The sequence below is a fragment of the Nonomuraea sp. LP-02 genome (assembly GCF_036289125.1).
In the GTDB taxonomy this organism is placed as follows: Bacteria; Actinomycetota; Actinomycetes; order Streptosporangiales; family Streptosporangiaceae; genus Nonomuraea; species Nonomuraea bangladeshensis.
The window spans coordinates 4344005-4453760 of the sequence record NZ_JAXCLK010000001.1 but is presented as its reverse complement, the minus strand read 5'-3'; the positions used below and the strand labels follow the sequence as shown (position 1 = coordinate 4453760).

The 109756-nt window shown below is 72.9% G+C and carries 115 protein-coding genes (2 of these 115 cut by a window edge); 60 read left to right on the top strand and 55 right to left on the bottom strand.

Annotated elements, in window-relative coordinates; translation table 11 throughout:
* Together SMD20_RS20665 and SMD20_RS20660 are read left to right on the top strand one after the other, a co-directional pair.
* On the top strand, positions 1-721 hold the 3' portion of the coding sequence (locus tag SMD20_RS20665; protein ID WP_329583565.1) for an alpha/beta hydrolase. It extends 902 nt beyond the left edge of the window; only the last 721 of its 1623 coding nucleotides appear in the window; the start codon falls outside the window, past its left edge; its stop codon occupies positions 719-721.
* Positions 722-793: 72 nt separating this feature from the next.
* Positions 794-1636 (top strand): GNAT family N-acetyltransferase, encoded by an 843-nt coding sequence (locus SMD20_RS20660; RefSeq protein ID WP_329592622.1) that lies wholly within the window; start codon positions 794-796, stop codon positions 1634-1636.
* 12 nt (positions 1637-1648) lie between these two features.
* Here SMD20_RS20660 and SMD20_RS20655 read toward each other — a convergent pair whose 3' ends face one another.
* The 4 genes from SMD20_RS20655 to SMD20_RS20640 all read right to left on the bottom strand — a co-directional run bounded on the left by SMD20_RS20655 (position 1649) and on the right by SMD20_RS20640 (position 5077).
* The gene (locus tag SMD20_RS20655; protein ID WP_329583563.1) at positions 1649-2026 is read right to left on the bottom strand and encodes a DUF3037 domain-containing protein; all 378 of its coding nucleotides are present in this window, start codon (positions 2024-2026) and stop codon (positions 1649-1651) included.
* On the bottom strand, positions 2023-2832 hold the full coding sequence (locus SMD20_RS20650) for a HipA family kinase (protein WP_329583561.1): 810 nt from the start codon (positions 2830-2832) through the stop codon (positions 2023-2025). Before SMD20_RS20650 ends, SMD20_RS20655 begins: the two co-directional genes overlap by 4 nt.
* 110 nt (positions 2833-2942) lie before the next feature.
* Positions 2943-3815, bottom strand: a complete 873-nt coding sequence (locus SMD20_RS20645) for a TIGR03619 family F420-dependent LLM class oxidoreductase (protein ID WP_329583559.1) — start codon at positions 3813-3815, stop codon at positions 2943-2945.
* Between the two features lie 14 nt (positions 3816-3829).
* On the bottom strand, positions 3830-5077 hold the full coding sequence (locus tag SMD20_RS20640) for an LLM class flavin-dependent oxidoreductase (protein ID WP_329583556.1): 1248 nt from the start codon (positions 5075-5077) through the stop codon (positions 3830-3832).
* Between the two features lie 88 nt (positions 5078-5165).
* Between SMD20_RS20640 and SMD20_RS20635 the strand changes: the two genes are divergently transcribed.
* From SMD20_RS20635 to SMD20_RS20625, 3 genes are all read left to right on the top strand, one after another.
* On the top strand, positions 5166-6002 hold the full coding sequence (locus SMD20_RS20635; protein WP_329583553.1) for an LLM class F420-dependent oxidoreductase: 837 nt from the start codon (positions 5166-5168) through the stop codon (positions 6000-6002).
* A 9-nt stretch (positions 6003-6011) separates the two neighbouring features.
* Positions 6012-7391 carry a serine/threonine-protein kinase gene (locus SMD20_RS20630; protein WP_329583551.1) on the top strand — a complete coding sequence of 460 codons (1380 nt, stop codon included), beginning with the start codon at positions 6012-6014 and terminating at the stop codon, positions 7389-7391.
* A 108-nt stretch (positions 7392-7499) separates the two neighbouring features.
* Positions 7500-9653, top strand: a complete 2154-nt coding sequence (locus SMD20_RS20625) for a protein kinase domain-containing protein (RefSeq protein WP_329583549.1) — start codon at positions 7500-7502, stop codon at positions 9651-9653.
* Positions 9654-9664: 11 nt separating this feature from the next.
* Here the strand turns inward: SMD20_RS20625 and SMD20_RS20620 are convergent, their stop codons facing one another.
* A complete protein-coding gene (locus SMD20_RS20620; RefSeq protein ID WP_329583547.1) occupies positions 9665-10195 on the bottom strand; it encodes a TetR/AcrR family transcriptional regulator in 531 nt (176 codons plus the stop codon).
* 98 nt (positions 10196-10293) lie between these two features.
* On the opposite strand from SMD20_RS20620, the gene SMD20_RS20615 reads away from it, so the two are divergent.
* Complete coding sequence (locus SMD20_RS20615; RefSeq protein WP_329583544.1) at positions 10294-12522, top strand: MMPL family transporter; 2229 nt, start codon at positions 10294-10296, stop codon at positions 12520-12522.
* 3 nt (positions 12523-12525) lie between these two features.
* Here SMD20_RS20615 and SMD20_RS20610 read toward each other — a convergent pair whose 3' ends face one another.
* From SMD20_RS20610 to SMD20_RS20595, 4 genes are read right to left on the bottom strand one after another with little or no spacing between them, the layout of a single operon-like run.
* Positions 12526-12867, bottom strand: coding sequence for a hypothetical protein (locus SMD20_RS20610; protein ID WP_329583543.1), 342 nt, complete (start codon positions 12865-12867; stop codon positions 12526-12528).
* A 12-nt stretch (positions 12868-12879) separates the two neighbouring features.
* Positions 12880-13512: an ArsR/SmtB family transcription factor gene (locus SMD20_RS20605; protein ID WP_329583541.1), complete on the bottom strand. Its 633-nt coding sequence runs from the start codon at positions 13510-13512 to the stop codon at positions 12880-12882.
* The gene (locus tag SMD20_RS20600; RefSeq protein WP_329583538.1) at positions 13512-14006 is read right to left on the bottom strand and encodes a cupin domain-containing protein; all 495 of its coding nucleotides are present in this window, start codon (positions 14004-14006) and stop codon (positions 13512-13514) included. Before SMD20_RS20600 ends, SMD20_RS20605 begins: the two co-directional genes overlap by 1 nt.
* A 39-nt stretch (positions 14007-14045) precedes the next feature.
* Positions 14046-15134: an alcohol dehydrogenase catalytic domain-containing protein gene (locus SMD20_RS20595; RefSeq protein WP_329583536.1), complete on the bottom strand. Its 1089-nt coding sequence runs from the start codon at positions 15132-15134 to the stop codon at positions 14046-14048.
* A gap of 127 nt (positions 15135-15261) precedes the next feature.
* Between SMD20_RS20595 and SMD20_RS20590 the strand changes: the two genes are divergently transcribed.
* From SMD20_RS20590 to SMD20_RS20580, 3 genes are read left to right on the top strand one after another with little or no spacing between them, the layout of a single operon-like run.
* On the top strand, positions 15262-16518 hold the full coding sequence (locus SMD20_RS20590; protein ID WP_329583534.1) for an ABC transporter substrate-binding protein: 1257 nt from the start codon (positions 15262-15264) through the stop codon (positions 16516-16518).
* Complete coding sequence (locus SMD20_RS20585) at positions 16515-19118, top strand: ABC transporter permease subunit (RefSeq protein WP_329583531.1); 2604 nt, start codon at positions 16515-16517, stop codon at positions 19116-19118. Before SMD20_RS20590 ends, SMD20_RS20585 begins: the two co-directional genes overlap by 4 nt.
* A 2-nt stretch (positions 19119-19120) precedes the next feature.
* On the top strand, positions 19121-19876 hold the full coding sequence (locus SMD20_RS20580) for an ABC transporter ATP-binding protein (RefSeq protein WP_329583529.1): 756 nt from the start codon (positions 19121-19123) through the stop codon (positions 19874-19876).
* Here the strand turns inward: SMD20_RS20580 and SMD20_RS20575 are convergent.
* Positions 19864-20607: a dienelactone hydrolase family protein gene (locus tag SMD20_RS20575; RefSeq protein ID WP_329583527.1), complete on the bottom strand. Its 744-nt coding sequence runs from the start codon at positions 20605-20607 to the stop codon at positions 19864-19866. The genes SMD20_RS20580 and SMD20_RS20575 overlap by 13 nt on opposite strands.
* Before the next feature lie 69 nt (positions 20608-20676).
* Between SMD20_RS20575 and SMD20_RS20570 the strand changes: the two genes are divergently transcribed.
* The 6 genes from SMD20_RS20570 to SMD20_RS20545 are packed head-to-tail and all read left to right on the top strand — an operon-like array spanning position 20677 to position 25658.
* On the top strand, positions 20677-21642 hold the full coding sequence (locus SMD20_RS20570; RefSeq protein WP_329583524.1) for an alpha/beta hydrolase: 966 nt from the start codon (positions 20677-20679) through the stop codon (positions 21640-21642).
* A 47-nt stretch (positions 21643-21689) separates the two neighbouring features.
* Positions 21690-22799: an acyl-CoA dehydrogenase family protein gene (locus SMD20_RS20565; RefSeq protein ID WP_329583522.1), complete on the top strand. Its 1110-nt coding sequence runs from the start codon at positions 21690-21692 to the stop codon at positions 22797-22799.
* Positions 22796-23740: an acyl-CoA dehydrogenase family protein gene (locus SMD20_RS20560; protein ID WP_329583519.1), complete on the top strand. Its 945-nt coding sequence runs from the start codon at positions 22796-22798 to the stop codon at positions 23738-23740. Before SMD20_RS20565 ends, SMD20_RS20560 begins: the two co-directional genes overlap by 4 nt.
* Complete coding sequence (locus SMD20_RS20555; RefSeq protein ID WP_329583517.1) at positions 23737-24573, top strand: TIGR03619 family F420-dependent LLM class oxidoreductase; 837 nt, start codon at positions 23737-23739, stop codon at positions 24571-24573. The genes SMD20_RS20560 and SMD20_RS20555 overlap by 4 nt, the downstream gene beginning before the upstream one ends.
* A gap of 9 nt (positions 24574-24582) precedes the next feature.
* Positions 24583-25215, top strand: coding sequence for a TetR/AcrR family transcriptional regulator (locus SMD20_RS20550; protein WP_329583514.1), 633 nt, complete (start codon positions 24583-24585; stop codon positions 25213-25215).
* Positions 25216-25217: 2 nt separating this feature from the next.
* Positions 25218-25658, top strand: a complete 441-nt coding sequence (locus tag SMD20_RS20545; RefSeq protein WP_329583511.1) for an acyl-CoA thioesterase — start codon at positions 25218-25220, stop codon at positions 25656-25658.
* Positions 25659-25749: 91 nt separating this feature from the next.
* Here SMD20_RS20545 and SMD20_RS20540 read toward each other — a convergent pair whose 3' ends face one another.
* From SMD20_RS20540 to SMD20_RS20510, 7 genes are all read right to left on the bottom strand, one after another.
* Positions 25750-27798, bottom strand: coding sequence for a CHAP domain-containing protein (locus SMD20_RS20540; RefSeq protein WP_329583509.1), 2049 nt, complete (start codon positions 27796-27798; stop codon positions 25750-25752).
* A gap of 267 nt (positions 27799-28065) precedes the next feature.
* Entirely contained in the window at positions 28066-28815 is a 750-nt protein-coding gene (locus SMD20_RS20535; protein ID WP_329583507.1) for a glucose 1-dehydrogenase, read from the bottom strand.
* Entirely contained in the window at positions 28802-30853 is a 2052-nt protein-coding gene (locus SMD20_RS20530; RefSeq protein ID WP_329583504.1) for an acetate--CoA ligase family protein, read from the bottom strand. Before SMD20_RS20530 ends, SMD20_RS20535 begins: the two co-directional genes overlap by 14 nt.
* The gene (locus tag SMD20_RS20525) at positions 30850-32370 is read right to left on the bottom strand and encodes a class I adenylate-forming enzyme family protein (protein WP_329583501.1); all 1521 of its coding nucleotides are present in this window, start codon (positions 32368-32370) and stop codon (positions 30850-30852) included. Before SMD20_RS20525 ends, SMD20_RS20530 begins: the two co-directional genes overlap by 4 nt.
* 25 nt (positions 32371-32395) lie before the next feature.
* Positions 32396-32719, bottom strand: a complete 324-nt coding sequence (locus SMD20_RS20520) for a VOC family protein (RefSeq protein WP_371252946.1) — start codon at positions 32717-32719, stop codon at positions 32396-32398.
* Complete coding sequence (locus tag SMD20_RS20515; protein ID WP_329583499.1) at positions 32716-33114, bottom strand: Zn-ribbon domain-containing OB-fold protein; 399 nt, start codon at positions 33112-33114, stop codon at positions 32716-32718. Before SMD20_RS20515 ends, SMD20_RS20520 begins: the two co-directional genes overlap by 4 nt.
* A gap of 49 nt (positions 33115-33163) precedes the next feature.
* A complete protein-coding gene (locus SMD20_RS20510) occupies positions 33164-34933 on the bottom strand; it encodes a serine/threonine-protein kinase (RefSeq protein ID WP_329583496.1) in 1770 nt (589 codons plus the stop codon).
* Between the two features lie 150 nt (positions 34934-35083).
* Here SMD20_RS20510 and SMD20_RS20505 point away from each other — a divergent pair, with 150 nt between their 5' ends.
* Both SMD20_RS20505 and SMD20_RS20500 read left to right on the top strand, forming a co-directional pair.
* Complete coding sequence (locus tag SMD20_RS20505; RefSeq protein WP_329583493.1) at positions 35084-35692, top strand: isochorismatase family cysteine hydrolase; 609 nt, start codon at positions 35084-35086, stop codon at positions 35690-35692.
* Between the two features lie 8 nt (positions 35693-35700).
* Complete coding sequence (locus tag SMD20_RS20500; RefSeq protein WP_329592619.1) at positions 35701-36438, top strand: SDR family NAD(P)-dependent oxidoreductase; 738 nt, start codon at positions 35701-35703, stop codon at positions 36436-36438.
* Positions 36439-36458: 20 nt separating this feature from the next.
* Here SMD20_RS20500 and SMD20_RS20495 read toward each other — a convergent pair whose 3' ends face one another.
* The gene (locus SMD20_RS20495) at positions 36459-37736 is read right to left on the bottom strand and encodes a serine hydrolase domain-containing protein (protein ID WP_329583491.1); all 1278 of its coding nucleotides are present in this window, start codon (positions 37734-37736) and stop codon (positions 36459-36461) included.
* Between the two features lie 28 nt (positions 37737-37764).
* Here SMD20_RS20495 and SMD20_RS20490 point away from each other — a divergent pair, with 28 nt between their 5' ends.
* A complete protein-coding gene (locus SMD20_RS20490) occupies positions 37765-38673 on the top strand; it encodes a cyclase family protein (RefSeq protein WP_329583489.1) in 909 nt (302 codons plus the stop codon).
* Positions 38674-38695: 22 nt separating this feature from the next.
* On the opposite strand, the gene SMD20_RS20485 is transcribed toward SMD20_RS20490, so the two are convergent.
* From SMD20_RS20485 to SMD20_RS20475, 3 genes are all read right to left on the bottom strand, one after another.
* The gene (locus tag SMD20_RS20485; RefSeq protein WP_329583486.1) at positions 38696-39052 is read right to left on the bottom strand and encodes a helix-turn-helix domain-containing protein; all 357 of its coding nucleotides are present in this window, start codon (positions 39050-39052) and stop codon (positions 38696-38698) included.
* A 45-nt stretch (positions 39053-39097) separates the two neighbouring features.
* The gene (locus SMD20_RS20480; RefSeq protein WP_329583483.1) at positions 39098-39421 is read right to left on the bottom strand and encodes a type II toxin-antitoxin system RelE/ParE family toxin; all 324 of its coding nucleotides are present in this window, start codon (positions 39419-39421) and stop codon (positions 39098-39100) included.
* 115 nt (positions 39422-39536) lie between these two features.
* Positions 39537-40682, bottom strand: a complete 1146-nt coding sequence (locus SMD20_RS20475) for a cytochrome P450 (protein WP_329583481.1) — start codon at positions 40680-40682, stop codon at positions 39537-39539.
* Positions 40683-40780: 98 nt separating this feature from the next.
* Between SMD20_RS20475 and SMD20_RS20470 the strand changes: the two genes are divergently transcribed.
* A complete protein-coding gene (locus SMD20_RS20470; RefSeq protein WP_329583478.1) occupies positions 40781-41386 on the top strand; it encodes a TetR/AcrR family transcriptional regulator in 606 nt (201 codons plus the stop codon).
* Here SMD20_RS20470 and SMD20_RS20465 read toward each other — a convergent pair.
* The 3 genes from SMD20_RS20465 to SMD20_RS20455 all read right to left on the bottom strand — a co-directional run bounded on the left by SMD20_RS20465 (position 41368) and on the right by SMD20_RS20455 (position 44586).
* Positions 41368-42858, bottom strand: coding sequence for an AMP-binding protein (locus SMD20_RS20465; protein ID WP_329583475.1), 1491 nt, complete (start codon positions 42856-42858; stop codon positions 41368-41370). The genes SMD20_RS20470 and SMD20_RS20465 overlap by 19 nt on opposite strands.
* A gap of 20 nt (positions 42859-42878) precedes the next feature.
* Complete coding sequence (locus SMD20_RS20460) at positions 42879-43934, bottom strand: LLM class flavin-dependent oxidoreductase (protein WP_329583473.1); 1056 nt, start codon at positions 43932-43934, stop codon at positions 42879-42881.
* A 454-nt stretch (positions 43935-44388) separates the two neighbouring features.
* Positions 44389-44586 (bottom strand): hypothetical protein, encoded by a 198-nt coding sequence (locus SMD20_RS20455; RefSeq protein WP_329583470.1) that lies wholly within the window; start codon positions 44584-44586, stop codon positions 44389-44391.
* A 241-nt stretch (positions 44587-44827) separates the two neighbouring features.
* Here SMD20_RS20455 and SMD20_RS20450 point away from each other — a divergent pair, with 241 nt between their 5' ends.
* The 4 genes from SMD20_RS20450 to SMD20_RS20435 all read left to right on the top strand — a co-directional run bounded on the left by SMD20_RS20450 (position 44828) and on the right by SMD20_RS20435 (position 48143).
* A complete protein-coding gene (locus SMD20_RS20450) occupies positions 44828-45799 on the top strand; it encodes a radical SAM/SPASM domain-containing protein (RefSeq protein WP_329583468.1) in 972 nt (323 codons plus the stop codon).
* Between the two features lie 32 nt (positions 45800-45831).
* Positions 45832-47004, top strand: coding sequence for a methyltransferase domain-containing protein (locus SMD20_RS20445; protein WP_329583465.1), 1173 nt, complete (start codon positions 45832-45834; stop codon positions 47002-47004).
* Positions 46994-47785: a class I SAM-dependent methyltransferase gene (locus tag SMD20_RS20440; protein ID WP_329583462.1), complete on the top strand. Its 792-nt coding sequence runs from the start codon at positions 46994-46996 to the stop codon at positions 47783-47785. The genes SMD20_RS20445 and SMD20_RS20440 overlap by 11 nt, the downstream gene beginning before the upstream one ends.
* 70 nt (positions 47786-47855) lie before the next feature.
* The gene (locus tag SMD20_RS20435) at positions 47856-48143 is read left to right on the top strand and encodes a hypothetical protein (protein WP_329583460.1); all 288 of its coding nucleotides are present in this window, start codon (positions 47856-47858) and stop codon (positions 48141-48143) included.
* Here the strand turns inward: SMD20_RS20435 and SMD20_RS20430 are convergent.
* From SMD20_RS20430 to SMD20_RS20420, 3 genes are all read right to left on the bottom strand, one after another.
* A complete protein-coding gene (locus tag SMD20_RS20430) occupies positions 48128-48727 on the bottom strand; it encodes a dihydrofolate reductase family protein (RefSeq protein ID WP_329583457.1) in 600 nt (199 codons plus the stop codon). The two genes, SMD20_RS20435 and SMD20_RS20430, sit on opposite strands and share 16 nt — an antisense overlap.
* Before the next feature lie 81 nt (positions 48728-48808).
* Positions 48809-50248 (bottom strand): ATP-binding protein, encoded by a 1440-nt coding sequence (locus tag SMD20_RS20425; RefSeq protein ID WP_329583454.1) that lies wholly within the window; start codon positions 50246-50248, stop codon positions 48809-48811.
* Positions 50245-51894 (bottom strand): FAD-dependent oxidoreductase, encoded by a 1650-nt coding sequence (locus SMD20_RS20420; RefSeq protein ID WP_329583451.1) that lies wholly within the window; start codon positions 51892-51894, stop codon positions 50245-50247. The genes SMD20_RS20425 and SMD20_RS20420 overlap by 4 nt, the downstream gene beginning before the upstream one ends.
* Positions 51895-52000: 106 nt before the next feature.
* Between SMD20_RS20420 and SMD20_RS20415 the strand changes: the two genes are divergently transcribed.
* Positions 52001-52573 carry a TetR/AcrR family transcriptional regulator gene (locus SMD20_RS20415; RefSeq protein WP_329583449.1) on the top strand — a complete coding sequence of 191 codons (573 nt, stop codon included), beginning with the start codon at positions 52001-52003 and terminating at the stop codon, positions 52571-52573.
* Between the two features lie 7 nt (positions 52574-52580).
* Here SMD20_RS20415 and SMD20_RS20410 read toward each other — a convergent pair whose 3' ends face one another.
* Positions 52581-53342 (bottom strand): SDR family NAD(P)-dependent oxidoreductase, encoded by a 762-nt coding sequence (locus tag SMD20_RS20410; protein WP_329583447.1) that lies wholly within the window; start codon positions 53340-53342, stop codon positions 52581-52583.
* A gap of 7 nt (positions 53343-53349) precedes the next feature.
* Complete coding sequence (locus SMD20_RS20405; RefSeq protein ID WP_329592617.1) at positions 53350-54243, bottom strand: RNA polymerase sigma-70 factor; 894 nt, start codon at positions 54241-54243, stop codon at positions 53350-53352.
* Positions 54244-54329: 86 nt separating this feature from the next.
* Between SMD20_RS20405 and SMD20_RS20400 the strand changes: the two genes are divergently transcribed.
* Positions 54330-55004: a ThuA domain-containing protein gene (locus tag SMD20_RS20400; protein ID WP_329583445.1), complete on the top strand. Its 675-nt coding sequence runs from the start codon at positions 54330-54332 to the stop codon at positions 55002-55004.
* Here SMD20_RS20400 and SMD20_RS20395 read toward each other — a convergent pair whose 3' ends face one another.
* Positions 55005-55427, bottom strand: coding sequence for a TIGR03668 family PPOX class F420-dependent oxidoreductase (locus SMD20_RS20395; protein ID WP_329583443.1), 423 nt, complete (start codon positions 55425-55427; stop codon positions 55005-55007). It abuts the gene before it with no gap.
* A gap of 71 nt (positions 55428-55498) precedes the next feature.
* Between SMD20_RS20395 and SMD20_RS20390 the strand changes: the two genes are divergently transcribed.
* Positions 55499-56389 carry a hypothetical protein gene (locus tag SMD20_RS20390; protein WP_329583440.1) on the top strand — a complete coding sequence of 297 codons (891 nt, stop codon included), beginning with the start codon at positions 55499-55501 and terminating at the stop codon, positions 56387-56389.
* A 4-nt stretch (positions 56390-56393) separates the two neighbouring features.
* Here SMD20_RS20390 and SMD20_RS20385 read toward each other — a convergent pair whose 3' ends face one another.
* Together SMD20_RS20385 and SMD20_RS20380 are read right to left on the bottom strand one after the other, a co-directional pair.
* Positions 56394-57011: a MerR family transcriptional regulator gene (locus tag SMD20_RS20385; RefSeq protein ID WP_329583437.1), complete on the bottom strand. Its 618-nt coding sequence runs from the start codon at positions 57009-57011 to the stop codon at positions 56394-56396.
* A gap of 15 nt (positions 57012-57026) precedes the next feature.
* Positions 57027-57875 (bottom strand): LysR family transcriptional regulator, encoded by an 849-nt coding sequence (locus tag SMD20_RS20380; protein WP_329583434.1) that lies wholly within the window; start codon positions 57873-57875, stop codon positions 57027-57029.
* A 255-nt stretch (positions 57876-58130) separates the two neighbouring features.
* Here SMD20_RS20380 and SMD20_RS20375 point away from each other — a divergent pair, with 255 nt between their 5' ends.
* The 9 genes from SMD20_RS20375 (at position 58131) to SMD20_RS20335 (ending at position 66832) form a co-directional block, all read left to right on the top strand.
* Positions 58131-59210: a thiolase C-terminal domain-containing protein gene (locus SMD20_RS20375; protein ID WP_442942489.1), complete on the top strand. Its 1080-nt coding sequence runs from the start codon at positions 58131-58133 to the stop codon at positions 59208-59210.
* A gap of 81 nt (positions 59211-59291) precedes the next feature.
* A complete protein-coding gene (locus SMD20_RS20370) occupies positions 59292-60161 on the top strand; it encodes a MurR/RpiR family transcriptional regulator (RefSeq protein ID WP_329583432.1) in 870 nt (289 codons plus the stop codon).
* A complete protein-coding gene (locus SMD20_RS20365) occupies positions 60158-60904 on the top strand; it encodes an SIS domain-containing protein (RefSeq protein WP_329583430.1) in 747 nt (248 codons plus the stop codon). Before SMD20_RS20370 ends, SMD20_RS20365 begins: the two co-directional genes overlap by 4 nt.
* A 74-nt stretch (positions 60905-60978) precedes the next feature.
* Positions 60979-62334 (top strand): cellulose binding domain-containing protein, encoded by a 1356-nt coding sequence (locus tag SMD20_RS20360; RefSeq protein ID WP_329583427.1) that lies wholly within the window; start codon positions 60979-60981, stop codon positions 62332-62334.
* 9 nt (positions 62335-62343) lie between these two features.
* The gene (locus SMD20_RS20355) at positions 62344-63591 is read left to right on the top strand and encodes an extracellular solute-binding protein (protein WP_329583424.1); all 1248 of its coding nucleotides are present in this window, start codon (positions 62344-62346) and stop codon (positions 63589-63591) included.
* Positions 63591-64475: a carbohydrate ABC transporter permease gene (locus SMD20_RS20350; RefSeq protein ID WP_329583421.1), complete on the top strand. Its 885-nt coding sequence runs from the start codon at positions 63591-63593 to the stop codon at positions 64473-64475. The genes SMD20_RS20355 and SMD20_RS20350 overlap by 1 nt, the downstream gene beginning before the upstream one ends.
* The gene (locus tag SMD20_RS20345) at positions 64472-65302 is read left to right on the top strand and encodes a carbohydrate ABC transporter permease (RefSeq protein ID WP_329583419.1); all 831 of its coding nucleotides are present in this window, start codon (positions 64472-64474) and stop codon (positions 65300-65302) included. The genes SMD20_RS20350 and SMD20_RS20345 overlap by 4 nt, the downstream gene beginning before the upstream one ends.
* Before the next feature lie 85 nt (positions 65303-65387).
* Positions 65388-65933, top strand: coding sequence for an RNA polymerase sigma factor (locus SMD20_RS20340; protein ID WP_329583416.1), 546 nt, complete (start codon positions 65388-65390; stop codon positions 65931-65933).
* A complete protein-coding gene (locus SMD20_RS20335) occupies positions 65930-66832 on the top strand; it encodes a hypothetical protein (protein WP_329583414.1) in 903 nt (300 codons plus the stop codon). The genes SMD20_RS20340 and SMD20_RS20335 overlap by 4 nt, the downstream gene beginning before the upstream one ends.
* On the opposite strand, the gene SMD20_RS20330 is transcribed toward SMD20_RS20335, so the two are convergent.
* Positions 66822-67802, bottom strand: a complete 981-nt coding sequence (locus tag SMD20_RS20330) for an N-acetylglucosamine kinase (RefSeq protein ID WP_329583411.1) — start codon at positions 67800-67802, stop codon at positions 66822-66824. The genes SMD20_RS20335 and SMD20_RS20330 overlap by 11 nt on opposite strands.
* 79 nt (positions 67803-67881) lie before the next feature.
* Here SMD20_RS20330 and SMD20_RS20325 point away from each other — a divergent pair, with 79 nt between their 5' ends.
* The 6 genes from SMD20_RS20325 (at position 67882) to SMD20_RS20300 (ending at position 73699) form a co-directional block, all read left to right on the top strand.
* Positions 67882-68751: a MurR/RpiR family transcriptional regulator gene (locus SMD20_RS20325; RefSeq protein WP_329583408.1), complete on the top strand. Its 870-nt coding sequence runs from the start codon at positions 67882-67884 to the stop codon at positions 68749-68751.
* A complete protein-coding gene (locus SMD20_RS20320; protein ID WP_329583405.1) occupies positions 68752-69486 on the top strand; it encodes an SIS domain-containing protein in 735 nt (244 codons plus the stop codon).
* A 36-nt stretch (positions 69487-69522) separates the two neighbouring features.
* Positions 69523-70932, top strand: a complete 1410-nt coding sequence (gene ngcE / locus SMD20_RS20315; RefSeq protein ID WP_329583403.1) for an N-acetylglucosamine/diacetylchitobiose ABC transporter substrate-binding protein — start codon at positions 69523-69525, stop codon at positions 70930-70932.
* Entirely contained in the window at positions 70932-71843 is a 912-nt protein-coding gene (locus SMD20_RS20310; RefSeq protein WP_329583401.1) for a carbohydrate ABC transporter permease, read from the top strand. The genes ngcE and SMD20_RS20310 overlap by 1 nt, the downstream gene beginning before the upstream one ends.
* A 2-nt stretch (positions 71844-71845) precedes the next feature.
* Positions 71846-72760: a carbohydrate ABC transporter permease gene (locus SMD20_RS20305; protein WP_329583397.1), complete on the top strand. Its 915-nt coding sequence runs from the start codon at positions 71846-71848 to the stop codon at positions 72758-72760.
* A gap of 93 nt (positions 72761-72853) precedes the next feature.
* Positions 72854-73699, top strand: coding sequence for a phosphotransferase family protein (locus tag SMD20_RS20300; protein ID WP_329583394.1), 846 nt, complete (start codon positions 72854-72856; stop codon positions 73697-73699).
* A 7-nt stretch (positions 73700-73706) separates the two neighbouring features.
* Here the strand turns inward: SMD20_RS20300 and metE are convergent, their stop codons facing one another.
* Positions 73707-75869, bottom strand: coding sequence for a 5-methyltetrahydropteroyltriglutamate--homocysteine S-methyltransferase (gene metE / locus SMD20_RS20295; RefSeq protein ID WP_329583392.1), 2163 nt, complete (start codon positions 75867-75869; stop codon positions 73707-73709).
* Between the two features lie 82 nt (positions 75870-75951).
* Between metE and SMD20_RS20290 the strand changes: the two genes are divergently transcribed.
* Complete coding sequence (locus SMD20_RS20290; RefSeq protein ID WP_329583389.1) at positions 75952-76800, top strand: LysR family transcriptional regulator; 849 nt, start codon at positions 75952-75954, stop codon at positions 76798-76800.
* A gap of 13 nt (positions 76801-76813) precedes the next feature.
* Here the strand turns inward: SMD20_RS20290 and SMD20_RS20285 are convergent, their stop codons facing one another.
* Entirely contained in the window at positions 76814-77407 is a 594-nt protein-coding gene (locus SMD20_RS20285) for a CGNR zinc finger domain-containing protein (RefSeq protein WP_329583387.1), read from the bottom strand.
* 109 nt (positions 77408-77516) lie between these two features.
* Between SMD20_RS20285 and SMD20_RS20280 the strand changes: the two genes are divergently transcribed.
* Genes SMD20_RS20280 through SMD20_RS20270 form a run of 3 tightly spaced genes read left to right on the top strand, consistent with a single transcriptional unit; the run spans position 77517 to position 79069 of the window.
* Positions 77517-77969 carry a VOC family protein gene (locus SMD20_RS20280; RefSeq protein ID WP_329583385.1) on the top strand — a complete coding sequence of 151 codons (453 nt, stop codon included), beginning with the start codon at positions 77517-77519 and terminating at the stop codon, positions 77967-77969.
* Positions 77970-78007: 38 nt separating this feature from the next.
* Positions 78008-78868: a pyridoxamine 5'-phosphate oxidase family protein gene (locus tag SMD20_RS20275; protein ID WP_329583382.1), complete on the top strand. Its 861-nt coding sequence runs from the start codon at positions 78008-78010 to the stop codon at positions 78866-78868.
* 9 nt (positions 78869-78877) lie between these two features.
* Positions 78878-79069, top strand: a complete 192-nt coding sequence (locus SMD20_RS20270) for a ferredoxin (RefSeq protein WP_329583379.1) — start codon at positions 78878-78880, stop codon at positions 79067-79069.
* Between the two features lie 23 nt (positions 79070-79092).
* Here the strand turns inward: SMD20_RS20270 and SMD20_RS20265 are convergent, their stop codons facing one another.
* From SMD20_RS20265 to SMD20_RS20255, 3 genes are read right to left on the bottom strand one after another with little or no spacing between them, the layout of a single operon-like run.
* Positions 79093-79764, bottom strand: coding sequence for a pentapeptide repeat-containing protein (locus SMD20_RS20265; RefSeq protein WP_329583376.1), 672 nt, complete (start codon positions 79762-79764; stop codon positions 79093-79095).
* Positions 79765-79767: 3 nt separating this feature from the next.
* Positions 79768-81300, bottom strand: a complete 1533-nt coding sequence (locus SMD20_RS20260; protein ID WP_329583373.1) for a glycoside hydrolase family 3 protein — start codon at positions 81298-81300, stop codon at positions 79768-79770.
* Positions 81301-81326: 26 nt separating this feature from the next.
* On the bottom strand, positions 81327-82502 hold the full coding sequence (locus SMD20_RS20255; RefSeq protein ID WP_329583370.1) for an acetyl-CoA C-acetyltransferase: 1176 nt from the start codon (positions 82500-82502) through the stop codon (positions 81327-81329).
* 97 nt (positions 82503-82599) lie between these two features.
* On the opposite strand from SMD20_RS20255, the gene SMD20_RS20250 reads away from it, so the two are divergent.
* Both SMD20_RS20250 and SMD20_RS20245 read left to right on the top strand, forming a co-directional pair.
* On the top strand, positions 82600-83268 hold the full coding sequence (locus SMD20_RS20250) for a TetR/AcrR family transcriptional regulator (RefSeq protein ID WP_329583367.1): 669 nt from the start codon (positions 82600-82602) through the stop codon (positions 83266-83268).
* Positions 83265-83969 carry a DNA alkylation repair protein gene (locus SMD20_RS20245; protein WP_329583365.1) on the top strand — a complete coding sequence of 235 codons (705 nt, stop codon included), beginning with the start codon at positions 83265-83267 and terminating at the stop codon, positions 83967-83969. Before SMD20_RS20250 ends, SMD20_RS20245 begins: the two co-directional genes overlap by 4 nt.
* Here the strand turns inward: SMD20_RS20245 and SMD20_RS20240 are convergent.
* From SMD20_RS20240 to SMD20_RS20225, 4 genes are read right to left on the bottom strand one after another with little or no spacing between them, the layout of a single operon-like run.
* Positions 83923-84951 (bottom strand): NAD(P)H-dependent flavin oxidoreductase, encoded by a 1029-nt coding sequence (locus tag SMD20_RS20240; protein WP_329583362.1) that lies wholly within the window; start codon positions 84949-84951, stop codon positions 83923-83925. The two genes, SMD20_RS20245 and SMD20_RS20240, sit on opposite strands and share 47 nt — an antisense overlap.
* Complete coding sequence (locus tag SMD20_RS20235) at positions 84948-85670, bottom strand: CoA-transferase subunit beta (RefSeq protein WP_329583360.1); 723 nt, start codon at positions 85668-85670, stop codon at positions 84948-84950. Before SMD20_RS20235 ends, SMD20_RS20240 begins: the two co-directional genes overlap by 4 nt.
* Entirely contained in the window at positions 85670-86437 is a 768-nt protein-coding gene (locus tag SMD20_RS20230; protein ID WP_329592613.1) for a CoA transferase subunit A, read from the bottom strand. Before SMD20_RS20230 ends, SMD20_RS20235 begins: the two co-directional genes overlap by 1 nt.
* 59 nt (positions 86438-86496) lie before the next feature.
* Positions 86497-87225, bottom strand: coding sequence for an enoyl-CoA hydratase family protein (locus SMD20_RS20225; RefSeq protein ID WP_329583358.1), 729 nt, complete (start codon positions 87223-87225; stop codon positions 86497-86499).
* Between the two features lie 54 nt (positions 87226-87279).
* On the opposite strand from SMD20_RS20225, the gene SMD20_RS20220 reads away from it, so the two are divergent.
* Together SMD20_RS20220 and SMD20_RS20215 are read left to right on the top strand one after the other, a co-directional pair.
* Positions 87280-88020, top strand: a complete 741-nt coding sequence (locus tag SMD20_RS20220) for an SDR family oxidoreductase (RefSeq protein WP_329583356.1) — start codon at positions 87280-87282, stop codon at positions 88018-88020.
* A complete protein-coding gene (locus SMD20_RS20215) occupies positions 88017-88346 on the top strand; it encodes a hypothetical protein (RefSeq protein ID WP_329583353.1) in 330 nt (109 codons plus the stop codon). Before SMD20_RS20220 ends, SMD20_RS20215 begins: the two co-directional genes overlap by 4 nt.
* On the opposite strand, the gene SMD20_RS20210 is transcribed toward SMD20_RS20215, so the two are convergent.
* Positions 88347-89009: an NIPSNAP family protein gene (locus SMD20_RS20210; RefSeq protein ID WP_329583351.1), complete on the bottom strand. Its 663-nt coding sequence runs from the start codon at positions 89007-89009 to the stop codon at positions 88347-88349.
* Positions 89010-89159: 150 nt separating this feature from the next.
* Here SMD20_RS20210 and SMD20_RS20205 point away from each other — a divergent pair, with 150 nt between their 5' ends.
* The 3 genes from SMD20_RS20205 to SMD20_RS20195 all read left to right on the top strand — a co-directional run bounded on the left by SMD20_RS20205 (position 89160) and on the right by SMD20_RS20195 (position 90622).
* Complete coding sequence (locus SMD20_RS20205; protein WP_329583348.1) at positions 89160-89447, top strand: hypothetical protein; 288 nt, start codon at positions 89160-89162, stop codon at positions 89445-89447.
* Between the two features lie 43 nt (positions 89448-89490).
* Entirely contained in the window at positions 89491-89751 is a 261-nt protein-coding gene (locus SMD20_RS20200) for a hypothetical protein (protein WP_329583346.1), read from the top strand.
* Positions 89752-89821: 70 nt separating this feature from the next.
* Complete coding sequence (locus SMD20_RS20195) at positions 89822-90622, top strand: ATP-grasp domain-containing protein (protein WP_329583344.1); 801 nt, start codon at positions 89822-89824, stop codon at positions 90620-90622.
* A gap of 13 nt (positions 90623-90635) precedes the next feature.
* Here SMD20_RS20195 and SMD20_RS20190 read toward each other — a convergent pair whose 3' ends face one another.
* From SMD20_RS20190 to SMD20_RS20170, 5 genes are read right to left on the bottom strand one after another with little or no spacing between them, the layout of a single operon-like run.
* A complete protein-coding gene (locus tag SMD20_RS20190; protein WP_329583341.1) occupies positions 90636-91382 on the bottom strand; it encodes an SDR family oxidoreductase in 747 nt (248 codons plus the stop codon).
* A gap of 31 nt (positions 91383-91413) precedes the next feature.
* Positions 91414-92721, bottom strand: a complete 1308-nt coding sequence (locus SMD20_RS20185; RefSeq protein ID WP_329583339.1) for a DUF2252 domain-containing protein — start codon at positions 92719-92721, stop codon at positions 91414-91416.
* A 45-nt stretch (positions 92722-92766) separates the two neighbouring features.
* Complete coding sequence (locus tag SMD20_RS20180) at positions 92767-93540, bottom strand: SDR family oxidoreductase (protein ID WP_329583337.1); 774 nt, start codon at positions 93538-93540, stop codon at positions 92767-92769.
* A gap of 13 nt (positions 93541-93553) precedes the next feature.
* Positions 93554-94687 (bottom strand): acyl-CoA dehydrogenase family protein, encoded by a 1134-nt coding sequence (locus SMD20_RS20175; protein WP_329583335.1) that lies wholly within the window; start codon positions 94685-94687, stop codon positions 93554-93556.
* The gene (locus tag SMD20_RS20170) at positions 94684-95196 is read right to left on the bottom strand and encodes a flavin reductase family protein (RefSeq protein WP_329583332.1); all 513 of its coding nucleotides are present in this window, start codon (positions 95194-95196) and stop codon (positions 94684-94686) included. The genes SMD20_RS20175 and SMD20_RS20170 overlap by 4 nt, the downstream gene beginning before the upstream one ends.
* A gap of 243 nt (positions 95197-95439) precedes the next feature.
* Here SMD20_RS20170 and SMD20_RS20165 point away from each other — a divergent pair, with 243 nt between their 5' ends.
* Entirely contained in the window at positions 95440-96603 is a 1164-nt protein-coding gene (locus SMD20_RS20165) for a thiolase C-terminal domain-containing protein (protein WP_329583329.1), read from the top strand.
* The gene (locus SMD20_RS20160; protein WP_329583327.1) at positions 96603-96998 is read left to right on the top strand and encodes a Zn-ribbon domain-containing OB-fold protein; all 396 of its coding nucleotides are present in this window, start codon (positions 96603-96605) and stop codon (positions 96996-96998) included. Before SMD20_RS20165 ends, SMD20_RS20160 begins: the two co-directional genes overlap by 1 nt.
* Positions 96999-97405: 407 nt before the next feature.
* Here the strand turns inward: SMD20_RS20160 and SMD20_RS20155 are convergent, their stop codons facing one another.
* On the bottom strand, positions 97406-97729 hold the full coding sequence (locus SMD20_RS20155; protein WP_329583325.1) for a hypothetical protein: 324 nt from the start codon (positions 97727-97729) through the stop codon (positions 97406-97408).
* 149 nt (positions 97730-97878) lie between these two features.
* On the opposite strand from SMD20_RS20155, the gene SMD20_RS20150 reads away from it, so the two are divergent.
* The 3 genes from SMD20_RS20150 to SMD20_RS20140 all read left to right on the top strand — a co-directional run bounded on the left by SMD20_RS20150 (position 97879) and on the right by SMD20_RS20140 (position 100231).
* On the top strand, positions 97879-98616 hold the full coding sequence (locus SMD20_RS20150) for a GntR family transcriptional regulator (protein ID WP_329583322.1): 738 nt from the start codon (positions 97879-97881) through the stop codon (positions 98614-98616).
* Positions 98617-98833: 217 nt separating this feature from the next.
* On the top strand, positions 98834-99439 hold the full coding sequence (locus SMD20_RS20145) for a GNAT family N-acetyltransferase (RefSeq protein ID WP_329583320.1): 606 nt from the start codon (positions 98834-98836) through the stop codon (positions 99437-99439).
* Positions 99440-99550: 111 nt separating this feature from the next.
* Entirely contained in the window at positions 99551-100231 is a 681-nt protein-coding gene (locus tag SMD20_RS20140; RefSeq protein WP_329583317.1) for a copper homeostasis protein CutC, read from the top strand.
* Positions 100232-100350: 119 nt separating this feature from the next.
* On the opposite strand, the gene SMD20_RS20135 is transcribed toward SMD20_RS20140, so the two are convergent.
* The 5 genes from SMD20_RS20135 to SMD20_RS20115 form a co-directional block, all read right to left on the bottom strand.
* Positions 100351-101505 carry a DUF6986 family protein gene (locus SMD20_RS20135; protein ID WP_329583314.1) on the bottom strand — a complete coding sequence of 385 codons (1155 nt, stop codon included), beginning with the start codon at positions 101503-101505 and terminating at the stop codon, positions 100351-100353.
* Positions 101489-102793, bottom strand: a complete 1305-nt coding sequence (locus tag SMD20_RS20130) for an FAD-dependent oxidoreductase (protein WP_329583312.1) — start codon at positions 102791-102793, stop codon at positions 101489-101491. The genes SMD20_RS20135 and SMD20_RS20130 overlap by 17 nt, the downstream gene beginning before the upstream one ends.
* A gap of 192 nt (positions 102794-102985) precedes the next feature.
* Complete coding sequence (locus SMD20_RS20125; protein ID WP_329583309.1) at positions 102986-104524, bottom strand: AMP-binding protein; 1539 nt, start codon at positions 104522-104524, stop codon at positions 102986-102988.
* A gap of 8 nt (positions 104525-104532) precedes the next feature.
* A complete protein-coding gene (locus tag SMD20_RS20120; protein ID WP_329583305.1) occupies positions 104533-105615 on the bottom strand; it encodes a hypothetical protein in 1083 nt (360 codons plus the stop codon).
* Entirely contained in the window at positions 105615-106682 is a 1068-nt protein-coding gene (locus SMD20_RS20115) for an LLM class flavin-dependent oxidoreductase (protein ID WP_329583301.1), read from the bottom strand. Before SMD20_RS20115 ends, SMD20_RS20120 begins: the two co-directional genes overlap by 1 nt.
* Before the next feature lie 93 nt (positions 106683-106775).
* Between SMD20_RS20115 and SMD20_RS20110 the strand changes: the two genes are divergently transcribed.
* Positions 106776-107261, top strand: a complete 486-nt coding sequence (locus tag SMD20_RS20110) for a hypothetical protein (protein ID WP_329583297.1) — start codon at positions 106776-106778, stop codon at positions 107259-107261.
* 8 nt (positions 107262-107269) lie between these two features.
* Here the strand turns inward: SMD20_RS20110 and SMD20_RS20105 are convergent, their stop codons facing one another.
* Positions 107270-108208, bottom strand: a complete 939-nt coding sequence (locus SMD20_RS20105; protein WP_329583294.1) for an acyl-CoA dehydrogenase family protein — start codon at positions 108206-108208, stop codon at positions 107270-107272.
* Between the two features lie 135 nt (positions 108209-108343).
* Between SMD20_RS20105 and SMD20_RS20100 the strand changes: the two genes are divergently transcribed.
* Both SMD20_RS20100 and SMD20_RS20095 read left to right on the top strand, forming a co-directional pair.
* On the top strand, positions 108344-109018 hold the full coding sequence (locus tag SMD20_RS20100; protein WP_329583291.1) for a hypothetical protein: 675 nt from the start codon (positions 108344-108346) through the stop codon (positions 109016-109018).
* Between the two features lie 86 nt (positions 109019-109104).
* Positions 109105-109756: the start of a proline--tRNA ligase gene (locus SMD20_RS20095; RefSeq protein ID WP_329583288.1), read on the top strand. Its footprint extends 1094 nt past the window's final position; 652 of the gene's 1746 nt are visible here — the first part of the coding sequence; the start codon lies at positions 109105-109107; its stop codon lies off the right edge, out of view.

Genomic DNA, 109756 nt, shown 5'->3' with positions numbered 1-109756 from the left:
GCGCACCCGGCCCGCGGGCGGCATCGTGGGGCCGAGCGAGCTGGACGACACCTTCACCCTGGCCGGCTACAGCGACCGGATCTGGCCGCAGTTCGCGCAGGCGTGGTCCGACTACGTCCGGCAGGGTGACACGAAGGGGCTGCTCGACCTCTACGACAAGCACGGCAAGAACGACGTCGACGACGAGAACGGCTACGCCGTCTACCTCGGCGTCCAGTGCCGCGACGCCCGCTGGCCGCGCGAGTGGTCCAAGTGGCGGACCGACATGACCGAGGCGCACCGCACCGCGCCCTTCCTGACCTGGCCGAACGCGTGGTTCAACGCCCCGTGCGCCTTCTGGCCGGTGTCCGGTGGCACCCCGGTGGACGTACGCGGCTCGGCGACGCTGCCGCCGATCCTCATGCTGCAGGCGCGCGACGACGCCCCGACGCCGTACGAGGGGGCGCTGAAGATGCGGCGGCTCTTCCCGACCGCGAGGATGGTCGTGGACCGGGGCGGCAACCACGGGGTGGCGCTGTCCGGCAACCGGTGCGTCGACCGGCATCTGGCCGCCTACCTGCGTGACGGCACGCTGCCGCGGCGCGACGCGACGTGCGAAGCGCTGCCCGCGCCGCGCCCCGCGGAGCGGATGGCGGCCCACCGCGTTCCGGCGCCGGCGTCGTCCGGCGCGGGGGGCCTTCTGGGCGTTCTCGGCCTGCTGGGGCTGCCGTCACTGAAATGACGTCAAGAATGGGTCACTGTGGGCAGCGCCGGATGAGCTAATCGGTGACCCTTCGCGTAGTCTGACCATGTGATGCTGCGTACCTCGGCGTCGCGCGTGCTGGACGACAGCGACCGGGACGAAGTCCTCGCCCTGCTGGACACCGATCCGGTCGCCAACGTCTTCGTCTCCTCCCGGGTGCGGGCCGTCGGACTCAATCCGGCGCGGCTCGGCGGGCAGATGTGGGGGTTCGGGCCGCGCGGAGCCCTCGTCTCGCTCTGTTACGCCGGAGCCAACATGGTGCCGGTCAACGCCGGGCCCGAGGCGGTCCACGCGTTCGCCGACCGCGCCCGCAGGCAGGGGCGGCGCTGCTCGTCCATCGTCGGCCCGGTCGACGCGGTCTCGTTGCTGTGGGAGCGGTTGGAGCCGCACTGGGGGCGGGCGCGGGCGATCCGCTGGGCGCAGCCGGTCATGGCGATCTCGCGCAAGCCGTCGGTGCCCGTGGATCCGTGGGTGCGCCGGGTGCGGCCGGAGGAGTTCGACATCCTGCTGCCGGCGTGCGTGGCCATGTTCACCGAGGAGGTCGGCGTCTCGCCCAACCTGGGCGACGGCGGCGCGCTCTACCGTACGCGGGTCGCCGAGCTGATCAGGATCGGCCGCTCCTACGCGCGCATCGAGGACGGCCGGGTCGTCTTCAAGGCGGAGGTGGGGGCGGTCACGCCGCAGGCGTGCCAGATCCAGGGCGTGTGGGTGGACCCGGAGCTGCGCGGGCGCGGGCACGCCGTGGCCGGAATGGCGGCGGTCGTGGAGGCGGCCAGGGAGTGCTTCGCCCCCGTGGTCAGCCTCTACGTCAACGACTACAACCGCTCGGCCCGCGCGGTCTACAAGAAGGTGGGCTTCACCGAGGTCGACACCTTCATGTCGGTTCTTTTCTGAGCCGTTTCTCTTCTAGACACGGACCAGCTTGTCGAACAGGCGGGCCAGCTCGGTGTCCGGGTCGGCGGTGAGACCGGCGTGCACGGGGCCGGACTGCACGATCGTGCTGCGGGGCGCGGTCAGCCAGCGGAACCTGCCGCCCAGCGGCTCGGCCGCGAGCGGGCCTGGACGCTCGCCGCAGGCCAGCTCGTACGCGGTGAGCGCCCGCCGCACCGCGTCCACGTCCGCCGACGGGTCGAGCGCCCGCAGGCGGGCCGCGTCCAGCTCGACACGGGCGCACAGGTAGCCGCGCGGCTGGCAGTAGAGCAGCACGCCCACGTTGATCTGCTCGCCCCGCTCGACCTTGGGGATGACGCGGATCACCGCGTACTCGTAGACGTCCCTGCTCATCGGCCGCCTCCCCGCCAGAACTCGCCGACCGAACCCGGCCCGGAACGCTGCTCCCGCCGCTCGCCGCGCACCAGCCACCCGCCCGGCCCGTGGGCGCGGGCCAGCAGGTGCTCGACGTACGCCGCCCGCACCTCCGCCGGCCCGTCGAAGCCCGGCTCGCCGGCCAGCCACTCGTCGGGCACCAGCGCGGTCACGGTCTCCAGCAGCTCGCGGGTGATCCTACCGGCCAGGTGGGCGCCGGCGGCGGTGACGTCGCCGGCGTAGGGGGCCAGCACGTGGTCGGCGGCGTCGAACGACCGCTGCGGGTCGGCGGTCGGCCAGTTGTGGTGGAACCACAGGGACGCGCCGTGGTCGATCAGCCAGGTGTCGCGGTGCCAGATGAGCAGGTTGGGGTTGCGCCAGCTCCGGTCGATGTTGTGGATGAGGCCGTCGAACCACACCACCCGCGCCGCGAACACCGGGTCGGCCGCCCACGCCAGCGGCTCGAACCCGAGCGCGCCCGGCAGGAAGTCGACCGCCAGGTTGAGCCCCGCGCTGGCCTTGAGGAGGTCCTGGACCTCCTCGTCGGGCTCGCGGGCGCCGAGCTGCGGGTCGATGTCGATGAGCTTGAGCTCGGGGGTGCGCAGCCCCAGCCTGCGGGCCAGCTCGCCGGCGATGATCTCGGCGACCAGGACGCGGCGGCCCTGCCCCGCCTCGCGGAACTTGACGACGTAGGTGCCCAGGTCGTCGGCCTCGACGACGCCGGGCAGCGAACCGCCCTCCCGCAGCGGGGTGACGTATCGAGTGGCTGCGATCCTATCCAGCACGACACGAGGCTATCGCCCATCGGAGGTACTTTCGTCCCTTGGCGTCACAGCCTCCCGCCCGGCCGGGCGAAGGGGCGGTCTGACCCGACCAGGGAGGGGGACCGGCCGGGTCAGAGCTTGGCGATGACCTCCTCCGCGAAGCGCTCCATGGTCGCGAGCTTGAGCTCCAGCGTGCCCTCGCCGTACCGGGTTTTCTCCTCCGGCGTGGCGAGCCACCAGGGGGCGGCCAGCGTGCCCGTCACGCCCTTGGCGGCGTAGCGGCGGTAGGTCGCGGCGTCGGGCAGCTCGGCCAGGGGCGCGATGACGTCGAACGGCTCGCCGTCCCTGCCGTTCTCGGCCAGCAGCCGGCGCAGCGTGGCGAGCACCGGGTCGAGCTCGGCCTCGGTGTAGATGCGGTTGCCGATCCAGCCGTCGCCGAGCCGGGCGGCGCGGCGCAGGGCGGCCTCGCTGTCGCCGCCGACGTACACCGGGACGGGCTCGGCCGGGGTCGGCGAGATCGACAGCTCCGGCAGGCCGTCGAGCGTGACCTGCTCGCCCGCCCACAGCGCCCGCAGCACCGGCACCATGGCGTCCAGGCGCCGGCCGCGCGTGTGGAAGTCCTGCCCGGTGCCGACGAACTCCTCCTTGCACCAGCCCACCCCGACCCCGAACGTCACCCGGTCGCCCGACAGCACCGCCGCCGTGGAGACCTGCTTGGCCACGGTGAACAGGTCGCGGGCGGGCGCGATGTAGACGTTGGGGGAGAAGCGCAGCGTGGCGGTGACCGCCGCCATCGCCCCGATCGTCACCCACACGTCCGGCCAGTGCGTGGCGGCGTTCCAGCGGGGCCGGCCCGAGCGTGAGTACGGGTAGGGCGTGTCGAAGTCGGCGTAGAAGAGGTGGTCGGAGAGCGTCAGCGTGTCGAACCCGCAGCGCTCGGCGGCCCGTGCCAGCTCGGTGAACTGGCCGGTGTCGACGAAGGAGGCGGCCAGCCAGATCTTCATCGCGGCTCCCTCACTCATCGGAACTCTGGGGCGACCTTGGTGGCGAACAGTTCGAGGTTGCGCTTGACGGTGTCCAGCGGCAGCACGCCCTGCTGGCCCTGCATGTAGAGGCCGAACCACTCCAGGTCGGGCATCCGGTCGAGCATGCGCTGGATGCCGCGCTTGACGTCGTCAGGGGTGCCGAACAGCGCCATCTCGACGTCCTTCATGCGGTTGGCGTCGCCCTTCTCCGGCGAGATGGGCTTGTGCTTCTCGTCCTCCTTCTTGCGCAGCACCTCCAGGTAGCCGAAGGGGCCGAAGAAGGCGGCGAAGTCCTTGGGGATGCTGCGGCCGAAGGTGTTGATGGCCTGCTCGGTGGTGTCCGCGATGCCGACGATCTTGAGGATGCCGGTGTGCTCGCCCAGCTTGTACTCGCGGCCCTGGCGGGCGGACTCCTCCTGGTAGAGCTTGGCCTTGGCGGCGTGGTCGTCGGGGTTGGGGGTGAACATCCACGGCAGGATGTTCTCCTGGGCCGCCCTGATCACCGACCGGTCGGAGATGGTGAACGGCTGCCACAGCTCCGGGTGGGGGTTCTGGTAGGGCCGGGGGCAGACGGAGACGGAGACGACCTTGCCGTCCTCGTCCAGCTCGCCGGGCGCGCCGAAGGTCTTCGTCCACTCCTGGGCGGGCCAGCCCTCGATGCCCTCGTACGGGTAGGGCACCTGATAGTCCAGCACGTCCGACTTGTAGCGGATCGTCTCCTGCGTCCACGCCATCTTCATGATCTTCAGCACCTCGCCGAAGACGTCGAAGTTGCGCGTGTCGGAGGCCGAGCCGTCGGAGCGGGCGGCGGCGGCGTGCCAGCGCTGGCCGAGCACGTTCATCCAGCGGTTCTGGTAGCCGCGGGCGACGCCCAGCCGCAGCCGGCCCTTGCAGAACTGGTCGAGCAGCGCCACGTCCTCGGCCGCCCTGATCGGGTCCCAGGCGGGCAGCACCAGGCCGAGCGGGGCGAGGAGAATGCGCTCCGTGCGGGCGGCGAGGTCGGTGAGGAACATCAGCGGGTTGACCGAGAACTCCATGCCCTCGGAGTGGAAGTGGTGCTCGGTCATCATCAGCGCGTCGAACCCGAGCTGGTCGGCCAGCACCGCTATCTCCCGCACCTCGTGCAGCAGATTCTGGTACGACTCCGTGTCCCGCCCGATCGGGCGTCTGGCCTTGGCGTTCTCCTCGGCCGCGTATCCGGAGCCTGGAATCTGCGGGTTAAGGAAGATGGAAAACTTCACCGGGGACCTCTTTCCGCGGAGTGTTCCTACGCAAGGTACTCTGGAAATCTTAGCCGAGCAATCGCTTGGTTAACTACGAGGAGGGCCCATGAGGCTGGGCGTCACCATGTTCGCCACGGATCTCGCCATGCCGATCGACGAGCTGGCCAGAGCGGCCGAGGAGCGCGGTTTCTCCTCTCTCTACGTGCCCGAACACACCCACATCCCCGTCTCCCGCCGCACCCCCTACCCCGGTGCGGCCGGCGGCGAGCTGCCCGAGGAGTACCGGCGGACCCTCGACCCGCTCGTGGCCCTCTCCTTCGCCGCCGCCGCCACCCGTACGCTGGAGGTCGGCACCGGCATCCTGCTCGCCGCCCAGCGCGACCCCATCGTCACCGCCAAGGCCATCGCCTCGCTCGACCACCTGTCCGGCGGGCGGGTGACGGTCGGCGTCGGGTTCGGCTGGAACGTCGAGGAGATCGAGAACCACGGCGTCCCGTACGCCGAGCGCCGCGACATCGCCCGCCGGCACGTCCTCGCCATGCAGGCGCTCTGGCGCGACGAGGCCGCCTCATTCGACGGCCTGCTGGACGGGGTCGAGCCGGCCTGGTCCTGGCCCAAGCCGCGCCGCCGCCCGCCGGTCTACCTCGGCGGCGCGGCGGGGCCGAAGCTCTTCGCCCACGTCGCCGAGTACGCCGACGGCTGGATGCCCATCGGCGGCAAGGGCGTCAAGGCCGCGCTGCCCGCGCTCCGCGAGGCGTGCGAGCGGGCCGGACGCCCGCCGGCCCGCGTCATCCCGTTCGGCACCCTGCCCACCGCCGAGAAGCTCGACCACTACGCCGGGCTCGGCGTCGAGGAGGTCGTCGCCGGCCTGCCGAGCGGCCCGGCCGACGAGGTGCTGCCGATCCTCGACCATTACGCCCAACTGATCGCGAAGACGGCATAATTCCGGAGCATGTCCGAGTTACGTCCCGACGACCCACGCCACCTGGGGTCCTACCGGTTGTCGCGACGGCTCGGGCAGGGCGGGCAGGGCGTCGTCTATCTCGGCCACTCGCCGCAGGGCGCGCAGGTCGCGGTCAAGCTGCTGCACGCCGGGCTCTCCGCCGATCCCGCCGTACGACGGCGCTTCCTCGGCGAGGTCGAGGCCGTCCGGCGGGTGGCCGCGTTCTGCACCGCCCAGCTCCTCGACGCCGACCTCGAAGGCGACCGGCCCTACCTGGTCAGCGAGTACGTCGAGGGACCGTCGCTGCGCGAGCACGTCACCGCCAGGGGGCCGCGGCTCGGCGGCTCCCTCGAACGGCTGGCCATCGGCACCGCGACCGCGCTCGGCGCCATCCACCGGGCCGGGGTCGTGCACCGGGACTTCAAGCCCGGCAACGTGCTGCTCGGCCTGGACGGGCCCCGCGTGATCGACTTCGGCATCTCGCGCCTGGTGGGCACCACGGTCACCACCGGGATCTCGCCCGTCGGGACCCCCGCCTACCTGCCGCCCGAGCGGATCAACGGCGAGGGCGCCGGGCCGCCGGCCGACCTGTGGGCCTGGGCGCTGACGGTGGCGTACACGGCGAGCGGGCGGCACGCGTACACGGGGGAGACCTATCAGGAGGTGCTGGCCAGGATCCTGTTCGGCAAGCCCGACCTGGGGCCGCTCGCCGGGCGGCTGCGGGAGATCGTCGAGGCGTGCCTGGCGCGGGAGCCCGGTGACCGGCCGGACGCGGAGGAGGTGCTGCGGCGGCTGCTGGGGCAGGACGGGTCGGGCGGGGACGTCCTGACCTCGGGCGCCATGGCCGCCATCACCCCGCGCTCCGCGGCCACCACCTCCGATTCGGTCCCAGCCGCCGCCACCATCACCGACCCGGTCCAGACCACCGCCTTCCCGGCCGTCACCGGAACCGCCCTCGCTCCCGAGCCCCGGCCGGCGCGGCGGCGGCCCCGGGCGTGGCAGGTGGCCGTCGGGCTGGCCGGGCTGGCCATGGCGGTCGCCGGGGCCTTCTACTGGCTCCAGGGCGCGCACGCCCCCGGCCTGGCCGGCACCTGGACCGGATCGGCCGAGCACGCCACGGCCGAGCGGGTGTTCCCGGTGGAGCTGCGCCTCGGCGAGGACGGCGCGGGCACCATGCGCTGGGGCAGCGACCTGCACTGCTCAGGCCGCGTCGGCCCCGACGGCGCCGGCGGGACGGTGTACGCCCTCCACGATGTCGCGGGCGAGGCGTGCTATCCAGGGACGCTGCGGCTGCTGCCCACCGCGTACGCCGACCAGCTCGCCATCAAGGTGACGCGCGAGGGCCAGGAAGAAGTGACGTATTCGGGCACCGTGACCCGCGCTTCCTGACGGGCGAGTATCACGGTCAGGTGGCATTGTCCTGCGCGAGGTTGACTGCGAGCAACCGGTTGCTTCCACTGGTAAGCAGGAACGGGTGGCGGCGAGGGGAGGCACCCGGTGCCAACGGCACAGCCGCTCAGGACGGGGGACCCGGCCCGGCTCGGTGCGTACGAGCTGTCCGGGCGCCTCGGGGAGGGCGGCCAGGGCGTCGTGTTCCTCGGCGCGAGGGACGGCGAGGCGTACGCGGTCAAGCTGCTCCACGGACCGGTGGGCGACGAGCGGGCGGCGTTCCTGCGCGAGGTCGAGCTGGCCAAGCACGTGGCGAGGTTCTGCACGGCGCTGGTGATCGACGCCGGGTTCGACGAGGGCCGGGCGTACATCGTGAGCGAGTACGTGGACGGGCCGTCCCTGGCCCGCGAGGTCGCGCTGACCGGGCCGCGGCGCGGCGGCGCGCTTGAGCGGCTGGCGGTCGGCACGGCGACCGCGATCACCGCGATCCACCGGGCGGGCATCGTCCACCGCGACTTCAAGCCCCAGAACGTGCTGCTCGGCTCCGATGGGCCGCGCGTGATCGACTTCGGCCTCGCCCGCGCCCTCGACGCGGCGGCGACGGTGAGCGGCAGGGGGGTGGGGACGCCGGCGTACATGGCGCCGGAGCAGATCACCGCCTCGGCCGTCACCGGCAAGGCAGACGTGTTCTCGTGGGCCGCGACGATGTGCTTCGCCGCCAACGCGACGGCCCCGTTCGGGCAGGACTCCGTGGCGCCGGTCCTGCACCGTATCCTCACCGCCCCGCCCGAACTCGGCCGGCTGGAGGGGCGGCTGCGGGTGCTGGTCGAGGCGTGCCTGGAGAAGGACGCCAGGAATCGGCCGGGGAGCAGGGAGCTGCTGTTCGAGCTGCTGGGGGAGTCGTCGGCGGCGGCACTGCCCGCCGAGGTCCTCGCCACCCCGCCCCCGCACATCCTCCGCGCCCCGCCCCCGGACCCGTCGCCCCCGCCCCTGGTTCCCGAGCAGCGCGTGCCGGTCGCCGAGCCCGAGGCCACCGGCACCCCTGGCGGCTACGTGCTTCCCGGGGGAGACGACCCCAGCGAGCCCGTCTCCCCGAGTGCCTCGGCCTTCCCGGCTTCAGCCGCCCCCACGTCCCCGGCCGGGCGGGACGGGTTGGGGATGGGGGCGGCCGGGCGGGGCGAGCTGGGAATGGGGCCGGCCGGGCGGGGCGGTCCAGGGATGGGAACGCCTGGGCGGGGCGGGGCGGGGCCGCCCGGAAACGGGCGCCTGGGGGGCGCTGGGGATCCCGCCAGGAGGACGGGGTGGTTGCGGGCGGCGCTCGCTGTCTCCGTGGCCCTGCTGGTGACCGCCACCGTGCTGCTCGCCGTGCTCGTCCCCACCATCGGCAGGAACGGCCAGGTCGCGCAGGTGGCCGGCCCGATGGCCGGGACTCGGCCCGTGACGTCCGGGCCCGGCACCACGAAGCCGCGGTCCACCACCGCCCCGCCGCGTCAGGGCCAGCGGAACCAGCCCGTCGACCGCACCCAGCCCCGGCCGGTTACGAACCCCGCCACCAACCCGGCCACCAACCCGGGCACCGCCCCCGCGTTGCCCCCGGTGACCGTTCCGGCGCTGACCGGCCTGGACCGGGCCGCGGCGGTCAAGGCGATCAAGCGGGCGGGTCTCGTCCCCGGCGCGGTGACCCAGGCCGACTCGCCGGAGAAGATCGGCAAGGTGCTGTCCAGCGAGCCCGCCGCGGGCACCAAGGCGGCGAAGGGCGCGGCGGTCGCGCTCCGGGTGTCGGCGGGGGTCCCCGTCCCGGCCGTGATCGGGCAGCAGCGCGAGGCCGCCCTCTCCGCCCTGGCCGCCGCGGGTCTCAAGGCCGGCGCGGTCACCCGTACGTGCTCGGCCAAGCCGGACGACAGCGTCCTCGCCGCGCGGCCCGCGCCGGGCACGCGCGTCGCGGGCGGCACGGCGGTGGCGCTGACCGTGTCCAGAGAGGGCGTGACCGTCCCCTCGGTGGTCGGCCGGTCCCGCGCGGACGCCCGCGCCGCGCTCCGGGCCGCGGGGCTCACCGCACGGGCGCGGGGCCAGGTCGTCGACAACGCGTCGCAGGTGGGCGTGGTCATCGCCCAGAGCCTTCAGGCGGGCACGTGTGCCGGGTCCGGCGCGGCCGTCGTCCTCACCGTCGGCCTGCAGAGCCAGTCCGGCCCCGACCCCGAGCCCTCCGCCACCCCGACGCTCCCGTCCGGCGGCAGCGAGGTCCCCCCAGAAGCGTCCTGAGAGAACGGGGGTCACAGGGTGCGGACCGCCTCCAGGAGGAACGCCTCGACCTCGTCCTCCGGCAGGTCCATGGTCTTGGCCACGCCCCACTGCAGCGCTCCGAGCAGCGCCCAGCAGCGTACGGTCGTCGCCGGGTCCGGGTCCTCCCCGGCCAGTTTGACGAAGATGCCGTCGCGGAAGGTGCGGATCGCCGCCGCCTCCGAGTCGGGCGAGACGGGGGAGACGGCGTCGTCGCCGGCCAGGTCCTCCATGAACAGCCGGATCACCGACCGGTAGCGCACCGCGAACGAGACCAGCGCCGACACGAACGCCTGCCGGTCGGCGTAGTCGTCGCCGAGCAGCGCCAGCATGTCGCCGGCCACCGGCGACAGCAGTTCGGACGCCAGCCGGTCCTTGGGGTGGAAGTGGTAGGCGACGGCGGTCTTGGTGAGGCCGACGGCGGCGGCGATGTCGGCGAGCGAGGTGGCGGCGTAGCCGCGCTCGGCGAACAACTCCCTGGCCGCGGCCAGGATCCGGGTGCGCGTGTCGTCGGCTGTGGTCATCGTCTCATTTCCCTGGGGGGACAGCCTGCCGGAGTGTTCCGGCCTTATCGTATTTTGTACGACCGTACAGGACGGGCGTCGAGGGTGGGGGCGGAGCGATGACGCGGTTGCTGGGGCGGCTGGGCGGCTGGTGCGCGCGGCACGGCGGGATCGTACTCGCATTATGGGTCGTGGTGGCGGCCGGCCTCATGGGAGCGAACCTCGCTTTCCCCAGCCCCACCAGCAACGACGCGAGCATCCCCGGCACCGACGCGCAGCGTGCCCACGACCTCATGAAGGAGGGCTTCGGGCCCGGCTACGACCAGGGCGGCAGCATTCAGCTCCTGGTGTACTCGCCCGACGGGCCGCTGCTGGAGGACAAACGCAAGCGGGCCGTCGAGGACGCGATCGCGGCCATCCGCCAGGTGCCGCACGTCGACAAGGTGGACACGCCCTTCCGCGTCGGCGGCATCTCCTCGAACCTGCAGATCGGCGTCATCGGCGTCAGGCTCCAGGGCCAGGACCCGAACAAGGTCGCCGAGACGACGCAGACCCTGTCGAAGGCCGCCGACCCCGCGCGCGCCGCCGGGCTGGAGGTCGTCCCCGCCGACAGCTCCAGCCCCGCGGACAAGGAGATCAAGACCGGGCCGAGCGAGATCATCGGCGTGGTGTGCGCGCTGCTGGTGCTGGTGTTCGCGTTCGGGACGCTGGTCGCCGCGCTGGTGCCGATCTTCGCGGCGCTGGTCAGCGTGGCCTCGGGGCTCGGCCTGATCGGGCTGCTCGGCTGGGTCGTGGACATGCCCAAGCAGGCCGGCATCATGGCCACGATGATCGGGCTCGGCGTCGGCATCGACTACGCGCTGTTCCTGCTCTCGCGCCACCGCCGGCTGCTCGCCCAGGGCGTGCCGGTGGTCGAGTCGGTACGCCGCACGGTCGCCAGCTCCGGCGGCGCGGTCGTCTTCGCCGGCGGCACTGTGATCATCGCGCTGAGCGCGCTGCTGCTGGCCGGGTTCCCGCTGCTGGCCACGCTCGGCTGGGTCACCGGCATCTCCGTCGTCGCCGCCGTGCTGACCTCCATCACGCTCGTTCCCGCCCTGCTCGGGCTGCTCGGCCACCGCGTCAACGCGCTCAAGGTGCCCGGCCTGCGCGCCGCCGGTTCCGGCTCCGGGGGCGGCGGATGGGCCGGGCTCGGCTCGTGGGTGGCGCGCCGGCCGTGGCGGGTGCTGCTCGCCAGCATGGTCGTGCTCGGCGCGCTGGCCGCCCCGGCGCTCGCGCTCAAGCTCGGCTCGCTCGACGAGGGGTACGGCACCCAGGGGTCGGACTCGCGGCGCGCGTACGAGCTGATGGCCACGGCCTTCGGCCCCGGCTCCAACGGCCCGCTCATCGTGGTCGCCGAGCTGCCGGAGAAGGTGAAGGACGCCAAGGACCCGCTGGTCAAGGAGCTCAAGAGCGCGGTCGGGGACGTCGAGGGCGTCGCGCACGTCACCGACCCCAAGGTCAACGACTCGGGCCGCTCGGTGCTGCTCCAGGCGATCCCCGAGTACGCCCCCAGCGACAGCCGGACCGTGGACGTCGTCCACGAGGTCAGGAAGATCGCGCTGCCCGGCGTGGACGTGCACGTCGGCGGCAAGGTCGCGGGGCTCACGGACGCCGGTGACCGCATGGCCGAGCGCACCCCGCTGGTCATCGGCGTGGTGGTGCTGCTCAGCGCGCTGCTGCTGCTGTTCGCCTTCCGCGCGCCGGTGGTCGCGATCAAGGCGGCGGTGATGAACCTGGTCTCGCTCGGGGCCGCGTTCGGCGCGCTGGCGCTGGTGTTCTCGATCGGGCTCGGCAGCGGGCTGGTGGGCATGGACGCGCCGGTCAGCTCGTCGTACCTGCAGACGGTCTTCTTCACCGTGCCGATCGAGAGTTATGTGCCGCTGATGCTGTTCGCGGTGCTGTTCGGGCTGTCGATGGACTACGAGGTGTTCCTGCTGACGGCGGTGCGGCAGTCGTACGCGCGGCACGGGCGCAACGCGCGGGCGGTGGCCGAGGGGCTCGGCTCGACCGGGCGGGTCATCACCTCCGCCGCGCTGATCATGGTGGCCGTCTTCGTGGCGTTCATCGCCTATCCGGACGCGCTGGTCAAGACGTTCGGCGTGGGGCTCGCGGTGGCGATCGCGGTGGACGCCACGATCATCCGCGGGTTCCTGGTGCCCGCCACGATGGTGCTGCTCGGCCGGGCCAACTGGTGGTGCCCGCGCTGGCTGGACCGGCTCCTGCCGAACCTGTCGGTGGAGGGCCACGAGGAGGACGAGGAGGAGGCCGCGCCGCCGGCCCCCAGGCACCGCCAACCCGCCGGGGTATAGGCGTCAGTCGGGGTCGTCGGTGTCGCAGGCGGGCACCCACCCGGTGACGCCGGTGGCCAGGTTGCGGCCGTGGTGCCACAGGGTGCTCCCGAACGGGCCGCAGCGGTAGAGCTCGTGCTCCTCGGAACGGTGGAGGGCGAAGCTCTCGCCGGGCTGGCCGAGGCCGACCTGGCCGGAGCTCGCCGTCGGCTCGCTCCGGATGACGACGTCGGGCACCGCGAAGTCGTAGAGGCGGGCGGCGGAGGCCGGGGCCGGGCCGCCCAGGGCGAGGAGCCCGGACAGAACGGCCACGGCGGTGCGGGCGAGGCGTAGGTGCGCCTGCCTCTGTTGTGATGGTTCGGTCACTCGCAGTGAATATCACATTCCGCGCCGCCATCCCAGGTAGCCGCCGTCGAGCGGGCGGGCGTCGAAGCCGTGCTCGCGCAGCACCCGTACGGCCTCGGGCGAGACCACGCAGTACGGCCCGCCGCAGTAGGCCACGATCGAGGCGTCGCGCGGCAGCTCGGCCAGCCGTTCGCGCAGCTCGGCCAGCGGCATCGAGATCGCCCCGGGGACGTGCCCGGCCGCGTAGTCGGCGGCCGGGCGTACGTCGAGGACGAGCGTGGCCGGGTCGGCCAGGCGGCCGGCCAGCTCGCCGGCGGTGACGCCCTCCATCGTGCCGAGCCGGTCGCGTACGGCGTCGCGCAGCCCGGCCAGCCGGTCGTGGGCGAAGCCCTGGAGCTCGCCGAGGAAGCGGGAGACCCGCTCGTCGGCCAGCCGGTAGTAGACCCGCGGGCCGTCCCTCCTGCTGGTCACCAGGTGGGCGGCGCGCAGCTGCTGGAGCTGCGCCGAGGTGTTCTTGAGCGCGACGCCGGCCGCCGCGGCCAGCTCCTCGACCGTGCGCTCGCGCTGGTCGAGCACGTCGAGCAGGCGCAGCCGCACCGGGTTGGCGAGGGCCTTGGAGACGCGGGCGAGCTGCTGGTAGATCGGCTCCTCGGGGAACTCGGACATCAGACCATGTACTGGTCGTGCCGGAGGTAGAGCTCCGTCCACTCCTCGGGCGTGAGCTCCCGGCCGGTGGTGGCGATGTCGGCCAGCTCCTCGAAGTACGCCTCGCGGGGCGCGCCCGGCGTGAACAGGATGAGCATCGAGGCGGGCGCGCCGGAGTCGTTGCGGAAGGCGTGGATGCCGCCCTCCGGCACGAACAGGAAGTCGCCGGGGCGGCCCGTGGCCCACGTGTCGCCGTTGAACAGCTTGATCTCGCCGGACAGCACGTAGAACGACTCGGTGATCGTGCGGTGGAAGTGGGGGCTCGGGCCGGACGGGTTGGGGCCCATCTCCCAGCGGTAGAGGCCGAACGCGCCGCCCGTGGAATCGCCGGTGCCGAGGTAGTGGACCTGGGTGCCGTTCTCGCCCATCCGCAGGTCGGGGGCGAGGTCGCCGGCCCGCAGGACGCCGCCGGTCGTGCCCTTCTCGCCTTCGTAACGGATCGGGGGGTAGGACATTGTGCCTCCTTCTAACGTTCTAAGGAAGCTTAGAATAGCCTAGAACGTGATCACCGTGCGTGCGACGGCCCCCTCCCGTACGTGGGCGACGGCGTCGTTGACCGCGTCGAGCGGGAGGCGTTCGGAGATCAGGCCGTCCAGGTCGAGGCGGCCCCGCCGGTAGAGGCCGGCGAGCATGGGCAGGTCGCGGTGCGGCGCGGCGTCGCCGCCCTGGGTGCCCATCAGGCGGCGGGAGGCGAACAGCAGCCCAGGGTCCAGCTCCACCGGACGCCCCGCCGGCGGGCTGCCGACCATGACCGTCGTGCCGCCCTGCCTCGTGGCGGCGAACGCCTGCGCCAGCACGCCGGGGACGCCGGTCACGTCGAAGGCGTAGTCGGCGCCGCCCCGTACGAGCTCGCCCACCTGCCGGGGGAGGTCGGCGGCGAGCAGGGTGTGGGTGGCGCCGAAGCGCTCGGCCAGCTTGAGCTTGGGCTCGGCCACGTCCGCCGCGACGATCGTGGTCGCGCCCGCCAGCACCGCGCCCTGGACGACGTTGAGCCCCACGCCGCCGCAGCCCACGACCAGGACCGACGAGCCGGGCTCCACCCGGGCGACGTTGAGCACCGCGCCGACGCCGGTGACGACGCCGCAGGCCAGCAGGGCCAGGGCGGCGAAGCCGGCGGTGCCGTCGACCTTGACGCACATGGTCTCGGCGACGACCGCGTACTCGGCGAAGGAGCCGATGCCGATGAAGCGGCGGGCCTCCCGGCCGTCCAGGCGGACGCGGGGCGCGCCCCCCATGATCGCCTGCAGCCGGGCCGGGCCCGAGCACAGGTGGAATTGTCCCGCGCCGCAGTGCCGGCAGCGCCCGCACGGGCCGTTCATGGCGATGACGACGGGGTCGCCCGGCCTGAGCCCCGTGACGCCCGCGCCGACGCTCTCCACCACGCCCGCGCTCTCGTGGCCGAGGATGAACGGCGGCTCGCGTACGACGGGGCTCTTGCCATCGATGGCCTTGAGGTCGGAGCCGCACACGCCGGACGCCTTGATCCGTACGCGGACCTCGCCGGGGCCGGGGTCGTCGATCTCCACCTCGAGGATCTCCATGGGGGCCTGGAATCCGGTCAGCACGGCCGCGCGCATCAGCATGCGCCTCACGGTAACCGGGCCGGGAAATTCGAGCAAGCGGTTGCTAGGTAGGCCGTTGACACCCTTTCCAGGCGAATTTACGCTCACCCCAAACCAAGCGAGCGCTAGGCCAAATCATGAGGTGACCATGATCGCACGGCGGGGTGTGACGGCGGTGCTCCTACCGGTGCTGCTGGCGGCGACAGCAGGCTGCGCCGCCCAGCAGCAGGGCGCCCCCCGGCAGGAGGGTGACGCCGCGCCGGGCGTCACCGGCACGACGGTCAAGGTCGGTGGCGTGCTCACCAAGACCAGCGCCAGCGGCTACTCCACCAAGGACGCCGAGATCGGCGCGAAGGCCCGCTTCGAACGGGCCAACGCCGAGGGCGGCGTGCACGGCAGGAGGATCGAGTTCATCGGCGCGGAGGACGACGGCCAGGACGCGGCCAAGGGCGACGCCGCCGCCAAGAAGCTCGTGCAGAAGGACCAGGTCTTCGCCCTGGTGCCGGTGCACGCGCCCAACTTCGGCGGCGCGGCCTTCCTGGAGCAGCAGGGCGTGCCGTGGTTCGGCTGGGCCACCGGGCCCCAGTGGTGCGGCACCAGGACCGGCTTCGGCTACAACGGCTGCCTGGCCCCCAAGCAGGGCGACGGCTCCCAGACCTGGTGGGGCCGGCAGATGGCCGAGCTGCTCGGCGGCGCCGAGGGCAAGACCGTCTACGTCCAGACCAGCGACTCCAGCGGCAGCAAGTACGGCGGCACCACCATCTCCCAGTCCTTCACCGCCGCGGGCTTCGAGCTGGCCGGGGTCGACTCGGGGCTGCCCGCCGCCGCGCCGCCCCCCGACTGGCTCCCGTACGTCAACAAGATCATGACCTCCGACGACGGCGGCCCGCCCGACGTGGTGGTCTCGGTGATCGCCGGCACCAAGTTCAACGTCGGACTCTACGGCGCGCTCAAGCGGGCCGGGTACAAGGGCGTGCTCACCGACGCCACCAGCTACGACGTCGCCATACTCAAGGACCCGGCCAGCGCCACGGCGCTCGACGGCGTGATCGCCGCCCCGATGTTCGAGCCCTTCGAGTCCACCGCCCCCGAGATCGCCCGGCTCAAACAGGACGTCGAGAAGGTCGCCCCCGGCACCCCGCTCACCCAGCACCTGGCCATCGGCTACTGGGCCGCCGACATCTTCCTCGACCTGCTCGGCAAGACCGGCAGCGACCTCACCAGGGAGAAGTTCCTCGCCACGGCCAACGGCTCCTACCTGTACGAGAACCCGGGCTTCGGCCGGATCGAGTACCCCAAGGACCACACCGAGCCGAACGGCTGCGGCGCGCTGGTCAAGCTGGAGGGCGGCGCCTTCCGGGTGGCCAAGAGCATGAAGTGCTTCGACAACGTGCCGCTCCGATGATCGTCGGCTACGTCCTCAGCGGCCTGGTCACCGGCGGCATTTTCGCGATCATGGGAGCGGGCCTGACGCTCTCCTACGCCGCGACCGGGGTGTTCAACTTCGCCCACGGGGCGCTCGGCTTCCTGGCCGCGCTGCTGTTCCACGAGCTCAACGCCGCCGCCGGGCTGCCCGCCTGGCTCTCGGCGCTCCTCGCGGCCGGGGTGTTCGCGCCCGCGCTCGGCTACGTGCTGCACAAGGCCATGTTCAGGGGCCTCGCCAAGGCCGGGGAGACCGCGCAGATCGTCGCCACCATCGGGCTGACGATCGCGCTGCCCGCACTCGGCCTGCTGGTCGTGGACCTGGCCGGGCTGCCGCCCGCGGACGCCACCTCGCTGCCGCGCGGCGTCGGCCCGCATCCCTCCGTGCCCGTCGGCGTGCTGGGGGTCACGCTCGACACCGACCAGCTCATCACGTTCGGCTTCGCCGTGGTCACCGCGATCGGGCTGTGGGCGTTCCTGCGGCACACCCCGTACGGGCTGCGCATGCGCGCCTGCGTGGACCGGCGGGACCTGGCGGCGCTGCGCGGCATCGACCCGGACGCGACCTCCGCGCTGGCCTGGATGCTCGGCTCGGGCCTCGCCGGGCTCGCCGGGGTGCTCGCGGTCGCGGTGCTCGGGCTGGACGCGACCGCGTACACGGTGCTGCTGTTCGCCTCGGCCACGGCGGCGGTGTTCGGGCGGCTGCGCTCGATCCCGTGGACGTTCGCCGCCGGGCTCGCCCTCGGCGTCGTGCAGAACCTGGTCGCCGGATACACCGGCTTCCTCCAGGAGGTCACCGGGCTGCGCACCGCCGTGCCCGTCATCCTGCTGTTCGCCGGGCTGGTGCTGCTCAACCGCTCACGCGAGCGGGTCGCGGGCAGCGCCGCCGAGGACGCCCCGCCGCCGGACCACCTGGCCGGGCTGCCGCCGTGGCGCCGCCGCCTGCCGTGGGCGGCCGGGCTGGCCGCGCTGGCCGTCTTCGCGCTCGCCGCGCCCGCGTACTACGTGGGCGTGGCCGCACAGGGGCTGGTGCTGGCGCTGATCTTCTGCTCGTTCGTCGTGGTCACCGGGATCGGCGGCATGGTGAACCTGGCGCAGGCCGCCTTCGCCGCGATGGCCGCGCTCACCTGCGGCTGGGCGTTCGCCTCCGGGCTGCCGTTCGCCGCCGCGATCGGGCTGGGCGTGCTCGCGGCGGCGGCCGCCGGGCTGCTCGTGGCGCTGCCCGCGCTGCGTCTCGGCGGGCGGGTGCTGACGCTGGCCACGCTCGCCCTCGCGCTCCTCGCCGACCAGGTGCTCTTCCAGGTGGACGCCTTCAGCAACGGCACCATCGGCTGGCCGCTGCCCGCGCTCGGGCTGGGCCTCGCCGACACCTCCGACCCGCGGGTGCTGGTCGCGGTGCTGCTCGTGCTCATCGGCGGCGTCGCGGTGCTGGTGCGCAACCTGGAACGGTCGGCGTCCGGGCGGGCCATCCTCGCCGTGCGCTCGGCCCCGGCCGCCGCCCTCACCTGCGGGCTGTCGCCGACCCGCGCCAAGATCACGCTGTTCGTGCTGGCGTCGGCCATCGCCGGGCTCGGCGGGGTGCTGTACGCGGTTGCGAAGGGCTCGATCACCGCCACCGACCTGCCCGCCTTCTCCGGGTTCGTCTGGCTGGCGATCGTGGTGCTCCAGGGCGTGCGCCGGATCGGCGGCGCGGTGCTCGGCGGGCTCGTCGCGGTCGCCGTGCCCGAGCTGCTGGCCACCTGGGACGTCTCCGCGCACGTCGGGGCCATCCTGTTCGGACTCGGCGGCATGATCCTGGCCAAGCATCCGGACGGCGTGCTCACCCAGCTCGCCGAGCTGCGCCACCGCCGGCCGCCGCCCACGGAACCGGACATCAGCCCACCGGTGTCGTCACCTGTCGAGGGCGCGGTCTTCCGGCTGGAGGGCGTCGCCGCCGGGTACGCCGACTGCGCCGTCCTCCGTGGCGTGGACCTCGCCGTCCGCCCCGGCGAGGTCGTCGCGCTGCTCGGCGCGAACGGCGCCGGCAAGTCCACCTCCTGCGCCGTGGCCGCCGGAGACCTGCCGGTCACCGGGGGGCGGATCCTGCTCGACGGCGTGGACGTCACCTCCTGGCCCGCCCACCGCCGCGCCCGGGCCGGGATCCTGCTGGCCCCCGAGGGACGCGGCGTCTTCCCCGGCCTCACCGTCGAGGAGAACCTGCGCACCTGGCTGCCCGACCCCCGGCCCGTCTACGAGCGGTTGCCGCGCCTCGCCGAGCGCCGCGACGTCCTCGCCGGCGCGCTGTCCGGCGGCGAGCAGCAGCTCCTCACGCTCGCCCCGGCGCTGGTCCGCCCGCCCCGCGTGCTCATCGCCGACGAGCCGTCGCTCGGGCTCGCGCCGCTGCTCGTCCGGCAGGTCTTCGAGGTCTTCGCCGAGCTGCGCGAGCGCGGGGTGGCGCTGCTGCTGGTCGAGGAGAAGGCGACCGAGGCGCTGGCGCTCGCCGACCGGGTGGCGTTCATGCGGCTCGGCCGGATCACCTGGGCCGGGCCGAGGTCGGAGGTCGACGGCGACCGGCTCACGGCCGCGTACCTGGGGGTGGGCTGACGGTGCTGGCGATCGAGGGCGTGTCGGTGGCGTTCGGCGGGGTCCGGGCGCTGGAGGAGGTGTCGTTCGAGGTGCCCGAAGGCCAGGTGTGCGGGGTGATCGGGCCGAACGGGGCGGGCAAGACCACGCTGTTCGACGTGGTGTCCGGGCTGCGGCGGCCGGACGCGGGCCGGGTCCGCCTGCGCGGGCGCGACCTGACCGGGACGTCACCGGCCGCGCGGGCCAGGGCGGGGGTGCGCCGCACGTTCCAGCGCACCCAGGTCTTCGGCCGGCTCACCGTGGCCGACAACGTGCTCGCCGCGCTCGACTGGCACGAGTCCGACCGGCGCTGGGGCGGCGGCGGGCTCGCCGCCGATCTCGCCGGCTGGCCGGGACGGCGGCGGCGCGAGCGGGAGCGGCGCGAGCGCGTGGCCGAGGTGCTGGAGCTGTGCAGGCTCACGCCGCTGCGCGAGGCGTACGCCGCCGCGCTCCCCGTCGGCCGGCGCCGGCTCGTCGAGCTGGCCAGGGCGCTCGCCGACCGGCCCGCGCTGCTGCTGCTCGACGAGCCCACCTCCGGACTCGACGCCGCCCAGACCGCCCGGCTCGCCGAGGTCGTCCGGGCGCTGGAGACGACCGTGCTGCTGGTCGAGCACGACATGGGCTTCGTCATGGACGTCTGCGACCGCGTCGTCGTGCTCGACCTCGGCCGGGTCATCGCGGCCGGCGCCCCCGCCTCGGTGCGGGAGGACCCGGTGGTCCGCGCCGCCTACCTGGGCTGAGCGTGCCGCTCGGTGAACGACAGGATCCGCCGCCAGGCGTCCTGGCAGGCGCTCTCCCACTCCTTGTACGAGCGGTCGAAGAACGAGTGCGGGGCGCCGTCGTACACGTGCTCCTCGTACGGGGTGCCGACGCGCTCCAGCGCCGCCTCGTACGCCGCGAACTGCTCCGGCGTGGAGACCGTGTCCGCGCCGCCGCGCAGCAGCAGGACCGGCGCGCCGGGACCGGTCTCCGGCGCCTGGATGGCCCGCAGCGCGCCGTAGAAGCCGATGCCGCCGGCGATGCCGTTGCCGCCCTCGTGGGCCTGCCGCCAGGAGTGCGCGCCGCCCATGCAGAAGCCGACCGTGAAGACCGGGCCGGGCAGCGCGTCGGTGGCGGCGCGCACGTCGGCGCGGATGCCGTCGGTGTTCAGCTGCTTGACGTGCGTCATGAAGTCGAAGTCGTCGCCGCGGTCGCCGATGCCCGCGGTGCGGCCGAAGTAGTCGATCGCGATCGTACGGAACCCCGCCTCGGCGAAGCGCAGCGCGAGGTCGCGATAGAACGGGTGCAGCCCGCGCACGTCCGGCATGATCACGACGCTGCGGCCGTTCGGCTCGGCGGGCTCGGCCCTGAAGGCCATGAAGCGGTTGCCGTCGGCCGCGGTCAGCTCGAACTGCTCGTGCGCGGCCACCTCTCCCTGGACGGGCGGAGCGGGCGGCCTGCTGTCGGTGGAATGGCACATGTCCGCCAGCATGCCCCCAAGGATCACGGATATCCATCTGCGGAGGAGTACCGCCCGGCGTGGCGTGGAAGGGTCACTGACATGACCTATCACCCCAATCTTGATCCCGAGCTGCGCGCCGCGGTCGAGGCGGCCTCCATGCCCGTCGTCGACCTCGCGGCCATGACGCTGGAGGATCTGCGGGCGCGGCGCGCGGAGGCCGACGCGTTCGTGGCCGCCGTGCCACGGCCGGAGACCGGCGTGACCATCGAGGACCGGTACGTCCCTGGGCCGGACGACGCGCCCGAGGTGCGGGTGCGGATCTACCGCCCGGCGGGCGGCGGCGCGGAGCGGCCCGGCCTCTACTGGATCCACGGCGGCGGCATGATCATGGGCAGCCCCGAGTTCGACGACGCGATGATGATCGACTACGTCGAGCGGCTCGGCCTGGTCGCGGTCTCCGTGGACTACCGGCTGGCCCCGGAGCACCCGCATCCCGCGCCGGTCGAGGACTGCTACGCGGGGCTGGTGTGGACCGCCAAGTCCGCCGCCGAGCTGGGCATCGACCCGGCCAGGCTGGCGGTGGGCGGGGCCAGCGCGGGCGGCGGGCTCGCGGCGGCGACCGTGCTGCTGGCCCGCGACCGCGGCGGCCCCGACGTGGCCTTCCAGTTCCTGCTCTGCCCCATGCTGGACGACCGCGACGCCACGCACTCCAGCGAGCAGCATGCCGACGCCGTGGTCTGGAACAGGTCCGCGAACCGCTACGGGTGGCAGGCGCTGCTCGGCGAGCGGGCGGGCGGGCCCGACGTGTCCCCGTACGCCGCCCCGGCGCGGGCCGAGGACCTGTCGGGGCTGCCGCCGGCGTTCATCGACGTCGGCGAGGTGGAGGTGTTCCGCGACGAGGACATGGACTACGCCTCGCGGCTGGCCCGGGCGGGGGTGTCGACCGAGTTCCACCTGTATCCGGGGGCCTTCCACGGGTTCGACATGATGGTGCCGGACGCGGCGCTGAGCCGCCGGGCGCGGGAGACCAGGATCGCGGCGCTGCGGCGGGCGTACGGGGACTGACCCCGGGAGGCTGGGCAACCAACCAAGCGTGCGCTAGGTTGGTTGACGTGGATCTCGACTTCTCCCCGGCCGAGCGGGACTTCCGCGCCGAGGTTCGCGACTGGCTGAGCGCCAACGTCCCCGATCCGCCGCTGCCGTCCATGGACACCGCCGAGGGCTTCCAGGCGCACCGCGCGTGGGAGGCGCGGCTCGCCGCGGCCCGGCTCTCGGTGGTCTCCTGGCCCGAGGAGTACGGCGGCCGCGGCGCCTCCCTCATCGACTGGCTGATCTTCGAGGAGGAGTACTGGGCCGCCGGCGCCCCCGCCCGCGTCACCCAGAACGGCATCTTCCTGCTGGCCCCGTGCCTCATGCGGTTCGGCACCCCGGAGCAGCGCGCCCGCTGGCTGCCGCGCATGGCCCGCGGTGCGGACGTCTGGGCGCAGGCCTGGTCGGAGCCGGAGGCGGGCAGCGACCTCGCCGCGCTCACCTCCCGCGCCGAGCCCGCCCCCGGCGGCGGCTGGCGGCTGTACGGGCACAAGACGTGGAGCTCGCGGGCCGCCCACGCCACCCACGGCTTCGGCCTCTTCCGCACCTCGGGAGCGCGCCACAAGGGCCTGACCTACTTCATGTTCCCCCTGGACGAGGTCGCGGTCCGCCCCGTCGCCCAGCTCGACGGGCTGCCCGGCTTCGCCGAGCTGCACTTCGACGGCGTGCGGGTCGAGGAGTCGATGGTGCTGGGCGAGGCCGGGCAGGGCTGGTCCATCGCCATGGCCACCACGTCCTCCGAACGCGGCCTCACCCTGCGCAGCCCCGGACGTTTCCTCGCCACCGCCGACCGGCTCCTCGCACTGGCCCGCGAGTCAGGGGACCCGGCGGCGGCCGACCGGGCGGCGCGGTGCTGGACGGAGGCGGAGGCGTACCGGCTGCACACGTACGCGACCGCGCGCCGGATCATGGCAGGGGAGGAGGCGGGGGCGGCCGCCAGCCTGGGCAAGATCTTCTGGTCGGAGCTGGACCTGCGCATGCACGCCCTCGCCCTGGAGCTGCTCGGCGAGCGGGCCGGGGAGACGCCCTGGCTGGACGGCTTCCTGTTCGCGCTGGCCGGGCCCATCTACGCGGGCACGAACGAGATCCAGCGCACCATCGTCGCCGAACGCGTCCTGGGGCTGCCGCGATGAACTTCGCCTTCACCGACGAGCAGCTCGCGTTCGGCGCGGCCGTCCGCGACGTGCTCAGGGACGCCTGCCCGCCGGCCGCGCTGCGCACCGAGCGGCGGCCGGGCTGGCGGCGGCTCGCCGAGCTCGGCCTCTTCGCCGCGCTGGTGCCGCCCGAGCACGACGGGCTCGGGCTCGGGCTGACCGACGTGCTGCCCGCGCTGGAGGAGACCGGGCGGGCCTGCCTGCCCGGGCCGGTCGTGGAGACCGTCGTGGCCGCGCCGCTGCTGCCCAAGGCCGCCGGCGGCGAGCTGTGCGTGAGCGTGGTCGCTCCCGGGCAGGCGTACGCGGCGGACGCCGACCTCGCCGGCCTCCTCCTGGTGCTCGGCCCGGACGGGGTCCGGCTGGTCGAGACGGCCGAGATCACCCCCCGGCCGGGGATCGACCCGTGCCGGCCGCTGTTCGCCGTCGCCTACGACGCGTACGAGCCGCTGGAGTCATCGGTCGAACCCGTGCTGCACCGGCTCGCCGTGGCGACCGCCGCGCAGCTCGTCGGCGTGGCCAGGGAGCTGCTGGCGCGTTCCGTGGCCTACGCGCGGGTCCGGACGCAGTTCGGGGCGCCCATCGGGTCCTTCCAGGCGGTCAAGCACCGGCTCGCCGACGTGGCCGTGGCCGTGGAGTTCGCCGCGCCGCTCGTGTGGCGGGCCGCCCTCGCGCTGGACGCCGGAGCGCCCGCCGCCGGCAGGGACGCGAGCGCCGCCAAGGCCGCCGCGGGGGAGGCCGCCGCGCTCGCCGCCGGCTCCGCGCTCCAGGTGCACGGGGCCGTCGGCTACACCGACGAGCTGGACCTGCGGTTCTGGCTGGCCCGCGCCTGGTCGCTGGGGGCGGCGTACGGGACCGGCGCCGACCACCGCGCACGCCTGCGGGCCGCGCTGCTCGGCGGCGACGCACGGAGGTGGCCGTGAAGTTCGGGGTGCCGCTCGGGCTGCTGCATCCGGCCGCGTGGAAGGACGTCGCGGTGGCGGCCGACGAGCTGGGGTTCGAGTCGGTGTGGCTGCCCGAGCACCTGGTCTTCGCCACGGACTTGTCGCTCGCCCGCTATCCGGGCGGCGCCGACCCGGGGATCAGGCCGGAGACGCCGCTGTTCGACGCGCCCGCGTACCTCTGCTGGCTGGCCGCGCACACCAGCCGGGTGCTGCTCGGCACCGCCGTGCAGCTCCTCGCCCTGCGCCATCCCTTCGTGTCGGCGCGCGCCTTCGCCACCCTGGACGTGGTGTCGGGCGGGCGGGCCGTGTGCGGGGTGGGGGCCGGCTGGTACCGGGGGGAGTGGGACGCGGCCGGGATCCCGTTCGAGACGCGCGGGGCGCGGCTGGACGAGGCCATCGCGGTCGTACGGCGGCTGTGGACCGAGCCGGTGGTCGCCCATTCCGGCAGGTTCTACTCCTTCCCGGAGGTCGCCTTCGAGCCCAAACCCGTGCAGCGGCGGCTGCCGGTGCTCGCGGGCGGCGAGTCGGCGGCGGCGCTGCGCCGCGCGGCACGGCTCTGCGACGGGTGGATCAGCATGCCGCACACCCTCGACTCCATCAGGCCGCAGCTCGACCGGCTGGGGGGCGGGGTGCCGGTGACGGCGCACGCGTACGCGCTGGGCTCGCCCGAGGAGGTCCCGGCGTGGGCGGCGCTGGGCGTCGAACGGCTGATCGTCCGGCCGTGGACGCGCGGCCGTGACGCGGTCGCCGCGCTGACCGCCTTCGCCGGGCGGTACGGGGTGAACTATGCAAACGATCGGTCGTTAATGTAGTTTGCGTCCATGACACAAGACGGCCGGCGGCTGCGCGGGCTGCGCAGCCGCGAGGCGATCCTTGAGCAGGCGGTGGCACTGGCCTCCGTCGAAGGGCTGGACGGACTCTCCCTGGGGCGATTGGCGGCGGCGACCGGCACCAGTAAGTCCGGATTTTTTGCCCATTGGCGCGACAAGGAGCAGCTCCAGCTCGACGCCGTGGAATGGGCCGCCCGCCAGTGGACCGAGCGGATCGTGGCGCCCGCCCTGCAGGCTCCGGCCGGGGTGCGGCGGCTATTCGCGCTGCACGAGGCGCGGCTGCGGTTCTACGGCGAGGGCGTGCTTCCCGGCGGGTGCTTCTTCTTCACCGTCCAGGCCGAGTTCGACGACCGTCCAGGCGCGTTGCGCGACCGCGTCGCGCGGGCCATGAACGACTGGCAGGAGTTCATCCGGCGGCAGGTGACCGAGGCCGTGTCGATGGGCGAGCTCGCGGAGGGCGTGGACGCCGCCCAGCTCGCGTACGAGATCGACGCGCTCGGGGAGATGGTGATCATCCATTCCCGCCTGCTCGACGGGCCGGCCTCCCTCGTCCACGCCCGCCGCGCCGTGCTGCAACGCCTGCGCGCGCTCTGCCCCGACCCCACGCTTCTCCCGGAGGACTGATCATGATCGAAGACGGCGTGCACGAGCCGGTCCAGGTGCATTTCGACGACCTCGACGCCATGGGCCTGCTGCACAACTCCCGCTACGCCCTGCTGGTCGAGCGGGCGATCAGCGCCTACTGGCAGCGCCTGGGCTGGGCCCCGGACCCGGCCGGGTCGGCGTTCAAGGACGTCTTCCTGGCCGTGCGCGAGTTCAAGGTGACCTACCACGTGCCCATCGCGGGGCCGGGCGAGCCGCTGGTGCACTTCTGGATCGAGCGCCTGGGCCGCACCAGCGGCGTCTACGGCTTCCGCGTGCTGTCGGCCGATCGCGCGGTGGTGCACGCCGAGGGCTATCGCGTCAACGTCAACCTGGACCCGGCCACCCTGCGGCCCGCGCCGTTCAGCGACGAACTCCGCACCGCCGCCGAACCCCTGCTCCGCAGGACGGCGGCGGCGTGCTGAAGACCCGCTGGATCGCGCTCCGGTCCCGCACCCGGCGGATCGGCACGCTGGACCGAGCCGCCCTGCGGCGGGACCTGGACGCGGGCAGAGCCTAGGCGCGGTGGCGGCCCCGGCTGCGGTGGCCGGTCGAGGTGGCGCTGATCGCGCCGACCAGCTCGCGCTCGTCGTGGCGGTGCCGGCGGCCGCGCGGCAGCAGGTCCACGAAGGGCTCCTCGGGGGCCGGGTCCTGGCGGCGGCGGCGTCCCCGGTAGGAGACGGGCATGGGGGCGGGGCCGTCGTCGAGGACGTCGCCGGTCCAGGCGGGGGCGAAGGCGTCGAACGAGCTGGTCGCCTCCGGGATGACGATCCGCTGGAACGGGCCCGTCTCGAAGACGAACGCGCCCGTGTCGCGCGGGTCGGCGTCGCTGATCCGCCGCATCGGGCCCGTGTCCCAGCACGGCTCGAACGGGCCGACGTCCACCGGCTCGCCGAAGGCGTCGGCGTCGGCGTGGCGGCCGGTGCGCCGGTAGGGGTTGTCGACGGCGATGCCGGTGCGCGGGTCGGGCTCGGCGGCGCGGCGGCCCCGGCCGCGGCGCAGCGGCGCGGGGTCCGCGAACGGGTCGAAGGGGCGGGCTTCCCTGATGCGGCGTACCTGCTCGGCGGGGGAGGCGTCGCTGCCGCTGCCGCCCGCCGCGACGAGCCGGGCGTCCCTGGCCCCGACGGGAGAGGTGCCGGCCGCGACCACGTCGGCGTCGCCCCGCACGAACGGGGTCTCGGCGGCGAACAGGTCGGCGTTCTCCCGCGCGAAGAGGGTCTCCGCGGAGGTGAGGTCGGCGGCCCGAGCGAACGAGGTCTCGGCGGCGGTGAGGTCGGCGGCGGACGCGGCGATCAGGTCGGCGGCCGTCGTGGCGATCAGGTCGGGGGTGGCCGTCGCGGCGACGAGGCCGGCCGTGGTGGCCGATTCGGTGGTGAGGCGCGGGGCCGGGCCCGTGACGAGCCCCGTGGTGAGCTCTGCGGCGCCGGAGGCGAGAGTGCGGCTCCACGCGGGCCGCGTGACGGGCAGGGCGGCGCCACGGCGCTTGCGGCGGCGTCCCCGGTGGGACGGGACCGGACGCGGGGCGGGGGAGGCGGCGGCAGCGGCGGCGCGTACCCGGTTCTGGCGGGTCTTGGCGACGGCGAGCAGCGCCAGGGCGGCCACCAGCGTCGAGCCGATCAGCGTCGGCGAGGAGATGGCAGGGAGCGGTCCAGTGGCGCTCGCGTCGGCGTGCGTCGGCAGCGGCTCGGCGGTGGCCGCGGTCGTGTCGGCGGTGGTCGGCTTGGCGTGCTTGCCCAGCTTGGTCCCCTGGCCGGGGGCGGCCGGCGCCGGGGTGGCGCCCGTGCCGGTCGTCGTCGCGCCCGTCGAGGCGTCCGCCGTCGCGCCCGCCCGCACGTCCGCGGGAGAGCCGGTGGACCGCTCGGTCTTCTTCGGGGGCGTGGTCTGCTTCTTGGACGCGGTGGTCCGCTCGCTCTTCCGCTCCGGGGCGGCGGGCCGGGTGGCGAGCGGGGGCCGCGCGCCGCTCTCCTGTTCGGCGCCGGTCTGCGGGATCATCGCGGTGAGCGAGCCGTCCTGCACGTAGAGCGTGGGGGTGCCGGGGCCGGAGTCGGGCGGCAGCGACCCCTCGACCTCGGACTTCTTCTTGGCCGCCTTCGCGTCGAGCTTGGCCTTGACCACGTCGGGATAGCCGTAGCCGACGACCTTGCTGGTGTCACGTTTCTTGTACTTGGCGACACCGCCGTCGATGTTGCCCTCGATCGTGATGATCTTGTTGCCCTCGACGCGGACCACGACGCCGACGTGGTCGATACGGTCGATGCTCTTGGAGCCGCCCCAGTCGTAGAAGACGAACGCGCCCGGCTTGGGCTTGGTGCCCCAGGCGCCCTGCTTCTTGAACCACTTGGCGTGCTCCACCGTCCACGCGAACTGCCCCATCCACTCCTCGTAGCCGAGCTTGTGCGCGGCCCAGGAGAGGAACATGTCGCACCAGGGGGCGGCGGTGTAGTCGGCGTCGAACTCGACGTTCTTGCCGTACCAGTCGCCGAACTTGGTGTACGCGCCGGCCTTCTCGGCGTAGCCGAGCTGGCTCTGGAGCAACTCGATGAACTTCTGCGTCTCTGGCGTCATGGAAGTATGAGGGCACCTTCCGGGCAAGACCGGTTTCGCCCCACGCCGCACTGGGTAGAGAATCCCCCTGTGACTGGTGGGACAAGACCGGAGGCTTGTCATCTACCGTGATGAAGCGAGGTTACCGTGCCGTAATCCCAGGTCAAGCATGCACAAAGGGACGGCAAAGCCTGTGGGGCAAGGAAATCGCAGGTCAGGATGCTGCCAGAAATGTCCGAGCGAGCGCTGTTTAACCGTAAAAGATCTTACTGTCCCAAGGGTTAGTAATCAGTAGCCCGCGCCCGTGAGCAGCCCGCCGTCCACGGTGAACTCGCTGCCCGTGCAGTAGCTGGACCGGTCCGAGGCCAGGAACGCCACCACGTGCGACACCTCCACCGGCCTGGCGAAGCGCTTGATCACCATCGCCTTCACGAACGCCTCCGCGTCCACCTCCCGTGCGAGGTCCGGATCGTGCACCATCGGCGTGTTGATCGCCCCGGGATGCACCGAGTTCACCCGGATCCCGAACCCCGCCAGCTCCCGCGCCGCCGACTTCGTGAGACCGCGCAGCGCGAACTTCGAGGCCGCGTACGCCGACAGCCCCGCCGCGCCGATGAGCCCCTCGATGGAGGAGATGTTCACGATCGAGCCGCCGCCGGCCGCCGTCAGGGGCTCGATCACCGACTTGATGCCCAGCCAGGCGCCCTTGAGATTGACGTCCACGACCCGGTCGAACTCCTCGGGCGGCATGTCCGCGATGCGGCCGTACCTGAGGATGCCGGCGTTGTTGACCAGCACGTCCAGCCGGCCGTGCAGCCCCACGGCGGTGCCCACGGCCTGCTGCCACTCGGCCGCGCTGCGCACGTCGTGCCGGACGTAGGCGGCGCCCGTCTCCTCGGCCAGCGCCTTGCCCTCCTCGTCGAGGACGTCGCCGAACACCACCCGCGCGCCCTCGGCGAGGAACAGCCGCACGTGCGCCGCGCCCATGCCCCGCGCGCCGCCGGTGATCAGCGCGACCTTGCCGTCAAGCAGCCCCATGATCTCCTCCTGCCGCCACGGCCACCGCGGCCGCCTCCATGGACCGGTAAACCGGGATGCCCGCCGCCGCCGCGACGCGCCGTACCTCGTCGTCGACGCCCGGCGGCGCGCACTCGCCGTTCCTGGTGACGAGCGTGAACCTGGTACGCGGCAGCGCCTCCTGGGCGGCGGCCAGCGCGTGCGCGTAGGCGTACAGGGCCTCCGGGGCGTCGCCGTAGGTGAAGAACGCCTGCACGTTGACGTGCGCCACCACGTCGCGGTACGCCCGTACGCGCAGGATCGCCGCGACCACGTCGGGCACCAGGTCCGGGCGGCCACGCGGGCCCACCGGCGCCTCCAGGGGGTTGCCGAAGGCCGCCACGCCGAGCCCGCGCAGCTCGCCCGCCACGTCCTCGGGCAGCGGGTCCAGGCACACCCCCGCGGCGTCGAACGCGTCGGCCGCCAGCACGCTCGCGCCCCCGCTCGGCCCCACCACCAGCACCCCGTCCCCGCCGGGCGGGCGGGCGGCGTGGGCCTGGAAGTACGCGAGCACGCCGATGAGGTCGTCCTGGCTCGTCACCAGCGCCGCCCCGGCCTGCTCGGCGACCGCCTCCCACAGGCGCCGGTCGCTCACCAGGCCCCCGGTGTGCGAGGCGGCGGCCGCCCGGCCCTGCCCGGTGCGCCCGCCCACCAGCAGCACGACCGGCCGGTCCAGCGCCCGCAGTGCCTCGTACAGCTCCCGCCCGTCGCGCGGGTCCTCCAGATAGAGGCCGACGGCCCGCGTCTCCTCGTCCCGCGCCAGCCAGCGCAGCAGCTCGGCGGGGGTGACGTCGGCGGCGTTCCCGACGGTGACGACCCGGCTGAAGGCCAGGCCGCGCCGCTCCCCGACCTTGATCACCTCGCCGGCGAGGCCGCCGCTCTGCGAGATCAGCGCCACCGAGCCCGGCGGCCCCAGCCCGCCGCCGACGAACGTCTGCCGGCCGCGCGGGCAGTAGACGCCCATGCAGTTGGGCCCGAGCAGGCGGGTGCCGGCCGCGCGGGCGGCGGCGACCAGCTCGTCCTCCAGCCCGGCGCGGCCCGCCTCGCCGAAGCCGCCGCTCATCACCTGCACGAACGGCACGCCCGCCGCCTGCGCCACCACCTCGGGGCAGCGCTCGGCGGGCACGGCGACCAGCGCGTAGTCCACGTCCGCAGTCTCGGCGGCTTCGGCGAGCGAGCGCACGGTCTTCACGCCCGCCACCTCCTCCGCCCGTGGGTGCACGGCGACCAGCGGGACCCCGGCGGCCCGGTAGAAGTCGAGGAACATGTTCCCGAAGGTGGGCCGCGTGGTGGACGCGCCCACCACGGCCACCGCGCGTGGCTCGAACAGCGGCAGGAAGTCGGCCGTCCCCCCGCGCGTGACGGGCGGGGGCGGCGCGGCGGGCAGATGGCGGGCGTCCACGGCCGTCACGCCGTCCGGGGTCGCGATCACCGGGTTCAGCTCGAACTCGCCGAGCTCCAGCCGCTCCCACAGCCCGCCGGGACCGCCGACCGCCAGCAGCAGCTCGACCAGCGCGGCCAGGTCCACCGGCGGGCGGCCCCTGCTCCCCGCGAGCAGCGGGGCGGCGCGCAGCGAGGCCAGCATGCGCCGCGCGTCCTGCTCCGACACCGGGCACAGCCGCAGCGCCGTGTCCCGCAGCGTCTCCGTCCACACGCCGCCCAGCCCGGCGAGCAGCACCGGGCCGAACGCGGCGTCCCTGACCAGGCCCACGATCAGCTCGACCCCGGCCGCCGCCTGCTCCTCGACCAGGAACCCGGCGAGGTGCGGCACCCGTTCCCGCATCCGGGCCGCCGCGCCGGGCAGCTCGGCCGCGCGCAACCCGAGCGTCACCGCGCCGGACTCGGACTTGTGCACCAGCTCCGGGCCGAACGCCTTCAGCACCAGCGGCTCGGCCAGCTCCCCGGCCGCCCCGAAGTCCCTCGTGTCAGGGGGGAGCACGACGCCGCGCGGCACCGGCACCCCGGCCTCGCGCAGCATCGCCTTGACCACATGCTCTGGGACGTGCTCCTGCGCGCTCACCCGAGCAGGTGCCCGTACTGGTCGCGGATGGCCTTGCGGAGCAGTTTGCCCGGCCCGCCCGAGGCGTCCTGCGAGTGCGGCAGCTCCCCGGCCACCACGATGTGGTCCGGCCGCCGGTGCTCCGGCAGGATGTCGGCCAGGGCGAGCGCCAGCTTGGAGGCGTCCAGCGAGTGCCCGGAGCGCGGCACGACGGCCAGCAGGATGCGCTGCTCCGCCGCCCCCTCGGGCACCCCGACGGCTCCCGCCTCGGCCACGCCGTCGAGCGCCGCGGCGGCCTCCTCGACCGCGGCCGGCTGCGTCCACACGCCGCCCTTGGCGATCGCGTCCTCGCGGCGGCCCAGCACGCGCAGCACCCCGTCGGCGGAGACGGAGCCGAGGTCGCCGCCGACGTACCACTCGCCGCGCAGCACCTCCGCCGTCCGCTCCGGCAGGCCGTCGTAGCCCGCCATGCGGTGCGGCCCGGCCAGGTTGATCTCGCCGACCTCGTCGATGACCCGGCGGCCCTTCGGGTCCGTGACCCGTACGGCGTTGCCGGTGCGGGCCCGGCCGGAGGAGCCGAGCGACGTCGAGCCGTCGTCCACCCGGCCCATGCACGTGTACGGAGCCTCGGTCTGCCCGTAATAGGAGTAGACGCCCGCCTCGGGCAGCCGGGCCTTGATCCGGTCCAGCATGGGCGCGGTCAGCGGCTCGCCGCCCAGCATGATCACCCGGATGGACGACAGGTCCACGTCCTCGTGCTCCGGCGAGCCCAGCAGCGCCGCGTAGAACGACGGGATCTGCGACACGTGCGTGACCCGCTCGCGCGGCACGACGCGCAGGAAGTTCGCCGGCCCCCAGTCCTGCTCCAGCACCAGGCGCATGCCCGCGTACAGCGCGGGGCCGACGATGGCGGGGAAGCCGATGCCCCAGATGATCGCACCGGTGCCGAACACCGCGTCGGGGCCGCGCGGCACGTCCAGCCAGATCTGCGCGGTGGCCAGCGAGGAGGCGTGCGTGTGCACGACCGCCTTCGGCAGGCCGGTGGTGCCCGAGGTGTAGTAGAGCGCGAGCGGGTCGTCATGGAAGCCGGCGAGCGGCGGTTCGGCGTCAGGGCCGCCGGTCAGCTCGCGGGCGTCGATCCACGCGGTGACCTCGGGCAGTGAGCCCCTGATCCGCTCGACCGTCTCGGCCACGGTCGCGTCGTGCACGAACGCCGTGCAGCCCGAGGCGGCGACCACGTCCCGCAGCGTCTCGACCGGCCAGTACGGGTTCAGCGCCGCCGTCACCGCCCCGATCTTGGCCTGCGCCAGGTAGACCTCGGCCACCGTCAGCGTCTCGTTGAGCAGCGCCGCGACCCGCCGCCCCGGGCCGATCCCGGCGGCGAGCAGGGCGTTCGCGCGGCGGTTGACGTTCGCGTTCAGCTCCTCGTAGGTGAAGCTCCGCTCGCCGCAGTACGTCAGCGCCACCCGGTCGGGGGTGCGCAGCGCGCCGGCGGTCAGGATCGCGTGGCCGTAGTTGCCGTACGGTGATGGGGCCATGGGGGCGCCTCCAGATCGGCGGGGCTCAGAGGGGGGAATAGAGCACGAAGACGTTTCCCGAGGGATCGCGCAGCACGGCCCGCCGCTCGTGCGGCCCCTCCTCGGGGCCACGCACCACCTCGGCCCCGCGCGCCGCCAGCTCGCGCACGCTCTCCCGCACGTCGTCCACCTTGTACGACGGCGCCGCCCCCGGCGTGACGTGCTCGGCGGGCCCGGCCAGCGCCACGGTGACGCCGCCCCCGTCCAGCGCCGCGAACCGGTCGCCGTCGCGGAACTTCACCGGCAGCCCGTAGAAGGCGATGGCCTCGTCCAGGTCGGCCACCGGGATCAGCACGTTGCCCAGCTTCACGCGGGCCTCCAATGCGGCAACTCGTCGACGAACGTCACCCGCACCGGCATGCCGATGCGTACCTCCTCCGGCGCGCACCCCACCACGTGCCCGAACGCGCGCACGCCGGCGGGCAGGTCCACCCACGCCATCACGTACGGCTCCCGGCCCCGGTAGTCAGGGGCGAAGGACCGGTGCACGACGGTGAACGTGTGCACCACGCCCGTGCCGGTCACCGGCTCGTACGTCAGCTCGCCGCCGCCGCACCACGGGCACGCGGCCTCGGGGAGGTGCACCCACCGGCCGCAGCCCGCGCAGCGCTGGACGACCAGCTCGCCCCGCGCGCAGGCGGCCCGGTACCCGGCCAGGTGAGCGGGCGGGTCGGGGGGAGGGGGCGTGGTGGTGTCGGCGCTCATCGCTTGCCAAGCTAGCGCACGCTTGGTTGCCCGGCAAGGCCGCGCCCGGTCACTCGACGGGGATCAGCGTCCCGACGAGCTCCGGCGGCCCGTCCAGGGCTTCCTCCGGGCCACTGTGAGGGGTGTGGTCGTAGGCGTTGGCGGGGGCGTTCGCGGGGCTGGGGGAGTGGGAGGCGGGCGGGGTGGAGGAAGGGGTGGGGCAGGCGGGGCCGTCCACGGGGACCTCGCTCACCTGGGGGCCGTTGCCGGAGGCGGGCTCGGTCATCACCACGATGCCGGCGTAGACGCGCCGGCCGCAGGCCACCGTGCCGGGGTCGTGGCCGACGGCGCTGGTGTACGACGTGTGGCCGCTCAGGACGCGGGTCTCCTCGTGCAGCGTCGTGGCGGGGGCGTCGTCGCCGTCGCGCCGCGTGTACGTCACCCGCAGCCGCACCTGGCCGGTCCCGTCCGCGGCGACCTGTACCGACCCGCTCCGCCCGCTCCAGGCGGTGATCGTGGCCGCCCTTACGTCGGGATGCGGCGCCGACGCGGTGGCGGAGGTGGAGGTGGTGGCGGAGGTGGTGGCGGTGGTGGTGGCGGACGGGGTGCGGCGTGGGGCGGCGGCGCTGGTCCGGCCCGGTGTGGCGGCGGGCGTGCGCGGCGCGACCTCGCCGGTGGCGCGGGACGTGGGGCGTTTGGTGGGGCGTTTGGTGGGGCCGGACGTGGGGCCGGTCGTGGCGTCGGCGGGCGAGGGAGCGGGCTCGGTCTTCTCCTCCGGCGGCGGCAGGAGGATCGCCCCCGGCCCGGTCGGCAGCCGCCCGCCCGACAGCACGATCCCGATCGCCACCGCCATCACCAGCACGCCCGTCACCCACAGGTGCGGCGGGAGGCGCGGCATGCGCGCGAGCCGGTCGCGCAGGGCCACCGCCGGGCCGCCGCCGCTCGTGGCGCGAGCGGTACGCGCCAGCGGGAAGCGGAGGGCCATCAGCGTGGCCAGCTCGGCCAGGTGGCGGCGGCCGCGTTTCTCCCATTCCGGGCCGTAACCGGCGACCGCGTCCTCCTCCAGCTCGGCGGCGAACTCGCGGGCGGAGGCGTACCGGGCGGCCGGGTCCTTGGCCAGGCCGCGCCTGAGCAGGTCGCGCAGCGTGTCCGGCACCACCTCCAGGGGGATCGGCTCGGTCAGGTGCCGGTCCCTGGTGGCCGGCACGTCCAGCTCGTCCTGGCCGCCCTCACCGGTGGCCCGGAACGGCGGCCGTCCCCTGACCGCCTCGAACAGCGTGCAGGCGGCGGCGTACAGGTCGGCCTGCGGCCCGGCCTGGTGCAGGGTCCACAGCTCGGGCGACATGTACGCCGGGCTGCCCGCGGGCACGCCAGGCTCCTCGGCGTGCACCACGACGCCGAAGTCGGTGAGCTTGCTGGTGCCGTCCGCCTGGACGAGGACGTTCTCCGGCTTGACGTCGCGGTGCGGGACGCCCTTCTCGTGCGCGGCGGTCAGGGCCAGCAGGATGCCCTTGAGCACGGCGAGCGCGGCCTCCGGGGTCACGTGGCCGTGCTCGGCCAGCAGTGCGCGCAGGGTCACGCCGTCCACCAGCTCCATGACGAGCGCGGCGCGGGCCGGGGTCTCGACGTACTCGTAGAGGCGGACGATGTCGGGCTGGTCGAGCTCGACCAGGTGGTGGGTGTCCGACCGGAAGCGTTCCATGAACTCGGCGTCCCTGCGCAGCGTGGCGTTCAGGTACTTGATCGCCACATAGGCGCCGGTCGATTGGTACGTGGCGAGGAACACGCGGCCGGTGCGGCCCGCGCCGAGCTGGCGTACTTCACGGTAACCAGGGACCAAGTCCTACCCCCATACGGCGGCCGTCTCTGGGTTCGACGGTCTCACCCGGGGTGTTGGTTGTCACGAGTGCGGCTATTTCGCCGTGAGTTAACCCCTTATGACGGGAGGTGGCGGTGATACCCTCATGATGCCAAGCAAGCGCTCGGGTAAATGAAGAGGGGTGGGCGGGTGGAGGGCGTGGCGGTGCTCGTGATGGAGATGCAGCGAGGCGTCGTCGGTGATCTCACGAAATTTCCGGACCTGCGGGCGGCGTGCGAGCGGCACGACGTCGTCCCCAACACCGCCCGGCTCCTCTCCGCCGCCCGCGCCGCCGCGATCCCGGTCGTGCACTGCACGGCCGCCTTCCGCGCCGACCGGGCCGGCTCCCACACCGCGAACTGCCCCTTCATCGTCTCCCTGCTCAAGGACCCCGCCCACATGCTGGAGGGCACCCCGGCCGTCGAGGTGCTGCCCGAGCTGCGCGCCCCCGGCGACCTGGAGAGCCGCAGGCACCACGGCTTCTCGCCGTTCACCGGCACCTCGCTCGACATGACGCTGCGCTCGCTCGGCGTCTCCACCGTGGTCGCCACCGGGGTCTCGCTCAACCTCGGCATCCCCGGGCTGGCGCTGGAGGCGGTCAACCTCGGCTACCGGGTCACGGTCGTCACGGACGCGGTCGCGGGCATCCCGGAGGACTACGCGCGGGCCGTCCTGTGGAACACGATCAGCCTCCTGGCCACCCGCGCCACCGCCGCCGACCTCGCCGGGACCTGGAGGTGAGCGGCCCGATGGACGGCATGCGGCTGGACGGCCGGACCGCCGTCGTCACCGGGGGAGCGGGCGCGATCGGCGCGGCCATCGCCGCCGACCTGGCCGCGCTCGGCGCCCGCGTCGTGCTCGCCGACGTGGACCTGCCCGGCGCGCGGCAGGCCGCCGCCGCCCTGCCGGGCGCGCGGGCCGTCGCCCTGGACCTCACCGACCCGGAGTCGGTCACGGCGTTCGTCCGCGTGGCCGGGGACGTGGACGTGCTCGTGCACAACGCCGGGGTCGCGGTGATCGGGCCGTTCGCGGAGAGCGACCCGGCCTCGTGGGACCTCATGTGGCAGGTCAACCTGCGCGGCCCCATGCTGCTGACCAAGCTGCTGCTGCCTGGGATGACGGCGAGGGGCTGGGGGCGGCTGGTGTTCGTCTCCAGCGACGGGGCGCGGGCCGGCTCCGGCGGCGAGGGCGCGTACGCGGCCACCAAGGCGGGCCTGTTCGGGCTGGCCAAGACGCTCGCCAGGGAGGCCGCCCGCGGCCAGGTCACCTCGAACGTGGTCTGCCCCGGCCCGACGGACACGCCGATGCTGCGGCGGGTCTCGGCGGCCGAGCCGGGGCTGGTCGACCGGATCGCCCGGGGCATCCCGCTGCGCCGCCTCGGCACGCCGCAGGACGTGGCCGGGCTGGTCGCCTTCCTCTGCACCGACCGGGCGGCGTACATCACCGGCCAGACGCTGTCCGTCAGCGGCGGCGTCACGATGCACTGACCGGCCCTGCATTGACCGGCTCAGAGGGACTGGTACACCGCCTCCACGAGGCGGATGCCGCGCAGGTTGCCGGAGAGCGCGTTGGCCATCTTGTTCATGACGTACGCGATGCCGAGCCCGCGCTCGGGATCGCCGAGGCCGATGGAGCCGCCCATGCCGCTGTGCCCGAACGCGCTCCCCGACGGCATCAGGAAGGTCAGCGACGGCCGCATGTAGCCCAGCCCGAACGCCGTGTTCAGGATCAGGACGCGGTCGGGGCCGTTCACCCGGGTACGGGTGGCCTCGCGCAGCGTCTCGGGGCTGAGGATGTCGCCGGCGGCGAGGGAGCGGTAGAAGCCGGCCAGGCCCCTGGCCGTGGTCACCAGGCCGGCGGCCGGCCAGCCGGCGCGCAGGATGACCGGGTTGTTCGCGCCGCCCTGGACGCGGTGCATGGCGGGGTTGCCGAGGGCGCGGTTCATGAGGCTCTGCGGGTCGAGCGCGGCCCTGGTCATCGCGGCCATCACATCATCGGGCCGCCCCTGCTCTTCGGCGCCCGCACCGGCCGCGCCTGCGCCGGCCGCGCCCTGGCCCGCGCCTGCGCTCTGGCCCGCGCCTGCGCCTGCGACCTCGCTCGTGGTGGCGCCCTCGCCCGTGGGCGCGGTGCCGGCCTCGGTGACCTTGAGCGCCTGGGGCCGTTCGGCCGCCTTCAGCCGGGCCGTCCTCGGGATCACGTCATCCGGCGCGCCCACCCACATCTCCAGGCCGAGCGGCCCGGCGATCTCCGCCGCCACCAGCTCGCCCACCGACTTCCCGGTCACCCGCCGGACCACCTCGCCCACCAGGAACCCGTACGTCAGCGCGTGATAGCCGTGCGCCGTCCCCGGCTCCCACAGCGGCTCCTGCGCGGCGAGCCGGGCCGCGATGGCGGCCTGGTCCTCGAACTCCTCCACCGGCACCGGCTCCTCCAGCACCGGCAGCCCCGACTGGTGGGTGAGCAGGTGCTCGACGGTGATCGCCGCCTTGCCCCGCGCCGCGAACTCCGGCCACACCTCGGCCACCGGTGCGCTCACGTCCACCAGCCCGCGCTCGGCGAGCTGCAGCAGCACGGTGGCGGTGACCGCCTTGGTGCAGGAGTAGGCGAAGGCGGGCGTGTCGCGCTCCCAGGGCCGTCCCGTGTTCCGGTCGGCGACGCCGTCCCACAGGTCCACGACCAGCTCGCCGTCCTGGTAGACGGCGAAGGCCGCGCCGAGCTCCTCCCCGTCGGCGAAGTGCCGTTCGAAGACCTCGCGGACGCGGGAGAAACGGGGATCGCAGTGCATCGGACCTCCACGGAAAGGGAGCGCTTACGTGGTTCACGAGCCTAACAACTGGGGACGATTCGGCCCAGACGATCAGCGCGGTACCCTGAACCTCCTCACCCCGTCCGTGGTCCTCGACGCCCTGCGCGCGGCCACGACCGGCGAGGTGCTGAGCCTGGCCCTGCCGATCCGTGGCGCGACCTCCTCGCCCGCGCCTGCCACCGTGCCGCACCTGCGGGGCCGGCCGCTGCCGCAGCACTTCATGTCCGTGGACGGCGGCGACTACGCGGCCGGCGCGCGGCCGATCGGCGAGGGCCTGTGCGTGGCGGACGACGCCCTCGTCGTGACCCCGCACGGCACCACCACCCACATGGACGCCCTGTGCCACATGTGGTCCGGCGACCGGCTCTACAACGGCCATCCGGCGGCCCGCGTCCGCTCGTACGGCGCCACCCGGTGCGGCATCGAGCGGGTCGGCGGCGTGGTCGCCCGGGGAGTGCTGTTCGACGTGCCCCGGCGGCTCGGCCTCGACCACCTGCCCGCCGGGCACCGGATCGAGCCCGGCGAGCTGGAGGAGATCGCCGTTCCGCGGCCCGGGGACGTGGCGGTGATCCGTACCGGCTGGCCGCGGGTGTGGGAGCGGTCGCCCGAGGAGTACTGGTCGGGCCAGCCGGGACTGTCGGCGGCGGCCGGGCGCTGGCTCGCCGCCCACGACGTCGCCGTGGTGGCCGCGGACAACGCCGCCATCGGCGGGCTCGACGCGCGCGGCCTGGCCGGCGAGGGCCTGGCCGACGACCTGCACCTCATCCTGCTCCACCGGCACGGCATCCATCTGATCGAGCTGTTGTGGCTGGAGGAGCTGGCGGCGACGGGACGGACGGAGTTCGTGTTCGTGGCGGCCCCGCTGCGCGTCGAGGGCGGCACCGGCAGCCCGCTGACCCCGCTCGCGATCCTCTAGCGTCGATGGGCGAGTAAGTCTCCTATGCGTTCGCGAGCTGTCGATGATGCACGGTCAGAGGCTCGATTTCAGTGGTGTCGTCGTCGACGACGAGCTCGACGCGGAATCGAACCCCCATTGCCGCGCCGAGGCGCAGCAGTGTCGCTATATCCGGGATGCCGCCACCGCCCTCGATGCGAGACAGGGCGGGCTGGGACATCCCGGCACGCTCCGCTACGACCTTCTGGGACAAGCCTCGGCGCTTACGGATCTCACGTAGTTGGTCGCCGAGCTCCAGGTCACGGCCCGCCTGCTCGTACTCGGCGTGGGGCTGCGCATCCGCTTCCATCTCGCGCAGACGCTTCGCCTTGTAGGTTTCCCAACGGCTGTGACCCATCATGCGCTCCTCTCGAACACGTGCGTGGTGGTCAGGTCGTGCTCTGCCTCACACCGCTTCCTGGCAGCGATCGCACGGTCGATGTCGGCAGGTCTGCGTCCCATCCTGTGTCTTACGAAAGACCGTCAGGATCACGATCACCTTGTCGGCCGGCTTCCAGAAGGTCAACCGCCAGGTCGTGCGGTCAAGAGCAACACGCAGCTCGTGAACACCTTCGGCGTCCTTCAGCTTCTTCACGTGATCCCCATCAGGGATGCCACCTGTGACGAGGTAGTCGTCTACGTTCCGCATCACGCGCTGGTAGAGCGGAAAAGAAAGGCCATCTAGCCAAGACTCCACCTCCGGCTCCAGGTCGATCCCCCGCTGAGACATATCATCAATAGTATATGCACTTAATGGTAACTCGTGGCGGTGGTGAGTATCAGGCCTGGCCCGCGCCTACTCCCTCGATCTTGGTTTTTGTTCAGATCAGCCGCTACTGGGTCCTTCAGCCCCAGGTGACGGGCAGGCTGCCGACGCCGAACACCACCGCGTCCTGCCGGAGTGGCACCTCGGTGGCGGGGACGGCCAGTCGCAGGCCGGGGAAGCGCTCGAACAGGGCGCGGTAGCCGATGCGCAGCTCGTTCCTGGCGAGCTGCTGGCCGAGGCACTGGTGGACGCCGTGGCCGAAGGCCAGGTGGCGGCGGGCGTCGGGGCGGGCCGGGTCGAGCGTGTCCGGCGCGGCGAAGGCGGCCGGGTCGCGGTTGATCACGGGCAGCGACAGCGCCACCGTCTCGCCCTTCGCGACCCGTACGCCGGCCACCTCGACGTCCTCCAGCGCGGCCCGGCTGGGCGCGCCGAGGTGCAGGATCGACAGCCAGCGCAGCAGCTCCTCCTCCGCGCCCTCCTCGTACGTCAGGCCCGCCGTGAGCAGGGCGAGGACGCCGAGGGCGAGCATGTTCGCGGTGGTCTCGTGCCCGGCGACGAGCAGGATCATCGCGACGTTGGCCAGCTCGTCGTCGGCGAGCTCGCCGGTCAGCCCGCTGATCAGGTCGTCGCCGGGCTCGGCCCGCTTGCGGCGCACGAGCTCGGCGAGGTAGGCGTGCAGGTCGGCGTTCGCGCCCGCCACGTCCCCGTCGGGCGAGACCAGCTCGCGGCTGCGTTCCTGGAAGAAGTCGTGGTCGGCGTACGGGACGCCGAGCAGCTCGCAGATGACCATGGACGGGATCGGCAGCGCGTACGCGGTCACCAGGTCGGCGGGCGGCCCCGCCGCGGCCATGGCGTCGAGGTGGTCGGCGGCGATGCGCTCGATGCGCGGCTCCAGCAGGCGCATCCGGCGCACGGTGAACTGGCCGGTGAGCAGCCGCCGGTAGCGGGTGTGCTCGGGCGGGTCGGTGGTGGCGAAGAAGCCCGGCGGCGCGGGGCGGCCGGGCCCGGCGACGGCGGCCGACGACCGTACGGCGGGGTGCTTGAGCTCCTGCCGGGCGCTGAACCGGGGGTCGCCGAGGACCGCGCGGGCGGCGTCGAGCGTGGTGGCGAGCCAGCCGAGGTGGCCGTCGGCCATCTCCAGGCGGGTCATGGGCGGCAGGCCGCGGAGGGCGGGCGGGGGGTCGAGAGGGCGTCGCGGGTCGCGTTCGACGGGAAGTCTGCGCATGATTGTGAGAGTAGACTCTCAAATAAGAGTTGGCTAGCAGAAGTTGGAAATGGGTCGTGAGTGGACGTGCCGGGGCGAACCCTCCAGAATGCGATTCCATGAGCGACGGACCCGGTCTCCGGGAGCGGAAGAAGGCCAAGACCAGGGCCCTGATCCAGAAGGCGGCGCTGCGGCTGTTCCGCGAGCGGGGCTACGCGGAGACGACGGTCGAGCAGATCGCGGAGGCGGCCGAGGTCGCGCCCAGCACCGTGTTCCGCTATTTCCCGACGAAGGAGGATCTGGTGCTGGTCGACCAGTACCCACCCTTCATCGAGGCGCTGCGGGCCGCCCCGCCCGAGCTCAACCCCGTCCAGGCCGTACGCGCCGCCATCGGCCAGGTGTTCGCCGCGCAGACGCCGGAGGAGCGCAACGACGGCCTGGAGCGAGAGCGGCTCATGTTCACCGTCCCTGAGCTGTGGACGGCGAGCATCGACAACATCCGCGGCGTCCTCGCCGGCCTGCGCGCCGAGCTGGCCGCGCGCGAGGACCGCGACCCCGACGACCCCGAGATCCGCAACGTCACCGGGGCGGTCTCGGGCGTGATGCTCGCGCTGTGGTTCGAGTGGGCCGCCGATCCCGGGCTCGACGCGCCGGCCGCGTTCGACCGGGCCCTCGCCCACCTGGAGGCGGGCCTGCCGATCGCCCGTCAGGCCGAGCCGGGGTAGTTGCCGCCGCCGTGGGCGGCGTCGATCGCGTCGTAGTCCGGGGTGAAGCCGCGCTTCGGGATCTCGTCCGCGAACACCACCTCGCGCGGCTTCTTGTAGGACGCGACCTGGCCTCTGACGTGCTCGATCAGCTCGTCGGCGGTCGCCGTCGCGCCCTCGCGCAGCGCCACCACGGCCTTGACCGCCTGGTGCCAGGCCGGGTCCGACACGCCGATCACGGCGGCGTCCGCCACGGCCGGATGGGACTTGAGCGCGCGCTCGACCTCCGCCGGGTAGATGTTCTCGGCGCCGGATTTGATCATGCGTAGCTTGGGGCCGATGAAGGTGATCGTGCCGTCGGGTTCGCGGCGGCCGAGGTCGCCGGTGTGATGCCAGCCGTTCCTCAGCTTTTCCGCATTTAAGTCGGGCCGGGCGAAATATCCGGAGAAAAGGGTCTTGCCGCGGGCGCAGATCTCGCCCACCTCGCCCGCCGGCACCTCCGTGTCGTCCGGCCCCATGATCCGCACCTGCGCCAGCGGCGACGGCCGCCCCGCGTACCCGGCCCCGCCCTCCGCCAGCCCGAGGAACGTCAGCATGCCGCCCACCTCGGTCTGCCCGTACCCGCCCATCTTCGACCGGCACCACGGCGAGTCGTCCACCGTGATCATCGCGTTCCACTCGTCGGAGGCGGCCACGAAGCGCAGCGAGGACAGGTCGTACTTGCCGCCCGCGTTCGCCTTCACCACCGCGTCGATCATCGGCCCGAACAGGAACGCCTGCGTCACCCGCTCGGCGTCCACCAGCCGGCACACCTCCTCGGGGTCGAAGGCCGGGGTGAAGACGTTCGTGCCGCCGATCTGCAGCGTCGCCAGGCAGAACATCATCGTCCCGACGTGGAAGAGCGGCCCGTTGTCGAGGAAGATGAAGCCCGGCTCCATCTGGCGTACGACGAGCAGCGACGTGGCATGCGCCACCAGGGCTGCGCTGCTGAGCAGGGCCGCGTTCGGGCGCCCGTCGAAGGCGGCGGTGTAGAGCGCGAGGACCGGCTCGGTGTCGGCGACCTGCGGGAACTCCCGCGCCGGCCCGCCCGCCACCAGCTCCTCGTAGTCCGCCCCCGCCCGCACCCACCGGTCGTCGTGGTCGAGGGCGCCGACGGTGTCCGAGTGCTCCCAGACCACGGCCGCCGGAGCGAGATCCTGGAGCACGAAGCGCAGCTCGTCCGCCGACTGCCGCCAGTTCGCCGGGCAGAACACCGCGCCCAGGCGGCTGCACGCGAGCAGCAGCTCCAGCACGGCGTGGCTGTTCTGGCCGAGCCACAGCACCCGGTCGCCGACGCCGACGCCGCGTCCGGTGAGCGCGCCGGCGAGCCGGGACACGCGGGCGTCCAGCTCCGGATAGGTGAGCCGGAGCTCCCCGTCCACCACGGCCGTCGTACCGGGGCGGCTGCGGGCGTGCTCGGCGAGTACATCGGACAGGGACAGGCTGTGGATCATCGTCAGCCTCCGGGAGGGGGTCACTGGAACGCGGGCATGACCTCGGCGGCGAAGAAGCGCATGACCCGCTTCATGTCCGCGAGCGGCATCGGGCGGGTGCTGCCGAAGTCGCAGAGCAGGTTCGAGAACCCGGCGTCCCTGAGCAGCGTGATCTGCTCGACGACCCGCGCCGGGTCCCCGATGACCTCCAGCTGCTCCCACCGGAAGTCGGCCGAGACCGTGCCGCCCTTGAGATAACGGTCCTGGTAGTACTCGAAACCCTGGGCGGCCCGGCCGGTCCTGGGGTCGATGGGGGCGCTGCGGTCGTTGAAGATGCGCGAGCGGTCGAACGACGCCTCGAAGCGCTCCTGGTCCTCGCGAGCCCGCTCCAGGGTGGGGGCGACGTACACGCTGCGGGCCACCACCAGCTCGGCCCCCTCCGGATGCCCGGCCCGCGCCGCCGTCTCCCGCCAGGTCTCGGCCGCCTTGACGACCTTCCTGAACGTCGCGGCCGGGTCGGCCAGGATGGGCAGGCCGCGCTCGGCGTACATGGTGACGGTCTCGGGAGAGACCGCCGCGACGTGCAGCGGCGGATGGGGGGCCTGCACGGGCCGGGGCACCAGCGACACCTCGGCCCCGGTCCGGTAGAACTTCCCCTCGTGCCGGTACGCCTCCCGCGTCCAGAGCCCGACGATCACCTCCAGCGCCTCGTTGAACCGGTCGCGCGCCTCGGCCAGATCGATCCCGAACCCCTCGAACTCGTAGCTCTGGTAACCGCGCCCGATACCGAGCTCCAGCCGCCCGCCGGACAACACGTCCACCTGCGCGGCCTCCTCGGCCACGTGAACGGGGTTGTGCAGGGGCAGGACGACGATCCCGGTGCCGAGCCGCAGCCGCTCGGTGCGGGCGGCGGCGTGGGCGAGCATGGTGAACAGGTTGGGGACGACGCCGTAGTCGCGGAAGTGGTGCTCGGCCAGCCGTACCCCGTCGAAGCCCAGCTCCTCGGCCAGCTCGATGAGCTCCAGGTGGTAGTCGTAGACGTCCTTGAAGCTCTGGCCGTCGAAGCGGTGGAAGAGGTGGAAGGTCGAGAACTTCATGCGGCGGCCCCTCGGAGGTAAACCAAGCGCTCGCTTGGGAGCGTATCACGCCCGGACCCAAAAGCACGGCCTTCCGCCCGGGGGCGCTCCGCGCCGGGAGGCTCCAGACAGCACCTCGAAGGGGGGCTCCGCCCCCCTTCGACCCCCCGCGCAAGCGCCCGCCCGTTGCCCGATTACCAGGTTGACCGGCGGGAGCCCACCCCCAAGGGGCCTCGCTGACGCTCGGGCGTTCTGACAAGGGGATCGAGGCTCCGCCCCGATCCCTGGCGAGAGGGCCTGCCGGCCCCCTCGCGCTCCCCTGGAGGTTGACCGGTCGCTGGCATTGCCTCGCTCGGCCGTGCCTCAGGGGGTCAGCGGCGAGACATGGCGAAGTTCCTCAGCTGCCGGCATCTCCCGGTCGCACCCCGAACCGCACCGAAGTTCTCGCTTGTCGATCAACGGCACGGCTATCCGCTCAGCTCTGACCCGCGATCCATTCGGGAGCCAGGATCGAGTGAACGACGGAGTCGCGCCAGCCGGGCGAACGCCACCAGCTCTTCGTCAGGCAGCACGGCAGCCAGAGAGTAGTCAGCCCGGGCTCAGTGCGAGCCGCCGTGATCACGTCTTCGATGGTCCTCTCCACCTGCTCACGCGAGCGAGGCTCGAAGCTCATGTGCTTGGTCACCTTCCCGTCGCCGTAGATGACGAGAAGTGAAGTCCACGTCAGCCGAGGTGAACTCCCGCAACATGAGCCGCGACGAGGAGACTGTTACGGGGTACATGGACGCTGACTCTACGGATCGAAAGGGGGAATCCGCAGGCTGCCGATAGCCCCGGACGTGGCTCGCTGCGCTTCTGATGTCGACTCACCCCTCGGCACCAGAACGGATCCACTTCACGAAAGAGCACCAACCATGACGGCTGACCCAGTCCTCACCACCGGCACGAGCACCTACCAGACCCCCGCACTGGAGCCGGTGTGGTTCCTGGAGATCGAGCTCACCAACGCCTGTCAGCTCACGTGCCGGCACTGTTACTCCCTTTCGAGCCCAGCAGGGCCGCACGGGAGCATGACGTTCCACGACTGGATGAAGGTGCTGGACACCGCCTCGGCTGCCGGCATCCGGCGCGTCCAGCTCATCGGCGGCGAGCCGACCATGCATCCCGGATTCCTGCCGCTGGCTGAGCACGCTCTCCGCATGGGCCTGGAGGTGCAGGTGTTCTCCAATCTGTACCGCGTCACCCCCGCCCTATGGGCGCTGTACGCCAAGCCTGGCGTCACTCTGGCCACGTCGTACTACAGCGATGTTGCCGAGCTGCACGACAAGGTCACGCTCAGGCCGGGTTCCCACAGGAGGACCCGGGCCGCGATCGTCGAAGCTTTGGAACGTGGCATTCCACTCAAGGTGGCCATAGTGCAAGTGATCCCCGGCCAGCGCGCTGAGGAGGCGCACGCCGAGATGCAGCGGCTCGGTGTCCCGAATCTCGCACCAGTCGATCGAATGCGCGGCATCGGCCGCGCCGCCGAGGGAACGCGTTCCGAGGCGGACGTCAGCGAGCTTTGCGGCCAATGCGGTAACGGTCGCGCCGCCATCTCCCCGAACGGGGACGTCTACCTGTGCGTCATGTCGCGGTTTCTGCCTCCGGCCGGGAATGTTCGAGATACCCCACTTCGGGAAATTCTGAACGGTCTGGCCTGGGGCGACCTGGTCAGGCAGGTGCCGCGCCCCCATCACAGTGATCCGAAGCCGCCGTGCGCGCCTGTGGACGAATGCCCGCCGGCGAGCGACAGCAATGACTGCCCGCCCGCCTCGACGATCTGCGAGGGCAATGCGCTCCTCCTACCCCTGTCGGCTATCCACCTCCGCAAGACAGGGAACCCGTGAACGATCCAGCCTTGGAGGGCGACCATCTGCTTATGGACTCCTGGGAAGAGCATGCCCGTCGTCTCGCCACCGCGGTTGCTCCGCCCGGTTCGCGGTGGCGTGAGGTGGTCGCGCGCACGCGGCGCCACCCGTTGGTGCCCCGGTGGTGGGCGAGCACGCCGGAGGGGTGGAAGCTGCGGGTCGGCGGCGACGATCACGAACGGTGGCTGGCCGCCGCCTATCGCGACTGGACTCTGGTGACGCGGGTCGGCGGCGTCCACGCCGACCACGCCGCGCCCGACGCCTGTCCGGAGGGAGCGCCGACGTCGTCGAGCACACTGCCCGGACTGCTCGTGAGCATGTTCCGGCACGCCTCGATCGGTGACCGGTCCACCGTCCTGGACGTGGGCACCGGCACCGGTTACGGCACGGCACTGCTGTGCGCCCGGCTCGGGCATGGCCAGGTCACGGCGATCGACGTGGACCCGTACCTCACGGCGGCCGCCGAACGGCGGCTGGGGGAGATGGGCTTACGGCCGGAGCTCCGCACCGGCGACGCCACCGGCCCGATCGACTGGTACGGAGACCGGATCATCGCCACCGTGGCGGTCCGGCCGGTCCCGGCGTCCTGGCTGCGCGCGCTGCGGCCGGGTGGGCGGCTGGTGACCACGATCGCCGGCACGAGCCTGGTGATCACCGCGGACAAGCAGGAGGACGGCGGCGCGGCCGGCCGGGTCGAGTGGGATCGGGCCGGGTTCATGCGCACCCGGGCCGGCGCCGACTACCCGGCCCAGGACCTGAGGGCCGTGCTCGGCCGCGCCCGGGTCGAGGACGGCGAGCAGGTCGAGCCCAGCCCGTACCCGGTGATGAACGTGACGACGGCGTGGGACGTCGGCACGATGCTGGAGCTCATCGCGCCCGGCATCCAGCACCGGTTCATCACGTACGACGCCGACCCCGACCGGGTCGCCCTCATGGCCCACCCGGACGGCTCGTGGGCCCGCGCGGAACAGATCGGCGGCAGGGTCATGGTCCACCAAAGCGGCCCGCGCCGTCTCCACGACCTGCTGGATCAGGTGCGCGAGCACTGGCTCACGTACGGCGAGCTGCCGATCCGGGGCGCGGAGGTGGCCATCGACCTGGAGGGGGTGATCACCTTGAGGCGGGGCGGCTGGACGGCGACCATCGGCGGCGAAGGCTGCCAGAATCGGGGGAATGTCCCGTGATGCGCGGCTGCGCGCGACCTTCGACGTGGCGGCCGAGACCTACCAGGACGCCCGCCCCGACTACCCCCGCGAGCTCTACGCCGACCTGCTCGCGATCACCGGGCTCAGGCCGCCCGCGCGGCTGCTCGAAGTGGGGTGCGGGCCGGGGAAGGCGACGGTGCCGCTGGCGCATATGGGCTTCCCCGTCACGGCGGTCGAGCTCGGGCCCGCGCTGGCGCGGGAGGCGCGGCGGCGGCTGGCCGGGTTCGCCGGGGTGTCGGTGGTCACGTCGGCCTTCGAGGAGTGGGAGCCGGCGGCGGGGGACCGCTTCGACCTGGTGTACGCGGCCACGGCGTGGAAGTGGGTGGACCCTGCGGTCAAGTACGACAAGGCCGCCCGACTGCTCGCCCCCGGCGGCCACCTGGCCGTGTGGAACGCCGGCCACGCGCTGCCCGTCGGCTTCGACCCGTTCTTCACCGAGATCCAGCAGGTGTACGAGGAGATCGGCGAGGGCCACCCCGACCCTTGGCCGCCGCCGGAGGACGAAGCCGATCCCACCGCCGCCGAGTTCGCCGCCTCCGGGCGGTTCACGGTGGTGGCGGCACGGCGCTACCTGTGGGCGCTGCGTTACACCGCGGACGCCTATCTCGCGCTGCTCGACACGTTCTCCGGTCATATCGCCATGGAGCCGGACAAGCGGGCGCACCTCTACCGGGAGATCCGCCGGCTGCTCGCCGCCCGCCCGGACGGGCGGCTCACCCGCCACTGGTCGGCCGTCCTGACGGTCGGCCGCCGGTCGTGACCGGGTGAGGACACGCCGGGCCCGGGGGCGTGGCAAGCTGGACCAGACGGCCGCGATGAGGAGATCGACGATGACTGACCCAGCCCTACGGCGCACTCCGCTGACCCCGGACGAGCGCGTCCGCGCCGAGGCGGGCTTCGTCCCGCTGGTGACCGAGCACCTGCGGGCGAGCGGCCGGTTCAGGATCACCGCCGACAGCCCGGAGATGGTCGATCTGTGGCAGACGGTCGCCCGCCAGGCGGGCGAGGCGCTGCGGCGGCCGGTGGTGAGCTACGCCAACGGCCGCGACATCGTGATCATGTTCGGTGGCGAGCCGTCGAACATGCCAGTGAGCGTGACCGCTCAGAACGAGCCGTAACCCGGCTTGCCCGCCGGCCTGTAGACGTTGAGCACGCAGCCGCTCTCGCCCCTCACCGATTCGACCAGCCGCAGCGCCGTCGGCACCCGGCCCGGCTCGAACAGCCGCTTCCCTGCGCCCAGGACGACCGGGAACGTGTAGAGCCGCAGCTCGTCGATCAGCCCCCGGTCCAGCAGCGCCTGGGCGAGCACGCCGCTGCCGTGGATCTGCAGCTCGCGGCCGGGCTGGGCGCGCAGCGCGGCGATGTCGTCCAGCGAGCGGACGATCGTCGTGTTGTGCCAGTCCGCGCTGCGCAGAGTGGTCGAGACGACGTACTTCGGCAGCGCGTTGAGCGGCCCGGCGATCGGATCGTCCGGGTCGGTGACGGCCGGCCAGTAGCCGGCGAAGATGTCGTACGTCCGCCGGCCCAGCAGGAACGCGTCCGCCTCGCCGAACCAGCGGGTGATGTGCGATCCCATCTCCTCGTCGGCGTAGGGGAACTGCCAGCCGCCGTGCTCGAAGCCGCCGCTTCTGTCCTCCTCGGGGCCGCCCGGCCCCTGCATGACCCCGTCCATCGTCAGGAACGTCGCCAGAGTGATCTTCATGCCGTTCTCCTTTCCTGGTGTTCAAGAGAGGAGACCGGCGCGGGCGCGGAAACTCATCGCCCGCGCCCGAGATCAACGGGATCAGGCCGCCGGCACCGGCTCCCGGAGCGGCAGGCGCACCTCGAACCACGTCTCGCCGGGCACCGAGCGCACCTTGATCTCGCCGCCGTGCCGGCCGGCCACGATGCGGTAGGAGATGTCCAGGCCGAGCCCCGTGCCCTCGCCCACGCTCTTGGTCGTGAAGAACGGCTCGAAGATGCGGTCCAGGATCGCCTCGGGCACCCCGTGGCCGGTGTCGCCGATCTCGACGATCGCCTCGTCCTCGTCGTGCGCCGTGCGGACGGTCAGCGTGCCGACGTCGCCCATCGCGTCGAGGGCGTTGTGGATGAGGTTCGTCCACACCTGGTTGAGCTCGCCGGCGTAGCAGGGGATGTGCGGCAGCGTACGGTCGTAGTCGGTGACCACCGTGATGCCGGGCGGGACCTTGCCGCGGAAGATGGCGAGCGTGCTGTCGAGCAGCTCGTGCACGTCCACGTTCTGGAACGGCGCCCGGTCCATCTGGGAGTACTGCTTCGCCGAGCGGATCAGCGTGGTGATGCGCTCGGTCGCCTCGCCCACCTCGCTCAGCATCTGCGAGATCTCGACGGCCTCGGCCAGCCAGCGCACCGCCGCCGGGGCGTGCTCCTCGCCCACCTTGCCGCGGATCTTCTCCAGGTCCTGCGTCGAGAACTCGGCCTGGACCAGGGCGGGGGCGAGGTCCCAGGCGTCCTCGACGCCCAGCTCGTCCAGCGCCTCGCCGAGCTCGTCCTCGGCGTCGGAGATCTCCAGCGGCGAACGCTTCGGCTGCTTGCCCAGCTTGCTCGTGCACGCCTCCTGCGCCTCGATGAGCGCCCGCAGCTTCTCCGGCGGGATGCCGTCCTCGGCGAGCTGGGCGAGCTGCAGCCGGGAGTTCTTGATGAGCTGGCGCAGCTCGCCGACGGCGCGTACGGCCGCCGCGGCCGGGTTGTTCAGCTCGTGGGTGAGGCCCGCGGTGATCGTGCCGAGCGCGGTCAGCCGCTGCCGCCGGTCGATGATCTCGCGCTGCATGCGCCCGCCCGACAGCATGCCGTCGAGCAGGTGCATCGCCATCGGGAACCACTCGGCCACGATGTAGGCGAACTTCTTGGCGGGCAGGATGAACATCCGCGACGGGGCGGTGGCGCGCAGCGTGTGCTGGTAGGTCTGGGGGGCGCGGTCGCCGAGGTAGGCGCTGGTGGCGCCGCCGTACACGCCGGGCTGGGAGGCGCGCGGCATGGCGACGGTGCCGGCGCTGACCGTCTCGCTGATCATCTGGATCTCGCCCTCGATCAGCACGGCGAAGCAGTCGGCCGGCTCGCCCTGCCGGACGATGTCCTCGTCCGCCGCGAACGTGGCCACCCGGCCGCTGTCGGCGAGCTTGGTGAGCTGGGCGTCGTTCAGCCGCTCGAAGAGGAAGAGCTTGCGCAGCTCGTCGATGTCGACGCGGGTGTCTGTCTCGGTCATTGCTTCTCCAGGTAGCGGTGCACGAGCGCGACGGCCATCGCGCCCTCCCCGACGGCGGAGGCCACCCTCTTGATCGACTCGGCGCGTACGTCGCCCGCGGCGAACACCCCGGGCACGTTGGTCTCCAGGTAGTAGGGCTCGCGCCGCAGCGGCCAGTTGCGCGGCCGCCGGCCGCCCTGGACCAGGTCGGGCCCGGTCAGCACGAACCCGCGCGGGTCGCGCTCGACCGTCTCGCCCAGCCACGAGGTGAACGGCTCCGCGCCGATGAACACGAACAGCCACTGGGCGTCGACCGTACGCTCCTCGCCCTTGGTCGACAGCGTCAGCCGCTCCAGGTGCCCGGTGCCGCCGCCGCCGGCGACCTCTGTCTCCAGGTGCACCTCGATGTTGGGGATCGCGGCGATCTGCTCGATGAGGTAGTGGGACATGGACTTCTCCAAACCATCACCCCTCACCAACAAATGAACTTTGCTCGCGAATCCCGCCAGGTAGACGGCGGCCTGCCCGGCCGAGTTGGCCGCGCCCACGATGTGGACCTCGGCGTCGGAACAGGCGGGCGCCTCGGTGAGCGCCGCGCCGTAGAAGACGCCCCGGCCGACGAACTCGTCCAGGCCCGGCGCGTCCAGCCGCCGGTAGGTGACGCCGGTGGCCAGGATGACCGCGTGCGCGGCGATCTCGCCGCCGTCCTTGAAGCCGACCACCCGGGCCTGGCCGCGCGGCTCCAGCAGGGTCACCTTGCGCGCGGTCAGCAGCTCGGCCCCGAACTTCAGCGCCTGCCGCCGCGCCCGGTCGGCGAGCTGCTGGCCGGAGACGCCGTCGGGGAAGCCCAGGTAGTTCTCGATGCGCGAGCTCTGGCCCGCCTGGCCGCCCGAGGAGTGCGACTCGACGAGTACGGTGTTGAGCCCTTCCGAGGCGCCGTAGACGGCCGCGCCCAGCCCGGCGGGGCCGCCGCCGATCACGATCAGGTCGTAGAAGTCGGTGGCCGGGGTGGTGGACAGGCCGACGGCCGTGGCCAGCGTGGCCTGGTCGGGCGACTCCAGCGTGGTGCCGTCGGTGGTGACCACCAGCGGCAGGTGGCAGCCCTCGCCGGCCGCCTTCACGAGCTGCGCGCCCTCCGGGTCCTCGGCGAGCATCCACTGGTAGGGCACGTGGTTGCGGGCCAGGAAGTCACGCACCCGGTACGACTGCGCCGACCACCGGTCGCCCACCACCCGCAGCTCCGTGCGCTCGATCCGGTCGGTGCGCAGCCACGCGTCGAGCTGCCCGTCGATGACCGGGTAGAACTTCTCCTCCGGCGGGTCCCACGGCTTGAGCAGGTAGTGGTCGAGGTCCACCACGTTGATGGCCTGGATGGCCGCCTCGGTGTCGGCGTAGGCGGTCAGCAGCACCCGGCGCGCGTACGGGTACATGTCCATGGCGGCCTCGAGGAACTGCACGCCGTTCATCTGCGGCATGCGGTAGTCGGCCAGGATGGCCGCCACGTCGTCGCCGCGCAGCCGCATCTCCTTGACCGCCTCGATGCCGTCGAGGGCGGTCTCGGCACGGACGATGCGGTATTCCTGGCCGTAGCGGCGTCGCAGGTCGCGCGCCACGGCCCGCGAGACGCCCGGGTCGTCGTCCACCGTCACGATGACCGGCTTGTCCATGCCTTTGCCTCTCCCCTTTGGTCCCTGAAACGGCCCCTATGGGAAGCATGTCATGCGCGGGCGGCCAGGCGGGAATTCGCTCAGGTCACGCTCCTATGATGGGCGGATGGGCACCCGCGAGCGCATCGTCGACGCCGCCGAGCAGGTCGTCCGCGAGTTCGGCATCGTGGGCGCGACCACCAAGCGCATCGCGGCGGCCGCCGGCTGCTCCGAGGCGCTGCTCTACAAGCACTTCCCCGGCAAGGAATCACTGCTGCTCGCGGTGCTGCTGGAGCGGCTGCCCGCGCTCGGCCCCGCGCTCACCCGGCTGCGGCTCGCGGCCGGCACCGGCGACGTGGCCGACCATCTCACCGCGTTCACGCTGGCCGCGCTGGAGTTCTACACGCGGGCGGCGGGCATCGCCGCGGGCGTGCTGGCCGACCCCTCGCTCACGGAGGGGTTCCGCGCCATGCTCGCCAGGAGCGGGTCGGGCCCGCACGTGCCGATCCTGGCGCTCGCCGACGTGATCGCCGGCGAGCAGGACCGCGACCGGATCGACAGGAAGATCGACCCGGGGGCGGCGGCGTCCATGCTCATGGGCGCCTGCTTCCACCGGGCCAACCTGTCCTACTACGTCGATCCGCCGGACGACGACGCCGCCTGGGCCGCCGCGATCGTACGCACCTTGCTGAGGAGATGACCCGGGCTCAGGCGATGACCCGGCTCTCGCCGCCGTCGACCAGCAGCGACACGCCGTTCACGAACGAGGCCCGCTCGCTGGCCAGGAACGCCACGACGTCCCCCACCTCCTCGGGCCGCCCGATCCGGCCGATCGGCACCGCCCTGCCGCGTTCGGCGAGGTTCTCCTCGCCGCCCGACGTCTCGCGCAGCCGGTCGGTGTCGATCGGGCCCGGCAGCACGTTGTTGACCAGCACGCCGTCGCCGGCGACCTCACGGGCGAGCGTGCGCACCACCCCGGCCACGGCCGAGCGGGTGGCGTTGGACAGGGCGAGGCCGTCCAGCGCCTCGCGCACCGACCGGCTGGTGATCGTCACGATCCGGCCCCAGCCGCGCGAGCGCATCTCCGGCAGCACGGCGTGGATCAGGCGTACGGTGCCGAGCAGGTTGCGCTGGACGGCGACGTCCCAGTCGGCGAGGCTCGCGTCGGTGAAGCGGCCGGGCGGCGGGCCGCCCGCGTTGGCGACCAGGATGTCCACCGGGCCGAGCACGTCGCGGGTCTCCTCCACGACGCGCCGGGCAGCCGACGGGTCCTCCACGTCGGCCAGTACGGCGTGCACGACCTTGCCGAACTCCTGGAGTTCCACCACCGCGTCCGCGAGCCGTTCGGGGGTGCGGCCGACGACGCAGACGTCGCAGCCCTCGCGCGCGAGGCTCTTGGCCGTGGCGAGTCCGATGCCCGCGCTGCCTCCGGTGACGAGGGCGACCTTGCCTGAGATGCCGAGATCCATGGGCTGACTATAGATCGTCCTGTTCGGCCCGGCGGACACGGGCGAGTTTGTCCGGGTTGAGGATGCTGTAGAGGCCGTGGATCCGGCCGTCCCTGATCTCGATCATGGTGAGCTGGTCACTGTCGCCGAACCGCGTCCAGATGGCCGGCTGGCCGTTGACGTCCAGCATGCGGGCGCCGCCGTAGTCGAAGCGGTTGAGCAGGCCGCCCAGGAAGGCCACCACCTTGCGCCGGCCGAGGATCGGGCGCAGCGCGGCGCGTACCTTTCCGCCGCCGTCGTTCCAGGCCACGACGTCCTCGTGGAACAGGTCCTTCAGCGCGTCGAGGTCGCCGCCGGACGCCGCCGCCACGAAGCTGCGCAGCAGCCGCGTGTGGTCCTCCGCCGAGGGCGTGAACCGGTCGCGGCCGTCGGCCAGCCGCACCGAGGCCCGGCGGTGGAGCTGGCGGGCGTTGGCCACCGAGACGTCGACGATCTCGGCGATCTGGTCGTAGGGCAGCTCGAACGCCTCCCGCAGCACGAACACCGCCCGCTCCGGCGGCGACAGCCGCTCCATCAGGTGCAGCGTCGCGAAGGAGACGGTGTCGCGCAGCTCGGCGGTGTCCAGGGGCCCCGCCTCGCCCGTCGCGACCGGCTCGGGCAGCCACGGCCCGGTGTACGCCTCCCGTTTCACCCGCGCCGAGCGGAGCTGGTCCAGCGCCAGCCGCGACACCACGGTCATCAGGAACGCCCGCGGCTCCCTGACCTGGTCCCGGTCGGTGCCCCGCCAGCGCAGCCAGGCCTCCTGCACCACGTCCTCGGCGTCCCACATGCTGCCGAGCAGGCGGTAGGCGAGTCCGAGCAGCGTCGGCCGGTGCTGCTCGAAGTCCATGTCGGCGTCCGTTCGCGTCTCCACGGCTGGCATCATGCCGTCTCCCCTGGGAGGGCGGAACGCCGGGGCCGTCGCTTCCCAGGGTGGTCATGCCGCCACAACCGTGATGAGCTGGAAGAGTGGCAAGAAACCTGATCCTGTCGGGAGGCGTGTTCCACGACTTCGCCGCCACGTCGGCCGCGCTGGCGGAGCTGCTGACCGAGGTGGGGATCGACTCCGAGATCATCGAGGACATCGCGGGCGCGCTCAGCGAGCCGCCGGAGGTCCAGCTCATCACCGTCAACGCGCTGCGCTGGCGGATGAGCCAGGACCGCTTCGCCGACCTGCGCCCCCAGTGGCGCTTCGAGCTGCCGGCCGAGGCCCGCACCGCGATCCTCGACCACCTCGACCGGGGCGGCGGGCTGCTGTGCATGCACGCGGCGTCCATCTGCTTCGACGACTGGCAGGGCTGGCCGCGCGTGCTCGGCGGCCGCTGGACCTGGCCCAAGTCGCACCATCCGCCGCTCGGCTGGACGAGCGTGCGCGTCCACGGCTCGCACCCGGTGGTGGCGGGCCTGCGTGACTTCGACGTGGTGGACGAGGTCTACAGCGACCTCGACATCCTGCCCGACGTCGAGCCGCTGGCCTCGGCGAACGGCCAGCCTCTGGTGTGGGCGCGGCCGGTACGGCGCGGCCGGGTGTTCTACGACGCACTCGGCCACGACACCCGCTCCTACGACAACGAGGTGCACAGGACGATGCTCAAGCGGGCCGCGCTCTGGCTGCTCAAACGCCCGGTCGCGGTGTCGGAGTAGTCACGGTGCCGGAGCAGCCGCCCAGCCGCGCCAGCGGGTCACCTCCACCACGACGGCGGGCCCGGCGGGGCGGCGTTCGCGGTACTGCGGGTATTTCGCCGTCAGCGCGTCCAGCGCCGCCTCGCGCTCCGGGCCGGCCGTGACGACCCTGGCCAGGCCGTCGGCGCGGACCCACCACAGCAGCGACCAGTCCTCGTCGTAGTGGTCGGCCAGCAGGGTGACACGCGGCTCGGCGCGGATGTCGGCCAGCCGGCGCAGGTCGGTGGTCGTCTTCGGCTTGTGGTCGACGGCGCTCACCACACGATCTCCGATCACGGCGAACACGACGGGCACCAGGCGCGGCCCGCCGTCGCCGCCGCGTACCGTGGCCAGCCGTGCCACCCGCGCCGCGGCGAACCGGCGCCGCGCCTCCTCCTCGTCCACGCCTCCATTCTCCCGCCCGGGCGTCCGGAACCTACAAGACTGCACGTCGCGGCCCCGGGCACGATGGGCCCATGAACGTGAACCTCGACCTGATCCCCGGCTTTCTCGCGACCCACGCACGGCTGCTCGACCGCAGGCGGTACGCGTCGCTCATGAGCGGCGGCGGCGGTGAGGCGGGCGTGCTGGCCGCTTTGGAGGGCTACCGCAACGCGGACGGCGGCTACGGGTGGGGACTGGAGCCCGACCTGCGCTCGCCGGAGAGCCAGCCGGGCGCCGCGCTGCACGCCTTCGAGGTGTTCGAGGAGGTCGCGCCGCGCACGTCCCCGGCGGCCGTGGCGCTCTGCGACTACCTGGAGTCGGTGACGCTGCCGGACGGCGGGCTGCCGTTCGCGCTGCCGCTGACCGTGGCCGACGGCACCGCGCCCTGGTGGGCGGGCGCCGATCCGGCCGTGTCGGCCCTGCAGACCACCGCCGTGACGGCGGCGGCCGCGCACCGGGTGGCCGCCTGCGACCCGGCCATGGCCGCCCACCCGTGGCTGGCGCGGGCCACCCGCTACTGCCTGGACGCGATCCAGGCGCTGGAGGAGCGGCCGCACGCGTACGTGCTGTCGTTCGCCGTCGGCTTCCTCGACGCCGTGCACGACACCGAGCCCCGCGCCGCGGACCTGCTGAAGCGGCTGGCCGGGCACATCCCGGCGGACGGCAGGGTGCCCGTCGAGGGCGGCACGGCGGACGAGACGCTGCGGCCGCTCGACTTCGCGCCGTTCCCCGGGCGGCCGGCCCGCGACCTGTTCGCGCCCGAGGTGATCGCCGCCGACCTCGTACGCCTCGCGGAGGGCCAGCAGGACGACGGTGGCTGGACGGTGGACTACGCGCGGATCTCGCCCGCCGGGTTCCTGGAGTGGCGCGGCGCGGCCACCGTGCGGGCGGTGCGGATCCTGCGGGCCAACGGCCTGCTCTGAGCAGTTACGTCAGCCGGTGGGCCGACTCCGACTCCTGGGCCATGCGGCGCAGCGCGTCGAACGCCTTGCCGTACAGCACCGAGCCCAGCACCAGCGCCTCCACGGCGGCGTCGCGCGGTCCGTCGAAGGGGACGGTGTTCATCTCGACCTCGGCGACCAGCTTGCGCGCCGCCTCGACGTAGGGCCGCAGGTCGACGCGCAGGCCGAGCTGGCGCATCCGCACCAGCGTCTGGGCCAGCTCGTCGCGGGTCGGGGCCTCCGGGTGGATCCGCCAGCCGAGGTCGTCGATGAGGGCGTCCACGTCGGCGCGGGCGGCGCGCCACTCCTCGCCGGGCTCCGGCTCGACCGTGGGGCCGAGGGCGTAGTGGGCGGTGCCGAGCATCTGGTGGATGGGCAGCGACTCGTCGTCCACGGCCTCGATGATCTTCTTGATCGAGGCCACCGGCAGCTTGCCCACCTCCAGCAGCGCCCTGACGAGGCGGAGCCTGCGCAGGTGGGAGTCGTCGTACTCGGCGCGGGTCGCCGCCGTCTGCTCGCCCTGGTGCAGCAGCCCCTCGCGCAGGTAGTACTTGATCGTGGGGATGGCGACGCCGGAGCGGGAGCTGAGTTCGGAGATGCGCATCATTGGATAATAGCGCTATCCAGTTCTGGCGACGTGGCGTGCAGCGGTGACCAGCTCGGGAACGTCCGCCTGCCGGTTCCATAGGAAGACCACCTCCAGCGGCGGCACGTCCTCCTTCACCGGCAGGAACGTCAGGGCGTCCGGCACCGGCGTCCCCTCGTGCACGCAGAGCGTATAGCCGGCGCCGCGCTCGATCATCGTGATCGCCAGGTCGTGGGTCGCGGCGGCCGGGCCGAGCCGCGGATGCAGCCGATGGCGGACGAAGCCCTCCAGGAACCGGCGCGCGCCCGCCACCGCGTCCGACTCGGGCATCACCAGCGGCTCGGCGGCGAGGTCCGCCAGCGACACCGCGTCCGCCCCGGCGAGCGGATGGTCGCGGTGCATCAGCGCGCGCACGGGGAAACGGCGGACCAGCATCCGGGCCACGCCGCGCGGCAGCGAGCCGGGGGCGTACCCGAGGCCGGCCTGCAGGGTGCCGTCCACGATGGAGACGATCTGCTCGGCGGTGCTCATGGGGGCCACGCGCAGCCGCAGGCCGTGGAGCTGCGACAGCACGCGGGCGACCACGTCGGCCAGGCCGTCGGCGACGCCCAGGCGGGCGTCCCTGCCGCCGCTCCTGGCCACCGCCACCGCCCGCTCGAAGGCGTCCACCGCGATGGTGGCCTGGGCGAGGAACGCCTCGCCCGCCTCGGTGAGCTGCACGCCGCTGGAGGAGCGGCTGAACAGCTCGACGCCGACCTCCTTCTCCAGTGCCCGGAGCTGCTCCGACAGCGTGGGCTGGGCGATGTGCAGCGCGGCGGCGGCGCGGCGCAGGCTACCCGCCCGTGCGATCGCCATGGCGTACCGGACGTGGCGTAGATCCATCGCTCACCTCGGGTGATGGTGATGGGCTGTCGGAAGATCGCACCTCCGTATTACAAGACGGGGCAGCTCCCGTGAAGACGCTCAGTCACCACGGGAGCGTGGCCTGGCCGGGAGGCGGGCGGTACGGGCTGGTGGCGGGCGGTGCCGGCGCGGCCGGGTCGCCGGGGGGAGCGGGCTTCGGGTGGGCGGGGGGCTGGGTTGTGGCCGGCCGATACGCGCTTGCCTAGCAAGCGCTTGGCCGGATAGCGTGGGCGGGTGGGAACGCAGCCGTTCGCCGGGCGGGCCGCCGTGGCCGGGATCGGGATGACGGCCCTGACCCGGCGCTCCGGGCGCGCCGAGCTGGAGCTCGCCGTCGAGGCGTGCCGCGCCGCCTGCGCCGACGCGGGCCTGCGGCCCGGCGAGGTGGACGCGATGCTCAGCTACCACCTCGGCGACTCCGCGCCCGTCGTCCAGGTCGCCCGCGCCCTCGGCGTCGAACGGCTCGGCTGGCACAACGACATCGCCGGCGGCGGCACGCAGGCGGCCTCGATCCTGGGCGACGCGGCCATGCTGATCCACGCCGGGCTGGCCCGGCACGTCCTGATCTACCGCGCGCTCAACGGCCGGTCCGGCCGGCGCATGAACACCGTCTCCACCGGTCCCCAGGAACGTCTCACGTACGGGCTCGCCGGGCCGATCCCGCTGTTCGCCCTGGCCGCTGCCCGCTACCTGCACGAGACCGGCCTGACCGAGGAGCACCTGCACGCCGTCGTCGCCCAGTCCAGGGAGAACGCCAGGGGCAACCCCAGGGCGCTGCGCCGGGAGCCGCTGGATCTCGCCGGCTACCTCGCCCGCCCGTACGTCGCCACGCCGCTGCGCACCGTGGACTGCTGCCAGGAGACCGACGGGGCCTGCGCGCTGCTGGTGAGCGGCGAGCTGGACGGGCCGCGGGTGCGGGCGGTCGTGCGCGGGGGCGGGCCGGGCTGCTCGTCGATGGACCGGGCGGCCGACGTCAGCGCGATCTTCTCGGCGTACGTGGCTCCCATGCTCTGGGACGCCTCCGGCCTGCGGCCCGCGGACGTGGACGTGATGCTGGCGTACGACGCGTACTCGTGGCTGGTGCCCAGGCAGCTGGAGGACTTCGGGCTGGTCGCCCGCGAGGAGCTGGGGGAGTACCTGCTGGAGCGCCGCCACGCCTGGATGAACCCGCACGGCGGCCTGCTGTCCGAGGGGTACGTGCACGGGCTCAACAACGTGGCCCAGGCGGTCAGGGAGCTGCGGGCGGGCCGGCACGAGGTGGCCCTGGTGACCGGCTTCGGCGGCAGCTACGGCAGCGCGGCCCTCCTCACCGCGTGAGGTCGCCGCCCGGAGAGACATGTCAAAAATTATCGCCCGAACACCTTGACGGCACCAGATGCTGTGCATAATTTTCACAGCGTGGAACTTCTCACCCGCATCCAGGCCGAGGCGCCCGACCTGCCCGACGCCCTCCGCAAGGTGGCCGAGACCATCCTCGCCGCCCCCGCCGAGGCCGCCCGGCTGACGATCGTGGACCTCGCCGAGCGGAGCGGGACCTCCACCGCGACCATCACCCGCTTCTGCCGCGCGCTCGGCTTCGCCGGGTACGCCGAGCTGCGCGTCGCCGTCGCCACCGAGACCGGCCGGCAGGCGCGGCAGACCTGGCAGACCGACATCGGCCAGGAGATCCTCCCCGACGACAGCCTCGACAAGGTGCTCGGCGTGGTGTCCGGCAACGACATCCGCCTGATCCAGGAGACCGCCGGCCAGCTCGACCTCGCCGTGGTGGAGAAGGTGGCGCAGGCGGTGGCGCGGGCGGGGCGGGTGCTGCTGTTCGGGGTGTCGAGCAGCGCGGCCGTGGCCAGCGAGATGGAGTACCGCCTGCAACGCATGCGGGTGCCGACCTGGAGCAGGTCCGACGCCCACAGCGCGCTGACCGACGCCGCGCTGCTCGGCCAGGGCGACGTGGCGATCGGCATCTCGCACAGCGGGCGCACCCGCGAGGTCATCGAGGTGCTGGCGGAGGCGGGCAGCCACGGCGCGATCACCGTGGCGGTCACCTCGCAGCCGCGCTCGCCGCTCGCCGAGGTGGCCGAGCTGGTGCTGACCACGGCCAGCCGGGCGACGAGCTTCAGGTCAGAAGGCTTCGCCGCGATCCACTCGCAGCTCCTGGTGCTCGACGTCGTGTACGTGTCGGTCGCGCAGCGCACGTACGAGCGCACCAAGCAGGCGTTCGACGTCACCGTCCGCGCCGTCGCCGGACACCGCCTACCGGAAGGGGATTCATGACGATAGATCCGGAACAATACGCCGCGCAGGTCGCCGCCCTCGTCCGCGACCTTCCCGCCGACCCCGAGCTCGACCGCGCCGCCGACCTCTTCACCAAGGCGCTGACCGCGGGCGGCGTCATCCAGGCGTTCGGCTCGGGACACTCCGAGGCCGTCGCCATGGAGATCGCCGGCCGGGCCGGCGGCCTCGTCCCCACCAACCGGCTCGCGCTCAGGGACATCGTCCTGTACGGCGACGCACCCCGCGCCGAGCTGGACCGCTACGACCTCGAACGCGACCCCGCCGTGGCCCGCACGATCCTCGACCTCGCTCCCGTGCAGCCGCACGACCTGTTCGTCCTCATCTCCAACTCGGGCGTCAACGGCGTGGTCGTCGAGCTCGCCACGCTGGTCAAGGAGCGCGGTCACGACCTGGTCGCGATCACCTCGCGCGCCCACAGCGAAGCCGTCCCCTCCCGTCACCCCTCGGGCCGGCGGCTCGCCGACCTCGCCGACGTCGTCCTCGACAACCGTGCCCCCTACGGCGACGCCGTGCTCCCCCTCCCCGGCGGCGGCGCCGTCGGGGCCGTCTCCACCATCACCTCGGCGTTGCTGGCCCAGCTCGTCGTGACCCGCACCGTGCGCAACCTGCTCGACGCGGGCGAGATCCCGCCGGTGTACCTCTCCGCGAACGTCCCGGAGGGCGACGCCCACAACCTCACGCTCGAAGCGCGCTACGCCGGCCGCATCCGACGCGGCGCCTGATCAACCAGCCTGATCACCCTGCTCCTCCGGGCCTCGCCATGAGGCCAGTCCGGCATGCAAGGAGACACCCCCCAATGTCCAGAAAAATCGTCAAAATTGCCCTCTCCTTAGCCCTCCCGCTCGTCCTCCTCGTCGGCGCCCTCGTCACCCCGGCCGGCGCCGCCCAGTCCGTACGCCTCCAGTACCGCACCAGCGCCCCCGGCGCGACCACCGCCCAGGCCGAGCCCTGGTTCAAGCTCTTCAACGACGGCACCACCACCATCCAGCTCAACCAGGTCGCCATCCGCTACTACCTGACGGGCACCGAGACCTACCGCTTCGCCTGCTCCTGGGCCGTGGTGAGCTGTTCGACGGTGACCGGCCGGTTCGTCCGCCAGTCGGGTGCGGACCAGTACCTGGAGGTCGGCTTCACCTCGGGCGCCCTCGCCCCCGGCGCCGACACCGGCGACCTGCAACTGCGCTTCTACCGCGCCGACTGGCAGTCGTTCACGCAGAGCGACGACTACTCCTACGGCCCCGGCACCGCGTACGCGAACTGGGACAAGGTGACCGTCCACGTCAACGGCGCACTCGCCTGGGGCAAGCCCCACGGCACCGAGCCGACGCCGACGCCCACCATCACCCCTACCGGCCCCGGCTCAACAGGCGTGCTGTTCGACGACTTCACCTACTCGGGCCCCTCGGACCCGCTGCTCGCCCAGCGCGGCTGGACCGTCCGCTCCAGCTCCGGCGGCCCCGGCGTGCCCGGCGCGACCTGGTCGCCGTCGGCCGTCTCGTTCCCCGGCGGTCTGCTGACGCTCGACTCCACCACGAACGGCACCGCCTCCGGCACCGTGCAGGCCGAGCTGTCCACCGCGAACCGCAAGTTCTTCGAGGGCACCTACGGCGCCCGCGTCCGCTTCACCGACGCGCCCACCAGCGGCCCCGACGGCGAGCACGTCGTGCAGACGTTCTTCACCATCACCCCGCTCCGCTACAACCTGGACCCCGACTACGGCGAGCTGGACTTCGAGTACCTCCCCAACGGCGGCTGGGGCGAGCCGTCGAACATCCTCTACACCACGAGCTGGGAGACCTACCAGGGCGACCCCTGGCAGGCCGTGAATACCCACACCGAGGAGCGGGCGAGCTTCGCGGGCTGGCACGACCTGGTCATCCAGGTCTCGGGCGGCCGGATCCGCTACTACGTGGACGGCCGGCTGTTCGCCGACCACGGGGACATCTACTACCCCGAGACCCCGATGTGGATCATGTTCAACCAGTGGTTCATCGATCTCCAGGCGGCCACCGGCACCCGTACCTACCGCCAGCAGGTCGACTGGCTCTACTACAGCAAGAACGAGGTCGTCCCGCCCGCCGACGTGGTGAGCCGGGTCGGCGGCCTGCGCGCCGCCGGCACCGCCTTCCGCGACACCGTACCCAACTCCTGAGGAAGCGCCATGAACAACCGCATCCTGGCGCTGGCGGCCGTGTTCGCGCTGACCGCCTGCGGAGCCACGGAGCAGCCCCGGAACGCCGCGGGACCGGTCAAGCTGACCGTCTGGATCATGGACGGCAGCGTCACGCAGGACCTGCTGAAGTCGTTCGAGACCGAGTACGAGGCCGCACACCAGGGCATCGACCTCGACCTGCAGATCCAGGCGTGGGACGGCATCGGCGAACGCGTCACCGCCGCCCTGGCCAGCACCGACGCCCCCGACGTGATCGAGGTCGGCAACACCCAGGTCGCCCAGTACTCCGCCAGCGGCGGCGTCACCGACCTGACCGCCAAGATCGCCGAACTGAAGGGCGAGGACTGGCTGCCCGGCCTGGCCCAGCCGGGCAACGTCGACGGCCACCAGTACGGCATCCCGTGGTACGCCGCCAACCGCGTCGTCGTCTACAACAAGGACCTCTGGGCCAAGGCGGGCGTCAAGGAGCCGCCGAAGACCCGCGACGAATGGCTGGACATCACCGCCAAGCTCGACCGGGGCGGCGACCAGGGCATCTACCTGACCGGCCAGACCTGGTACGCCCTGGCCGGCTTCGTCTGGGACGAGGGCGGCGACCTGGCCGTCCAGGAGGGCGGCAGGTGGAAGGGCGCCCTCGACACCCCGCAGGCCCTCGCCGGCATGGACTTCTACCGGCGGCTCCAGGCGCTCGGCAAGGGCCCGAAGGACGCCGACGAGGCCAACCCGCCGCAGCACGAGGTGTTCGCACAGGGCAAGGTCGCCCAGATCATCGCCGTGCCCGGCATCGCGGCCCGCGTGCTGGAGGTGGAGCCGAAACTGGCCGGCAAGATGGGCTTCTTCCCCATCCCCGGCAAGACGGCCGACAAGCCGGGCACGGTCTTCACCGGCGGTTCCGACCTCATCGTCCCGGCCGCGTCCAAACGGCAGGAGGAGGCGTACGAGCTGGTCAAGGCGCTGGCCGGGGAGAAGTTCCAGACCGAGCTGGCCAAGGCGATGAGCTTCGTGCCGAACCGCACCTCGCTGGCCGGCGTCCTCGCCGGCGACGAGGGCACGGCCGCCATGGCCGCGGCGGCCGCGGGCGGCCGCGCCACCCCCAACACCCCCAACTGGGCCGCCGTCGAGGCCACCTCGGTGATCAAGCAGTACATGACCGCCGTGCTCACCGGCGCCGACCCCGCGACGGAGGCGAAGAAGGTCTCGGCGGCCATCACCACGACCCTGAACAGCGGATCCTGATGCGGGAGCGCACCTCTTCGCTCTGGCCCTACCTGCTCATCGCGCCCGCGGTGGCAGGCGGGGCCTTCCTGCTGCTGTATCCGCTGCTCAAGGCGGCGGTGATCTCGTTCCAGCACTTCCGGATGGGCGAGCTGATCCGGGGCGGCGCGACCCTCGTCGGCCTGGACAACTACGCCGAGCTGCTGACCGGCGAGGAGTTCTGGCGGGTGCTGTGGCGCACCGCGGCCTGGACGGCGATCAACGTCGTGCTCATCGTGACGCTGTCCACGGGCGTGGCCCTCATGCTGGTACGGCTGGGCCGCGGCCTGCGCCTGGCCCTGATGAGCGCGCTCGCCCTCGCCTGGGCCACGCCGATCATCGCGGCCACGACCGTCTTCCAGTGGCTGTTCCAGTCGGAGCTGGGCGTGGTCAACTGGCTGCTGGTCACGCTCGGGTTCGACTCCTTCCGCGGCTACACCTGGTTCGCCGACGGCACGGCCACGTTCGCGGTGCTGGTGATCCTCGTGGTGTGGCAGTCGGTGCCGTTCGCCGCGCTCACCCTCTACGCCGGGCTCACCACGATCCCGTCCGAGCTGTACGAGTCGGCCAGGATCGACGGCGGCACCGGCCCGCAGATCTTCATGAAGGTCACCCTGCCCATGCTCAGGCAGCTCTTCGCGCTGGTCGCCTCGCTGGAGGTGATCTGGGTGGCCAAGTGCTTCCCGCAGATCTGGGTGCTCAGCCAGGGCGGCCCGGACGGCGCCACCACGACCCTGCCGGTGTACGCGTTCAAGGTCGCCCGCGTGCTGCACCGCTACGACCTCGGCTCGGCGGTCGCCATGCTCACGGTGGTGCTGCTCGCCGTGGCCCTGGTCAGCAACCTGCGAAGGATGGTGCGCCAGTGAGACGGCTCCTGTGGAAAACCGGGCTGAACACGGCGGCGCTCGCCGTGCTCGCCACGACGATCTTCCCGGTCTACTGGATGTTCCTGACCGCGTTCAAGCCGACCAGGGACATCCAGTCGGCCACCCCCACGTTCTGGCCGGCGCATCCGACCCTGGAGCACTTCGTCACCGCCGTCGAGGCGCCGGGCTTCTGGGTCTACTGGCGCAACAGCCTCGTGGTGACGGCGGTGGCGGTGGTGATCGCGCTGGTGGTGGCGTTGCTGGCGGCGTTCGCGGTGGCAAGGATGCGCTGGCGGGGGCGCTCGGCGTTCGTGGTCGCGGTGTTCGCCGCGCAGATGGCGCCGTGGGAGGCGCTGCTGGTGCCGGTGTTCATCATCGCCCGCGACAGCGAGCTGCTGGACTCGCTGGCCATGCTGACCGGCGTCTACTTCATGATCACGCTGCCGTTCACGATCGTGACGCTGCGCGGGTTCCTCGCCGCGATCCCGGCGGAGCTGGAGGAGGCGGCGCAGGTGGACGGCTGCTCGCGGCTGGTGGCCTTCCGCCGGGTGATCTTCCCGCTGCTCGCGCCGGGGCTGATGGCGACCTCGCTGTTCGGCTTCATCACGGCGTGGAACGAGTTCGCCTTCGTCAACGTGCTCATCATCAAGGACCAGGACAAGCGGACGCTGCCGGTGTGGCTGTCGTCCTTCCGCGACGTCTTCGGCACCGACTGGGGCGCCACGATGGCGGCGGCGAGCCTGTTCGCGCTGCCCGCGCTGCTGCTCTTCCTGTTCCTGCAACGGCGGGTGGGCACCGGGATGACGGCGGGGGCGGTCAAGGGCTGAAACAGGGCGAAATGCCGGTGCGGCCGGCGACATGTAGAGGGTGTCCCGCCACCGACCCCGAGGAGGCCGACCATGGGGACCGCCCGTGGACGATGACCGGAAGATCCGGTTCGAGGCCGTCTACAGACAGACGTACGACCGCATCCTGGGCTACGCCGTCCGCCGTTGCGACTCTCCCGAGGACGCCGCGGACGTGGTGGCCGAGACCTTCGCCATCGCCTGGCGGCGCGTGGACGCGCTGCCGCCCGGCGAGGAAGCCCGGTTGTGGCTCTACGGCGTCGCCAGGAACGTGCTGGCCAATCACCAGCGCGGCGAGCACCGCCGCCACGCCCATCTGGTGGCGTTCGACGCCGGCCTCGCCGACCTGTACGCCCGCACCCCTCCGCCCGCCCACGACCTGCCCGCCGACCTGGAGGCGGTCGCTCAGGCGCTCGCCGTGCTGTCGGACGACGACCGCGAGCTGATATCGCTGGTCGCCTGGGAGGGGCTGGACCACGGCGAGATCGCCGCCGTCCTGGGCTGCTCGCGCAACGCCGTGCGCATCCGGCTGCACCGGGCGCGCCGGCGGCTGACCAAGGCGCTGGCCGCGGCCGGCGTTCCCGCAGGCCGCATCGTCATGGAGACCATATGAACGAGTTGACGCGCCTCGCGCGGGTGCGCGACGAGGAGCTGACCGGGCAGTCGTCCACCGAGGGGGCGTGGGCCCTGTTCGCCGCGATCACCGCCGGGCACGTGGAGCCGGCTCCGGCCCCCCGTGCCCGCCGGCTCGGGACACCGGCCAGGCGGCTCCTGGCGGGGGCCGCCGCCACCGCCGTGCTCGCCGCCGGGGCGGTGCTCGGCCCTGGCCTGCTCGCCGGTCCCGGCGGTACCGCCGTCTACGCCAGCACCGAGCTGGACATCACCAGGGAGGGCGGCGAGTGGGTGGCCCGCGTCAAGGACGCCTACGCCCAGCACGACGCCTACACCCGGGGGTTCGCCGCTGTGGGCCTCGACGTGCACCTGCAGATCGTGCCGGCCGGGCCGAGCCGGGCCGGTGGCGTGGTGCAGAGCGGGGTGGAGAGCGCGGGCGGAGCCACGGGAGGGAGCACGGCGATGACGACCGGCAGCGAGCCGCCGGGATGCGTCGTGGGGCGGCCCGGCTGCGTGCTCGTGATCAGGCTGCCGGTCACGTTCGAGGGGCGGGCCTGGGTCAAGCTCGGCCGCGCCGCGCGGCCGGGGGAGGCGTACGAGGCTCCGGGACGCGCGGACGCCGAGGGCGAGCCCCTGGAGGGCGTCGCGATCGGCGGGCGGACCGTGGGCGAGGTGAGCGCGGCGGCGCGGGCCCGCGGCCTGGAGGTCGTCTACCAGCTCATCACGCCGTCCCCGCACGGCGGTTTCTCGGCACGGCCGGGACAGGAGGCGTCCGGGGTGGGACCCGGCTGGTACGTCTGGGACGCCGAATCCATTCGCGACGGCGTGGTCCGCCTCCTGGTGACGAAGGAGCACCTGGCGGAGAACCCGGTCCGCGGCAGCGCATTCCCTACGGACTGAGTCCGGTGAAGGCGCCGTGCCGCGCCTTCGCCTCGTCCCCCAGCAGAGGGCGGGCCGCCAGCCAGGCGGCCGCTCCCGCCGCGTCGCGGGCCGTGCCGATCGGCACGCCGGGCAGCCGCGCGGTCACGGCCGCGCGCACCGGTCCTTCGCTGGTCAGCACGCTGCCGGCGAGCACCACCGGGCCGGAGACGTGCACCCGGCGCAGCGTCTCGACGAGCCGGTCGGCGGCGTCCTCGACGATCGTGACGGCCATCGGGTCGCCCGCCGCGGCGGCCCGGCCGACCAGCGCGGCGAGGGTGGCCAGCCGCATGTGGTCGGCCTGCGCCAGCCGGACGATCCGCGCGGCGACCGCGCGCGGCGTGTCCGGCCGCTCCGCGCCGAGGAAGTCACGCGCCACCAACGGAACGAGCCGCTCCGCCGGGTCGTCCACGGCCGTGACCGGCAGCCCGCGGTCGAAGGCGTCCACCACGGCCACCGCCGCCGCGCGCCCGATCCAGAACCCGGAGCCGGCGTCGGCCAGCAGCCAGCCCATCGCGTCGGCGACGACGTCGAGCCGGAACCCGGTGATCCTGGCCGCCGCCGCGCCGGTGCCGGACAGCAGCAGCGCCCCGTCGGGCTCGGCCGAGCCGGCGACGTACCCGATGAGCAGGTCGCCCTCGCACCGCGGCCCCTCGGCGACGCCGTGGTCCGCCCAGACCTTCGCCAGCTCCGGCGCCAGCTCGGGCACGTACCCGGCGATCCCGGCCAGAGAGGCCACCACCCGCCCGACGTCGAGCCCGTCGAGCGCGGCCGACAGCGCCTCGCGCACGGCGGCCACCGCCTTGGCCATCCCGTGGGCGGTGGGGTTGCCCGCGCCGGCCCGCGCGTAGCCCACCCGCGTGCCGTCCAGCGTGTGCACGGCGACCCGGGTGGAGGTGGCTCCGGCGTCCACGCCGATCACCAGCGCTCCGCCCACTCCCGATTTCGTCACGGTCCGAGTCTGGGGGTTGACTACGCCGGTTAGCAAGAATAATTTTCGCCGCAAGGCCGGGTATTCGGAAGGAATATTCGTGACTTCAGGTGCGCTCGGACGCGTCGAGACAGAACTACCCGGTTTGCCGGAGGCGTTACGCCGGGTCGGCGAGGTGATACTCGGCGACCCCGCCGAGGCCGCGCGATCGACGATCATCGCGCTGGCCGAGCGGGCCGGCAGCTCGCCGGCGACCGTGACCAGGTTCTGCCGGGCCTTCGGCTTCTCCGGCTACGCCGAGCTGCGCGTGGCGCTCGCCACCGAGACCGGCCGCGCCGCCCAGGCGGGCTGGGGCGCGGGCGTGGGCCACGAGATCGGGCCCGACGACCCGCTCGACACGGCCATCGAGGTCATGGCCGCCGCCGACACCCGCCTCATCCAGGACACCGCCGCCCAGCTCGACCTGGACACCGTGGCCCAGGTGGCCGACGCGATCGTGGCGGCGCCCCGGGTGCTCCTGGTCGGCGTCTCCACCAGCGGCGACGTCGCCAGGATGCTGGAGGGGCGGCTGCGCAGGATCGGCGTCCCCGGCTGGAGCGCGGGCGACGCGCACGTGGCCCTGGCCGAGGCGGCGCTGCTCAAGGAGGGCGACGTGGCCGTCGGCGTCAGCCACCGGGGCCGCACCCGCGAGGTCATGGAGGCGCTGGCCGAGGCGGGCAGCCACGGAGCGCTGACGGTCGCGGTCACCTCCTTCCCGCGCAGCCCGCTGGCCGAGCTGGCCGACCTGGTGCTGACCACCGCCAGCAGGGAGACGACGTTCCGGCTGGGCGGGCTGGCCGCCGTCCACTCGCAGGTCTTCGTGCTGGACGCCGTGTACGTGGCCGTCGCCCAGCGCACCTACGAGCGCACGAACGAGGCGTTCGAGCGCACGATCAGCGCCGTGGAGAGTCATCGGGTGGAAAGAGGCTGAATGTCGTACGTCAACGAGGTCCTGGAGCTGGCCCGGCGGGTCGCGGAGAGCCAGGCGGAGCCCGTCAGGCGCGCGTCAGCGCTGCTGGTGGCCGCGCTCAGGGCCGGAGGGGTGGTCCAGGCGTTCGGCTCCGGCCACTCCGAGGCCATCGCCATGGAGATCGCCGGACGGGCCGGCGGCCTCGTCCCGAGCAACCGCCTCTCGCCCCGCGACCTGGTCCTGTACGGCGGCCGCCCGCCGGGCGTGCTCACCCCCGAGCTGGAACGCGATCCCGCCGTCGCGCACGAGATCTACGCGCTCGCGCCGGTCGCGCCGGAGGACGTGTTCGTGCTGATCTCCAGCTCCGGCATCAACGGCACGGTCGTCGAGCTCGCCACGCTCGTCAAGGACCGCGGCCACCCCCTCATCGCCCTGACCTCGGTCGCGCACAGCACCGGGATGACCTCGCGCCACCCGTCAGGGGCCAAGCTCATGGACCTGGCCGACGTCGTGCTGGACAACGGCGCTCCGTACGGTGACGCGATCCTCGACCTGCCCGGCGGCGGCAGCTACGGCGCGGTGTCCACGATCACCTCGGCGCTGCTGGCGCAGATGGTGGTCACCGAGGCGGTGGACGAGCTCGTCGCGCTGGGGGAGACGCCCCCGGTCTACCTGTCCGTCAACGTGACGGGCGGTGACGAGCACAACAAGGCCCTGGAGAGCCGCTACCAGGGTCGCATCAGGCGCGGAGCGTGACGATCCGCGAATCGTAAGAAGTCAGGAGTAGCCGTTATGCCCACCCCCCATATCAGCAGGCGTGAACTCCTCCGTGGCGCGGCCCTCGTGCCCGTGGCCGGCGCGCTCGCCGCGTGCGCCACTCCCGCCGCCAAGCCGGCGGCGTCCGGCTCGGCCGCGCCGGTCGCGACCAGCGCCGCCAACCCGTTCGGCGTGGACGGCAAGAAGCCGCTGGAGGTGTGGATCTTCGACGGCGGCTTCGGCCAGGACTACGCCAAGAACATCCACCAGCCGCTGTTCGCCGCCAAGTATCCCGACGCGCAGATCAAGCACAACGCGACCAAGGAGATCACCAAGGTCCTCCAGCCGCGCTTCGCCGGCGGCAACCCGCCCGACGTGATCGACAACTCCGGCGCCAACGCCATGGACTTCGGCGCGCTCGCCCAGGACTCCCAGCTCCAGGACCTCACGCCGCTGCTCGACGCCCCGAGCTGGGACGATCCCAACGTCAAGGTCCGCGACACCATCGACCAGGCCGTCATCGACCTCGGCACCTACGACGGCACCTTCAGCGTGCTCGGCTACGTCAACTACATCTTCGGCATCTGGTACTCCCAGAAGGCGTTCCGCGACAACGGCTGGGAGGCGCCCAAGACCTGGGACGAGTTCCTCAAGCTCTGCGAGACCATCAAGAAGTCCGGCAAGATGGCGCCCTTCACCTACGCCGGCAAGTTCCCCCAATACCTGTACGAACCGCTGCTCACCACGGCCGCCAAGATCGGCGGCAACGAGGTGCTGGTCAACATCGACAACCTGGAGGACGGCGCCTGGACCACCGAGGCCATGAAGACCTCGGCCACCGCCTGGGCGGAGATCGGCGCCAAATACCTCATGGAGGGCACTCCGGGCCTCGACCACGTCCAGACCCAGACCGCCCAGAACAAGTACAAGGTCGCGATGCTGCCCTCCGGCTCCTGGCTGGAGAACGAGCAGAAGACCACCACCCCGGCCGACTTCGAGTACGGCATGTTCCCCATCCCCGACATCACCGGCTCCGACGCGATGCCGTACGGCACCCTGCACAGCCAGCCGAGCGAGAACTTCATCGTCCCGTCCAAGTCCCCCAACCCGCAGGGCGGCATGGAGTACCTGCGGGCCATGCTGTCGAAGAAGGCGGCCGGCGACTTCAGCGAGCTGGTCAAGACCGTCTCGGTGGTCAAGGGCGCGGGCGAGGGCCGCCAGCTCTCCCCGGGCGCGGCCAGCGCCACCAAGGCGTTCGCCGACGCCGGCCAGAACGTCGTCTACTACCGCTGGCAGACCTGGTACGCCCAGCTCAAGGACGAGGCCGTCGCCGCCACCGGCGAGCTCATGACCGGCGGGCTCAAGCCGGAGGCCTACCTGGAGCGCCTGCAGAAGAAGGCCGACGAGCTCAAGAAGGACTCCTCGATCAAGAAGTACAAGCGCTGATGCTGTTCAACAGATATCGCCGCGGGCTGTTCATCACCTCGTTCCTGGCAGCCCCGGTGATTCTCTACCTGGTCTACGTGATCTCGCCGTACGCCCAGGCGTTCTACATCGCGATGACCGACTGGCGGGGCGTGACGGCCACGCCCGCCTTCGTCGGTCTGGACAACTTCGTCCGCCTGTTCAGCGACGACATCTTCTGGAAGGCCGTCACGCACAACGCGGCCCTGCTGGTGCTGCTGCCGCTGCTCACGATCGTCATCGCGCTGTTCTTCGCCTTCCTGCTCAACGTGGGCGGCGCGCAGGGCGTGACCGGCATCCGCGGGTCGAAGTTCTACCGGGTGGTGTTCTTCTTCCCGCAGGTGCTGGCCGTCGCCGTGGTGGCGGTGCTGTTCCAGCAGGTGTTCCGGCCGGACGGCAGCGGCATGCTCAACGGCCCGCTCATGGCGCTCGGCATCAGCCCGATCGGGTTCCTGTCGGACCCGGACGTGGCGTTCTGGTCGGTGCTCGGCGTCATGGTGTGGCAGGCCGTCGGCTTCTACGTCGTGCTGTTCTCGGCGGGCCTGGCGAGCATCCCCCGTGACATGTTCGAGGCGGCGCAGATCGACGGCGCCGGCCGGCTCAGCCTCTTCTTCCGCATCACGCTCCCGCTGCTCTGGGACACCCTTCAGGTCGCCTGGGTCTACCTCGGCATCCTCGCCCTGGACGTGTTCGCGATTGTGTGGGTGATGACCGACCAGCACGGCGGCCCCGACTGGTCGACCACGGTCATGGCCGCCGAGATCTACCGCAACGCCTTCCAGTACTTCCGCTTCGGCTACGCCTCCGCCCTCGGCGTGATGATGTTCTTCTTCATCGTCGGGTTCGCCGTCCTGTCGCTGCGCCTGTCCAGGCGCGAACGAATCGAGTACTAGAGATGAGCACGACGACTTGGACGGTGGCGAACTCGCGCAAGCTCGCCCGCGCGGAGCGCAGGCGGCGGCTCGGCCCGATGGGCGTGCTCACGCACGTGGCGCTGCTGGTCTGGACGCTGCTGGTGATCGTGCCGATGGTGTGGACGTTCCTGGCCTCGGTCAAGAGCGAGGACGAGATCTTCGGCGACGCCTGGTCGCTGCCCGCGGCCCTGCGCTGGGACAACTTCGGGCGGGCCTGGGAGCAGGCGCACATCGGGCAGTACATGCTCAACAGCGTGGTCGTGGTGGTGTTCAGCACGTTCGGCACGATGCTCGTCGGGTCGATGGCGGCGTACGTGCTGGCCCGCTACCCCTTCCGCGGCAACCGGGCGATCTATCTGCTGTTCGTGTCGGGCCTGGCCTTCCCCGTCTACCTGGCGTTGACGCCGCTGTTCTTCGTCGTCCAGAACATGGGGAACCTGCCGGTGGTCGGGCCGTTCATCGGCCTCAACACGCACGCCGGGCTCGTGCTGGTGTACATCGCGTACTCGATGCCGTTCACCGTCTTCTTCCTGTCGGCCTTCTTCCGTACGCTGCCGACGGCGGTGGGGGAGGCGGCCATGGTGGACGGGGCCTCGCACACGCGGGTGTTCTTCCAGATCATGCTGCCGATGGCGCGGCCGGGCATCGTCAGCATCACGATCTTCAACGTGCTGGGCCAGTGGAACCAGTACCAGCTCCCTCTGGTGCTGCTCCAGGAGCGGGACAAGTGGGTGCTCACCCAGGGCATCGCCGACATCTCGACCGCGGCCGGCTACGACCAGGACTGGTCGGCCCTGTTCGCCGCGCTGACCCTCGCCATCCTGCCGATGCTGGTCGTCTACACGGTCTTCCAGCGCCAGATCCAGGCGGGTCTGACGGCAGGTGCGGTGAAATAAGCCGGGTGTGATGAGTTGGGCCGGGTGTGATGATTTGGGCCGGTGCGCGCAAATGGCTCGCGCGCCGGCCCGTCCGCCTCTAGGGTGCGGGATGTGACTGGCGACATCCGCGCGTTGCTGGCCCGCCACCTCCCCGGCTATCAGGTCGACTCCGTCCGCCCGCTCGGCCGGGGCCTCGACCACACCGTGCACGAGGTCAACGGCGAGCTGCTGATCAGGCTGCCCAAGGCGGCCGACCCCGAGGCGCTCCGGCAGGAGGTGGAGCTCCTGGCGGCAGTCGCCGGGCTGTCGCCGCTTCCGGTGCCCGAGGTCGTCTTCGCCGACGCCGAGGCGGGCGCGCTCGCCTATCGCAAGCTGCCGGGCGAGCCGCTCAACACGAGCCCGCCGGAGCGGCCCGAGCGGCTCGCCGAGCCGCTGGGGCGCTTCCTCGCCGCCCTGCACGCCGCCGACCCCGAGCGCCTGGGCGAGCTCGCGCCGCTCGACCTCTACCCGGCCGCGACCCTCCTGGAGGAGGCCGAGCTCGACTACCGCGACGTCGAGCGGCACGTCCCCGAGGACCAGCGTCCCCTGGTCGAGCGGTTCCTGGCCGAGGAGCCGCCGGGCGAGCCCCGCTCGCTGCGCTTCTGCCACAACGACCTGGGCGCCGAGCACATCCTGGTGGACCCGGGGACGGGCGCGGTGACCGGCGTCATCGACTGGAGCGACGCCGCCGTCACCGATCCCGCGCACGACTTCGCCCGCCTCTACCGCGACCTCGGCCCCGAGGTCTTCGAGCTGGTCGTCGCCCACCACCCCGGCTCCCTGGACGAGGACGACCGGGCCCGCGTGCGCTTCTACGCCCGCTGCGCGCTGATCGAGGACCTCGCCTACGGCCTCAGCACCGGCCCACGCCACTACGCCGACGCCGCCCTCGCCCATCTGCCCTGGACGTTCGCCTGACCCCCGCTCAGATCTCGGCGCGCAGGCGGCGGGCGGCTGCGACCACGTTGGCGAGCGCCGCCTCCACCTGCTCGTACGTCCGCGTCTTCAGCCCGCAGTCCGGGTTGACCCACACCCGGCCGGCCGGCAGCGCCCGCAACGTCCTGCGCAGCAGCTCCTCGACCTCCCCGGACGAGGGCACCCGGGGCGAGTGGATGTCGTAGACGCCCGGCCCGAGCCCGCGCCCGAACCCCTCCACCGCGTCCAGGATGCGCGCCCCCGACCGGGCCGACTCGATGGTGGTCACGTCGGCGTCCAGCCCGTCGATCGCGGCCAGGATCTGGTCGGCGTCCGAATAGCAGAGGTGTGTGTGGATCTGCGTGCTGTCGCCGGCCCCCGACGTGGCCCTCCGGTACGCCGCCACCGCCCACTCCAGGTATTCCTCCTGCGCCGCCCGCCGCAGCGGCAGCAGCTCGCGCAGCGCCGGCTCGTCCACCTGGATGATCGGCACCCCGGCCGCCTCCAGGTCGGCCACCTCCTCCCTGACGGCCTCCGCGACCTGGAACACCACGTCACGCAAGGGCAGGTCGTCGCGGCGGAACGACCAGGCCACGATCGTCACAGGACCGGTCAGCATGCCCTTGACCGGCCGGTCCGTCAGCGACCGGGCGTACTCCGCCCACCGGACGGTGATCGGCGCCGGCCGGCGCACGTCGCCGTACAGGATCGGCGGCCGGGTGCAGCGCGAGCCGTAGGACTGGACCCAGCCGTTCCTGGTGACCGCGAACCCGTCGAGGCGCTCGGCGAAGTACTGCACCATGTCGTTGCGCTCGGGCTCGCCGTGCACGAGCACGTCCAGGCCGAGCCGTTCCTGCAGCCGGATCGCCCGCTCGATCTCGGCGGCGACGCGCCGCTCGTAGGCGTCCTCGGTCAGGGTGCCCGCCGCGACGGCGGCGCGGGCCGCGCGCAGCTCCCCGGTCTGTGGGAACGAGCCGATCGTGGTGACCGGCAGCGGCGGCAGCCCGAGGCGCGCGGCCTGCGCCGCCGCCCGCACCGGGTAGGGGGCCCGGCCCCCGGCCGGCGGCGGGTCCGCGAGCGCCACGGACGGCCCGCTCTCCTGGAGCCCGGTCGCGGGCAGGTCGCCCAGCGCTCCCGCCAGGGCGACGACCTCGGCCACCTTCTGGTCGGCGAAGGCGAGGCGGGCCCGCAGCCCGGGATCCAGCTCCGGCTCGTCCGCCACGTCGTGCGGCACGTGCAGCAGCGAGCACGACGTGCTCACCGCGACCCGCTCCGCCCCGGTCGCGGACAGGGCCGCCAGCGCGGCCAGCGCCCGCTCCGGCGGGGTCCGCCACACGTCCCGCCCGGACACCACGCCCGCGACCACGGTCTTCCCCGTCAGGTCGGCGGCGGGGACGCCGCCCCGTACCAGGTCCAGGCCGATCGCCTCCACCGGCGTGGCGGCCAGCGCGGGCAGCGCCGCGCCCAGCTCCCCGAAGTACGACGCCACGAACAGCCGGGGCCGCGCCCGCACCGCGCCCAGCCGCTCGTAGGCGGCGCGCACGGCGGCCAGCTCCTCCGGCGTCCGGTCGGCCGCCAGCGCGGGCTCGTCGAGCTGCGCCCAGGCCACGCCCTCGGCGGCCAGCTCGCCCAGCAGCTCCTCGTAGAGGGGGAGCACGTCGTCCAGCCGGTCGAGCGCCCCGGCGAGCAGCACGAACGTCACCGGCCCCACGAACACGGGACGGGTCTCGTAGCCGAGGGCGCGCGCCTCCCGGATCTCGCCGAGCGGCTTGGCCGCGTCCAGCTTGAGCGTGGTCTCCGGGCCGAGCTCGGGGACCAGGCAGTGGTAGTTCGTGTCGAACCACTTCGTCATCCGCAGCGGCGCGAGCCCGTCGGTGCCCCTGGCCATCGCGAAGTAGGGGTCGGCGGCCTCCCGGTACCGCTCCGGCACCGCGCCCAGCAGCACCGCCGTGTCGAGCACGTGGTCGTACAGGGAGAACGTGTTGGACGGCAGCCCCTCCAGCCCCAGCCCGGCCAGCCTGTGCCAGGTCCGCGCGCGCAGCTCCGCCCCGGCCTGCTCCAGCTCGGCCCGCGTGCTCCGCCCGTCCCAGTACGACTCCAGCGCCCGCTTCAGCTCCCTGCGCGGCCCGATCCGCGGATATCCCAGCACGGTGGACGTCGGAAACGGCGTCATCTTGCCCCTCGGCTTCCTCTTCGGCGTACGAGTGATCGCCGTGATCGTGCCGATCCGGAGCCGGGTGGTGCACCATGGATCGATGCTGCTTATGCTCAGGGAGATCCACTGCTTCACGCGGGTCGCCGCCAGGCTGAGCTTCTCGGCCGCCGCCGCCGACCTGGGCATGTCGCAGCCGGCGATGAGCCAGGCCATCACCCGCCTGGAGCGCGCCTCCGGGGTCCGCCTCTTCGAGCGTTCGGCCCGCGAGGTACGCCTCACCGCCGCGGGCAAGGCCCTGCTGCCCTACGCCGAGCAGGCGCTGGAGTCGGTCGCCGCATTCACCGCCGAGGCCGCCAGGCTCGCCCGCCCGACCATTCACCTGGCTTATCCACCGCTCGTCGGCACGCTCGCCGCCCGCGTCGTCCGCCGCCTGGCCGGGCGTGTCCCGTCGATCGGGGTGGAGCTGCGGGCGGCCGGGCGCGCCGAGGCCGCGCGGGCGCTGGCGGCGGGCGAGGTCTCGGCGGCCATCCTCGCCACCCCGGCCCCGGCCGCGTTCGTCACGGCGGCCCGTTTCCACGTGACCGTCGACCACGTGGCGGTGCCCGCCGCGCACCGCCTGGCCGCCCGGCCCCGGCTGGCTCCCGACGACCTGGCCGGCCAGACCCTGCTCACCCCCTCCGCCCGCCCGTGGGCCGGGCTGCCCGGCCACGCCCGGCTGGTGCCCGACGACGACTTCGCCGCCGGTCTCGACCTGGTCGCGGCGGGCGCGGGCGTGCTGCCGATCCCGCAGCTCCTGGTCCGCGCCGTACGCAGGGACGACGTGCGCTTCGTGCCGCTGGAGGCGGGGGAGCTGCGGATCACGTACGCGCTGGCGTGGTCGAGGGAACGGGTGACGCCCGAGCTCATGGCCCTGGTGCAGGCCGTCCAGGACGCCCTGTGGACCAGGTAAGGGGCCTGACTCCTCAGCCTTGCCGCACCTTGGCGTAGTGGCGCGCGGCGCGCGCCCGGTTGCCGCAGCCGGCTGAGCACCACTCGCGCCGGGTGGTGTCGCGGACGAAGTACAGCACGCAGCCGGGGCCGTGACAGGCGCGCAGCTCGTGGCGGAGCGGCCCGGCGAACAGGACGACGGCCTCCTCGGCCAGCGCGGCGATCGCGGCCGCGACAGGCCGGCCCGCGGTGCAGACCGCCAGGTGCGGTTCGGGGGTCGTGCGCAGCTCGTGCCAGCGCGGGGTCTGACGCGCGTGACCGTTGAGCACCGCGACGGCGGCGGGATCAGGAGCACGACCGTCGACGGCCGCAGCGGCGAGGGCCCGGACGGCGTCCCGGACCTCCCTGGCGGCGTGCAGGTCGCTGTCGCTCACCTCACGCAGGTCGGCGTCGGTGAGCGGGACCGCCAGGCGTGGGCGCATGTCGCGCAGCCACGCGGCCAAGTGCTCGGTGCTCTGCAGGCCGTCCTTGGGGCGGCCCCGCACCGCGTACGAGGTGTTGGCGAGTTCGATCGGCGGCGGTTCGCCGAGGAACGGGGCGCCGCCGCCTGCGAGGTGTGCCACTTCCACCTTTCTAACGCTACCGGCCGGTTGACACCATGAGAAATCGTCTGCCATATTTCTAACGCTTGCAGCGGCAGTCAGCCGTTAGAAACCGCGCTCACTCTGGAGATCCCCCATGACCACACCGGCCCTGCAGACCGGGCACGTCGCCCTGAACGTCACCGACCTGGCACGTTCCATCGCCTTCTACCGCCAGGTCTTCGGCTTCGAGACCCTGGCCGAGCAGACCGACGGCGAGCGCAGGTTCGCCTTCCTCGGCCGCGACGGCGCCCTCGTCCTGACGCTGTGGCAGCAGAGCGGCGGCGCCTTCCCCACGGATCGCCCCGGACTGCACCACCTGTCGTTCCAGGTGCCCGACATCGAGGCGGTCCGCCGCCACGAGGCCGTCCTGCGTGACCTCGGCGTGCGGTTCGCCTACGACGGGGTCGTCCCGCACGGCGAGGGCGCGTCCTCGGGCGGCGTCTTCTTCAGCGACCCGGACGGCATCCGCCTGGAGATCTACGCGCCCACCGGCGCCGAGACCTCGTCGGCGCCCGTCCAGGGCGCCCCCACCTGCGGCTTCTTCTAGGAGAAAGGGTTCGCATGTTCCATCGAGGTGAGCGTGTCGTGCAGCGCCGTGCCGGTCTGACCGTCGACGGCTGGGGGTCGGCGGGCGTGGGCACGACCATCCCCCAGGTGGCTGCGGACTTCCTCGGGCAGCAGCGCCTGGTGGTCATCGCGGCCGCGGACGAGACGGGCGCCGCATGGGCCGGCGCGCTCACCGGCCCGCCGGGCTTCGTGACCGTGCCCGACGACCGCACCATCATCGCCGACCGGCTGCCCGGAGCCGGCGATCCGCTGGCCGGCCTCTTCGGCACCGAGCGGCCGGTCGGCATGCTCGCGATCGAGCCGGCCACCCGGAGACGGATGCGGGTCAACGGCCGCGCCCACGACGACGGCGGCCGCCTGGTGATTCAGACCGAGCAGGTGTACTCGAACTGCCCGAAGTACATCCAGACCCGCGCCTACGTCACCGATTCCCCCTCGGTCAGCAGGACGGCGCTCGTCACCGGCGAGCTCGCCGCCGACCACCGGCGGTGGATCGCCGGGGCCGACACGTTCTTCATCGCCACGTACGCGGCCGGGCTGGGCGCCGACGCCTCGCACCGGGGTGGCAACCCCGGCTTCGTCACCGTGACCGGCGACCGCCGGCTGACCTGGCCCGACTACGTCGGCAACGCGATGTACATGACATTGGGCAACCTCGAACTCGAACCGCGCTGCGGGCTGCTCTTCCTCGACTGGGAGAACGGCCACACCCTGCACCTGACCGGCCGCGCCCGCGTGGACTGGGACCCGGACAGGGCGGCCGCCGTACCGGGCGCGCAGCGCCTGATCGACTTCGACGTCGAGAAGATCGTCCACATCGCCGGCGACGTCCCCCAGCGGTGGTCGTTCGGCAAGTACTCCCGCTTCAACCCCACCTGAAAGGCGACCATGCGCGTCCGTGTCGACAGGACCCTGTGCCAGACCCACGCCCAATGCGTTTTCGCCGCTCCGGAGGTGTTCGCCCTCGATGACGACGACGAGCTGGTGTACGACGCCGCACCCGCCGACGCGTCGTGGCCCGCCGTCGAGCAGGCCGCTCGGGCGTGCCCCGTACAAGCCGTCTTCCTGGACGAAGACTGAGCCACGTTTTCGTGCGATCGTCGCTAGAGGACGGTGATGCCCCGGGCGGCGAGGATGGCGTTGGCCTGGGTCTGGTTGATGATCGCGCCCGCGAAGGCGCGCAGCTTGGCGTCGTCGGGCTGCCCGAGGTCGGCGCCCCGCAGGTCGGCCTTGGCGAACGTGGTGCCGAGCAGCCGGGTGCCGATGAAACGGCAGTCGCTGAAGGTGGCGCCGGTGAAGTCGCAGCCCGACAGGTCGGCGTCGTCGAAGCGCACGCCCTCGACCAGCTCGCCCCGCAGCGAGCAGCCGCCGAGGTTGGCGAGGGTCAGGTTGGAGCGGGACAGCCGGAAGCCGGTGCCGCGCGAGGCGGTCAGCGAGGCGCCGATCATGCGGCAGCCGGTGAAGGAGGCGTCGGTGAGCAGCGCCCCGGCGAACTGGGCCGAGGACAGGTCGACGTCGGTGAAGGCGGCGTCGATGAGGTCGGCGTCGTTGAAGCGGACCCGCATCCCGCCCCCGCCGGTGAACACCGCACCGTCGAGGTCGGCCCGGCGGAAGTCGGTCTGGTCGAGCACGCACGCGTCGAAGACGGCCCCGCCCAGCGAGGCGCCCCACAGGTCGGTCTCGGTGAGGTCGCAGCCGCGGAAGACGTGCGGCTCGCCGGGCGGCAGCCGCTCGCTCAGCGCCTTGCGTGAGAGGTCCTCGCCGTCGAATTCCACGGCTCAGAGCCTACCGGTCAGGACCTCCGCCGCCGCCTGCCCGCAGACCCGGGCGGAGCCGTACGTGGCGACGTGCGCCGCGCCGAGGTCGGCCCGCGCGGGCAGGCCCATCTCGACCACGACGGCGTCCGGGCGGGCGCTCAGCAGGTGCCCCAGCGCCTCGCCCTGCCAGGCGTAGCGGTGCGCGTCGCGTACCGCGATCACCAGCGGGCGGCCGATCGCCGCGCCGAGCAGCCGCTCCAGCGCCGCGCCCGTCGCCTCGGCGGCGGTCAGCCTGGCGATGGTGGTGCCGGGCAGCAGGCGCGACAGCGGCTCGCCGACGCCCCACGGGGTGTTCTTGTCGATGGCGAGGTTCATCTCGGGCGCCAGCTCCACGACGGACGCCGGGCCGGACAGCGGCAGCACTGCGGCGGCGGAGCGGCGGGTCACCCGCACGGCCCGCCGGGCCGCGACCAGCCCCAGCCCACCGTCCCGCGAGCCGGCCCCGGCGCCAGTGGAGCCGCCCGTAGAGCCGCCCGTGGAGCCGCCCTTAGAGCCGCCCGAGGAGGCGGCGGCCCAGGTCGCCAGCTCGCGGACCCGGCGTGCGGCGTCGGCCAGCCGCTCCTCGGGCAGCAGTCCGTCGGCGACGGCGGCGGCGATGGCGTCGCGGATCTCCACGGCCGTCGCCTCGTCGGCCCGCTCGCCGCCCACGCAGATCGCGTCCGCCCCGGCGGCGATGGCGCGGGCGGCGGCGCCCCCGATGCCGTACGCCTCCGACACCGCCGCCATCTCGATGCCGTCCGTGATGATCACGCCGTCGAAGCCCAGCTCCTCGCGGAGCAGCCCGGTGAGCACCTTGGGGCTGAGCGTGGCGGGCAGCTCGGCGTCGTACGACGGCACGAGCAGGTGCCCCGTCATGACCGTCCTGACGCCCTCCTTGATCGCCTCGCGGAAGGGCAGCAGCGCGTCCTCGAAGCCGTCCCCGGCGACCACGGGCACGCCGTGATGCGAGTCCACGGAGGTGTCGCCGTGCCCGGGGAAGTGCTTGGCGCAGGCCGCGACGCCCGCCGCCTGGAGGCCGCGGACGAACGCCCGCGTGTGCCGGGCGACCAGCTCAGGCTCCGCGCCGAACGCCCGCAGCCCGATGACCGGGTTGTCCGGGTTGGAGTTGACGTCGGCGGACGGCGCGAAGTCGATGGTGATCCCGGCTCTCGCCAGGTCCGCGCCGAGGTCGCGGGCGACGGCCTCGGTCAGGGCCTCGTCGTCCACGACGCCGAGCGCGTACGCGCCGGGCCGGCTGCTGCCGCCGGCCACCTCCAGGCGGGTGACCTCGCCCGACTCCTCGTCGACGCCGACGAGCACCAGGGGGTTCTCGGCGCGCAGCGCGGCGGTGAGCCCGGCGAGCTGGTCAGGGTCGGCGATGTTGCGCGTGAACAGCGCCACCCCCGCCAGCCCCTCGCCGAGTCTGCGGCGGAGCCAGTCGGGTGGCGTCCGCCCGGCGAAGCCCGGGAAAAGGACGGCGTCGGCGAGGCGCAGCAGGTCACCGCTCTGTGGCATGCCTCCGAATCTAATAGGAAAGTTTCTTATTTGCTAGAGGCATCTTCTGACGTCAGGCGTTCGATGACGGTGACGTTGGCCTGGCCGCCGCCCTCGCACATCGTCTGCAGGCCGTACCTGCCGCCGGTCCGCTCCAGCTCGTGCAGCAGCTTGACGGCGAGCACCGCGCCGGTCGCGCCGAGCGGATGGCCGAGGGCGATCGCGCCGCCGTTCGGGTTGACCCGGGCGGGATCGGCCCCGGTCTCCTTGATCCAGGCCAGCACGACCGGGGCGAACGCCTCGTTGACCTCGATGGCGTCGAAGTCGTCGATGGACATGCCGGTCCTGCCGAGCGCGTACGCGGTGGCCGGGATCGGCGCGGTCAGCATCGTGATCGGGTCGTCCCCGCGGGCCGACAGGTGGTGGACGCGGGCGCGCGGGGTCAGGCCGTGGTCGCGTACCGCGCGGGGGGAGGCGATGAGCAGGGCGGCGGCCCCGTCGGAGATCTGCGAGGCGAGCGCGGCGGTCATCCGGCCACCAGGGACGAGGGGCTTCAGCGCGGCCATCCGCTCCGGCGTGGTGTCCCGTCGCGGGCCCTCGTCGTCGTTCACGCCGTCGCAGGGGGCGATCTCCCGCCGGAAACATCCGGCGTCGATGGCGCGCAGGGCCCTGCGGTGCGACTCGTACGCGTACCGCTCCATCTCCTCGCGCGACAGGTCCCACCGCTCGGCGATCCGCTCCGCGCCGGCGAACTGGGAGACCTCCTGGGTGCCGTACCTGGCGGCCCAGCCCTTGGAGCCGGTGAACGGGTCCGCGTGCCCGAGCGCCTGCCCGGCGAGCATGGCCGAGGAGATCGGGATCATGCTCATGTTCTGCACGCCGCCCGCCACGACCAGGTCGCTCGTGCCCGACAGCACGGCCTGGGCGGCGAAGTGCAGCGCCTGCTGGGCCGAGCCGCACTGGCGGTCCACCGTGACGCCGGGCACCTCCTCGGGCAGCCCGGCGGCCAGCCAGCAGGTACGGGCCACGTCCCCCGCCTGCGGTCCGACGGTGTCCACGCAGCCGAAGATGACGTCCTCGACGGCCGAGGGATCGGCGTCCACGCCGCTCATCAGCTCCTTGAGCACGTGGGCGCCGAGGTCGGCGGGATGGGTGCGGGCCAGGCCGCCGTTCCTGCGCCCGACGGGGCTGCGGACGGCGCCGACGATGTAGGCCTCTCTCATCCCGGCATCCTAACAAGCGCTTGGTAAAGCGCGGAATGCCGGATGAGCTGGGCTCGTCGTGTGAACAAGCGATTGTGCGAGGGCTCATAATGGTGGTGTGACCACGCGAAAGAACTCCGGCACCACCACCACACCGGCGAAGCGCCAGCGGGCCGCATCAGGCTCGGCCTCCGAGCGCCGCGACCACCTCGTCAAGCTCGCCGCGGAGCTCTTCGCGCGCAAGGGCTTCCAGGCCACGACCGTACGCGAGATCGCCGACGAGGCCGGCATCCTCTCCGGAAGTCTCTACCACCACTTCGACTCCAAGGAGACGATCGTCGACGAGGTGCTCTCCACCTTCCTCGACGACCTCATCGCCCGCTACCGCGCCGCCGTCGACACCACCGCCGACCCGCGCACGGTGCTGTCGGAGATGGTCCGCATCGGCTTCGGCACCCTGGAGCCCCACCGGGCCGCCATCACCGTCATGCAGAACGACTGGAACTACCTGCGCCAGTTCGAGCGCTTCAACTACCTCGTCAAGGCCGAGGACGAGGTCGAGCAGATCTGGGTCACCCAGATCAAGGCCGGCCAGGCCGCCGGGCAGTTCCGCGCCGACGTCGACCCCAAGCTCACCTACCGCATGATCCGCGACACCATCTGGGTCGCCGTCCGCTGGTTCCGCCCGGGAGGCAGGCTCAACACCAACGGCCTGGCCGAGCACTACATCACGGTGTTGTTCGACGGCCTCGCCACCGGCGAGCGGACGACCCAGCCCCAGGGATGAGCCTCGGCAAAGCGGTCCGGCTGGCCCTCCAGGAGGCGGCCGAGCCGGACAAGGCGGAGACGATGCGGGCCTACATGAAGTCGCCCATGCCGTTCCTCGGCGTCCAGGCGGTGCCGCGGCGGGCCACGCTCCGGCGCGTCTTCGCCGAGCACCGCATCGACAGCGCCCCCGAGTGGCGGCGCACGGTCCTCACGCTGTGGCGGGAGGCGGAATACCGCGAGGAGCGCTACGCCGCCGTCGACCTGTCCGGCCACCACTACTACCGGCGCTTCCAGACCCTCTACACCGTCCCCATGTACGAGGAGATGATCGTCACCGGCGCCTGGTGGGACCTCGTGGACGAGCTGGCCACCCACCGCGTCGGCGCCCTGCTCGCCGCCTACCCCGACTCGATGCGCCCCCTCATGCTGGAGTGGGCGCACGACGCCGACCTGTGGAAGCGCCGCACCGCGATCCTCTGCCAGAACCGCTTCAAGTCCCGCACCGACACCGCGCTGCTGTACGCCTGCATCGAGCCCAGCCTGTCGGACAACGACTTCTTCGCCCGCAAGGCGATCGGCTGGGCGTTACGCGAATACGCCAAGACCAACCCGGCCGAGGTCGTCCGCTACGTCCGCGCCAAGGGCCTGTCGGGCCTGAGCCGCCGCGAGGCGCTCAAGAACGTCCCAGACGGCCTAGCGCCTCCGCCGCCTCGGCCATGATCCGCTCCACGAGCTCCTGACACGTCGGCAGGTCGTCGATGACCTCCACGACCTGCCCCGACGCCATCACGCCGAGGTCCGCCCTGCCCTCCACCATGGCCGCGCGCAGCAACATCGGCGTGTTGGCCGCCTGCAGCACCTGCGCCCAGGTCAGCTCCCTGCCGCGGCGCATCCGGCGGCCCTCGCGCAGCATCGCCGCCCACGACAGGCCCGACAGCCGCTTGAAGCGGGCCCCGTTCAGCACCGCGCGGGCCAGGCGCAGGCGTTCCAGCCCGGCCACGAACGGCGTGGCGAGCACCCGGTGCGGCACCCCGTCCACCTTGGTGGTCACCACGGTCTCGCGGGCGGCCAGATAGACCTTCTTCACCTCGTCCGGCACGGGCGAGTCGGCGGTCAGCAGGAAGCGGGTGCCCATGGCGACGCCGCAGGCCCCGTACGCCAGGGCCGCCACCAGGCCGCGCCCGTCGAAGAAGCCGCCGGCCGCGATCACCGGGATGTCCACCGCGTCCACCACCTGGGGCAGCAGCAGGGTGGTGGCGAGCGGTCCGGTGTGGCCGCCGCCCTCGCCGCCCTGCACGATGACGGCGTCCACGCCCCACGCCGCCACCTTCTCGGCGTGCCGGCGCGCGCCCACCGACGGGATCGTGACCACGCCCGCGTCCTTGAGCCGGGCGATCAGGTCCCGCCGGGGCGCCTGCGCGAACGAGGCCACCCGCACGCCCTCGCGCACCAGCACCTCCACCCGCTCGGCCGCGTCGTCGGCGTCGGAGCGCAGGTTGACGCCGAACGGCTGGTCCGTACGCTCCTTGACGCGGCGGATGGCCGCGGTCATCTCCTCGACCGACAGGGTGGCCGCGCCGATCACGCCCAGCGCCCCTGCCCGCGAGGCGGCCGCCGCGAGCCGGGCGCCCGCGACGTACCCCATGCCGGTCTGCACGATCGGATGCCGGCAGCCCACCAGCGTGGTCAGCGCGGTCCTCACGCCGCGACCTCGCGCTCGCGGGCCCGGCCGGGGTCGAGCCGGTCGAGCACGTCCAGCTCCGCGGCGGTCGGCTCCCTCGTCACCGGCACCTCGGCGGGCACGGTCAGCTCGAAGCCGGTCGCCGCCACCACCTCGGCCACGCTCACGCCCGGATGCACCGACGCCAGCCGCATCGACCCGTCCGGGGTGGCGAAGTCGAGCACGGCGAGGTTCGTGACCACGCGGCGCAGGTCGTACGCGCCCCGGTCGGTGCCGAGCCCGCTCACCATGTCCACCCGCGGCACGAACACGCGCGGCGTGTGCCGGGGGATCCAGTAGCTCGTCGGGTCGCACCGGGTGTTGCCCGGCGCGCCGCGCACGCCCAGGAGCTGCGCCTTCGGCCGGGCCCAGTCGCCGATGCAGGAGATGTTGGTGTTGCCGTGCCGGTCGATCTGGCTCGCGCCGAGCATGACGTGCCGGCGGCCGTTCAGCACCAGCCACAGGTGGTCGCGGAACGGCAGCCACCCCTCCACGACCTCCGGAGGCCGCCCCAGGGCGGGCACGTCATCGGTGAGCAGGCAGACGCCGTCGTGGGTGAGCAGATCGGGCTCGAACGTCAGCCGCGCCAGCCGCGCCGCCAGCACCGTGACCGCCCCGCCGATCCCGGCCGCGAGGATCTCGCCGTCGCCGCGGAACGCCTCCGCGCAGGCCAGCACGCACACGTCAGCCCTGCTCGTCATCACGCCCTGTCTCCATGTAGCGCCGTCTCCACGTAGCGCCGCTGCCGCTCCTCGTCGCGCCCGTAGTCCGGCTCGCACGCGGTGAACCCGGCCCCGCCGGGCGCCTCCACCACGCCGGTCACCATGGACCTGCTGATCAGCAGCGACTGCACCGGCCCCTCCTTCAGCAGGTCGGCGGTGTCGACCAGGCGCTCGCAGGAGACGTAGCAGCGGGCCGCCGCCTTGGCGTAAAGGTCGTCGAAGTACGGGTCGGGCCCGAGATACTGGGCGTTGCCCCGGGCGTCGGCCCGGTTGAGGTGCACCAGCGCCACGTCCAGGGTGAGCGCGGGCACCGCGACCAGCTCCTCCCCGTCCCCGTACGGCGAGTACACCGTCCGCAGCTCGGGGTTGACCCGCAGCACGTCCGAGCCGAGACCCGCCCGCGTCGGCAGGAACGGCAGCCGGTGCGCCGCCGCCAGCAGGCCGAACATGAACATGCCCTCGTCGTACTCGGTGAACTCGATCTCCCCGGCCTGCCGGGCGCGGCGGAAGTGCGGCTCCAGCGGGATGGAGTCGAGCGTGACGAACGGGGCCACCACCCGGCGCACCTTCCCGGCCGCGCACAGCATGCCGACGTCCGGCCCGCCGTACGAGACGACGGTCAGGTCACGGACGGGGGAGCGCAGGACGGCCGCCACCAGAGCCATCGGCTTGCGCCGCGACCCCCAGCCGCCGATGCCGACGGTCATGCCGCTCTCCAGCCCGGCCGCGACCTGCTCGGCGGTCATCACCTTCGTCCCGGTCCCCTTCAGGCGGGTCCCCTTCGAGCGGGTCCCCTTCGAGCGGGTCACCGGAACCGCTCCCTGTGCCGCTCGCCCGCGCCCATCAGGTTGAGCTCGAAGGTGAACCCCTGCTCGAAGCGGTAGCTGCGCCGGACGTCCACCGGGTCGATGCCGTTGAGCGACTCCTTGGCGCGGCGGACGACGTACGGGTCCTTGGCCGCGATCTGCCCCGCCACCTCCAGCGCCGCCTCGCGCAGCTTGTCGCGCGGCGCGACCTCCAGCACCGAGCCGAACGCGTGCAGCTCGGCCGCCGTGACATTCCTGCACGTGTAGACCATGGCCCGCATCAGGTGCTGCGGCACCAGCCGGGCGAGGTGGGTGGCCGCGCCGAGCGCGCCCCGGTCCACCTCGGGCAGCCCGAAGTAGGCGTCCTCGGCGGCCACCACGACGTCGGCGTTGCCGGCCAGGCCGACCCCGCCGCCCAGGCAGTGCCCGTGAACGGCGGCGATCACCGGGACCGCGCACTCGTAGACGGCGGCGAAGGCGGCGTAGCAGGCCCGGTTGACGGCGACCAGCGCCTCGTGGCCGGGGGAGTCCCGCAGCTCCTTGATGTCCACCCCGGCGTTGAACCCGCGTCCTTCGGCCCGCAGCACGACCACCCGGGTCGCGGGGTCGTCCCCGGCCGCCCGCAGGGTCGTGGCCAGCTCCTCCCAGGCCCTTACGGTCAGCGCGTTCACCGGGGGGACGTCCATGACGACCTCGGCGACCGGCCCGGCCCGCAGCGTGATCCCCATCCCGCCGCCCCACCTCCTGGTTGCACCTAACGCTTGCTTGGTACGGTAGCACCCGTGACCGTCACTTACGACTACGCGGGCAGGTCCGTCCTGGTGACCGGCGGCACCAAGGGCATCGGGCTCGGCGTCGCGCGAGCCTTCGCGCGGGCCGGCGCCGACGTCACCGTGTGCGCCCGGCACCCGCCAGAGCGGCCGGAGTTCCGGTTCGTCCCCGCCGACGTGCGCGCGCCGGAGGACGTCGAGCGGCTGATGGCCGGGTTCGGGCGGCTCGACGTGGTGGTCAACAACGCGGGCGGGTCGCCGTACGCGCCGCTGGCGGGCACCTCGCCGCGCCTGCACGCCCGGGTCATCGAGCTCAACCTGACGGCCCCGCTCCTGGTCGCGCAGTACGCCCGGCCCCTGCTGGCGGCCACGCGCGGGGCGGTGGTGATGATCGGCAGCGCGAGCGGCGTACGCCCCTCGCCCGGCACCTCCGCCTACGGCGCCGCCAAGGCGGGACTGCACCACCTGGCCCGCTGCCTGGCCGCCGAGTGGGCGCCCGAGGTGCGGGTCAACACGGTCGTGGTGGGCCTGGCCGCGACCGAGGCCGCCACCACCGGCCACTACGGCGACCAGGGCCTGGGGGCGGCGATCCCGGCCGGCCGCCTCGCCACCCCCGCCGACGTGGCGGAGGCGTGCCTCTGGCTCGCCGCCCCCGGCTACGTGACGGGCGCCGAGGTACGGGTGGACGGCGGCGGCGAGATCCCCCTCTGGCGTAACCTCGCGGAGAACGGGGCCGAGGGGGAACGCTCATGATCCAACGTCTGCACCCGCGATTCAGCGCCGCCGAGATCGCCGTCATGGTCTACGCGGCCGTCATCGCGCTGGCCGGGGCGGTCTCCCTCGCCGGCGTGCTCATGGGCAAGGACACCGTCGTGCTGTGGCCGCTGGCGCTGGTCAGCCTTCCCCTGAGCGTCCTCTGGAGCCGGCTGGCCACCTTCGGCGCGGTGCCCGACGAGCTGTGGTGGCTGGTCCCGTTCCTGGCGTGGGCGACGCTGCTCCTCACGGGCCTCGCGCAACCCGCGATCATCTGGGGGCTGCTGCGCCGCGCACGCCGGCGCCGGCAGTCCTCGGGAGGATGATCAGCGCATGGCGGAGCGCGCCGTGGGGCGCAGGCGGAGCCGCTGGGGCGCCGCCGTCAGTCGCGACTCCACCAGCGGCAGGTCCACGGCCGCGAGGTCCGGCACGTCCTCGTCCCGTTCCCACCGGGCGAACCATACGAACATGTTCACCCCGCTCCGCACCGGCAGCCGGGGGAAGGTGTTCTCGGCGTGCTCGGTGGCGAAGGACGCGACCGGCGGCGCCCCGGCCTCCGTCAGCGCGGGCGCGACCACGGTGGCGAAGTGGCCGGCCAGATCACCCTCCACGGGATAGATCGTGGCGACGTACGCGGCCGGAGGCGGCGTGACAGCCCCCACCGGCGGCCGTGGCCGCAGGGCGGGCTCGGTCAGCGCACGCAGCAGCAGCACGTCGTCGGAGTCGAGCATCGTGGCGTTGGCCTCCTCCCGGTGGGCGAGCCACACCGGCCCCGAGTAGAAGCTCTCCAGCGCCGCCTTCCTCGCCGCCATGTCGGGAAAGCCGCGCAGCCAGGTGAAGGTGCCGGGCGCGTCCGCGTCGCGGAAGGTGCCGGGCACCCGCATGCCGGCGGCCTCCTGCGGCTCGACGAACTCCCGCTCGAACAACTCGATGAGGGCGTCGCGCCGCCCGGGGCGCAGGGTGTAGCGCCGCAGTTCGTAGATCGTCATGGCAGGCGACGGTAGGGCCGGGTCGCTGACAGTCCATGTCAGTGTCCCGTCCGCGCCGAACAAAATTCTGACTACTTTCAGCTACTCTTCGGCAACTGTGAGTTATAGGCTCGCCATGAGAATGCTTTTCCGTACGGCGAAGGAGTCGAGTTGATCCGAAGATGGTGCGCCGCCGCGGCAGTGGTGACAGCGGTCGCCGGCGGCGCTTTCCTTGCTCTCACCGCGGCTGTCCCCGCGCACGCCGACGTCTGGCCCGGCGGCTGGTTCTGGGCCGGGAACGGCAGTGCCAACAGCGACTCCTCCCAGTCCGGCAACAACTTCGGCGACGTCACCACGGCCAACCGCGGCCAGGGCGCTTCGACGAACGTCAACAACGTCAACGGCATCGCCTCGACGGCCGCCCACGGCGGCATCGTCGTGACCTACATCTTCGACTGACCGGCCCACGCCCGGTTCCATCGATCGAAAGGATCTCCACCCGATGAAGAAGCTCTGCGTGACCGGTGTCCTCGTGGCGGCCGCGGCGGGCGCCGCCTTCCTGTCGGCCCCCGCCCACGCCGACACCAACGCCGGCAACGCCAGCAGGAACACCAACGCCTCCCAGTCCGGCAACAACTTCGGCAACGTGGGCAACCGCAACGTCTCCGGCGCGAGCGCCACCAGCGTCAACGCCGTCAACGGCAACGCCGTGACGACGGCCCACCGCAGCGGCGCCTACGTCGACGACGTCGTCGACTGGTAACCCGCGCTCACCCCGTCACGCACGAGCCAGGCCGGAAACGGCCTGGCTCGTGCCGTATTAGCATCTCTGGGTGACTATCTGTGCGTATGCCACTTTTGACGGTCAGGACAGCGACGACGAGCTCGACCTGGTCCTCGCGGCCTGGCGCGCGGCCGGCGTCGAGGGCCGCGCCGAGCGCTGGGACGACCCCGCCGCCGACTGGAGCGCCTACGACGCGGTCGTCGTCCGCTCGGTGTGGGACTACGTGCCCCGGCGCGCGGAGTTCCTGGCCTGGGCCCGCCACGTGGAGTCCGTCAGCCGGCTGCTCAACCCGGGCGCCGTGATCGCCGCCAACACCGACAAGACCTACCTGCGCGACCTGCCGTCGGTGCCCACGCACTGGTCGTCCGATGACCTGCCGCACTGGCCCGAGTACGTCGTCAAGCCCGCGATCTCGGCGGGCGCCCGCGACACCGTACGCACCCGCGACCGCGGCGAGGCCGTCGCCCTGGCCGCCGCGCTGGAGGCCGCCGGGCGCACGCCGATGGTGCAGCCCTACCTCGACATGGTGGAGACCGAGGGCGAGACCTCGCTGCTCTACTTCAACCGCCGCCTCAGCCACGCCGTGCGCCGCAACCCGATGCTGGCGGGCGGCGCCGCCGACGCCTCGCTGGCCGAGGCCCGCACGCCCGCCGCCGACCAGGTCGAGCTGGCCGAGCGGGTGCTCGCCACGGTGCCGGGCCCGCTGCTGTACGCCCGCGTGGACCTGGTCCGGCTGCCCGGCGGCGAGCCCGCGGTCATCGAGCTGGAGCTGACCGAGCCCTACCTGTTCCTGCGCCACGACCCCGGCGCCCCGCAGGCGTTCGCCAAGGCCCTGGTCGAGCTGTTGTAGTCAGGCTGTGTAGTCAGGCGGTGATCCCGCCGTCCACCGGGATGACCGTCCCCGTCAGATACGCCCCCGCCCGCGAGGCCAGGAAGATCGCCGTGCCCGCCATGTCGTCGGGCCGGCCGATGCGCCCGAGCGGCACGCCGGTCTCAATGGACTCCCGGGTGCCGGGGTCGTCGAGGGCGAAGGCCATCATCTTCGACTCGAACGGCCCCGGCGCGATGGCGTTGACCGTGATGTGCTCCTTCGCCAGGTGCCGGGCCAGATGCCGGGTGAGCATGTGCACCGCCGACTTGGTGGAGGAGTAGGCGTACGTCGGCAGCACCGGCACCCGGATGCCGTCCACCGAGCCCACGTTGATCACCCGGGCCGGGTCCTCAGGACCGGCGGCCTGCCTGAGCTGCGGCAGGAACCGCTGGGTCAGCGCGAACACGCCCTTGACGTTGATGTTCCAGAGCTTGTCGAAGGCGGACTCGGGATATTCCTCCAGCGGCGCGCCCCAGGTCGCGCCCGCGTTGTTGATCAGCACGTGCAGCGGCCCGTCCACGGCCGCGGCGAGGCTCTCGCGCCCCTCGGCCGTGGACAGGTCGGCGGGCACGGCCGTGCAGCCCAGTTCGGCGGCCGTCTTCTCGACCTCGGCCGTCTTGCGCGCCGAGATGTAGACGTTCGCGCCCGCCGCCACGAATCCCGCCGCGATCATCCGGCCGATGCCCCGCGAGCCGCCGGTCACCACGACCGTCTTGCCTTCCACCGAGAACAGAGTCATGTTCCGGAGCATGCCATACCGGCCGGTCGGTTCACACCCCGGGCAGGAGGCCGTTGCGGAACAGGTCCACGAACCGCTGGTGGTCGCCGCGGGCCTGGGCGCCGTACCGGTGGGCGAACTCCACGAGCATCGCCGTGAACCCCGGCCGGTCCTCGCCGATCACCGCCACGATCGCCTCCTCCGTCGAGAAGTCGACCAGGTCGTGGCTGGACTCGTCGTCGGCCACCGAGTGCATGCGCGCCACCGCGCGCCCGAGGTCACGCATGATCGAGCGCAGCTCGCCCGGCTCGTTGACGTCGTCCCAGTCCAGGTCCGCCGAGTACGGCGAGACCTCTGCGACGAGCTGCCCGATCCCGTGCAGCGTGGTGTAGCCCAGCCACGGATCGGCGTACGCCTGCAGCGCCCGCTGCGACTCGGCCGTGCGGTGCCCCTGGTGCAGGAAGTACGACGCCACCTTCTCGTCGGCGACGTGCCGGGCCACCGCCGGCGCCGCCGCCTGCTTCATGTAGAGGATGACGTCGTTCTCCAGCGCCTGCGAGCGCCCCTCCAGCAGCAGGTTGTACGACGGCAGCCCCGCCGACCCGATGCCCACGCCCTTGCGCAGCGCCACGTCCTTGACCACGTGCTCGACCGCCCGCTCGGCCGATCCGTCGTGACCGGGCAGCGTCGTCAGGTAACTGGCGAACGCGGCCAGCACCGCCTCCCGCGTGGCCTCGTCCACCGGCTCGCGCCCGTCCATGAGCGCGAAGCGGCGGTCGTAGTCGTCGATCACGGTCTCCACGTCCAGCAGCGCCACCCGCGTGCTGAGCCGGGCGGTCTGGAGCACCCGGTGCAGCACGCCCGTGGTGGTGCCCAGGGTGAGCGAGCCGATCGCGTCGTCGCCGCCCGCCGCGATCGCGGTCAGCTCCTCCACGTACGCCCCCGCGAAGTCGGCCACCAGCTCGCCGATCGCCTCGTCCGACAGCGCCTTGGCGTAGCCGAGCAGCGCCACGCTGGCCGCGAAGCGCTTGAGGTCCCAGACGTACGGCCCGACGTACGCCTCGTCGAAGTCGTTGACGTTGAACACCAGCTCGCCGGAGGCGTTCATGTACGTGCCGAAGTTCTCGGCGTGCAGGTCGCCGTGGATCCAGACGCGGCTGGTCGGCTCGTCGAGGTAGGCGTCGTCGGCGTACGAGCCGGTCATGTCCGCGTAGAACAGGCACGCGCTGCCCCGGTAGAAGGCGAACGGCGAGGCCGCCATCTTGCGGAACTTGCGGCGGAAGGCGGCGGGATCGCGGGCGATCGAGTCGCCGAACTCGGTCATGAGGACGTCGAGCAGGAAGGTGGTGCGTGAGCCCATGCCACGGACGGTAACCCCGCAAGCCACTCCCCGCCTACCCCGGAATCAGGGGTGCTGCGACGACACCGACACGACCTCGCCCGTCATGTACGAGGAGTAGTCGCTGGCCAGGAAGACGATCACGTTGGCCACCTCCCACGGCTCCGCCGACCGCCCGAACGCCTCCTTCGCCGCCAGCTCCGCCAGCAGCTCCTCGTCGGTGACCTTGGCCAGGAACGGGTGCACCGCCAGCGACGGCGCCACGGCGTTGACCCGCACCCCGTGCTCGGCCGCCTCCAGCGCGACGCACCGGGTGAGCGCCATCACCCCGGCCTTGGCCGCGGCGTAGTGCGCCTGGCCGCGCTGCGCCCGCCAGCCGATCACGGAGGCGTTGTTGACGATGACGCCGGAGCCCTGGCCGTACATCTGCCGCAGCGCGGCCCTGGTGCAGCGCATGGTGCCGGTGAGCGTGACGTCGAGGACCGCGTGCCACTGCTCGTCGGTCATCCCGGCCAGCTCCGCGGTGCCGCCGAGCCCGGCGTTGTTGACCACCACGTCGAGCCGGCCGTGGGCCTCGGCCACCGCGTCGAACAGCGCCAGCACCTGCGGCTCCGACGTCACGTCGCACGGCACGGCGAGCGGCTTGACGCCGGTGAGCTCGGTCAGCGCGTCGGCGGCGGCGGCGAGGCGGCGCTCGTGCCGGTCGGACAGGACGATCGTGGCGCCCTCCTCGGCGCAGCGGCGCGCGGTCGCGTAGCCGATGCCCGCGCCCGCGGCGGCCGTCACGAGCGTCACCTTGCCGTCGAGCAGTCCGTGTGCCTTGGGGGGCGGCGGGAGCATCGGTTCTCTCCAATCAGCGGGGGAGCCCCAGGGTGCGCTCGGCGATGATGTTGCGCTGGATCTCGCTGGAGCCGGCGTAGATCGTGTCGGCCCGGCTGAACAGGTAGAGCCGCTGGAGCTCGTTCAGCTCGCCCACCAGCCCGGCCTTCCCCTGGACGGCCTGGGCCAGCTCGCCGAGCCGCCGGTGCCACTCCGACCAGTACAGCTTGGCGATCGACGCCTCGGGCCCCGGGTCGGGGCCCAGCATGCGCAGGGCGTTGAGCCGCATGACCTCCAGCTCCAGCCAGGCCCGTACCAGGCGGTCGCGCAGGACGGGGTCGTCGGCGGCGCCGGTGCGGCGGGCGGTCTCGACGACCTTGGCCAGCTCGCGGCGGAAGCCGAGCTGCTGGCCGAGCGTGGACGCGCCACGCTCGTGCCGCAGGGTGGCCATCGCGACCCGCCAGCCGTCGCCGGGCGCGCCGAGCACGTTCCCGGCCGCGGTGCGCGCGCCGTCGAAGAACACCTCGTTGAACTCCGACGTCCCGGTGAGCTGGGTGATCGGCCGGACCGTGACGCCCGGCCCGCGCATCGGGACCAGCAGGTACGACAGCCCGTGATGCCGCCGCGACCCCGGCTCGGTGCGGCAGAGGACGAAGCACCAGTCGGCGACGTGCGCGAGCGACGTCCACACCTTCTGCCCGGTGACCACCCACTCGCCGCCCTCCAGGCGGGCGCTGGTCCGCACGGCGGCGAGGTCGGAGCCGGCGTCCGGCTCGGAGTAGCCCTGGCACCACAGCTCCTCGCCCCGGCGGATCGGGGGCAGGAAGCGCTCCTTCTGCTCCTCGGTGCCGAACTCCAGGACGGTGGGGCCGACCAGGGTCTCGCCGATGTGGCCGACCCTGGCGGGGGCGTCGGCCCGCGCGTACTCCTCGTGGAAGGCCATCTGGTCGGCGAGGCGGGCGGCGCGGCCGCCGTACCGTTCCGGCCAGCCGAGACAGGCCCAGCCGTGCGCGCCGAGGTGCCGCTCCCACGCCAGGCGCAGGTCGTGCCCCTCGTGCTCGCGGCCGGGGCCGCCGAGGCCGCGGGCCGCGGCGAACTCGCCGCGGAGCGCCTCCTCCAGCCAGGCCCGCGCCTGCTCGCGGAAGCCGGGGGTCTCCCCAGGGATCAACGGAAGCCGCCGTAGCCGCCCTGGAAGAAGACCAGCGGGCCGCCGTCGGCGTGCGTGTCGAGCTGCAGCACCCGGGCCACCACGATGGTGTGGTCGCCGGCCGGGTGCTCGGCCTCGACCACGCAGTCGAGCCAGGCGAGGGCGCCCTCCAGCACCGGGTTGCCGCCGGGGGAGCCGGTCCACTCCAGCCCGGCGAACTTGTCGCCGCCCCGCGACGCCAGCTGCGCGCACACCTCCTGCTGGTGCTCGGCGAGGACGTTCACGGTGACGACGCGGGCGCCGCGCACCCGCGGCCAGCTCGTGCTGGTGTGGGCCACGCAGAAGGCGACGAGCGGCGGGTCGAGCGAGACCGAGGTGAAGGAGTTGGCGGCCAGGCCGCAGGGCTGCCCGTCACGGGGGTCGAGCGCGGTGATCGCCACCACGCCGGTGGCGAAGCGGCCGAGGACCTGCCGGAAGCGGCGGCTGTCGAGGTGGCCGTTCGCGCTCTGGGGGGTTGGGCCCGTCGGCATGGTGGCTCCGTTGCGAATCCGGCGCTGAGGTGGCGTCGGAAGGCCACGACAGCTCTCCGGCGCGACGAGCCGGGCAGCGTGTGTGCTCATGGGGGTCCGCCTCCTAGTCCACCGGCTGCGCCCTACTATACCAAGCGCTTGCTTGGACGGTAGGGGGAAGCCGGAAAAGGTGTCAAGTTGCCCGGCCGGACGCGCGGGAGCCCGCGTTGACATGGGTGAAATGTCCGGCCTACCGTGCTGCTTGTGGCCAAGCGCTTGCTTGAATTCCGGAACGCGACGGCGATCGCCGGCGTCGGATACACCCCCTTCACCAAGAACTCCGGGGCCAGCACGCTGACCCTGGCCTGCCGCGCGGTGCTGGCCGCCCTGGCCGACGCCGGGCTCACCGCGGACGACGTGGACGGCCTCGCCACCCACCGCGTCGGCGACTCGGCCCCGCCGACTCTCGTCGGCCCCGCGCTCGGGCTGACCGACCTGTCCTGGCACCTCGACCAGTTCGGCGGGGGCAGCGTCTCCCACGCCGTCGTCGGCCAGGCCGCGCTGGCGGTCGCGGCCGGGCTGGCCGAGACCGTCGTCTGCTACCGGGCGATCAACGCCCGCTCCGAGTTCCGCATGGGCGGCACCGGGCGCGGCCTGCCGGTCAGCCCGGAGGTGCAGTACCAGGCCCCGTACGGCTACGTCGCCCCGCCCCAGCAGTACGCCATGTACGCCCGCGCCCACATGCTCAGGTACGGCACCACCGCCGAGCACTTCGGGACGCTCGCGGTCACCCAGCGCGCCAACGCCGCCAAGAACCCCCGCGCCCTCATGCGCACGCCCATCACCCTGGACGACTACCTGGCCAGCCGGTGGATCGCCGAGCCGTTCCGGCTGCTGGACTGCTGCCTGGAGACCGACGGCGCCTGCGCCGTGGTGGTCACCACCGCGGAACGGGCCCGCGAGTTGCGCCGCCCGCCGGTGCTGATCTCCGCGGCGGCCTGGGGCGGCGGCCAGTCCCACCTGTCGGGAGGCGACCCGACGGTCACGGCCGCCGCCGGGCTGGCCCCGCGCCTGTACGCCCAGGCGGGCCTCGGTCCTGAGGACGTGGACGTGGCGGAGATCTACGACTGCTTCACGTACTCGGTGGTCGTCCAGCTCGAGGACTACGGGTTCTGTCCCAAGGGGGAGGGCGGCCCGTACGTCGCCTCCGGGGCCACCGCGCTCGACGGCCCCCTGCCGGTCAACACGCACGGCGGCTTCCTGTCCGAGGGCTACGTGCATGGCGTCAACCACATCGCGGAGGCGGTGTCCCAGCTCCGGGGGGAGGCGGGGGACCGGCAGGTGCCGGGCGCGGAGGTGGCACTGTCCACGGCGCAACCGGGATACATCCTCCCGGCCACGTCGGCGCTGATCCTCAGGAGGGCGTGATGACCGTTCACCGGCCCGAGCCGGACCGGGACTCGCGCGAGTGGTGGGAGCGGGTGGCCCGGGGCGAGTTCGCGGTGCAGCGGTGCGCCGGCTGCGGCGCGGACCGCTTCCCCGCGCGGGCGTTCTGCCCCGCGTGCCGGAGCGAGGAGTGGCGGTGGCGGGCGGTGCCGCCGGAGGGCCGGGTGGAGAGCTGGATCGTCAGCCACCAGCCGTTCGTGCCGGGGCTCGCGACGCCGTACGTGGTCGTCATGGTGCGCCTCGCGGCGGTGCCCGGCTGCCTGGTGCACGGAAACTGGCGGGGCGGGCGGGAGCCCCGGGGCGGGGAGCGGGTGCGCGGGGTCTTCAGGCGCGTCGACGCGGACCTGACCCTCGTGGACTGGGAGCCGGTCGGATAAGGAACCCGTTCGGTTGGGTTTCGTACCCACGAATCCCACCAGTCCCACAACGCCGAAGCCGCCCCACGCCCCGCGCGAGAAGGCCGATGATGAGTCTGTAGACGTCAGCGCGGACGATACGGACGGGACGGCGCACGTGAGCGGAACCGGCTCGGCGGCGGCGGGGCGGCCACAGGCCGCGCTCGCGCCTGTCGTCCGACTGGCCGTCCGGCTGCGCCCGCGGGCCCGGCCGCCGCCGTGCGCGGCGGTGGTCCAGCGGGAGGAAGCACTCTGTCGAGAGGTTGTTGCGTTCCACATGACGGTCCCCCTCAAGAGGAAAGCGCGCCCTGGCGGGCGTGGGGGACCCGCCAGGACGCGCTTCCTGCCCCGTGAGCGGCGGCGCCAGGACTCCGGCGAGGGATGGAGTCCTAGACCGCGAATTCGCTCGCGGAGTCGATGGGGGAGTGTGAAGGCTCCTGCTGCCGGCAACGTGCGGCGATGCGTCGAGCTGCACCGACCGGGTCATCGATGAAGCGCGTGACGGGGGCGCCACCCTCCTCAACTGCGACTAAGGATCCGTCTTCGCGCTTCGCGGTCAGCTCAGTGGACGCCGAGTGCGCGGACGCGCCGTGCCGGTTGCTCTGGTAGGTGTGGGTGAAACCCTGGCGCGGCAACGCGTAACGCAGTAAACGTGTTGCTTCGCCAAGGTCTTTCCAGGGCAGGTACGACTCACCCGTGCTGACCGGCGGCATTGGCCTTCACCCCCTCACCGGCCTTTAGATGGATTTGTACCAACGAATGGATGATGGGCCGATCGAGGGGGTTCGGTCAAGGGGTTGTGGCCTGCTAGAACCAGATCGTCTAAATTGTTGGAACAAAAGGGGTGAAAGTGGCAAGGTCGGTGCTGTATCAGCAGGTGGCCGCGGAGTTGCGTCGAGCCATCTACTCGGGTGTCCTCGGCCCCGGGGCGCAGCTTCCGACCGAGGCACAACTCATGGAAGACCATGGGGTGAGCAGGAACACCGTCAGACTGGCCCTCGGAGAGCTCGTCAACGAGGGGCTCGTCACGCGCACGCCGCGACGCGGAACCGTGGTCAGGGACCGGCGGCCGCTGCTCATCTATCCCCAGCGCGAGCTTGAGCCGCGCTCGCGCGGTGAACTGCGCGAGGCATTCGCCTACGCCGTGGCGCAGGAGGGCCGCGAGCCGAGCCAGTACATCGAGGTGCTGACGGTGTCTCCCGTCGAGGAGATCGCCAGCAGGCTGGAGTTGGCCGACGGGGAGTTGGCCGTGGTGAGACGCCGTCTGAGGTTCGTGGACGGACAGCCGTACAACACCAACGACTCCTACTTCCCGCGTGATCTCGTGGCCGACTCCGAGATCGCCAGGCCCGGCGACATCGCCCGAGGGGCGAACCGGGTGCTGGAGGAACTGGGCCATGCCCAGGTGCGCGTCGTCGACGACATCTGGGCGCGCATGCCCAACCAGGAGGAGGCGGAACGCCTTCAGCTAGAACTCGGCACACCAGTAATGGTCTACGTCCGAGTGGGGTACGACGGGGCCGACATGCCTGTGCGTGTCGCCGTGTCGGTGTTGCCAGCCGACAAACATTTGATCAGATACGAGCTCGATAGCCGCTAGAGAGCTCGTAAGAAGGGGTGATCCCGCCGGCCGGGTGCAGCGAGAATTAGCCGCCTCGCTGGCCTGAGGGAGTCGTGCATACTCCCTCAAATCGCCTTAACTCCCATATGTCGGATATATCGGATATGTGGGATCAAGGCATCAAATCACCCTTACGCGACAACGCGTCATCACTGTGCGCGTGCGCGTGAACGCCCAATGCAACGGGAGTTTTACTATGCACACCAACACGCTGCTGCACCCGCTCGCCCTCCGCCGTGCCGAGCCCGGCGACCTTCCCGGCGTTCTGACGCTGTTCGCCGACACCTCGGAATGGCTGTACCGGCAGGGGGTGCGGCAGTGGCCCCGCCAGGGCTTCGGGCCTGAGCGGATCATGCCGCTGATCGAGGAGCGCGTGCTCTACCTGCTCGACGACGAACTGCGCTATCTCGACCCGGACCTGGCGGCGCCTCCTGTGGCCACCATAGCCCTCGACGGGCACGCCGACCCGGAGTTCTGGACTTCCGCCGACGACCCCGGGGCGGCGCTGTACGTCCACAAGCTGGCCGTGGCCCGGCCGTGGTCCGGCAGCGGCCTCGGTGACGCCCTCCTGGACTGGGCCGGGGCCAGCGCCTTCGCCGCCGGGCTGCCGTACGTGCGGCTGGACTGCGCCAAGGCGAACCCGCGCCTGCAGCACTACTACCGCAGCCGCGGCTTCCAGCACGTCCGTACGGTGGACCTGCCGCACCGCGCCAGCGGCGCCCTCTTCCAGCGCCGGTCGGAGGATCTCGTCACGATGGCCTTCCGCGACCTGACCCTCGCCGAGCTGATCACCGCCGCCTGACCGTCCGGCCGCCCGGCCTCCCTCGGGAGGCCGGGCCACCCCCACGGTTCTGCGCAGGTGAGAGGGTAGTTCGGGGCGCAACGGTACAGAGCGCCATATAACCTCTGCACCATGACCGGATCCCTGCTCGAGGTGATCGCGCTCGACGTACGCGACGCCGTGGCCGCCGAACAGGGCGGAGCCGACCGGCTGGAGGTCGTCGCCGACATGGCGGCCGACGGGCTGACCCCCTCCCCGGAGACGGTCGCCGCGATCGCGGCCGAGTGCCCACTCCCGCAGATGGTGATGCTCCGCCGCGACGCCACGTTCACCGCCGGCCCGGAGACGCTCGACCGCCTCGCCCGCGACGCCAAGGCGCTGGCCCAGGCCGGGGCCGCCGGGTTCGTGTTCGGCTTCCTCGACGGCGCGGGAGCGGTCGACCTGGCCGCCACCGAGGCCCTGATCCACGCCGTCTCCCCCCTCCCGTGGACGTTCCACCGCGCCGTGGACCACGCGGCCGACGTCCATGCGGCCTGGCGCGCGGTGCGGCTGCTGCCCAACCTGGCGACCGTGCTCACCGCGGGCGCCCCCACCGGGGTCGGCGACGGCCTGGCGGTGCTGCGGTCGCGGGCGGAGGCGGGCGACGGCTCGATCATCCTGGCCGGCGGAGGGCTGCGCCCCGCCCACGTGCCGATGCTGCTCGACCAGGGCATCCGCGCCTTCCACATCGGCTCGGCGGCACGGGCGAGCTGGTCCGACCCCGTGGAATGGCGGCTGGTCCGCCGCTGGCGCACTCTGGTCGAACGCGACTGACACCGCCCTCGCGGACCCCTCGAAGACCGCCTGTACGGCTCTGGTCCGCCGCCTGCGGCCCGATCGGCCTACCCATGTCCCTCGATAAGGGGAGGCCCGGGGCGCGCGCCGTACCGCCGTCAGGGCAGCGCGGCGTCGGCGCGGCGCAGTGCCGCGGCGAGGGTGCGGATCGTGGCGGGCTCGTCCATCACCCCGCCCCCGGCCTCCCGCCGCTCCTCCCACGCCCGCACCCGCTCCCGGTAGGCGTCGTAGTGAGCGAGGTGGAAGGCGTACACGGTGGCGAAGCGGCTGACCAGATGCGACGGGTGCATGTCCCAGCCCTGGTGGAAACCGTGCCGCAGCGAGTGCCGGACGAGCTCGGCGTGCCGCCGCCACAGCGCGTGCACGTCCCCGGCTTGATCGGAGGCGGGCGCGGCGGCGAGCGAGCCGTCGGACAGCTCCACCCCCGTGCCCGCGAACGCCGTCTGCATGACGTGCCGGGCGTGGTCGCAGGCCGGATGGTCGAGCCGCTGCTCGTGCGGCGGCAGCCCGAGCGCGGCCGTGTAGTCGAACACCCCGAAGTGCGCCGCCGCGAGCCGCCCGTCCAGCGCCTCGGCCAGCTCGGCCCGCAGGAACGGCAGCGTCTGCGGCGCCTCCACCTGCATCTCGAACCGCAGCCGCACCCCGAGCCCGGCCTCCAGGGAGGCCAGCACCTCCGCGAACTGCCGCAGGTAGTCCTCCATGAGCACCTTGGGGAACGTCACCGTGAACCCGGCCGGCAGCTCGCCGGTCCGCTTCGTCACCCCGCGCACGAGCCCGGCGAGCGTCCTGATCGAACGTCCAGGGTCGCCGTCGGCGAACGACTTCACCCGCGGCCCCCAGCGGCGCGGCAGCGCCCCGGCGGCGTGCAGCGCGGCCACGGCCTCGGCCGCCTGCTCGACGTGCCCGTCCTCGACCGCGTCCGGCGGGGCGCCGTAGCCGTCCTCGAAGTCGATCCGCAGGTCCTCGACGGGCTCGCGGCCGAGCTTGACCAGCAGCTTGGCGTGCACGGCCGCGGCCGTGGCGGGCGGGACGCCGAACACCTCGGCCAGCTCGCCCGGCCCGGCCAGATGGGCGTGGACCAGCCCCAGGGCCTCGTCCCGCCACGCGTCCACGGTTCCGGCCGAGAACCGGTCGGCGGGCACGTACACGGTGTGGACCGGCTGCCGGCCGGAGAGGCCGGGGAAGCGGGCCCGCTGGGCCCGGTAGGCCGCGGCGAACCCCGCCGGGACCGGCGGATCAGGGACGGCAGGCACGGAGCATGGCCTCCAGCCCGACGAGCTTGACCCGGTCGCCGCGCCCGAGCGACTTGGCCAGCTCGGTCTCGGCCGCCTCGATCGCCTGCCACTCGTCGTAGGTGATCGGCCGCACGCCCCGCTCGGTCAGCAGCGCGTCGATCGTGGCCGTCGCGGGGACCCGTTCGCGGCCCTCCAGGTCGGCCAGCAGGGTGCGCACGGTCTCGGCGGCGTCGGACTTGTTCGTGCCGATGACGCCGGTGGGGCCGCGTTTGAGCCAGCCCGCGACGTATTCGCGCTCGCGCACCCGCCCCGCCTGGTTGGGCACGGTCATGGTGTCCTCGGAGAACGGCACCCCCGGCAGCGGCACGCTCTGGTAGCCCACCGACCGCAGCACCATGCCGACCGGCAGCGTCTCGAACTCGCCCGTGCCGACCACGCGCCCCTCCGGCGACAGCCGGGTGCGCTCCAGGCGCAGCCCCTCGACCCGCTCGGCGCCGAGGATCTCCACCGGCCGCAGCCAGAAGCGCACGTCGAGGCGGCGGGCCCGGCCGACCGGCTCGCGGGCCGCCCAGGACCTGATGACGTCCACGTTGCCCTGCACCTGCCGGGAGAAGCCCGAGCCGAGCACCTGGGCCTCGTCGGGCCGCACCACGACGTCGGCGTTGTCCAGCTCGCCCAGCTCGCGCAGCTCCTTGAGGGTGAACTTGGCGTGCTCGGGCCCGCGCCGGCCGACCATGTGGATGGCCTTCACCTGGCTCTCGGACAGCCGCTGGAGCACGTCGTGGGGCACGTCGGTGCGGCTCAGCTCGTCGGCGGTCTTGGCGAGGATCCGTACGACGTCGACGGCCACGTTCCCGACGCCGATCACCGCGACCTCGGAGCTGTCCAGCGTGAAGCGCGAGGGGTCCACGTCGGGATGGCCGCAGTACCAGTTGACGAAGTCGGTGGCGGCCACGCTGCCCGGCAGGTCCTCGCCGGGGATGCCGAGCCGCCGGTCGACCATCGCGCCCGTGCAGTAGACGACGGCGTCGTAATGGTGCAGCAGGTCGGCGACCGACAGGTGCTCGCCCAGCGTGACGCCGCCGAGGAAGCGCACCTCGGGCAGCTCCAGCACCCGCTTCAGGTAGTTCGCGATCGACTTGATCGAGGTGTGGTCGGGAGCGACCCCATATCTCACCAGCCCGTACGGGGTGGGCAGGCGTTCGAGCACGTCCACCCGCGCCGCTCCGGCCGACTGCTTGACCAGCGCCTCGGCCGTGTAGATGCCGGCGGGTCCCGATCCGATGACCGCCACACGCAACGCCACGCTGCCTCCTCAGAGCCGGCCGCCCGGGGCAGGCGCCTCACCAGGCCCCACTAGACATAACCGGCCGGTGTGATCGATGTATCCCCGATCGCCGACACGGGCGAACCCGTCCCCGGCGAAAACAGCTTGATCCGTGCTCCTGCCAACGTAACCGCTCACGCCCGCCTCCGGGCGGAGAAACACCCCGCGCGGCTACCCGGACGCCCGCTCCCGCAGCGCCCGCTTGTCGATCTTGCCGTTGACGTTGGCCGGCAGGGCGTCCACGACCACCACCCGCTTCGGGACCTTGTAGTCGGACATGTTCGCCCGCGCCCACGCGATCAGTTCCTCGGGCACCACGCGCGCGCCCGGCCTGGGCACCACGAAAGCCACCCCGGCCTCGCCCGCCGACGCGTCCGGCACCCCGACCACGGCGACCTGGGCCGGCGACCCCTCGCGCAGCAGCAGCGACTCGACCTCGGCGGGCGAGACGTTGAAGCCGTTGACGATGTAGAGCTCCTTCAAGCGGTCCACGACGGCGAGATTGCCCCGCTCGTCCAGCACGCCGATGTCGCCGGTGTGCAGCCAGCCGTCGGCGTCCACGGCCTCGGCGGTCCGCCCGGGGTCGTCCCAGTAGCCGCGCATGACGCCGTAGCCGCGCTGCAGGATCTCGCCGCGCTCGCCGGGCGCGGCCTCCTTGCCGTCGCCGTCCACGATCTTGACCTCGATGCCGGGCACGGGCCTGCCGGTGGTCTCCGCGACGACCTCGATCGGGTCGCCGGCCCGGGTCATGGAGACGACCGTGCCCTCCATCAGCCCGTACGCGTTGATCATCCGTTCGAGACCGACCCGCTCGACCAGCCGGGTGATCAGGGACGCGGGCACGGCGGCGGCGCCGCAGATGGCCACGCGCAGCGAGGAGACGTCCCACGAGCCGCGCTCCAGCTCGTCCAGGATGCGGTGGAAGAGCGTGGGCGGCCCGGCGAGCACGGTGACCCGCTCGCGGGAGATCAGCGACATGAGCGCGTCCGGGCTGAAGGCCGGGATCGGCAGCATCGTGGCCCGGCGCAGCACGCAGGCCACGAGCCCGGCGTTCAGCCCGAACCCGTGGCTGAACGGGGCGATCACCGGATAACGGTCGTGCTCGTCGAGGGTGACGATCTCCGACCAGTCCCAGTAGCCGCGCAGGACCTGGGAGTGGTCCAGCATGACGCCCTTGGGCGTGCCCGTGGTGCCGGAGGTGGACATGATCTCGCACAGGTCGCCGGGCCGGACGGCGAGCGCCCGCTCCTCGGCCTCGCGCTCGGGCACCCGCTCCCCGAGCGCGCGCAGCTCCGTGGCCGGCGGGACGATCGTGTGCCGCAGGCCGGGCAGCGACGGCAGCAGCCCGGCGAGCCGCGTGCCCGCAGGGCCGTCGCCCGTGATGAGCACCTTCGCGCCGGTCCTCGTGACGACCTCGGCGGCCTCGATGCCCTTGAAGCGCGGCGACAGCGGCACGACGACCGCGCCCGCGTCCCAGACGCCGAGCACGTGCTCCACCCAGTACGCCGAGTTCACCCCCCACAGGGCCACCCGGTCGCCGGGCTCGACGCCGAGCGCGATGAGGCCGCGGGCGACCGCCGAGGCGGCCCCGCGCAGCCCGGCGAGCGTGCCGTGCCCGCCGCGCCCGGCCACGACCGTGTCGCCGGGGTGCCGTTCGGCCTGGTCGCGCAGCATGCGGGGGAGCGTCCCCCACTCCGGCATCGGTGCCATGCCCACCCCTAGGTGACGAGCGCCCGGTCCCTGCCCAGATGGTGGCCGCGCAGGTCGGTCACCGTGCCCGGCCGCGGCCCTTCGGCCGCCTCCGGGGCGATCTCCACGCCGATCGAGACCGGCGTCAGCGCCCGCACGGCCTCCTGGATCCGCGAGCGCCACATGGGGTTGCCGACGAGGCTCTCGCGGCCGAACGTCACGGTGAGCACGGCGGAGTCCAGCGTGCCCGGACGGCTGATCGTCAGGTCCCAGCCGGCCACGCCGTCGATCTTCGCGAGCGCCTTCTCCAGGCGGGGCAGCGCCAGCCACACGCCTCTGACCAGCACGTGCTCGCCCACGGTGTGGGCGGGGGCGGGCAGGCCGCCCAGGGGGTGGGCGGGGGCGGGCAGACCGCCGCGTACGACGTGGCCGGTCCTCAGCGTCGCGTCGCCGAGCGTGGCGTGCCCGCGCGGGGTGACGACCAGCTCGGCCACCGGGGCATCGGGGTCGGCCGGGGCGTCCTTGGCCAGGGCGGCCAGGCCCAGCAGGTCGTCCGCGAGCGGCGTGAGCGGGTCCTCCTCCGCGGCCCGCCAGGCCAGCGCGGTGCCGCCGAACGGGCTCGCGTACACCTCGGTGACCCGGGCGCCGAACTCGCCCGCGAGGTGCCCCAAAGTGCTCCTGGAGGCGATCTCGCCGGTCAGCACGATGTGGGCGAGCCCGAGGTCCAGCGGATCCAGCAGGAACTCCAGATGCAGGCGGGCCAGGAGGTCCATCGCGCCGGTCGGCGTGGCGACCAGCGTCGTGGCCCGCAGCGCCGACAGCGCGTGGTGCAGCCGCATGCGCCCGCGCGGCCCGAGACCGGCGGCGGCCTGGGCGACCTCGGCCGCGGCGGCGGCCCACAGAGAGCCGGCCGGTTCGGCGAGGGCCACCGCGACCCGGTCCCGCTCGCCCACCCCGGCCGCGCGCAGGGCCGCCGCGGTCAGCCCGGCGGCGGCCCGCCGGTCCTCGGGGCCGAGCGGGAAGGCGCTGGACGCGTCGGGGGAGACCAGCAGGAGCCCGGCGGCCGAGCCCGCGGCGGACCCGAGGTCGTCCCGCGTCAGCCACCGGCCCATCAGCGCACCACCTCGGTCATGAACAGCGTCATCGACTCGCACACCCGCTCGTGGGCGAGCCCGCCGACCTGGGCCTGGATGATGAGGTCGGTCGCCCCGGCCTCGGCGATCCTGGCCAGGGCCTTGCGCGAGCCCGCCACGTCGTCCACCACGACCATGAGGTGCTCGCGCAGCGTGGCCATCGCCTCCTCGGGCGGCAGCCCGGCGGCGAGCTGGCCGAGCACGCGGTGGGTGGCGTGGCGGGCGTCGTAGTAGTCGGGCGGGGTGACCAGGTTGACCTGGCGGCGGATGTACCACAGGACGGGGTCGGCGGCCGTGGCCGCCGCGGCCTCGCGGGTGGGGGCGACGTACCAGGGGATCATGAGGGCGACCCGGCGGGTGTCCGGGTCGAAGCCGTGCTCGGCCAGGCACTCGCGGTAGCGCGCGACGTCGGCGGCCACGTCGTCGATGCCCTTGAGCATGGTCATGCCGAGCAGGTTGTAGCCGTGCCTGGCGGCGGCGAGGTAGCCGTCCAGCGAGGTGGAGGCCACCCACACCGGCGGGTGCGGGTGCTGGGCCGGGCGCGGGTAGACGGCGACGTCGGGGATCTCGAAGAACTCGGTCGAGCGGCTGACCGGCTCGCCGTCGGCGTTCCAGATCGCGAGCACGGCCTCCAGCGAGTCCTCCCAGATCCGCCGGGACTGCTCGAACGGCCGCTGGAACGCCTGGTACTCCAGGGGGGAGGCGCCGCGGCCGGTGCCGAACTCGACCCGGCCGCCGCTGAGCACGTCCAGGGTGGCGACGCGCTCGGCCGTGCGGATCGGCGACTGGAACGGCAGCAGCACCACGCCGAGCCCCAGGTGGATGCGCTCGGTCCGCTGGGAGATGGCGGCGAGGACCAGGTCGGGGGCCGAGGAGTGGGAGAAGCCTCTGGTGAAGTGGTGCTCCACGAACCAGGCGGTGTCGAACCCCAGCCGGTCGCCCAGCACGACCTGCTCGACCACGTTGTGGAACGCCTGCTGCTCGACGTCGCGGGTGCGGCCGCGGACCTCCAGCTCGTACCCCAGGCTGATCCGTAGGGACGTCATCGCGCCTCCGGCACAGTAGGAAACCAAGCGCTCGCTTGGTAGAGCGTATCAGCGGCGAGGACTTGCGGGAAGGGCGCGGGCGCGATCAGAGTGATGCTCGTGAAGCGAAAGCACGCGCTGAGACGGCCGAAGGACGCCGAAGATCCCGGCCTCGACGGTGGCGACCTCTCGCTCACGAGCGCCCGCCGCTACGAGGCGTTCGGACGGGTCATGGCGGCGCTGGCGTCCGAGGCCGACTTCATGGAGTCGTGCCGCGACCTGACCTGGTGGCGCGGGGGCGACCACACCTGGCACATCGAGTGGCGCGACGGCCCCTACGCCTCCGAGGTGGCGGGCCTGCTGGCCGAGCGGGTCCTCGACCCCGACCGCGAAGGGCCGCTCGTCACCGAGGCCGGTCCCGGCGGAGCCGCCACGGCGGTCCTCGACGTCATGGGCGTCCGCGTCGAGCTGCGCGCCATCGACCCCATGGGACGCGCCCGCACCCACGCCAGGCCCGGCTTCTGGCGTCTCGCCGAGGCGCTCGACACCACCCGCCGCACCAACACCCGCCACCCCTGGGAAGAACTGCTCGGCGGCTGAGCCCGGGGTCACTCGCCGAAGACCACCGACGCCAGGCGGGCGCGGTGCGCCTGGGGCAGGCCGAAGAGCTGGGCGTCGGACGTGGCCCGCTTGAAGTAGCGATGCGCGGGATGCTCCCAGGTGATCCCGATCCCTCCGTGGACCTGGATGTTCTCGCCCGCCGCCGCCAGGTACGCCTCCGTGCAGTACGACCCCGCCACCGCCGCCGCCACCCCGTCCCCGGCCGCCGCCCGCGCGGCCGACCGGGCCGACTCCACCAGCAGCAGCACGTCCGCCAGCTTGTGCTTGACGGCCTGGAAGGCCCCGATCGGCCGGCCGAACTGCACCCGCGTCCGCGCGTACGCGACCGCCATGTCCAGGCACCGCTGTGCCCCGCCCACCTGCTCGGCGGCCAGGGCCGCGATCCCGAGGTCGCGCACCCGTGCCGCCGACGTCCCGTCGCCGAGCCGCCGTACGGGCACGTCCTCGAAGGTCAGCCGCTCCAGCGGCCGGCTCTCGTCCATCGTCAGGTACGCCTCCCGCCGCGTCGGCGCGGCCTCCACGAGCTGCCCGCCCGCGTAGAGCAGCACCACCTCGCCCGCCAGCACGTACGGCGCCACCCCGCTGAGCCGCCCGCCCGCCAGCCGCAGCTCCGCGTCGCCCGGCAGCACCACGGTCGCGCTCACGCCGCCGTCGGCGATGGCCTTCAGCAGGTCGGCGGCCCCGCAGGCGGTCGCGGCGGTCACCGCCATGACCGCGGTCTGCAGGAAGGGGTGCGGCGAGAGCGCGCCTCCCATCTCCTCGGCCACGGCGGCCAGCTCGGCGGGACCGCAGCCCGCGCCCCCGTGCTCCTCGGGGACGAGCAGCCCGGCCACCCCCACGTCCCGCGCGAGCTCCGCCCAGGACGCGCCGGGGCGGGCGGCGAGGTGTTCGCGGACGAGGGCGCCGAGCTCTTCGGGAAGCGACACGCCGCCATGCTAACCAAGCACTTGCTTGAGTTGGTAGAGGAATGACCGATTTTTGCCTTTTGTGTAGGTTCACATAATCTGAAACAGGTCAATTCCGGAACGTTCTGGGGGAGGGGTTGACCTGGGGAAAGGGACATGAACAACACCACGATCGAATACGCCGACTTCGCCGAATACGACCGGCGCCAGCGCGGCATCGAGCGCCATCTGGTCGCGGCCTTCCTTGGAGGACTGGTCGTCGGCCTCGTCGGCGCGCTCATCTCCGGTCGTGGCCCCGGCTGGATCGGCCAGCTCTACGAGCCCTACGCCTACCTGGCCCTGTCGCTGGCCGTCGGCGCGACCGCCACCGGGTTCGGATGGGCGCTGGTGACCACGTTCCTGGCGGCGGTCTCCACCCTCGTCGCGGCCATGGGCGCGAGCGCCGTCCGCGGCGATTTGGCCCTCGCCGACCTCGGCGGCGGCGGCGCGGCCGGGCTCAACTGGGTCCTCGCCCTGCTCGTGGGGCTCGGCCTGCTGGCCTACGTCACCCGCAGGGACGACAGATGGGGCGACCTGGCCGCGGGCGGCGTCGGCGCCGCGCTCATCGCCGACGTCGTGGACCGCGCCACGCCGGGCTTCATCGGCGTCGAGGGCTCGTTCTGGCCGGGCCCGGCCCTGCTGGTCGGCGTGCTGTCGGTCGCCCTGGTGCTCGCGCTGCGCAGGAACGCCCGCTCCCGCCTGCGCGCCCTCGCCCTCTCCACGCTCTTCTCCGGGCTGTTCACGGTGTGGCTGGCGGTGTTCGTCACGGGCTGGCTCCCGGCCCTCGCATGAGGGCCGGGGACTTAAGCCCGAGCGGACGGCCACGTCGAGTCGATAGCCTGTAAGCCTTCACATCCGGGTTCGAGCAAGGAGTAGCCGTGTTGCTGCGCATGTCGTCGTTGTTTCTTCGCACCCTGCGGGACGACCCGGCAGACGCGGAAGTGCCGAGCCACAAGCTGCTGGTCCGCGCCGGCTACGTCCGCCGCGTGGCCCCCGGCATCTACTCCTGGCTGCCGCTCGGCAAACTGGTGCTGGAGAACGTCACCAGGATCGTCCGCGAGGAGATGAACCGGATGGGCGCCCAGGAGGTGCTCTTCCCCGCCCTGCTGCCCCGCGAATACTACGAGGCCACCGGCCGCTGGACCGAATACGGCGACACGCTCTTCCGTCTCCAGGACCGCAAGGGCGCCGACTACCTCCTCGGCCCCACGCACGAGGAGCTCTTCACCGACATGGTCAAGGGCGAGTACTCCTCCTACAAGGACTATCCGGTCACCCTTTACCAGATCCAGACGAAATACCGCGACGAGGCCCGCCCCCGGGCCGGCATCCTGCGCGGCCGGGAGTTCCTGATGAAGGACTCCTACTCCTTCGACCTCGACGACGACGGCCTCAAGCACTCCTACGAGCAGCACCGCGAGGCCTACATCCGCACCTTCGACCGGCTCGGCATCCACTACAAGATCGTCTTCGCCCAGTCGGGCGCCATGGGCGGCTCGGCCTCCGAGGAGTTCCTGGCCCCCACGCCCA

Excerpts from the sequence above, each read along its gene's own strand:
- SMD20_RS20110 (WP_329583297.1), top strand. The coding sequence starts at position 106,776 with ATGCTCGTGAAGCGAAAGCACGCGCTGAGACGGCCGAAGGACGCCGAA.
- SMD20_RS20320 (WP_329583405.1), top strand. The coding sequence starts at position 68,752 with ATGTCGTACGTCAACGAGGTCCTGGAGCTGGCCCGGCGGGTCGCGGAG.
- SMD20_RS20225 (WP_329583358.1), bottom strand. The coding sequence starts at position 87,225 with ATGGGGATCACGCTGCGGGCCGGGCCGGTCGCCGAGGTCGTCATGGAC.
- SMD20_RS20420 (WP_329583451.1), bottom strand. The coding sequence starts at position 51,894 with ATGGACAAGCCGGTCATCGTGACGGTGGACGACGACCCGGGCGTCTCG.
- SMD20_RS20235 (WP_329583360.1), bottom strand. The coding sequence starts at position 85,670 with ATGACGAGCAGGGCTGACGTGTGCGTGCTGGCCTGCGCGGAGGCGTTC.
- SMD20_RS20255 (WP_329583370.1), bottom strand. The coding sequence starts at position 82,502 with ATGAGAGAGGCCTACATCGTCGGCGCCGTCCGCAGCCCCGTCGGGCGC.
- SMD20_RS20465 (WP_329583475.1), bottom strand. The coding sequence starts at position 42,858 with ATGATCCACAGCCTGTCCCTGTCCGATGTACTCGCCGAGCACGCCCGC.
- SMD20_RS20430 (WP_329583457.1), bottom strand. The coding sequence starts at position 48,727 with ATGAAGATCACTCTGGCGACGTTCCTGACGATGGACGGGGTCATGCAG.
- SMD20_RS20545 (WP_329583511.1), top strand. The coding sequence starts at position 25,218 with ATGATCGAAGACGGCGTGCACGAGCCGGTCCAGGTGCATTTCGACGAC.
- SMD20_RS20120 (WP_329583305.1), bottom strand. The coding sequence starts at position 105,615 with ATGGGCCGGTGGCTGACGCGGGACGACCTCGGGTCCGCCGCGGGCTCG.
- SMD20_RS20185 (WP_329583339.1), bottom strand. The coding sequence starts at position 92,721 with ATGGGCTCACGCACCACCTTCCTGCTCGACGTCCTCATGACCGAGTTC.
- SMD20_RS20655 (WP_329583563.1), bottom strand. The coding sequence starts at position 2,026 with ATGAGCAGGGACGTCTACGAGTACGCGGTGATCCGCGTCATCCCCAAG.
- SMD20_RS20360 (WP_329583427.1), top strand. The coding sequence starts at position 60,979 with ATGTCCAGAAAAATCGTCAAAATTGCCCTCTCCTTAGCCCTCCCGCTC.
- SMD20_RS20540 (WP_329583509.1), bottom strand. The coding sequence starts at position 27,798 with ATGACGCCAGAGACGCAGAAGTTCATCGAGTTGCTCCAGAGCCAGCTC.
- SMD20_RS20450 (WP_329583468.1), top strand. The coding sequence starts at position 44,828 with ATGACGGCTGACCCAGTCCTCACCACCGGCACGAGCACCTACCAGACC.
- SMD20_RS20355 (WP_329583424.1), top strand. The coding sequence starts at position 62,344 with ATGAACAACCGCATCCTGGCGCTGGCGGCCGTGTTCGCGCTGACCGCC.
- SMD20_RS20440 (WP_329583462.1), top strand. The coding sequence starts at position 46,994 with ATGTCCCGTGATGCGCGGCTGCGCGCGACCTTCGACGTGGCGGCCGAG.
- SMD20_RS20600 (WP_329583538.1), bottom strand. The coding sequence starts at position 14,006 with ATGTCCTACCCCCCGATCCGTTACGAAGGCGAGAAGGGCACGACCGGC.
- SMD20_RS20335 (WP_329583414.1), top strand. The coding sequence starts at position 65,930 with ATGAACGAGTTGACGCGCCTCGCGCGGGTGCGCGACGAGGAGCTGACC.
- SMD20_RS20100 (WP_329583291.1), top strand. The coding sequence starts at position 108,344 with ATGAACAACACCACGATCGAATACGCCGACTTCGCCGAATACGACCGG.
- SMD20_RS20550 (WP_329583514.1), top strand. The coding sequence starts at position 24,583 with ATGACACAAGACGGCCGGCGGCTGCGCGGGCTGCGCAGCCGCGAGGCG.
- SMD20_RS20615 (WP_329583544.1), top strand. The coding sequence starts at position 10,294 with ATGACGCGGTTGCTGGGGCGGCTGGGCGGCTGGTGCGCGCGGCACGGC.
- SMD20_RS20380 (WP_329583434.1), bottom strand. The coding sequence starts at position 57,875 with ATGGATCTACGCCACGTCCGGTACGCCATGGCGATCGCACGGGCGGGT.
- SMD20_RS20620 (WP_329583547.1), bottom strand. The coding sequence starts at position 10,195 with ATGACCACAGCCGACGACACGCGCACCCGGATCCTGGCCGCGGCCAGG.
- SMD20_RS20480 (WP_329583483.1), bottom strand. The coding sequence starts at position 39,421 with ATGTCTCAGCGGGGGATCGACCTGGAGCCGGAGGTGGAGTCTTGGCTA.
- SMD20_RS20425 (WP_329583454.1), bottom strand. The coding sequence starts at position 50,248 with ATGACCGAGACAGACACCCGCGTCGACATCGACGAGCTGCGCAAGCTC.
- SMD20_RS20405 (WP_329592617.1), bottom strand. The coding sequence starts at position 54,243 with ATGCCAGCCGTGGAGACGCGAACGGACGCCGACATGGACTTCGAGCAG.
- SMD20_RS20200 (WP_329583346.1), top strand. The coding sequence starts at position 89,491 with ATGAAGAAGCTCTGCGTGACCGGTGTCCTCGTGGCGGCCGCGGCGGGC.
- SMD20_RS20145 (WP_329583320.1), top strand. The coding sequence starts at position 98,834 with ATGCACACCAACACGCTGCTGCACCCGCTCGCCCTCCGCCGTGCCGAG.
- SMD20_RS20645 (WP_329583559.1), bottom strand. The coding sequence starts at position 3,815 with ATGAAGATCTGGCTGGCCGCCTCCTTCGTCGACACCGGCCAGTTCACC.
- SMD20_RS20155 (WP_329583325.1), bottom strand. The coding sequence starts at position 97,729 with ATGCCGCCGGTCAGCACGGGTGAGTCGTACCTGCCCTGGAAAGACCTT.
- SMD20_RS20595 (WP_329583536.1), bottom strand. The coding sequence starts at position 15,134 with ATGCTGATGCGCGCGGCCGTGCTGACCGGATTCCAGGCCCCCATGGAG.
- SMD20_RS20245 (WP_329583365.1), top strand. The coding sequence starts at position 83,265 with ATGAGCCTCGGCAAAGCGGTCCGGCTGGCCCTCCAGGAGGCGGCCGAG.
- SMD20_RS20635 (WP_329583553.1), top strand. The coding sequence starts at position 5,166 with ATGAGGCTGGGCGTCACCATGTTCGCCACGGATCTCGCCATGCCGATC.
- SMD20_RS20470 (WP_329583478.1), top strand. The coding sequence starts at position 40,781 with ATGAGCGACGGACCCGGTCTCCGGGAGCGGAAGAAGGCCAAGACCAGG.
- SMD20_RS20495 (WP_329583491.1), bottom strand. The coding sequence starts at position 37,736 with ATGCACTGCGATCCCCGTTTCTCCCGCGTCCGCGAGGTCTTCGAACGG.
- SMD20_RS20500 (WP_329592619.1), top strand. The coding sequence starts at position 35,701 with ATGGACGGCATGCGGCTGGACGGCCGGACCGCCGTCGTCACCGGGGGA.
- ngcE (WP_329583403.1), top strand. The coding sequence starts at position 69,523 with ATGCCCACCCCCCATATCAGCAGGCGTGAACTCCTCCGTGGCGCGGCC.
- SMD20_RS20485 (WP_329583486.1), bottom strand. The coding sequence starts at position 39,052 with ATGATGGGTCACAGCCGTTGGGAAACCTACAAGGCGAAGCGTCTGCGC.
- SMD20_RS20585 (WP_329583531.1), top strand. The coding sequence starts at position 16,515 with ATGATCGTCGGCTACGTCCTCAGCGGCCTGGTCACCGGCGGCATTTTC.
- SMD20_RS20590 (WP_329583534.1), top strand. The coding sequence starts at position 15,262 with ATGATCGCACGGCGGGGTGTGACGGCGGTGCTCCTACCGGTGCTGCTG.
- SMD20_RS20160 (WP_329583327.1), top strand. The coding sequence starts at position 96,603 with ATGACCGTTCACCGGCCCGAGCCGGACCGGGACTCGCGCGAGTGGTGG.
- SMD20_RS20515 (WP_329583499.1), bottom strand. The coding sequence starts at position 33,114 with ATGAGCGCCGACACCACCACGCCCCCTCCCCCCGACCCGCCCGCTCAC.
- SMD20_RS20350 (WP_329583421.1), top strand. The coding sequence starts at position 63,591 with ATGCGGGAGCGCACCTCTTCGCTCTGGCCCTACCTGCTCATCGCGCCC.
- SMD20_RS20535 (WP_329583507.1), bottom strand. The coding sequence starts at position 28,815 with ATGGGGCTGCTTGACGGCAAGGTCGCGCTGATCACCGGCGGCGCGCGG.
- SMD20_RS20415 (WP_329583449.1), top strand. The coding sequence starts at position 52,001 with ATGGGCACCCGCGAGCGCATCGTCGACGCCGCCGAGCAGGTCGTCCGC.
- SMD20_RS20575 (WP_329583527.1), bottom strand. The coding sequence starts at position 20,607 with ATGCTGGCGGACATGTGCCATTCCACCGACAGCAGGCCGCCCGCTCCG.
- SMD20_RS20525 (WP_329583501.1), bottom strand. The coding sequence starts at position 32,370 with ATGGCCCCATCACCGTACGGCAACTACGGCCACGCGATCCTGACCGCC.
- metE (WP_329583392.1), bottom strand. The coding sequence starts at position 75,869 with ATGACGCCGTTTCCGACGTCCACCGTGCTGGGATATCCGCGGATCGGG.
- SMD20_RS20115 (WP_329583301.1), bottom strand. The coding sequence starts at position 106,682 with ATGACGTCCCTACGGATCAGCCTGGGGTACGAGCTGGAGGTCCGCGGC.
- SMD20_RS20190 (WP_329583341.1), bottom strand. The coding sequence starts at position 91,382 with ATGACTCTGTTCTCGGTGGAAGGCAAGACGGTCGTGGTGACCGGCGGC.
- SMD20_RS20475 (WP_329583481.1), bottom strand. The coding sequence starts at position 40,682 with ATGCGCAGACTTCCCGTCGAACGCGACCCGCGACGCCCTCTCGACCCC.
- SMD20_RS20385 (WP_329583437.1), bottom strand. The coding sequence starts at position 57,011 with ATGCGCATCTCCGAACTCAGCTCCCGCTCCGGCGTCGCCATCCCCACG.
- SMD20_RS20445 (WP_329583465.1), top strand. The coding sequence starts at position 45,832 with ATGGACTCCTGGGAAGAGCATGCCCGTCGTCTCGCCACCGCGGTTGCT.
- SMD20_RS20260 (WP_329583373.1), bottom strand. The coding sequence starts at position 81,300 with ATGCCACAGAGCGGTGACCTGCTGCGCCTCGCCGACGCCGTCCTTTTC.
- SMD20_RS20410 (WP_329583447.1), bottom strand. The coding sequence starts at position 53,342 with ATGGATCTCGGCATCTCAGGCAAGGTCGCCCTCGTCACCGGAGGCAGC.
- SMD20_RS20460 (WP_329583473.1), bottom strand. The coding sequence starts at position 43,934 with ATGAAGTTCTCGACCTTCCACCTCTTCCACCGCTTCGACGGCCAGAGC.
- SMD20_RS20505 (WP_329583493.1), top strand. The coding sequence starts at position 35,084 with ATGAAGAGGGGTGGGCGGGTGGAGGGCGTGGCGGTGCTCGTGATGGAG.
- SMD20_RS20125 (WP_329583309.1), bottom strand. The coding sequence starts at position 104,524 with ATGGCACCGATGCCGGAGTGGGGGACGCTCCCCCGCATGCTGCGCGAC.
- SMD20_RS20290 (WP_329583389.1), top strand. The coding sequence starts at position 75,952 with ATGCTGCTTATGCTCAGGGAGATCCACTGCTTCACGCGGGTCGCCGCC.
- SMD20_RS20170 (WP_329583332.1), bottom strand. The coding sequence starts at position 95,196 with ATGCCGACGGGCCCAACCCCCCAGAGCGCGAACGGCCACCTCGACAGC.
- SMD20_RS20630 (WP_329583551.1), top strand. The coding sequence starts at position 6,012 with ATGTCCGAGTTACGTCCCGACGACCCACGCCACCTGGGGTCCTACCGG.
- SMD20_RS20660 (WP_329592622.1), top strand. The coding sequence starts at position 794 with ATGCTGCGTACCTCGGCGTCGCGCGTGCTGGACGACAGCGACCGGGAC.
- SMD20_RS20435 (WP_329583460.1), top strand. The coding sequence starts at position 47,856 with ATGACTGACCCAGCCCTACGGCGCACTCCGCTGACCCCGGACGAGCGC.
- SMD20_RS20140 (WP_329583317.1), top strand. The coding sequence starts at position 99,551 with ATGACCGGATCCCTGCTCGAGGTGATCGCGCTCGACGTACGCGACGCC.
- SMD20_RS20305 (WP_329583397.1), top strand. The coding sequence starts at position 71,846 with ATGAGCACGACGACTTGGACGGTGGCGAACTCGCGCAAGCTCGCCCGC.
- SMD20_RS20390 (WP_329583440.1), top strand. The coding sequence starts at position 55,499 with ATGAACGTGAACCTCGACCTGATCCCCGGCTTTCTCGCGACCCACGCA.
- SMD20_RS20280 (WP_329583385.1), top strand. The coding sequence starts at position 77,517 with ATGACCACACCGGCCCTGCAGACCGGGCACGTCGCCCTGAACGTCACC.
- SMD20_RS20365 (WP_329583430.1), top strand. The coding sequence starts at position 60,158 with ATGACGATAGATCCGGAACAATACGCCGCGCAGGTCGCCGCCCTCGTC.
- SMD20_RS20560 (WP_329583519.1), top strand. The coding sequence starts at position 22,796 with ATGAACTTCGCCTTCACCGACGAGCAGCTCGCGTTCGGCGCGGCCGTC.
- SMD20_RS20605 (WP_329583541.1), bottom strand. The coding sequence starts at position 13,512 with ATGTCCGAGTTCCCCGAGGAGCCGATCTACCAGCAGCTCGCCCGCGTC.
- SMD20_RS20210 (WP_329583351.1), bottom strand. The coding sequence starts at position 89,009 with ATGACGATCTACGAACTGCGGCGCTACACCCTGCGCCCCGGGCGGCGC.
- SMD20_RS20180 (WP_329583337.1), bottom strand. The coding sequence starts at position 93,540 with ATGCTCCCGCCGCCCCCCAAGGCACACGGACTGCTCGACGGCAAGGTG.
- SMD20_RS20270 (WP_329583379.1), top strand. The coding sequence starts at position 78,878 with ATGCGCGTCCGTGTCGACAGGACCCTGTGCCAGACCCACGCCCAATGC.
- SMD20_RS20570 (WP_329583524.1), top strand. The coding sequence starts at position 20,677 with ATGACCTATCACCCCAATCTTGATCCCGAGCTGCGCGCCGCGGTCGAG.
- SMD20_RS20310 (WP_329583401.1), top strand. The coding sequence starts at position 70,932 with ATGCTGTTCAACAGATATCGCCGCGGGCTGTTCATCACCTCGTTCCTG.
- SMD20_RS20215 (WP_329583353.1), top strand. The coding sequence starts at position 88,017 with ATGATCCAACGTCTGCACCCGCGATTCAGCGCCGCCGAGATCGCCGTC.
- SMD20_RS20230 (WP_329592613.1), bottom strand. The coding sequence starts at position 86,437 with ATGACCGCCGAGCAGGTCGCGGCCGGGCTGGAGAGCGGCATGACCGTC.
- SMD20_RS20455 (WP_329583470.1), bottom strand. The coding sequence starts at position 44,586 with ATGAGCTTCGAGCCTCGCTCGCGTGAGCAGGTGGAGAGGACCATCGAA.